Annotated in this window: 100 protein-coding genes and 3 tRNA genes (1 of these 103 only partly in view); 38 read left to right on the plus strand and 65 right to left on the minus strand. The window is 66.4% G+C overall.

The window, feature by feature from the left end; all coding sequences use genetic code 11:
• The 3 genes from ACO6D6_RS05565 to ACO6D6_RS05575 all read left to right on the plus strand — a co-directional run.
• The coding region (locus ACO6D6_RS05565) for a hypothetical protein (RefSeq protein WP_484783949.1) at positions 1-503 on the plus strand (503 nt) is incomplete at its 5' end.
• A 327-nt stretch (positions 504-830) separates the two neighbouring features.
• Positions 831-1,115, plus strand: a complete 285-nt coding sequence (locus ACO6D6_RS05570) for a metalloregulator ArsR/SmtB family transcription factor (protein ID WP_484783950.1) — start codon at positions 831-833, stop codon at positions 1,113-1,115.
• A gap of 18 nt (positions 1,116-1,133) precedes the next feature.
• Positions 1,134-1,829, plus strand: a complete 696-nt coding sequence (locus ACO6D6_RS05575) for a hypothetical protein (protein ID WP_484783952.1) — start codon at positions 1,134-1,136, stop codon at positions 1,827-1,829.
• 147 nt (positions 1,830-1,976) lie between these two features.
• Here the strand turns inward: ACO6D6_RS05575 and ACO6D6_RS05580 are convergent, their stop codons facing one another.
• From ACO6D6_RS05580 to ACO6D6_RS05615, 8 genes are all read right to left on the minus strand, one after another.
• The gene (locus tag ACO6D6_RS05580) at positions 1,977-2,315 is read right to left on the minus strand and encodes a hypothetical protein (RefSeq protein WP_484783953.1); all 339 of its coding nucleotides are present in this window, start codon (positions 2,313-2,315) and stop codon (positions 1,977-1,979) included.
• A gap of 4 nt (positions 2,316-2,319) precedes the next feature.
• A complete protein-coding gene (locus ACO6D6_RS05585; RefSeq protein ID WP_484783955.1) occupies positions 2,320-3,921 on the minus strand; it encodes an alcohol dehydrogenase catalytic domain-containing protein in 1,602 nt (533 codons plus the stop codon).
• A gap of 25 nt (positions 3,922-3,946) precedes the next feature.
• A complete protein-coding gene (locus tag ACO6D6_RS05590; protein ID WP_484783956.1) occupies positions 3,947-4,951 on the minus strand; it encodes an SDR family NAD(P)-dependent oxidoreductase in 1,005 nt (334 codons plus the stop codon).
• A 22-nt stretch (positions 4,952-4,973) separates the two neighbouring features.
• Positions 4,974-6,278, minus strand: coding sequence for a PHP domain-containing protein (locus tag ACO6D6_RS05595; protein WP_484783957.1), 1,305 nt, complete (start codon positions 6,276-6,278; stop codon positions 4,974-4,976).
• A gap of 301 nt (positions 6,279-6,579) precedes the next feature.
• Complete coding sequence (locus ACO6D6_RS05600) at positions 6,580-9,039, minus strand: alpha-ketoacid dehydrogenase subunit alpha/beta (protein WP_484783958.1); 2,460 nt, start codon at positions 9,037-9,039, stop codon at positions 6,580-6,582.
• Between the two features lie 26 nt (positions 9,040-9,065).
• Positions 9,066-10,433, minus strand: coding sequence for a dihydrolipoyl dehydrogenase (gene lpdA / locus ACO6D6_RS05605; protein WP_484783960.1), 1,368 nt, complete (start codon positions 10,431-10,433; stop codon positions 9,066-9,068).
• An 11-nt stretch (positions 10,434-10,444) separates the two neighbouring features.
• The gene (locus ACO6D6_RS05610; protein ID WP_484783961.1) at positions 10,445-11,800 is read right to left on the minus strand and encodes a dihydrolipoamide acetyltransferase family protein; all 1,356 of its coding nucleotides are present in this window, start codon (positions 11,798-11,800) and stop codon (positions 10,445-10,447) included.
• A 10-nt stretch (positions 11,801-11,810) separates the two neighbouring features.
• Complete coding sequence (locus ACO6D6_RS05615; RefSeq protein WP_484783963.1) at positions 11,811-12,563, minus strand: DeoR/GlpR family DNA-binding transcription regulator; 753 nt, start codon at positions 12,561-12,563, stop codon at positions 11,811-11,813.
• Between the two features lie 710 nt (positions 12,564-13,273).
• Between ACO6D6_RS05615 and ACO6D6_RS05620 the strand changes: the two genes are divergently transcribed.
• From ACO6D6_RS05620 to ACO6D6_RS05640, 5 genes are all read left to right on the plus strand, one after another.
• Positions 13,274-14,827: a glycosyltransferase family 2 protein gene (locus ACO6D6_RS05620; protein ID WP_484783965.1), complete on the plus strand. Its 1,554-nt coding sequence runs from the start codon at positions 13,274-13,276 to the stop codon at positions 14,825-14,827.
• A 3-nt stretch (positions 14,828-14,830) separates the two neighbouring features.
• Positions 14,831-15,574, plus strand: coding sequence for an HlyD family efflux transporter periplasmic adaptor subunit (locus ACO6D6_RS05625; RefSeq protein ID WP_412054412.1), 744 nt, complete (start codon positions 14,831-14,833; stop codon positions 15,572-15,574).
• Positions 15,571-17,541 carry a glycosyl hydrolase gene (locus tag ACO6D6_RS05630; protein ID WP_484783966.1) on the plus strand — a complete coding sequence of 657 codons (1,971 nt, stop codon included), beginning with the start codon at positions 15,571-15,573 and terminating at the stop codon, positions 17,539-17,541. Before ACO6D6_RS05625 ends, ACO6D6_RS05630 begins: the two co-directional genes overlap by 4 nt.
• A gap of 68 nt (positions 17,542-17,609) precedes the next feature.
• Positions 17,610-18,284: a fructose-6-phosphate aldolase gene (locus tag ACO6D6_RS05635; RefSeq protein WP_484783968.1), complete on the plus strand. Its 675-nt coding sequence runs from the start codon at positions 17,610-17,612 to the stop codon at positions 18,282-18,284.
• A 159-nt stretch (positions 18,285-18,443) separates the two neighbouring features.
• Positions 18,444-19,748, plus strand: a complete 1,305-nt coding sequence (locus ACO6D6_RS05640; protein WP_484783970.1) for an HAD family hydrolase — start codon at positions 18,444-18,446, stop codon at positions 19,746-19,748.
• A 10-nt stretch (positions 19,749-19,758) separates the two neighbouring features.
• On the opposite strand, the gene ACO6D6_RS05645 is transcribed toward ACO6D6_RS05640, so the two are convergent.
• Positions 19,759-20,580 carry a helix-turn-helix domain-containing protein gene (locus tag ACO6D6_RS05645; protein ID WP_484783971.1) on the minus strand — a complete coding sequence of 274 codons (822 nt, stop codon included), beginning with the start codon at positions 20,578-20,580 and terminating at the stop codon, positions 19,759-19,761.
• A gap of 35 nt (positions 20,581-20,615) precedes the next feature.
• Here ACO6D6_RS05645 and ACO6D6_RS05650 point away from each other — a divergent pair, with 35 nt between their 5' ends.
• Both ACO6D6_RS05650 and ACO6D6_RS05655 read left to right on the plus strand, forming a co-directional pair.
• Positions 20,616-21,158, plus strand: a complete 543-nt coding sequence (locus ACO6D6_RS05650; protein WP_484783973.1) for a TIGR03086 family metal-binding protein — start codon at positions 20,616-20,618, stop codon at positions 21,156-21,158.
• 920 nt (positions 21,159-22,078) lie between these two features.
• Entirely contained in the window at positions 22,079-23,008 is a 930-nt protein-coding gene (locus ACO6D6_RS05655; RefSeq protein WP_484783975.1) for a trypsin-like serine peptidase, read from the plus strand.
• Between the two features lie 16 nt (positions 23,009-23,024).
• On the opposite strand, the gene ACO6D6_RS05660 is transcribed toward ACO6D6_RS05655, so the two are convergent.
• A complete protein-coding gene (locus tag ACO6D6_RS05660; protein ID WP_484783977.1) occupies positions 23,025-25,817 on the minus strand; it encodes a cation-translocating P-type ATPase in 2,793 nt (930 codons plus the stop codon).
• A gap of 85 nt (positions 25,818-25,902) precedes the next feature.
• Between ACO6D6_RS05660 and ACO6D6_RS05665 the strand changes: the two genes are divergently transcribed.
• The 6 genes from ACO6D6_RS05665 (at position 25,903) to ACO6D6_RS05690 (ending at position 30,830) form a co-directional block, all read left to right on the plus strand.
• Positions 25,903-26,358, plus strand: coding sequence for a MarR family winged helix-turn-helix transcriptional regulator (locus tag ACO6D6_RS05665; RefSeq protein WP_484783979.1), 456 nt, complete (start codon positions 25,903-25,905; stop codon positions 26,356-26,358).
• 280 nt (positions 26,359-26,638) lie between these two features.
• Entirely contained in the window at positions 26,639-27,496 is an 858-nt protein-coding gene (locus ACO6D6_RS05670) for an ABC transporter substrate-binding protein (protein WP_484783980.1), read from the plus strand.
• 3 nt (positions 27,497-27,499) lie between these two features.
• Entirely contained in the window at positions 27,500-28,363 is an 864-nt protein-coding gene (locus ACO6D6_RS05675; protein ID WP_484783982.1) for an amino acid ABC transporter permease, read from the plus strand.
• The gene (locus ACO6D6_RS05680; protein WP_484783983.1) at positions 28,363-29,133 is read left to right on the plus strand and encodes an amino acid ABC transporter ATP-binding protein; all 771 of its coding nucleotides are present in this window, start codon (positions 28,363-28,365) and stop codon (positions 29,131-29,133) included. Before ACO6D6_RS05675 ends, ACO6D6_RS05680 begins: the two co-directional genes overlap by 1 nt.
• A gap of 156 nt (positions 29,134-29,289) precedes the next feature.
• Positions 29,290-29,916: a hypothetical protein gene (locus ACO6D6_RS05685; protein WP_484783985.1), complete on the plus strand. Its 627-nt coding sequence runs from the start codon at positions 29,290-29,292 to the stop codon at positions 29,914-29,916.
• Positions 29,917-30,284: 368 nt separating this feature from the next.
• A complete protein-coding gene (locus tag ACO6D6_RS05690) occupies positions 30,285-30,830 on the plus strand; it encodes a hypothetical protein (RefSeq protein WP_484783986.1) in 546 nt (181 codons plus the stop codon).
• Positions 30,831-30,894: 64 nt separating this feature from the next.
• Here ACO6D6_RS05690 and ACO6D6_RS05695 read toward each other — a convergent pair whose 3' ends face one another.
• From ACO6D6_RS05695 to ACO6D6_RS05710, 4 genes are all read right to left on the minus strand, one after another.
• Positions 30,895-31,764 (minus strand): sensor histidine kinase, encoded by an 870-nt coding sequence (locus tag ACO6D6_RS05695; RefSeq protein ID WP_484783988.1) that lies wholly within the window; start codon positions 31,762-31,764, stop codon positions 30,895-30,897.
• Positions 31,761-32,456, minus strand: coding sequence for a response regulator transcription factor (locus ACO6D6_RS05700; RefSeq protein WP_484783989.1), 696 nt, complete (start codon positions 32,454-32,456; stop codon positions 31,761-31,763). Before ACO6D6_RS05700 ends, ACO6D6_RS05695 begins: the two co-directional genes overlap by 4 nt.
• On the minus strand, positions 32,453-33,043 hold the full coding sequence (locus ACO6D6_RS05705) for a DUF3060 domain-containing protein (RefSeq protein WP_484783990.1): 591 nt from the start codon (positions 33,041-33,043) through the stop codon (positions 32,453-32,455). Before ACO6D6_RS05705 ends, ACO6D6_RS05700 begins: the two co-directional genes overlap by 4 nt.
• Before the next feature lie 128 nt (positions 33,044-33,171).
• Entirely contained in the window at positions 33,172-33,864 is a 693-nt protein-coding gene (locus tag ACO6D6_RS05710; RefSeq protein ID WP_484783992.1) for a hypothetical protein, read from the minus strand.
• Positions 33,865-34,024: 160 nt separating this feature from the next.
• Here ACO6D6_RS05710 and lplAB point away from each other — a divergent pair, with 160 nt between their 5' ends.
• The 3 genes from lplAB to ACO6D6_RS05725 all read left to right on the plus strand — a co-directional run bounded on the left by lplAB (position 34,025) and on the right by ACO6D6_RS05725 (position 37,984).
• Entirely contained in the window at positions 34,025-35,074 is a 1,050-nt protein-coding gene (gene lplAB, locus ACO6D6_RS05715) for a lipoate-protein ligase LplAB (RefSeq protein WP_484783994.1), read from the plus strand.
• Between the two features lie 109 nt (positions 35,075-35,183).
• Complete coding sequence (locus tag ACO6D6_RS05720; RefSeq protein WP_484783996.1) at positions 35,184-37,157, plus strand: hypothetical protein; 1,974 nt, start codon at positions 35,184-35,186, stop codon at positions 37,155-37,157.
• A gap of 89 nt (positions 37,158-37,246) precedes the next feature.
• The gene (locus ACO6D6_RS05725) at positions 37,247-37,984 is read left to right on the plus strand and encodes a GntR family transcriptional regulator (protein WP_484783998.1); all 738 of its coding nucleotides are present in this window, start codon (positions 37,247-37,249) and stop codon (positions 37,982-37,984) included.
• Between the two features lie 45 nt (positions 37,985-38,029).
• On the opposite strand, the gene ACO6D6_RS05730 is transcribed toward ACO6D6_RS05725, so the two are convergent.
• The 5 genes from ACO6D6_RS05730 to ACO6D6_RS05750 form a co-directional block, all read right to left on the minus strand.
• The gene (locus ACO6D6_RS05730) at positions 38,030-39,547 is read right to left on the minus strand and encodes a xylulokinase (RefSeq protein ID WP_484784000.1); all 1,518 of its coding nucleotides are present in this window, start codon (positions 39,545-39,547) and stop codon (positions 38,030-38,032) included.
• 11 nt (positions 39,548-39,558) lie between these two features.
• Entirely contained in the window at positions 39,559-40,251 is a 693-nt protein-coding gene (gene deoC, locus ACO6D6_RS05735; protein WP_484784002.1) for a deoxyribose-phosphate aldolase, read from the minus strand.
• A 119-nt stretch (positions 40,252-40,370) separates the two neighbouring features.
• Entirely contained in the window at positions 40,371-41,696 is a 1,326-nt protein-coding gene (locus tag ACO6D6_RS05740) for a transaldolase family protein (protein WP_484784004.1), read from the minus strand.
• Between the two features lie 134 nt (positions 41,697-41,830).
• Complete coding sequence (locus tag ACO6D6_RS05745; RefSeq protein ID WP_484784006.1) at positions 41,831-42,610, minus strand: HAD-IA family hydrolase; 780 nt, start codon at positions 42,608-42,610, stop codon at positions 41,831-41,833.
• A gap of 4 nt (positions 42,611-42,614) precedes the next feature.
• Positions 42,615-43,481, minus strand: coding sequence for a class II fructose-bisphosphate aldolase (locus ACO6D6_RS05750; protein WP_484784008.1), 867 nt, complete (start codon positions 43,479-43,481; stop codon positions 42,615-42,617).
• Positions 43,482-43,857: 376 nt separating this feature from the next.
• Here ACO6D6_RS05750 and ACO6D6_RS05755 point away from each other — a divergent pair, with 376 nt between their 5' ends.
• Positions 43,858-44,610 carry an FMN-binding negative transcriptional regulator gene (locus ACO6D6_RS05755; protein WP_484784009.1) on the plus strand — a complete coding sequence of 251 codons (753 nt, stop codon included), beginning with the start codon at positions 43,858-43,860 and terminating at the stop codon, positions 44,608-44,610.
• A 332-nt stretch (positions 44,611-44,942) separates the two neighbouring features.
• Here ACO6D6_RS05755 and ACO6D6_RS05760 read toward each other — a convergent pair whose 3' ends face one another.
• Together ACO6D6_RS05760 and purL are read right to left on the minus strand one after the other, a co-directional pair.
• Complete coding sequence (locus ACO6D6_RS05760) at positions 44,943-46,877, minus strand: DUF4132 domain-containing protein (RefSeq protein ID WP_484784010.1); 1,935 nt, start codon at positions 46,875-46,877, stop codon at positions 44,943-44,945.
• 301 nt (positions 46,878-47,178) lie between these two features.
• Positions 47,179-49,437: a phosphoribosylformylglycinamidine synthase subunit PurL gene (gene purL / locus ACO6D6_RS05765; RefSeq protein WP_484784012.1), complete on the minus strand. Its 2,259-nt coding sequence runs from the start codon at positions 49,435-49,437 to the stop codon at positions 47,179-47,181.
• A 166-nt stretch (positions 49,438-49,603) separates the two neighbouring features.
• Here purL and ACO6D6_RS05770 point away from each other — a divergent pair, with 166 nt between their 5' ends.
• Positions 49,604-50,740, plus strand: a complete 1,137-nt coding sequence (locus tag ACO6D6_RS05770; protein WP_484784013.1) for a carbohydrate kinase family protein — start codon at positions 49,604-49,606, stop codon at positions 50,738-50,740.
• Positions 50,741-50,749: 9 nt separating this feature from the next.
• Here ACO6D6_RS05770 and ACO6D6_RS05775 read toward each other — a convergent pair.
• From ACO6D6_RS05775 to mfd, 11 genes are all read right to left on the minus strand, one after another.
• Positions 50,750-50,826 (minus strand) — tRNA-Leu (locus ACO6D6_RS05775).
• A 4-nt stretch (positions 50,827-50,830) separates the two neighbouring features.
• Positions 50,831-51,697: a Ppx/GppA phosphatase family protein gene (locus ACO6D6_RS05780; protein ID WP_484784366.1), complete on the minus strand. Its 867-nt coding sequence runs from the start codon at positions 51,695-51,697 to the stop codon at positions 50,831-50,833.
• A gap of 38 nt (positions 51,698-51,735) precedes the next feature.
• Positions 51,736-52,266: a DUF501 domain-containing protein gene (locus ACO6D6_RS05785; protein WP_484784015.1), complete on the minus strand. Its 531-nt coding sequence runs from the start codon at positions 52,264-52,266 to the stop codon at positions 51,736-51,738.
• 6 nt (positions 52,267-52,272) lie between these two features.
• Positions 52,273-52,845: an FtsB family cell division protein gene (locus ACO6D6_RS05790; RefSeq protein ID WP_484784017.1), complete on the minus strand. Its 573-nt coding sequence runs from the start codon at positions 52,843-52,845 to the stop codon at positions 52,273-52,275.
• Between the two features lie 30 nt (positions 52,846-52,875).
• Complete coding sequence (gene eno, locus ACO6D6_RS05795) at positions 52,876-54,153, minus strand: phosphopyruvate hydratase (RefSeq protein ID WP_484784018.1); 1,278 nt, start codon at positions 54,151-54,153, stop codon at positions 52,876-52,878.
• A gap of 116 nt (positions 54,154-54,269) precedes the next feature.
• Positions 54,270-54,557: a hypothetical protein gene (locus ACO6D6_RS05800; RefSeq protein WP_484784019.1), complete on the minus strand. Its 288-nt coding sequence runs from the start codon at positions 54,555-54,557 to the stop codon at positions 54,270-54,272.
• Positions 54,547-56,118 (minus strand): TROVE domain-containing protein, encoded by a 1,572-nt coding sequence (locus tag ACO6D6_RS05805; RefSeq protein ID WP_484784021.1) that lies wholly within the window; start codon positions 56,116-56,118, stop codon positions 54,547-54,549. The genes ACO6D6_RS05800 and ACO6D6_RS05805 overlap by 11 nt, the downstream gene beginning before the upstream one ends.
• A gap of 740 nt (positions 56,119-56,858) precedes the next feature.
• Positions 56,859-57,509, minus strand: coding sequence for a nucleoside triphosphate pyrophosphohydrolase (locus ACO6D6_RS05810; protein WP_484784023.1), 651 nt, complete (start codon positions 57,507-57,509; stop codon positions 56,859-56,861).
• On the minus strand, positions 57,509-57,988 hold the full coding sequence (locus tag ACO6D6_RS05815) for a hypothetical protein (RefSeq protein WP_484784025.1): 480 nt from the start codon (positions 57,986-57,988) through the stop codon (positions 57,509-57,511). Before ACO6D6_RS05815 ends, ACO6D6_RS05810 begins: the two co-directional genes overlap by 1 nt.
• Positions 57,985-59,610 (minus strand): hypothetical protein, encoded by a 1,626-nt coding sequence (locus ACO6D6_RS05820; protein ID WP_484784027.1) that lies wholly within the window; start codon positions 59,608-59,610, stop codon positions 57,985-57,987. Before ACO6D6_RS05820 ends, ACO6D6_RS05815 begins: the two co-directional genes overlap by 4 nt.
• A gap of 127 nt (positions 59,611-59,737) precedes the next feature.
• Positions 59,738-63,217: a transcription-repair coupling factor gene (gene mfd / locus ACO6D6_RS05825; RefSeq protein ID WP_484784029.1), complete on the minus strand. Its 3,480-nt coding sequence runs from the start codon at positions 63,215-63,217 to the stop codon at positions 59,738-59,740.
• Between the two features lie 85 nt (positions 63,218-63,302).
• Here mfd and ACO6D6_RS05830 point away from each other — a divergent pair, with 85 nt between their 5' ends.
• Positions 63,303-63,536: a hypothetical protein gene (locus ACO6D6_RS05830; RefSeq protein WP_484784031.1), complete on the plus strand. Its 234-nt coding sequence runs from the start codon at positions 63,303-63,305 to the stop codon at positions 63,534-63,536.
• Entirely contained in the window at positions 63,533-63,961 is a 429-nt protein-coding gene (locus ACO6D6_RS05835; protein WP_484784033.1) for a TA system VapC family ribonuclease toxin, read from the plus strand. Before ACO6D6_RS05830 ends, ACO6D6_RS05835 begins: the two co-directional genes overlap by 4 nt.
• Positions 63,962-63,993: 32 nt before the next feature.
• On the opposite strand, the gene pth is transcribed toward ACO6D6_RS05835, so the two are convergent.
• Both pth and ACO6D6_RS05845 read right to left on the minus strand, forming a co-directional pair.
• Positions 63,994-64,572, minus strand: coding sequence for an aminoacyl-tRNA hydrolase (pth, locus tag ACO6D6_RS05840; protein WP_484784035.1), 579 nt, complete (start codon positions 64,570-64,572; stop codon positions 63,994-63,996).
• Positions 64,569-64,862: a hypothetical protein gene (locus ACO6D6_RS05845; RefSeq protein WP_484784036.1), complete on the minus strand. Its 294-nt coding sequence runs from the start codon at positions 64,860-64,862 to the stop codon at positions 64,569-64,571. Before ACO6D6_RS05845 ends, pth begins: the two co-directional genes overlap by 4 nt.
• A 691-nt stretch (positions 64,863-65,553) precedes the next feature.
• Here ACO6D6_RS05845 and ACO6D6_RS05850 point away from each other — a divergent pair.
• Positions 65,554-66,939, plus strand: coding sequence for a ferric reductase-like transmembrane domain-containing protein (locus ACO6D6_RS05850; RefSeq protein ID WP_484784038.1), 1,386 nt, complete (start codon positions 65,554-65,556; stop codon positions 66,937-66,939).
• A gap of 94 nt (positions 66,940-67,033) precedes the next feature.
• On the opposite strand, the gene ACO6D6_RS05855 is transcribed toward ACO6D6_RS05850, so the two are convergent.
• Positions 67,034-67,678 carry a histidine phosphatase family protein gene (locus ACO6D6_RS05855; RefSeq protein ID WP_484784040.1) on the minus strand — a complete coding sequence of 215 codons (645 nt, stop codon included), beginning with the start codon at positions 67,676-67,678 and terminating at the stop codon, positions 67,034-67,036.
• Between the two features lie 100 nt (positions 67,679-67,778).
• On the opposite strand from ACO6D6_RS05855, the gene ACO6D6_RS05860 reads away from it, so the two are divergent.
• Entirely contained in the window at positions 67,779-68,429 is a 651-nt protein-coding gene (locus ACO6D6_RS05860) for a DNA-3-methyladenine glycosylase (protein WP_484784041.1), read from the plus strand.
• Between the two features lie 2 nt (positions 68,430-68,431).
• Here the strand turns inward: ACO6D6_RS05860 and ACO6D6_RS05865 are convergent, their stop codons facing one another.
• The 6 genes from ACO6D6_RS05865 to ACO6D6_RS05890 form a co-directional block, all read right to left on the minus strand.
• On the minus strand, positions 68,432-69,067 hold the full coding sequence (locus ACO6D6_RS05865) for an ABC-2 transporter permease (RefSeq protein WP_484784043.1): 636 nt from the start codon (positions 69,065-69,067) through the stop codon (positions 68,432-68,434).
• A 64-nt stretch (positions 69,068-69,131) separates the two neighbouring features.
• On the minus strand, positions 69,132-69,797 hold the full coding sequence (locus tag ACO6D6_RS05870) for an ABC-2 transporter permease (protein WP_484784045.1): 666 nt from the start codon (positions 69,795-69,797) through the stop codon (positions 69,132-69,134).
• A complete protein-coding gene (locus ACO6D6_RS05875) occupies positions 69,790-70,626 on the minus strand; it encodes an ATP-binding cassette domain-containing protein (protein ID WP_484784047.1) in 837 nt (278 codons plus the stop codon). Before ACO6D6_RS05875 ends, ACO6D6_RS05870 begins: the two co-directional genes overlap by 8 nt.
• Positions 70,623-71,036, minus strand: a complete 414-nt coding sequence (locus ACO6D6_RS05880) for a GntR family transcriptional regulator (protein ID WP_484784049.1) — start codon at positions 71,034-71,036, stop codon at positions 70,623-70,625. Before ACO6D6_RS05880 ends, ACO6D6_RS05875 begins: the two co-directional genes overlap by 4 nt.
• Positions 71,037-71,380: 344 nt before the next feature.
• A complete protein-coding gene (locus tag ACO6D6_RS05885) occupies positions 71,381-73,804 on the minus strand; it encodes an ABC transporter permease (protein ID WP_484784051.1) in 2,424 nt (807 codons plus the stop codon).
• Positions 73,804-74,571: an ABC transporter ATP-binding protein gene (locus ACO6D6_RS05890; RefSeq protein WP_484784368.1), complete on the minus strand. Its 768-nt coding sequence runs from the start codon at positions 74,569-74,571 to the stop codon at positions 73,804-73,806. Before ACO6D6_RS05890 ends, ACO6D6_RS05885 begins: the two co-directional genes overlap by 1 nt.
• Before the next feature lie 310 nt (positions 74,572-74,881).
• On the opposite strand from ACO6D6_RS05890, the gene ACO6D6_RS05895 reads away from it, so the two are divergent.
• Positions 74,882-75,571: a Crp/Fnr family transcriptional regulator gene (locus tag ACO6D6_RS05895; RefSeq protein WP_484784053.1), complete on the plus strand. Its 690-nt coding sequence runs from the start codon at positions 74,882-74,884 to the stop codon at positions 75,569-75,571.
• A gap of 56 nt (positions 75,572-75,627) precedes the next feature.
• On the opposite strand, the gene ACO6D6_RS05900 is transcribed toward ACO6D6_RS05895, so the two are convergent.
• Genes ACO6D6_RS05900 through glmU form a run of 3 tightly spaced genes read right to left on the minus strand, consistent with a single transcriptional unit; the run spans position 75,628 to position 79,048 of the window.
• Complete coding sequence (locus ACO6D6_RS05900; protein WP_484784055.1) at positions 75,628-76,578, minus strand: L-lactate dehydrogenase; 951 nt, start codon at positions 76,576-76,578, stop codon at positions 75,628-75,630.
• Positions 76,575-77,555, minus strand: a complete 981-nt coding sequence (locus ACO6D6_RS05905; protein WP_484784369.1) for a ribose-phosphate diphosphokinase — start codon at positions 77,553-77,555, stop codon at positions 76,575-76,577. The genes ACO6D6_RS05900 and ACO6D6_RS05905 overlap by 4 nt, the downstream gene beginning before the upstream one ends.
• An 11-nt stretch (positions 77,556-77,566) precedes the next feature.
• Positions 77,567-79,048 (minus strand): bifunctional UDP-N-acetylglucosamine diphosphorylase/glucosamine-1-phosphate N-acetyltransferase GlmU, encoded by a 1,482-nt coding sequence (gene glmU / locus ACO6D6_RS05910; protein WP_484784056.1) that lies wholly within the window; start codon positions 79,046-79,048, stop codon positions 77,567-77,569.
• A 148-nt stretch (positions 79,049-79,196) separates the two neighbouring features.
• Between glmU and ACO6D6_RS05915 the strand changes: the two genes are divergently transcribed.
• Together ACO6D6_RS05915 and ACO6D6_RS05920 are read left to right on the plus strand one after the other, a co-directional pair.
• Complete coding sequence (locus ACO6D6_RS05915; RefSeq protein WP_484784058.1) at positions 79,197-80,270, plus strand: hypothetical protein; 1,074 nt, start codon at positions 79,197-79,199, stop codon at positions 80,268-80,270.
• A 67-nt stretch (positions 80,271-80,337) separates the two neighbouring features.
• Positions 80,338-81,399 (plus strand): hypothetical protein, encoded by a 1,062-nt coding sequence (locus tag ACO6D6_RS05920; protein WP_484784060.1) that lies wholly within the window; start codon positions 80,338-80,340, stop codon positions 81,397-81,399.
• Here ACO6D6_RS05920 and ACO6D6_RS05925 read toward each other — a convergent pair.
• A tRNA-Gln gene (locus ACO6D6_RS05925) sits at positions 81,388-81,466 on the minus strand. The two genes, ACO6D6_RS05920 and ACO6D6_RS05925, sit on opposite strands and share 12 nt — an antisense overlap.
• A gap of 148 nt (positions 81,467-81,614) precedes the next feature.
• On the opposite strand from ACO6D6_RS05925, the gene ACO6D6_RS05930 reads away from it, so the two are divergent.
• The 3 genes from ACO6D6_RS05930 (at position 81,615) to ACO6D6_RS05940 (ending at position 84,229) form a co-directional block, all read left to right on the plus strand.
• Entirely contained in the window at positions 81,615-82,184 is a 570-nt protein-coding gene (locus tag ACO6D6_RS05930; RefSeq protein WP_484784061.1) for a DNA-3-methyladenine glycosylase I, read from the plus strand.
• A gap of 105 nt (positions 82,185-82,289) precedes the next feature.
• Positions 82,290-82,931 carry a TetR/AcrR family transcriptional regulator gene (locus ACO6D6_RS05935; protein WP_484784371.1) on the plus strand — a complete coding sequence of 214 codons (642 nt, stop codon included), beginning with the start codon at positions 82,290-82,292 and terminating at the stop codon, positions 82,929-82,931.
• Between the two features lie 86 nt (positions 82,932-83,017).
• Positions 83,018-84,229, plus strand: coding sequence for a neutral zinc metallopeptidase (locus ACO6D6_RS05940; protein ID WP_484784063.1), 1,212 nt, complete (start codon positions 83,018-83,020; stop codon positions 84,227-84,229).
• Positions 84,230-84,263: 34 nt separating this feature from the next.
• Here ACO6D6_RS05940 and ACO6D6_RS05945 read toward each other — a convergent pair whose 3' ends face one another.
• The 7 genes from ACO6D6_RS05945 to rsmI form a co-directional block, all read right to left on the minus strand.
• A complete protein-coding gene (locus ACO6D6_RS05945; RefSeq protein WP_484784064.1) occupies positions 84,264-84,893 on the minus strand; it encodes an ATP-binding cassette domain-containing protein in 630 nt (209 codons plus the stop codon).
• A 2-nt stretch (positions 84,894-84,895) separates the two neighbouring features.
• Complete coding sequence (locus tag ACO6D6_RS05950; RefSeq protein ID WP_484784065.1) at positions 84,896-86,950, minus strand: hypothetical protein; 2,055 nt, start codon at positions 86,948-86,950, stop codon at positions 84,896-84,898.
• 211 nt (positions 86,951-87,161) lie between these two features.
• Positions 87,162-87,647, minus strand: a complete 486-nt coding sequence (locus tag ACO6D6_RS05955) for a MarR family winged helix-turn-helix transcriptional regulator (protein WP_484784067.1) — start codon at positions 87,645-87,647, stop codon at positions 87,162-87,164.
• A gap of 10 nt (positions 87,648-87,657) precedes the next feature.
• Positions 87,658-88,557: a 4-(cytidine 5'-diphospho)-2-C-methyl-D-erythritol kinase gene (locus ACO6D6_RS05960; RefSeq protein ID WP_484784068.1), complete on the minus strand. Its 900-nt coding sequence runs from the start codon at positions 88,555-88,557 to the stop codon at positions 87,658-87,660.
• 4 nt (positions 88,558-88,561) lie between these two features.
• Positions 88,562-89,419: a 16S rRNA (adenine(1518)-N(6)/adenine(1519)-N(6))-dimethyltransferase RsmA gene (gene rsmA, locus ACO6D6_RS05965; protein WP_484784070.1), complete on the minus strand. Its 858-nt coding sequence runs from the start codon at positions 89,417-89,419 to the stop codon at positions 88,562-88,564.
• Positions 89,412-90,275 carry a TatD family hydrolase gene (locus ACO6D6_RS05970; RefSeq protein ID WP_484784072.1) on the minus strand — a complete coding sequence of 288 codons (864 nt, stop codon included), beginning with the start codon at positions 90,273-90,275 and terminating at the stop codon, positions 89,412-89,414. The genes rsmA and ACO6D6_RS05970 overlap by 8 nt, the downstream gene beginning before the upstream one ends.
• On the minus strand, positions 90,272-91,120 hold the full coding sequence (gene rsmI / locus ACO6D6_RS05975; protein WP_484784073.1) for a 16S rRNA (cytidine(1402)-2'-O)-methyltransferase: 849 nt from the start codon (positions 91,118-91,120) through the stop codon (positions 90,272-90,274). The genes ACO6D6_RS05970 and rsmI overlap by 4 nt, the downstream gene beginning before the upstream one ends.
• Positions 91,121-91,213: 93 nt before the next feature.
• Between rsmI and ACO6D6_RS05980 the strand changes: the two genes are divergently transcribed.
• Positions 91,214-92,926 (plus strand): dolichyl-phosphate-mannose--protein mannosyltransferase, encoded by a 1,713-nt coding sequence (locus ACO6D6_RS05980; protein WP_484784075.1) that lies wholly within the window; start codon positions 91,214-91,216, stop codon positions 92,924-92,926.
• 32 nt (positions 92,927-92,958) lie between these two features.
• Here ACO6D6_RS05980 and ACO6D6_RS05985 read toward each other — a convergent pair whose 3' ends face one another.
• Together ACO6D6_RS05985 and ACO6D6_RS05990 are read right to left on the minus strand one after the other, a co-directional pair.
• Positions 92,959-94,374, minus strand: a complete 1,416-nt coding sequence (locus tag ACO6D6_RS05985; protein WP_484784077.1) for a DHA2 family efflux MFS transporter permease subunit — start codon at positions 94,372-94,374, stop codon at positions 92,959-92,961.
• 113 nt (positions 94,375-94,487) lie between these two features.
• Positions 94,488-95,591 (minus strand): NAD(P)/FAD-dependent oxidoreductase, encoded by a 1,104-nt coding sequence (locus tag ACO6D6_RS05990; RefSeq protein WP_484784079.1) that lies wholly within the window; start codon positions 95,589-95,591, stop codon positions 94,488-94,490.
• A 426-nt stretch (positions 95,592-96,017) separates the two neighbouring features.
• Between ACO6D6_RS05990 and ACO6D6_RS05995 the strand changes: the two genes are divergently transcribed.
• Together ACO6D6_RS05995 and trpB are read left to right on the plus strand one after the other, a co-directional pair.
• Positions 96,018-97,484 (plus strand): uracil-xanthine permease family protein, encoded by a 1,467-nt coding sequence (locus ACO6D6_RS05995; protein ID WP_484784081.1) that lies wholly within the window; start codon positions 96,018-96,020, stop codon positions 97,482-97,484.
• Between the two features lie 10 nt (positions 97,485-97,494).
• Positions 97,495-98,691 (plus strand): tryptophan synthase subunit beta, encoded by a 1,197-nt coding sequence (gene trpB, locus ACO6D6_RS06000; RefSeq protein WP_484784083.1) that lies wholly within the window; start codon positions 97,495-97,497, stop codon positions 98,689-98,691.
• On the opposite strand, the gene ACO6D6_RS06005 is transcribed toward trpB, so the two are convergent.
• Genes ACO6D6_RS06005 through ACO6D6_RS06020 form a run of 4 tightly spaced genes read right to left on the minus strand, consistent with a single transcriptional unit; the run spans position 98,664 to position 102,510 of the window.
• Complete coding sequence (locus tag ACO6D6_RS06005; RefSeq protein ID WP_484784085.1) at positions 98,664-99,704, minus strand: sensor histidine kinase; 1,041 nt, start codon at positions 99,702-99,704, stop codon at positions 98,664-98,666. The two genes, trpB and ACO6D6_RS06005, sit on opposite strands and share 28 nt — an antisense overlap.
• Complete coding sequence (locus ACO6D6_RS06010) at positions 99,701-100,372, minus strand: response regulator transcription factor (RefSeq protein ID WP_484784087.1); 672 nt, start codon at positions 100,370-100,372, stop codon at positions 99,701-99,703. Before ACO6D6_RS06010 ends, ACO6D6_RS06005 begins: the two co-directional genes overlap by 4 nt.
• A gap of 19 nt (positions 100,373-100,391) precedes the next feature.
• A complete protein-coding gene (locus ACO6D6_RS06015; protein WP_484784088.1) occupies positions 100,392-102,056 on the minus strand; it encodes a cytochrome c biogenesis protein DipZ in 1,665 nt (554 codons plus the stop codon).
• 4 nt (positions 102,057-102,060) lie between these two features.
• Positions 102,061-102,510 (minus strand): thioredoxin domain-containing protein, encoded by a 450-nt coding sequence (locus ACO6D6_RS06020; protein ID WP_484784089.1) that lies wholly within the window; start codon positions 102,508-102,510, stop codon positions 102,061-102,063.
• A 194-nt stretch (positions 102,511-102,704) separates the two neighbouring features.
• On the opposite strand from ACO6D6_RS06020, the gene ACO6D6_RS06025 reads away from it, so the two are divergent.
• Together ACO6D6_RS06025 and ACO6D6_RS06030 are read left to right on the plus strand one after the other, a co-directional pair.
• Positions 102,705-103,763, plus strand: a complete 1,059-nt coding sequence (locus ACO6D6_RS06025; protein ID WP_484784091.1) for an AAA family ATPase — start codon at positions 102,705-102,707, stop codon at positions 103,761-103,763.
• Positions 103,760-105,571 carry a vWA domain-containing protein gene (locus ACO6D6_RS06030; RefSeq protein WP_484784092.1) on the plus strand — a complete coding sequence of 604 codons (1,812 nt, stop codon included), beginning with the start codon at positions 103,760-103,762 and terminating at the stop codon, positions 105,569-105,571. The genes ACO6D6_RS06025 and ACO6D6_RS06030 overlap by 4 nt, the downstream gene beginning before the upstream one ends.
• Before the next feature lie 148 nt (positions 105,572-105,719).
• Here ACO6D6_RS06030 and ACO6D6_RS06035 read toward each other — a convergent pair whose 3' ends face one another.
• The 6 genes from ACO6D6_RS06035 to ACO6D6_RS06060 form a co-directional block, all read right to left on the minus strand.
• A complete protein-coding gene (locus tag ACO6D6_RS06035; RefSeq protein WP_484784094.1) occupies positions 105,720-106,013 on the minus strand; it encodes an antibiotic biosynthesis monooxygenase family protein in 294 nt (97 codons plus the stop codon).
• Positions 106,014-106,044: 31 nt separating this feature from the next.
• Entirely contained in the window at positions 106,045-108,747 is a 2,703-nt protein-coding gene (locus ACO6D6_RS06040) for a hypothetical protein (RefSeq protein WP_484784096.1), read from the minus strand.
• A 99-nt stretch (positions 108,748-108,846) separates the two neighbouring features.
• Positions 108,847-109,500, minus strand: coding sequence for a TetR/AcrR family transcriptional regulator (locus ACO6D6_RS06045; RefSeq protein ID WP_484784098.1), 654 nt, complete (start codon positions 109,498-109,500; stop codon positions 108,847-108,849).
• A 137-nt stretch (positions 109,501-109,637) separates the two neighbouring features.
• Entirely contained in the window at positions 109,638-111,104 is a 1,467-nt protein-coding gene (locus ACO6D6_RS06050; protein WP_484784100.1) for an aldehyde dehydrogenase, read from the minus strand.
• A gap of 1,036 nt (positions 111,105-112,140) precedes the next feature.
• The gene (locus ACO6D6_RS06055; protein ID WP_484784102.1) at positions 112,141-112,755 is read right to left on the minus strand and encodes a DUF1707 SHOCT-like domain-containing protein; all 615 of its coding nucleotides are present in this window, start codon (positions 112,753-112,755) and stop codon (positions 112,141-112,143) included.
• A 114-nt stretch (positions 112,756-112,869) separates the two neighbouring features.
• Positions 112,870-112,942: transfer RNA gene (locus ACO6D6_RS06060), tRNA-Thr, on the minus strand.
• A gap of 166 nt (positions 112,943-113,108) precedes the next feature.
• On the opposite strand from ACO6D6_RS06060, the gene ACO6D6_RS06065 reads away from it, so the two are divergent.
• Positions 113,109-113,909, plus strand: coding sequence for a hypothetical protein (locus tag ACO6D6_RS06065; RefSeq protein WP_484784104.1), 801 nt, complete (start codon positions 113,109-113,111; stop codon positions 113,907-113,909).
• Positions 113,906-114,337 (plus strand): DUF2089 family protein, encoded by a 432-nt coding sequence (locus tag ACO6D6_RS06070; RefSeq protein ID WP_484784106.1) that lies wholly within the window; start codon positions 113,906-113,908, stop codon positions 114,335-114,337. The genes ACO6D6_RS06065 and ACO6D6_RS06070 overlap by 4 nt, the downstream gene beginning before the upstream one ends.
• A 5-nt stretch (positions 114,338-114,342) precedes the next feature.
• On the opposite strand, the gene greA is transcribed toward ACO6D6_RS06070, so the two are convergent.
• A protein-coding gene (greA, locus tag ACO6D6_RS06075) for a transcription elongation factor GreA (protein ID WP_484784108.1) crosses the window boundary here: on the minus strand, positions 114,343-114,574 show its 3' portion. Its footprint extends 266 nt past the window's final position; the window shows 232 of its 498 coding nt (coding positions 267-498); the start codon falls outside the window, past its right edge; its stop codon occupies positions 114,343-114,345.

Genomic DNA, 114,574 nt, shown 5'->3' on the forward strand with positions numbered 1-114,574 from the left:
TGTTGAAACTGGACCCAACCGACACAGAACGAACACAAGCCCGCCACACCATCACCACAGCACTAGCACTCGAAACCACCCCGGAGGAGGTCAACGATCTAATCGACGCGCTGTTGAAACTGGACCCAACCGACACAGAACGAACACAAGCCCGCCACACCATCACTACAGCACTAGCACTCGAAACCACCCCGCGGGAGATCAACGATCTAATCGACGCGCTGTTGAAACTGGACCCAACCGACACGGAACGAACACAAGCCCGCCACACCATCACTACAGCACTAGCACTACCCAAAACCAACCCAAGGGAGGTCAAATATCTAATCAACGCACTGTTGAAACTGGACCCAACCGACACGGAACGAACACAAGCCCGCCACACCATCACCACAGCACTCAATAACGCCGATTCAAGCATACTTCACGAACTAGTGGGTCTTCTGCGTCGGCTCACCCCGGTCCACGACTGGCTTACGACGCTCGGCATTGAAAACGCGTGATCGCGGCGCACCCACGAGCGCCGGGTATCACTGATAGCGCCCGCCATTGATCGGGCGGACTGAATCTTCAAAACACATATCGTCCCTGTTCTCTTCGCGGCGCGGAGCCAGGACACGCGCGTGCCGCCCGTACAGGCCCTCAAATACGCGAAACGATTCCGGCGGGACTGCTCAGGCGGACCGCCGACGCTGCTCCCGAAGCGGGCGGGGCACCGGTAGTGCGTCGCTTCACGACTCCCTGCAGGCCCACGCACTCCAACTCGCCTGGATCAGCGTTCGCCTCGGTCTGGACTTGTCGCGGGCGCTTCCCGAGAGTACTATTTCGTTATGACCCGAAATACCGAAGGATGTTATGGGGAGGCCCATGCGGCGCTGGCGCACGTGACCCGTTCCGAGATCCTCAACTACCTCAAGGACAAGGACTACGTCCGCGCCGGCCAGATCGCCGAGGACCTGGGCATCGCCAACTCCACGCTCTCCGGTCATCTCAAGGTCATGAAGAGCGCGGGGCTGCTCGTCTCGCGCCAGCTGGGCACAGAGGTGCAGTACCGCGCCAACCTGTCCACCATCGAGGACCTCATCTTGTCCCTGAAGTCATTCCTCACGCGCTGACCCCGGAAGGAGAACCCCATGTCCACCACCTCGACCCCAACGACGTCCCGGACGCCCCGCACCGGGTTCATCGTCTGCCTCGTCATCGCCATCGCTCTGCTCGTCGTGAGCATCATCGCCTACCCGCACATGGCCCCGGAACTCGTCACCCGCCCCGCCGGTAACGGTCACGGCGAGAACAGTCCCAGCCGCGAGTTCACCGCCTTCGTTCCTCCTCTCATCCTGGTGGTGGTCGCGGGGCTCGTCGCTCTCGCACCACGCTTCAACCCGCGCTTCCTCGAACGCTTCCCCGCGGGCGCCGTCGCCAACACCGAGAACTCAACAAAGGTCCTCAACTGCGTCCTGGTGCTGGTCGGCGTCCTGATCGCCGCCCTGCACCTCGGGCTCATCGCCCTCTACGTGGGCTTCAACGCGCCCCTGGAAGCCATCATGACGACGGCCGCCGGCATCGTTGTCACCGGCCTGGGAGCCGTCCTACCCTGGACCCGCCCCGAGGGACGATTCAACAACCCCACCCTCGAGCACTACCGTGCCGGAAGCGCCCGCGCCTACCGCCCGGCCGGATACCTGCTCATGGCCGCCGGCGTACTCACGATCGTCCTGGCCTGGCTTTCCCCGACAGCCGCAATGATCGTCGGCATCGGCTCCCTCGTCGCGGCATTCAGTCTCATCGCGGTGCGTGGGATCCGTTCCGCGGCCTCTCCCCGGGATTAGACGGGCGAAGCCGAACCGGACTCAAAACGTAATAGACAGTCAGGGATCGGTTGACCAAGGCTTATTCACGACCACCCTAAAATGTGCTCTGACTAGGGCATTTGCTGGTCGACACGCCATCTGTGAATAAGCCTCACTGTATGACGGTCACTCGCCTTCATCTTCGAGAACCGCGTGAACATCATCGCTCGTCACAACCCTGCCGGGGCGACGCCCCAACTGGGCAAACTCGCTGACAACCGGTAGCCGCTCCTCAGCGTCGATACGCGCCCCTCGCAGCACGAGTCGCGACACGGCCTCCCCCAGGCTCAGGTGCTCCCGCCGAGCTAGCTCGCGGGCAGCAACGACAGCTTCCTCATCCAGCATCAGCGTGGTGCGCCCCATGCCATCACCTCCCGCATCACGACTCGATTGCGATGCTACCGCGGTGGAGACGAGGAACCGCTGGTCGTGGAAACCAACGATCCACGACCAGCGATCGTTCACGGGATCACTCCCCCGCCAGCAGAGCCTCCTCAGCCTCCTTCGTCCAGCGATCGTTCTTCAGTTTCGCCGCGACGTGCGGGAGTCTGGTCTCCAGCTCGGCCAGGCGGATCAGGCCGAGGTCGTGCAGCGACGGGAAGACCATGATCTTTCCTCCCGAGGTGCGGTTGATGACCGAACCGATGGCATCGGCGAAACCCGCCATGCCGGTGATGGCGTCGAGGGAGATGGTGGTGTCGATCACACCGTCCTCGATCTTCCGCAGCACCGTGCGCATGTCCGAGACATCCGAACCGGAGGTGCCCAGCATGAACACGCGGCGCTCAATGATGCCCTGGAGGTCGAAGTCACCGAAGGTGCCCGCGGGGATGCCCGCGAAGGCGTTGACGATTGCGCCCTCGCCGGCCAGGTCGACGGCCTGCGAGACCAGAGCCGGCACCGGCACCATGCAGGACAGGTGGGTGTAGCCGGGTTTCAGCGGGGCGACGCTGGTATTGACGATCTCCAGCGGCACCTCCCGGGCCTCGGCCACCGGCCCCACGACCCCGCGCAGGTGCTCCAGGCGTTCGTCGCTCACGTCGGTGCCCGTGACGGTGACGCCCGGCACCCCGGAGGTGACGGCCCGCATGGTGTGCATCTGCCCCATCGGGCCGGCGGCCCCGATGATCGCCACCTTGTCGCCGGTGCGCAGCTCACCCGTCGCGGGAATCCAGGCGTAGCCGTCGGCGGGATCATCGCCGGTGGTGCCACAGAACCGGATGAAGTCGTAGTGCACGCGACCGATGTCCAGACTCACCTTGCGGTCGATCCTCCCACCACCCAGCACAACACACAGCACACCGCGCGTGCCGAGCAGCTTCGCGCAGGCCTCGATCACCTCGGCGTCGGAGCAGAAACAAACGATGTCGTCGAAGCTCTCCCCGCCCAGCCCCGCGACCTCCTCCGGATCGGCCCGCACCGTCTCCGCGGGCCGGTGCTGCGACGTGAGGGAACCAAGCTCGCCGTCACCGACCACCAGCAGCCGGCCACCATCGGCGACGTGATCGCGTTCCGCCCACGCGTAGGAACCCTCCACGGTGGCCCACGGCTCGATCAACCCGACGGCGGCCGCCGACGGCCCGTCGGTGACGTGGATCAGGAACTCCTCACCCGACGGCGAGACCACGCAGCGTTCGTCGATGACGACGTACTCCTGCAGCGCACCCTCGAAGTTGTAGCCGAACGCACCATTCGATTTCGGTGTGCGCAGGTGCTTCCAGTCGGCCTGCACCAGCACCCGGTCCCCCACCTTGAAGTGCGTCACCTGTTCCCCGGCAGCGATGATGCGCCCCACCGGTTCATGACCGGGCACCGTCGCCTGCCCGCCCGGACGGTAGCCCGGGATCTCGGCGAGGGCCTCGGGCGCGATCCCCGAGATCACCTCCGCCTTGCGCGGGTGGGAATCGAAGGCGTGCAGCAGTTTGGTGTCGCTGAAGCAGATGCCGCAGGCCTCCACCTTGAGCAGCATCTGGTGGGGACCCACCTCGTCAACGGGTTTGGCGGGGTTGAGCACGAACTCGTCGACCCCGACGATCTGGATGGCGTGCTGGGTGGCGGGAATGTCACTCATGTTTTTTCCTTTGGTTTCTCGGGGTTCAGGCGTTGAGCATGACCTGGCCGCCCGTGACGGGCACGGCCTGGCCGGTTTCGTAGGCCTGTTCGACGATGTAGTAGATGGCGCGCAGCACGTCGATGCCGGTTGTGCCGCGGCGCATCGGCACCTTGGCCTCGTAGAACGCCCGCACTTCCTCGACAGTTTTCGCGCCGGGCACCTTCCCGGAATTGAGGTACTGCACGAACAGTCCCCGGTCGGGGTCGGACCACAGCGGGCCGTCGTAGAAGTTCCCGGGGCACACGGCGTTGACCTTGATGCCGTGTTCGACGAGTTCCAGCGCGAACGACTGCACCAGACCGATGCCGCCGAACTTGGAGCCGGCGTAGGCGGCGTTCTTGTTGGAGCCGACGAGCCCGGATTTCGAGTTGATCTGGATGATGTCGGTGAGCCACCCGGGAGCGGCCTCGTGCTGGCGTGCCAGGAGACCGCCCAGGTGTTTGGTGACGAGGAAGAACGCGACGTAGTTGATGTCGGTGGAGAGCTTGAACGCTGAGGCGTCCTGTTCCAGCACGGATCCGGCGCGCACGATCCCGGCGTTGGAGATCACCAGGTCGAGCCCACCCGCGACCCGCTCCACCTCGGCGGCCATCGCGGCGACGGATTCCTCGTCGGCGACGTTCACGGTGATGGGGTGGGTGAGATCCACGCCAAGTTCCGCGCACTTGGCGGCGGCCCCGTCGCCGTTGAGGTCGGCGATGAAGACGAAACAGCCCTGGTCGACAAGGCCCTTGGCGATCTCCGCGCCGAATCCCTGCGCACCGCCGGTGACCAGGGCGACGCGGCCGCTGATCTCGCGTTCACCGCGCGGGGTGGCGGTGACCTCGTAGGTCTCCTCCCCCAGCCGCACCACCACGGGCAGTGAGACATCGGCGGGGATGGTGGTCTCGTCGAGGACGATGGTGGCCTCGGCGTCGCTGGGGCGCACCAGGACGGGACGGTTCAGGGCGGTGAGGAACGCTCCCCTCACCTTAGGGGCATTGCTCATGGTGTTCTCCCGGTTTCAGGTTTCACAGTCTGGGGGCGGTGGCGGCGAGTTCGGTGGCGTCAGCGCCGTCGGCCAGGGCGCGGCCGAGGGGCGCGAACGCGGCGATGCGGGCGGCGAGCCGCTCGGGTCGTGGCCGGCCCTCGCCGAGGATGTGCAGCGACGGGTCGACGGAGGTCAGGGCCTCGTGGGCGACGAGTGCCCAGGTTGCCTCGTTGAGTGCCGCGAACCCGGGATCCCGCAACTCGGGGCAGGTGAACGACTGCCGGGGCTGGTTGATGTCCACCCCGGAGATCTCGTACATGCCGTGACGGGTGGCGAGGTCGTGGATGCGGCGCAGCTGCTGGGGGGTGTTGCGGGGTGGCATGTAGGTGACGGCCCGCAGTCCGCGTTCGGCCATGGCGTCGAACAGGTCGTCGAGGTAGTCGTCCTCGAACTTCTCGGCCTTCTTGTCGCCGGTCGGCGAGGCGGAGACATCACCGAGGTAGGCGTAGGTGGCGATCGCCCCGACGGAGTCGGCGAGGGCCACCACCTCCTCGGCGGTCGGGCATTCGTCGGCGGCGGGCTGGATGTAGATGCTGGCCAGGTATTCCGATTTCAGCACGCCCAACAGGTCGTAGGTCAGGTGCGGGTTGTCGGCATCGCCCAGGACGCCGGCGAGTTTCGCGGGGACGTCGATGCCCATGCCCTGTAGCCCCGCAACCAGGGCTTCACCGCGACCGAAACCGTCGATGAGGGCGTCGGCCATGGCCGCCAAGAGGTGGCGTTCGGTGATGCCTCCGCCGGTGGCGTACTGGGAACGGGACACCATGTCGGTCTGCGGGTCGAAGGGGGCCAGTCCGAGGCCGGTGAGGATGGAGTTCGCGGCTTCCGCCATCGCGAGGGTGCGCTCCAGCCGCGCTGCGCGCCGCGGGGCGAGCCACGCATCCACCTCCGCCCTGGCCGGGGCGGGGATTGCCTGCACGGTCATGTAGGCGATCCCCGCGGAGTCGGGGTTGTTGAGTTTCCTGGTGGCGAAGGGGCCGCCGGGGTCGAAGAAGGCGCGGCACTCGAACCCCGTCACGCTGCCCATTCCGAGGATGCGGGTGGCCTCGGTCATCTCGGCGGCGGCGGCAATGGAGTCGTGGTCGACGGAACCGACCACGCGCAACCCGGCACGCCTGGCGCCCAGGGCCGCACCGGAGGGGGTGTAGGGGCTGAAGGAATAGCAGGTGTGGATGTGGTTGTTGGATTCCACCACCCAGTCGGGGAAGGTCTCCTGGTCGGCGACGACCCGCAACGCCGCCAACCGTTCCTCGGGTGAGATCCCCGGGTCATTGATCTGGTTCATGTGTTTCCTGTTTCCTCTCTTCCCCATCGCTTCCCCAGAGCTGGTTGAGCCGGCTATGCCTTTCTCGAAGCCGGTTGAGCCGATCCGCGAGCGCCAGCGAGCAGATCGAGTCAAAACCAAGACGACCGCGCCCGAGAACCTGAACTCAGGTCTGCCTCCCGACCGCCGGATGGTTTCGACACGGGCCGCTCGTTCCTCACGACCCGGCTCAACCAGCTTCGGGAGGAGACGTCACAGTCCGGCTCAACCAGCTTCAGGAGGAGACATCGCAGTCCGGCTCAACCAACTTCGAGGGGTGGGTTCAGAGCCCTTCGCGGGTGCGGCGGGCCAGTTCGGCGGTGGTCTGGTTGCTGACGGTCACGTGACCCGGCAGCGGCAGGATCCGTTCGTGGACCGCGTCGACCAGCCACTCGGGCTGCGGGAAGAACTCCTTCTCCAGCTCCGCCGCCGGGGTGATGGCGTTGCGCGACCCCACCACCGTGACGGGCGCGTCAAGGTGATCGAACGCGATGCTCTGCACCTTGGACGCGACGTCATGCAGGAAGGAGCCGCGCTCCACCGCATCGGAGCTGAGCAGCAGCCGACCGGTTTTCTTCACCGACTCGACCACCGGGTCGAGGTTCAGCGGGGCGACGAACCGCAGATCGATGACCTCGACCGACAGCCCGTACTTCGACTGCAGGATGTCGGCGGCCTCGAGGGCGCGGTACAAGGTGGCGCCGAGGGTGGCGATGGTCAGGTCCGTGCCCTCGCGGCGAACCACCGGTTCCCCTTCCGGAACCTCGTAGTAGCCCTCCGGGACACCGCCGGGCTGGAACTCCTCGGCCTTGTCGTAGAGCAGCTGGGACTCGAAGAACACCACCGGGTCGGTGCCGCGCAACGCCAGGTTCATCATGCCCTTGGCGTCGTAGGGGGTGGCCGGGTAGTAGACCTTCAGACCGGGCATGTGTGCGCACAGCGCCGCCCAGTCCTGGGAGTGCTGGGCGCCGTACTTGTTTCCGACGCTGACACGGATCACCAGCGGCATCTCCAGCAGACCCGCGGACATCGCCTGCCACTTCGCGGCCTGGTTGAAGATCTCGTCGCCCGCGCGCCCCAGGAAGTCGCAGTACATCAGCTCCACCAGCGCGCGCCCCCCCGAGAGGGCGTAGCCGACACCGGCGCCGACGATCGCGGCCTCCGAGATGGGCGAGTTGAACAGGCGATGGTAGGGCAGCAGCTCCGTCAGGCCACGGTAGACGGCGAACGCGCCACCCCAGTCGCGGTTCTCCTCACCCCACGCGGCGAGCGTCGGGTCGGTGGCGAAGCGGTGCGCCACGGCCTCGAAGATCGCATCGCGGTAGGCGAAGGCCTTGTTCTTGGAGACCGGTTTGCCGTTCTCGTCGCGGGCGGTGCGGATCTTGTTCCTCAGCGCCTTGACGCGCGGATTCTCGGCCAGCGGGGTGAGCAGCTGCGGTTCCTCCTCCGACAGCTTCTCCTTGTTGCCGTTGCTGTACATCACCGTGTCGATGAAGTCCATGTGCACGCGCGGGCTGAGGTCCTCGTCGCGGGTCGCCAGGGCGATCACCTTGGTGAGACGCTCGTCGAACCTCTGCTGGATGGCGTCCACGTCGGCCTGGGTGAGCACCTTGTTCTTGATCAGGTAGGCGGCGTAGTTCTTGAGGCCGTCGTGGTTCTCCCACAGCTCCACCTCCTCGCGGGTGCGGTACGACGACGCGTCGGACGGGGAGTGCCCGGAGAAGCGGTAGGTGATGGTGTCGGTGAGCACCGGTCCGCGACCCGCATCGAGGAGTTCGCGTTTGCGGGCGACGGCGTCGGCGACGGCGAGCGGGTTGAGACCGTCGACGCGTTCGGCGTGCATGGCCTCCGGGTTCACGCCCATGCCGACGCGCGCCAGGATGTCGTAGCCCATGGTCTCGCCGGCGGTCTGGCCACCCATGCCGTAGAAGTTGTTGAAGAAGTTGAACCAGATCGGCGGGTTGCCCTCCACACCGTCCTTCCACAGGGTGCGGTACTGGTCCATGGCGGCCATCATCATGGATTCCCAGACGGGGCCGCAGCCCATGGATGCGTCACCGATGTTCGCGATCACGATGCCGGTCCGGCGGTTGATGCGTTTGAACAGCGCCGCTCCGGTGGCGATGTCCGCGGAGCCGCCGACGATGGCGTTGTTCGGCATGGAACCGAACGGGGTGAAGAAGGCGTGCATGGAACCGCCGAGGCCGCGGTTGAACCCGGCCTTGCGGGCGAAGGTTTCGGCGACGGCACCGTAGAGGATGAAGTTCTCGGCGACGTCGGCCAGGTCCTCCTTGGACACCTGCTCCGCGAAGGCGAGGGTTTCGCCGTCGAGGAAGGTCTTCATGATCTCTTCGAGGCGCTCCGGGTCAAGCTTGCGGGCGGCCGAGAAGCATTTGGCGAGGATCTCGCCGTGGCTGCGGTGGGAGCCGAAGACGAAGTCGTCGACCTCCAGCTGTGAGGCCTGCCCGACGACGGCGGACTCCTGGCCGATGCTCAGGTGCGCGGGGCCGCGGTGGTTGTATTCGACACCGTTCCAGGCGCCGGTGGTCTTGATGGAGTTGAGCATGGTCTCGAAAGACCTGACGGCGATCATGTCGTGCAGGATGTCGATGAGCCCCTGCTTGCCGTAGCGTTTCAGTTCCGCCTTGAAGTTGGGTTCGTAGGCGTTGACGGGGATCTCGGGCGCCGTGATGACGCCCTTGGCACGCACGTTCGTCGGATCGACGATGAGTGAGCGGGTCATGGTTTCGTTGTCTCTTTCCTTGTCGATCAGGCCTTGGCCGCCCAGGCGGCCTCGCGGATCAGTTCACTAACTGTGGGGTGGGGGAAGACGAGCTGGCGCAGGTCGGTGAGGTCCAGTTCGGTTTCCAGCACGGCGGAGGCGCCCCAGATCATCTCGGCGGCATAGCTGCCCAGCACATGGATGCCCAGCACCTGGTGGGTCTCGGCATCGAGGATGAGTTTGGCCAGTCCCGGGGCCTGGAGACCGTTCTCGGCCACGAACCGGCCGGACATGTAGCCGGGGACGCTCGCGGTGATGACGTCGCGGCCCGCCTTCCTGGCCGCGGCCTCGGTGAGTCCGATGCCGGCGCACTCGGGGGCGGTGTAGACGGCCCACGGGACGGTGTGCCAGCGCATCACCTCGCCGCGGCGGTGGGCCTCGGGGTCGAGGATGTTGGCGGCGGCCACCTCACCCATGCGGTAGGCGGCGTGGGCCAGCAGGCTGCGGCCGGTCACGTCCCCGATCGCCCACACGTTCGGCAGGTTGGTGCGCATCCGGTCGTCAACGACCACTCCACGGCCGGAGTACTCCAGGCCGGTGTTCTCCGCGCCCCAGCCGTCAACGGCGGGCCTGCGACCGACGGCCATCAACACGTAGTCGGCCTCGACGCTCTCCTCGGCGCCGTCGGCGGTGGTCCAGTTCACCTTTCCACCGTCGATGGAGGTGACCCGGCAGCCGAGCTTGAAGGTGACGTCCTTCAGGGCCTTGCGGAGCTGCGCGGCCACGTCGTCGTCGGCGAAGGGAACGATCTCGGGCAGCATCTCGATGACGGTGACCTGGGTGCCGAGCATGGAGTACAGCGAGGCGAACTCCACCCCGATGACGCCGCCGCCGATCACGGCCAGGCGTTCCGGGATCTCCGGCAGCGAGAGGGCGCCGGTGGAGTCGATGACCAACGGGTTGTCCTTGGCACCGGGGATGGGGGGCATCACGGGCACCGATCCGGTGGCGAGGATCACGTGGGTGGCGGTGTGGGTGGTGCCGTCGACGGTGACCCTTCCGGGGCCGTCGAAGGTGCCGTGGCCGTGCACGACGGTGACCCCGGCCTTCTTCTCGGTGGCGGCGACCCCGCCAACGAGGGTGGAGACCACCTTGTCCTTCCATTTCTGCAGGGCGGGCCAGTCGATATGGGCGCCGTCGATCTTCACCCCGAACTGGGCGCCGTGGCGGGCGTGGTCGTAGGTCTTGGCGGCCCCGAGGAGGGTTTTGGTGGGGATGCATCCCACGTTCAGGCAGGTACCACCCAGCGAGGCGGCCTCGACGAGGAGAACCTTCTTCCCCGCGTGGCCGAGCCGCTCGGCGGCGATGTAGCCGCCGGGTCCGCCGCCCAGCACGATGACGTCGTGGTCGGTCATTTTTCGTCCTCTCAGCTCAGGGCGGCCAGTTCGATGTTCTCGAGGAAGGCCACGAGGTCCTGCAGGAAACGGGCCGCGTCGGCGCCGTCGATGACCCGGTGGTCGGCGGTCAGCGACAACCCGATGCGCTGCTCGACGCGGACCTTGCCCTTCTCATCCGCGTAGGCACGGGGGAAGATGGCGTCGACACCGAGGATCGCGGTCTGGGGCACGTTCAGCAGCGGGGTGAAGTGTTCGATGCCGAAACCACCCAGGTTGGAGACGGTGAAGGTGGCCCCGCCCAGCAGGTCGGGGCTGATGCTGCCCTCGATGGCCTGCGCGGCGAGGTCCTTGCAGATCGCGGAGAACTTGCCGAGGCTGAGCTGCGAGGCGTTGCGCACCGTCGGGACGAGGAGGCCGCGGGGGGTGTCGCAGGCGAAACCGAGGTGGACCCGTTCGAAGGTGGTCAGCACGCCGTCCTCGAGGTGGGCGTTGTGGGCGGGGTGCTTGGCGGCGGTCCTGACGGCTGCGAAACCGACGAGGTCGCCGATGGTCACCTTGTTCAGGCCGAGCGCCGGGTCGGAGTTCTTCAGCTTCTTGCGCATGTCGAGGAGGCCCTGGGCCCGCGCGGTGGTGGTGTAGGTGAGCTGCGCGGAGCTGGCCAGGGAGTGCATCATCCGCTCGGAGATCACTTTGCGGATGCCCTTCAGCGGGGTGCTTGTGCTGGGTCCGGGGAAGTCCGGGTCGGCTCCCGCCACCGCCACGGGGGCCGGCGTGGAGGTTTCCTCCGCCGGTGCGGCGGGGGCGGCGAGGTCGGCCTGGCTGATGCGGCCACCGAGCCCGCTGCCCTGCCCCGCGACCGCTCCGGCCCGGGCCGCCGCCCTGGTGGTGGTCTCGGCGACAACGGCGACGTCGCGGGCGATCACGCGACCTCCGGGGCCGGTGCCCGCGGGAACAGCCGCGATGTCGATGCCCTCGGCGGCGGCCAGGTTGCGGGCGCGCGGACTGGAGCCGCGGTCGTCACCGGCCACGGATGCGCCGGTGACGACCGGCGCCGGGGGCTCGGCGGCCGCGACGGCGGTCTGTTCGGGGGTCTCTTCCTGCGCGGCACCGAAACCCACCTCCGCGAGCACGGGGGCGGGGTCCTCGCCGGGTTCCCCGACCACGAGGAGGGGCTGCATGACGGGGACGTCGTCGCCCTCGGCCCACAGCAGCTTCAGCACGGTCCCGGAGGCGGTGCTGGGCACCTCCATGGAGGCCTTGTCGGTCTCCACCTCGCAGAGGATGCCGTTCTCGGCGATGGTGTCGCCCTCCTTGACCAGCCAGGACACGATGAGACAGGACTCGACACTGTTCCCGAGGGCCGGCATGACTATGACGGTTGCCATTTGGTTTCTCCTAGACGATGCGAACGTGGGTGTGTTCCTTGAGGGCCTCCACGGCATCGTCGGGGAGACCGGAGTCGGTGATGATGCCGGTGATGGCATCCAGGGGCAGGAAGGAGACGAACCCCGCCTGCCCGAACTTGGAGGAATCGGCGACGAGCCAGGTCTCCTCAGCGCGTTCCCGCATGGTGGTGGCCACCTGCGCGCCTTCCACGAAACGCGTCGTCAGACCGCGTTCGGGAGAGAAACCGTCGGTGCCGAGGAAGGCGATGCGGGTGTTGAAATCGGCGATGGCGCGTTCCGCGAGGGGACCGACGAGGGATTCCGACTCGGGCCGGAACACCCCACCCGCCAGGATGATGTTCAGCGCTGGGTTGGCGCGGGCGTTGTTGAACACCAGCGTCGAGTTGGTGACGATCTGCACCCCTCGCCTGCCGGTCAGGTGCCGGGCGATCAGCGCCGCGGTGGTGCCGGCCTCGATCATGACGGTGTCGTCGTCGCCGATCAGTTCCGCGGCGGCCTGGGCGATCCTCTCCTTGGCCTCCAGGTTGACCTGCTGCCGCTGCAGGATTCCTTGGAGGGTGATGGGTCGCGCCCCACCCCGGGTGCGCACCAGCATGCCCTGCTGCTCAAGGGTGCGCAGGTGGCCGCGGATGGTCACCTCCGACACCCCGAAGTCGCTGGCCAGCCCGGAGACGCTCAGCCGTCCGTCGTCGGCAAGCTTCGCGAGGATCGCGCTCTCGCGTTCCGTGCGTTCCACCGCCATCGCTGGACCCTTCCGTTTGCTTACGAAACTCTTTCGAGATACCTACGATACCCCATCGTTTCTGGACGTCAAGAAACGGCAACGCAAGCTGGCCACGCCCCCCGTCGGGCCTCAGGGCAGCGCACCCGACGACCCTGGAGCTCGCCCCTCACCGCTGACTAGCACGAGCACGGCAGCTCCGACACCTGAGCCATGTCACAGCCATCCTTGTCAGTTTGTTTCGGTGCAGCCATCAGCCACAGAACGACAAGACGACAATTTCCCGTTCGTGAGCACCCGGCAGTTCTTTGCGCAACTCCCACGAACCCGTCGATGCACGAAACTCAGATTGGCCAAGGTATACTCTTGGCGGCGAAGGTTAACCTCATTCGATTTTCGCGTCCCCCAATCCCCTCAAGCAGCACTAGAAGACAACTTCAACAGGAGGCCCCGTGCCCTCGTCACGCCATTCCCGGCGCCGCCGCCCAAAAGTTGATTTATCAACCGTTAATGCCGACACCGAACTAGCGCTTGTCGACAACCTCGCCCCCGAGGAACGCCGGGCCTCGACCTCAGGTCGCTACTCCCCAACCCTGTTCTTGGTCGCCATTCTCTCGTCGATCGGCGTTCTTGCATACACGTGCTTCATCCTCAACCCCGCCTTCAGGGGTGACCTCATCCCTTGGCTCATCGTCATCTCGTGCGAGCTGATTCTCATTTTCCAGGCTGCCATGGCACTGTGGACAATGCTGTCCGGCTACGGCCGCCAGCCCAGCTACAGTTTCCAGGCCGCCCAGGCCAAGATGTTCGACCCGCAGCTCAACGCCCGCCTGAGAATCAGCAACGACCCCACGAAATGGCCCATGTACCTGAACGGCCGCCAGGCCAACGTGGACGTGCTGATCACGGTCTACGGCGAGTCACTGGACGTCATCAGGACCACGGTCAAGGCCGCCATGGCAATGCGCGGCCTCCACACCACCTGGATCCTGGACGACGGGGACTCGGATGAGGTTCGGGACCTGGCCAAGACCCTCGGCTGCCGCTACGTGCGCCGCCTCGGCAGCTCCGGGGCCAAGGCCGGCAACGTCAACAACGCCCTGTCGGTGGCCAAGGCCGAGTTCTTCGTCATCTTCGATGCAGACTTCGTGGCCAAACCCGACTTCCTCTACGAGACCCTTCCGTTCATGGAGGACCCGAACGTGGCCTTCGTGCAGACGCCTCAGGTTTACGGCAACCTCAACAACATCGTCTCCAGGGGCGCGGGGTTCATCCAGATGGTTTTCTACCGGTTCATCCAGCCGGGGCGCAACGAGTTCAACGCGGCGTTCTGCGTCGGCACCAACGTGCTGTTCCGCCGCGCGGCCGTGAAGGACATCGGCGGGATCTACACCCAGTCCAAGTCGGAGGACATCTGGACCTCGATCCTCCTGCACGAGCGAGGCTGGCGCTCGATCTTCCAGCCCAAGGAGCTCGCCATCGGCGAGACCCCCGACACCATCGAGTCCTACAGCAAGCAGCAGCTCCGCTGGGCCACCGGGGGGTTCGAGATCCTGTTGACGCACAACCCCCTCAGGCCACGTCGTCGCCTCCACATGGACCAACGGCTCATGTACTTCGCCACGTGCACGTTCTACTTCACGGGCATAGCACCGGGCCTTCTCATGCTGGTCCCTGTGCTGGAGGTGTTCTTCGACCTGCGACCCGTGACACTCGCCGTCAAATGGTACGAGTGGGCCTTGTTCTACCCCGGCTTCTACGCCATGCAGATTTTGCTGGCAGCCGTGATCGCGGGCACATTCCGCTGGGAGGTTCTCCTGCTCGCTGCCAATTCCTTCCCGATCTACATCAAGGCATTCTTCAATGCCCTGCTCAAGGTGGATACGAAATGGTCGGTCACGGGAGCCACCGGCGGTAAGGCCTCCGCGTTCAACTTCATAATGGTGCAGGTCTGGGCGTTCGTCCTCATGGTAGCTACCTCGATCGTCTCCATCTACCGAGACTACTCGATGGGACATCTCAACATCGCCACGTTCTGGTGCGTTTTGAACTCTTTCTTCCTCGGTGCGTTCGTCGTGACTGCATTCTTGGAGAACCGGCAGAAGAAACGGGAAAAGACACAGCCCCAGCGCGGTCTGGAGGCAGCTGAATCCCCCTACGCCGACAGGCAGCTGGTCTCGGTGGGCAGGCAGTCCGAGGCCTTGGACATCGAAGCCATCCTGGACGCCCAGGCAGCCAAGGGCGCCCTCGCAGAAAATCCCGAACTTCAAGACCGAAAGGGCTGATCCATGTCCTGGCTGAATCGTCTCAAGCTCCTCAGCGGCATCGTCGTCATCGTCCTCATCGTCGGCCTACTGACGCTGTTGTTCAACCAGCGGCAGAATCAGGTGGCAAGTATCGCGGCCCACGTCGATGCTCCCCGCACGGTCGTCGCCTCCCCGTACGGGGGCCTGGTCACGGATCAGAAACGCAATCCCGGTGATCACGTATCGGCCGGCGACCAGCTCTTCACGGTAATCAGCTCTAACTTGCGGGACATGGCGGCCCTCGGGATGAAACCAACCAGCACCGACGGCTACAAGGTGGACCTGGAGTTGGGCACCATCACCTTCTACGCCACCATCGATGGTTACCTGGAGAGTTTCACGGCCTTCGAGGGCAGTTACGTCAACGGCAGCGAGCGTTTGGCCGAGATCGTCTCCAACAAGAACAAGACCGTGGTGGCGACGTTCCAGCTCAATCCCTCCGACTACGGACGAATCGAGCAAGATGGCAAGGTCGCGATTCACCTGCCCGACGGCCAGCTCGTGGAAGGACGGGTCATGAGCGTCAACATCGGCACCGACGAGACCTCGAAGAAAACCGTCACTGAGGTGACGGTCGCCAGCGACGGTCTCCAGGCCGACGACCTCACGTTGCTCACCCGGCGAAACACGCCCGTCAATGCGGTCATGAGCCTGAGGGACGACGGTCCGCTGGCCGGACCCACCCAGACTCTTCGTGAATTCCTGGTGAAGATCGGCCTGCGTTGAAACGATTTCTCAAACCCTTCCTGACGTTCACCTGCTCGATCGCGATCGTGCTGCTGTCCAGCCAGTGTTCTCACGAACCCTCGCCCGAACCCCCGCCCTCGACGGGCGCGTCGACGAACGGGTTGTCCGGTGAGGCGGCCGCCCTTGATGCGGTGAACCACCGCCAGGGCAAGGATCTCAACCCCGCCCGACTCGCGAAGGGTCTCGTGCCACCCACCAACCGGTGGTTCTCGGGGTTGGTCTTCGGCCCCGAACCCCTACCGGTGTATCCCCTGCCGCTGAGCTTCCAGCTGAAGGCCACCGGGTTCGATTTCGGGCTGCCGGAGGTGAAATCCACCGAGAAGACCCTGTTCGGTGGTCACCGGCCCGAGGTCTCCATAACCCTGCCGGGTGTTGAGGGCTGGCAGGTGGTGGCCTACGACACAGTCACCGTCGTCGCGGAGGCGCGGGACGCATCCGGGCCCGTGGGCCGCGTCACACTGGCCCAGGGTTCCCCCCAGATCACCTTCACCGCGTCGAGGTCGGTGACCCTGGAAACCTCCCCGCTGCCTGAGCGCTTCGCCCTGACCCCCGACCCCGGTTCCGGGGCCTCCCAGCTGCAGCTGGCGGAGGGGCAGGCAGCGACATGGACCGCCGTTCCCGAGGGGATGTCGAAGGCGGACCTGCTGGACAAGATCCACCCCGTTGCCTCGTCCGGAGCATCGTGGCAGGTCGGCGACGATAAGGTCTCCACCACCATCGAGTGGCGAACCACAGACGGAGCACCCACCCTGGTGGCCACCATGCCCCACCAGGCGGACACCACCCAGGACTGCCAGCTGGGAACCTACGAGAGCGTCTACGGCAAACTCCAGCTGTGTTTGACGTCCTCGGTGACCTGGAACACCCCGAAACAGTCGGCGCCGGCGACCTACGACCTGAGCGGCCTGGACGAAACCGCCCGCACGAAAATCGCCACACACCTCGAGACGGACGTGCGAGGCCTTCCTGTCTACCCCGCCGACACCTACTTCGCCGGGAAGGCAATGGCCCGGGATGCCCAGCTCATGCACCTGGCGAAAACGCTGGGGCGCGATGACCTGGCGACAACGATCCGCAACCGGCTGGTGCCCGAACTGAAGACGTGGCTGAACCCGGCGGGATGCGCCAATTCGAAGGCCGACCGTTGTTTCTTCTACGACCAGACCAACCACGGCATGGTCGGTCTGGTGTCCACCTTCGGTAGCGACGAGTTCAACGACCACCACTTCCACTACGGCTATTTCCTGCACGCGGCGGCCCTCGCCGCCATGGACGACCCGAGCCTGCTCCCGGAACTGTCACCGATGGCGACCCTGCTGGCCTCCGACATCGCCCGCCCGACGGCCTCGGACAATTTCCCCGCCATGCGCGTCTATGACGTCTATGCCTCCCACTCGTGGGCCTCGGGCACCTCACCATTCGCGGATGCCAACAACCAGGAATCCACCAGCGAGGCCGTCGCGGCTTGGGTGGGACTGCGGCTCTGGGCGGAAACCAGCGGCGATCAGGCGTTGGCGGACCAGGCTGCCTGGATGCAGTCCAGCGAGGCCGACACCGCTTTGAAGTACTGGCTGAACTTCAACGTCGACGACCCGCTGTACGCACCCCTCGAGTACAGCTATCTGCCTCTGAACTTCGGCGGCAAACGGGACTTCGCCACCTGGTTCTCCCCCGACCCGGAAGCCGGCCTGGCCATCCAGGTTCTTCCCGTGACCCCCGCCTCCACCTACCTGGGGGTGGACCGGGCCCGGGTGGCAACCAATGTCGACGAGGCGTTGACGGCCGACACCTTCAACCGCACCTACGGGGACCTGCTGCTGGCCTACTGGGCCCTGTCCGGACCGGAGGCCCGGAAACAGGCGATTGAGCTGGCGGAGACGGTTCCCATCGATGACGGGTTCTCCCGTTCCCTCCTGCTGGCCTGGTTGTACGCGCTGAAGGAGTGATCGTCAAAAACTCCACCGAAGGGAGGTCGGGTGCGGCCGCGAAGGCCCTGCCATTAGGGTTGTGCGTCATGGACATCCTGTTCGACACGGCCAATCTCGATGACATCGAGCGGCTGACCCCGATCTATCCCGTCACCGGGGTGACGACCAATCCCACGATCCTCAAGGCCGAGGGCAGGGTCGATTTCTACGCCCACTTCCGCCGGATCCGCGAGATCATCGGCCCGGACCGTACCCTGCACGTGCAGGTCCTCGCGAAGGACACCCGGGGCATGATCGACGACGCCCACAAGCTGCTGGACAGGATCGACGACGGGGTCTACCCCAAGATCCCCACCACCGAGGCCGGTATCGCGGCCATGCGCCACCTGAAGGCCGAGGGGGTCAAGGTCACCGCGACCGCGATCTACTCCAAGACCCAGGGGTTCCTGGCGATCGCGACCGGCGTCGACTACCTGGCGCCGTATTACAACCGGATGCAGTCACTGGACATCGACACCCGCGGCACCCTGGAGGCCCTCGCCGGTTTCATCCGCCGGTTCAACGCCCCCAGCAAGATCATGGCGGCGAGTTTCAAGAACGTCTCCCAGGTCTCCCACGCCCTCGAAGCGGGCGCCGATGCCGTGACGCTGTCGCCGAAACTGCTGCGCGTCGCCTTGTCGGCGCCGGGCATCGAGGCCGCCGTCGACACCTTCATAAACGACTGGGAAAAGGTCTACGGCACCCGCTCGCTGCCCGACTGAGATCCATCACGACCACCTCGACGAGGACCCCCTGGTTTTTCCGTTTTCCCGGAAACACGGCCCTCGTGTTGGTAGCGTGTCCCAGGTCCGTCCTGAGTGGGGATGGTGAGGGACGCGCACCGGCTGGGTTTCGGTGCGCTTGGACGAAGGAAGCCTGAGATGAGCTCGAAGTTCTCGAGGTCGGTGCTGACGGCGCTTACCGTCTCGACGATGGTGTTGTCAGCTTGCGGAGAATCGGCGCAGAATGCAGCAACGCAATCAGCCAGCGCCCCGGATCAGTCGGTGAGCACCACCTGCGGGACCCTGACCGTGACCCAGGGATGGTATGGCGACAACCGTGAACGGCTGGATGCCATGATCAAGGAGACCGGGACGTGCACCGGGGATGGGGACGTGGCGAACGGGGCCCCGCTCGCACTGTTCGACTGGGACAACACCGTCGTCAGGAACGACATAGGTGACGCCACCACCTTCTGGTTGCTGGCCAACAGCAAGGTTCTGCAGCCTTCCGACTGGAAACAGGTCAGTTCTTTCCTGACACCGGCAGCGGTGGAGGACCTGACATCGTCCTGCGGTCCCCTTGCCGAACCCGGTCAACCCCTGCCCACCGGCTCCGAGGCGGGCACGGCCTGCGCGGACGCGATTCTCTCCGCCTATTCCGAGGGCACCACCACGCGCGGGGAGAAGGCCTTCGATGGCTTCAACGCCAGACGCATCGAACCCCAGTACGCCTTCGCCGCCCAGCTGCAGGCCGGATACACCGACGAGGAGGTCATCGGGTTCGCGTCCCAGGCCCGGGAACAGAACCTGGCTGCCGCGGAGGGAACCACCCAGAGGATCGGTTCCAAGGACGTGACGGGCTGGGTTCGGTACTACGACCAGATCACTGACCTGATCAGGACGCTGAAGGAGAACGGTTTCGACGTGAGGATCATCTCGGCTTCCGCCGAGCCCGTGGCCCAGGTGTGGGCCGAACCCCTGGGATTGACCGGCAACAAGGTGATGGGAGTGGTGATGGCCCACGACGGCGACCGGATCACCTCGTCCCTGATGCCCTGCGGCGGCGACGATGCGAGCATGCCCTACATCGAGGGGAAACGCTGCCGGGTGAACCAGGACGTCCTCGGCATCACCGGCCCCGATGCCTTCAAACCCGCCCCGGAGGCGCAGCGCCAGGCCTTCAGCGCCGGGGACTCCGACACCGACATCTCGTTTCTGATCGACGCCACCAAGTTGCGTCTGGTCATCAACCGGAACAAGACCGAGCTGATGTGCAACGCCTACGACAACGAGGACGGCAAGTGGCTGATCAACCCGATGTTCATCGAACCGAAGGGCCGGAAAACCGACCTCTACCCATGCTCCACCAACGGCGAGATCCTTCCCGACGGCGGGACCGGTCCGCTGAAGGACATCTCGGGCAACCTGATCGAGGACCAGCAGGACACGGTTTTCGGCGGCTGAGTCGTGGGGGTCACTCGGCTCCGCGTTGCCTGGCGTAGGTGGCCGGCGTGATGCCGGTTGCCGACTGGAAGTCGCGTTGGAAATGGGCCTGGTCGGAGTATCCGAGGGACGCTGCCAGTTCCGCCAGGGCGGCCTCCCCGGAAAGCTGCCAGGACGCCTCGTGAAGTCGTCTGCGGCGGATCAGCCATTTCGGTGTCAGCCCGATTCGTTTCGCCGCCAGGCGTTGCAACGTGCGTTCGTTCATGCCGAAGCGTTCGCAGATCTGGGAGACCCGTTGGATGGTGGGGTCGTTCTCGACGGTGCGGACGATGGTGTTCACCGCGAGCCCCTCGGGATCCACCGGGGTCAGCCTCCGCAGCGCGGTCTCCATCACCGCGATGGCGGATTCCCTGGCGGCCGGATCATCGGGGTGGGTCATGCTGGCCCGGATGTCGGCGACCAGCCGAGGAACCTCTACCAGGGTGGAGTCCTCGAGCGCGATCCGCCCGTCGACCAGGGTCGAGACGTCCGCCCCGATCAGCTGCCGCCCGGCGGCGGGTTGCAGCATCACGCCGACGGTCCAGCCACGGCCGGTGAGTCTCTTGGTGGCCAGTCCGCTGGTGGGACCGACCAGACTGGCGTGGTCGGCGTCAACCGTGATGAGACAGACCGGGTATTGCAGGACCCGCTGAATCGACTCCCGTCCGGGCGCGAGATCCCACACCGGCACCCAGAAACGCCGCACCACGTCCGCCAGGCCAGCCCGGGGGGCGAAGCGGTACACCGGTGGACTGAAGCCGCGGTCGTCGGCGAGATGGGCCCGTTCCCGGAAGGATGTGTCGTATTTGTTCAATACTTCCTCCCTCTCCGCCGAACACACTAGCGTCCATGGATACCCGAATCACGCAATTCCTCGGTCACGTCGACACCTTCACCCGGCGAATCGCGAACCTTGAGACCGGCCGTTGGGAGAACCCGAGTCCCTGCGAGGGGTGGAGCGCGAAGGATGTCCTCGACCACGTCATCGACACCCAGCGCGATGTCTTCAGCAAACGAGGTCTGGAGCTGGGGCCTCGTCCGGAGGGGGCACCGCATGAGGCCTGGGCCGCGCACGCGGCCGCCGTGAGGTCGGCGGTGACCGACGAGGAAACGCTCCTGGCCACCTACGACTCCTTCTTCGGACCGACCACCCTGGCCGACACACTGCTGAGCTTCTACCGCTTCGACCTGATCATCCACGCCTGGGACATCCAGCGGGCGGCCGGAAACAATCTGGAACTGAGCGATGCGGAGCTCACCTTCCTGGAAACCTGTATTCCCTCGTGGGGGGACGTCTTCCATCAGGACGGGATCTGCAAACAACCCGTTGAGGTTCCCGACGACGCGGACCGCCAGACCCGCGTACTGGCCCTGACGGGTCGCCGTTGCTGATACATGCCGCGGCTCTGGGGTACCGTTCGGCGCCCCAGAGCCGAACCCCACCAACCGGCGCCGGGCGAACCAACCAAGGGGACACGAAGCAGCAACGGGCTGCCACCACGTCCCAAGCAGGAATTTTCCTACGTTGGATGTAGGAATTTTCCTACATCCAACGTAGGAAAATTCCGTGTCCAGCAGTTTCTACTGCCCACCGGGACATCGCGTGCTGCTCACGGTCTTGGCCTCCGTGGGACGCGGGTGGCTGGAGGGATCCGACCCCCTGGTCGGCCGCGCGACAAGAATGCGGCTTCACCCTTTCAGCGCTCTCGAGGCCTCGCGCTCGGCGGAGACGGATGCGCTCTGTCTCATCGATCTTCTTTTCGACGCCCGCCTGGACTTGGGCACATCCGGATCCGTCTCAACACAAGAGCCCCTAGGCCTCTTGAGGGCAGGAGACACTCCCACCCAATTCCTGAACACGGCAAAGAGCTCAAGGAAATGTTCTCGGGACTCTCCCGGAGCATGAACAACATGGATTTCGGCGGCATGGATCAGCAGGTCCAGATGCTCAGTGCCATGTCCAGGACAATGCGTCCTGCCGCATCTGACCTGATCGGCTCTCCTTCGCGATTCATACACAGGAGAAGCGGGCGGATGTTGTTCCCGACCTGCGAAGACCCGTCAGCGATCGCCCCGAACCGCACCCCATCGAGGGGTTCGCCCACCGAGGCGCAGCAGCGGGCAGGCCATCGTGACAAGGGCTTTTCCACGCGGAAGGCACGTGCCGTTCTTCGCCGGCAGCCCGTTGGCCGCTCCCCGCAGTGGCAGGGCGTCGGGATGCCATCCGAAAGAACCTCTTGACTCCATCTGCGTTGGCGTTTAGCGTCAAAACGCGAAACCACTGGGCACATGCCAATGGAGGTTGAAGAAACGTGAAGAAAATCCGAAATTCAATCACTTCGGCGGCCGGGGCGGCACTATTGGCCGCGGCTCTGCTGGCCACGTCGTCCCCAGCCATTCAGGCGGTGGCGGATGACGGCCCGGCGCCGAAACCGGCAGAGGTCTCCCCGGTAGGAATCGATTCCTCCGGACAGCCCCTGACGTGGCAGCCGAACGACGCCCCGGCGAGTTCCGGGGATTCCATTTCCGGGCACAAACCGGATTCGATCGAATCGGCTCCCAGCAGCATCATCGGCGAGGACGAGCGGGTGCGGCTGACCGACACCACCACCTACCCGAACTCCGCCATCGTCTACATCAGCAAGGGCGGCAAACCCTACTGCACGGGCTGGATGATCTCGGCCGACACACTGGCCACCGCCGGACACTGCGTGTACAACTACGAGCGCCAGGAATGGATCTCAGGGCTGGAGTTCAGCCCGGGCGCGAACGGCCCCGAACGTCCGTTCGAGACCGCGGCGGCGACCCAGACGTGGACCGACACCGCCTGGATCAAGAACAACGACCCTCGGCTGGACTGGGGACTGGTCAAGCTCGACAAACCGCTCGGCGACCGGACCGGCTGGTTCGGCCTGACGTGGCGTTCCGGGGATTACCAGGACACCGGGGTCGAACTGCGCGGCTACCCCTATGACAAGGCCCCGGGAGAGCTCTGGGGCATGGGCGGAACGGTGGCGGAGAGCCGGGGAAACCAGCTCTGCTACTCGATGGACACCTACCCCGCCCAGAGCGGCTCCCCCCTGTACATGTCCGATGGCACCCTTGCGATCGGCATTCACGCCTACGGCACGGTGCGGGGGAAACCGCAACCCGAACGCGAATGCCCTCAGGAGTACAACGCCGGAACGAGGATCACCAAGGGCCTGTTCGAGCTGTTTGTCGACCTGAGCTCCCGTCGATAGGCCCCTCTCCCGCCAGTCAAGGTGCACTGAAGGTGCGTCGGAGCAGCTTCACGACCTCCTCGTAGAGCAGCACCGCCGCACCTGCACCGACGGCGACGGCCCAGTGGATCCAGTCCAGTGGTGCCGTGCCGAACGCGGACTGCAGGAACGGCACCTCGACCACCAGCACCTGGAGCACCGTGACCAGCGCGAACGACCCCCACAGCCAGGCGTTGCTGAACATGTGGGTGAAGGCGCTCGCGGTATCGGAGCGGGAGTTCAGCGCGTTGAAAAGCTGCATGAACACCAGGGCGGTGAACACGGTGGTGCGGGCGACCGCGAACTGCGAGCCGGGGGTGGCGAGAACTTCCAGGCCTCCGACGAGACCACCGGGCAGGGTGAGGTCGTAGATCAGCAGGGTCAGCAACCCCATCACCAGCCCGACCCCGATGATCCGCTGCCACATGTGGGCGTCGATGATCCGGTCGGTCAACTTGCGGGGGCCGTGACCCATGACGTCATCGGTCTCCGGGTCCACGCCCATCGCGAGCGCGGGTCCGGAGTCGGTGACGAGGTTGATCCACAGGATCTGCGTCGCCAGCAGCGGAACGACGGCGGCTGCCGGGTTGGCGGGGTCGGCCAGGCCGATGAGCCCGCCGAGCAGGACCGCCAGGAACACCGTCGCCACCTCACCCATGTTGGAGCTGAGCAGGTAGCGCATGAACTTCTTGATGTTGTCGAAGATTCCACGGCCCTGCCTGACTGCGGCGACGATGGTGGAGTAGTTGTCGTCGCCGAGGATCATCTCCCCGGCCTCCTTGGTGACCTCGGTGCCGGTGATGCCCATCGCGATCCCGATGTCCGCGGATTTCAGGGCGGGGGCGTCGTTGACGCCGTCGCCGGTCATGGAGACGACCTGCCCGCCCGCCTGCAGCGCGTCGACGATCCGTAGCTTGTGTTCCGGGGAGACACGGGCGTAGACGTCGATGTCCCGGACCGCCCGGCCCAGTTCCTCCTCGTCGATGGATTCGATCTCGCGACCGGTCAGCACCCGGGAGGCCCCTTTCGTGATGCCGAGGTCGGCGGCGATGCGCGCGGCCGTGACGGGGTGGTCGCCGGTGATCATGACGGTGCGGATACCCGCGCGGTGCGCCTCCGCGATGGCCTCGACGGCCTCCGGTCGTGGCGGGTCGATGATGGCGACGAGGCCGAGGTGGACCAGGTCGTGTTCGGCGTCCTCGGTGAAGGTCGCGGGGTCCTGTTCGAGGGCTCGGCGCCGGGCGACACCGAGCGTGCGGTATCCCTCGGCGCTCAGGCGTTCGATGTCCGCCTCGATCCGGCCGCGGCGTTCGTCGCTGAGCGGCACGACTTCGCCGCCGACCAGTTCGGCCGTGCAGCGTTCCAGCAGCACGTCGGGGGCGCCCTTGGCGAACAACCGCACGTGCTCGTCGGTGGTGCGGCGCCCGAGCACGGACATCATCTTGCGTTCGGAGGTGAACGGCACCTCGCCGATGCGTTCCCACGCCCCGATCCGCTCGGGCACGCCGTCGAGTTTGTGCTGGGCCACGAGGAACGCGGCCTCGGTGGGGTCGCCCTGGACCTCCCATGTGCCGTTGACCTGCGCGAGCTGCGCATTGTTGGCCATGGCTCCCGCCGCGAGGGTGCGTTCGGCCTCGGCCCGGGTTCTGGCCTCGTCACCGGTGATGACGGCCTCCCCGACGGGTTCGTATCCGGTGCCGGTCAGTTCGACCCGCCCGGAGGGGGTGACGATCTCGCGGATGGTCATCTCGTTCTTGGTGAGGGTGCCGGTCTTGTCGGAGGCGATCACGGAGACCGATCCGAGGGTTTCCACCGAGTGGAGGTCCTTCATGACCGCGTTGCGGCGCGCCATGGCCTGCACACCGATGGCGAGCACCAGCGACAGGATCGCGGGCAGGCCCTCCGGCACTGCCGCCACCGCCAGGGAGACCCCGAGCAGCAGGATGTCAACGGCCTCGTGGAAGGAGGAGACCCCGTTGACGGCGGCCACCACGATCATGACCACGATGGCGATGCCGATGACGAGGACACCCAGGGTCCTGGAGATCTGGGCGATCTCGCGTTGCAGCGGGGAGGGTTCGTCGGCGGTCTCGTCCAGCAGCGTCGCGATGCGCCCCATCTCGGTGTCCATGCCGGTTCCGGTGACGACGGCCCGCCCCACGCCCCGGGCGACGGCGGTGCCCTTGAACACCATGTTGTGCCGATCCCCCAGGGATCCGAGTTCCGCAAGTGGGGTGACGGTCTTGGTGACCGCCTCCGACTCGCCGGTGAGCGAGGCCTCCTGCACCTGCAGCGAGGAGGCGCTGATCAGGCGCGCGTCGGCAGCCACCGCGTCGCCCTCCCCCAGCGCCAGGACATCGCCGGGAACCAGGTCGGCGGCGGGTATCGTCACCAGTTTGCCGTCGCGCAGCACCGTGGCCCTGGCGGCCGTCATGTCCGCCAGGGCGGCGACGGCGTCGGCGGCCCTGTTCTCCTGCACGAAACCGATGGCGGCGTTGGCCAGCACTATCAGCAGGATGACGACCACGTCGATCGGCAGGCCGCTGGCCCCCTCGAGGGACCACGCCGCCAGCGAGATGGCCATGGCCCCGAACAGCAGGTAGACCAGCGGATCGGCGAACTGCTTCAGGAACCGCCGCCAGGCGGCCTCCCGCGGCCGGGAGCGCAGCTCGTTGGGGCCGTGGCTTGCCAGACGCGCAGCGGCCTCCGTCGAGGACAACCCGGTCCCGGGGTCGATCCCGGCGGCGCTCAGCACCTTGTCGGTGGTCTGGAGGGCGGGTGAGGTGGTCATGGTTCCTCGCTGGCTTCCTGAACGGATCGATGATTTACTTTGATGGTACCAACTATTTTTGCGAGGACAGCCCGGGAGACAGGCCATGAGCACCGACGCCGACGAGACCGTCGTGGATCTTCACCGGCTCTTCACCGGGCTCAGCAGGCTGGCCAGCCGGATGCGGCTGCGAAACGCCATGCACCCGGGCATCCGCAACCTGGCGCAAACCGACGCCTGGCTGTTGTCGCACCTGGCAGCGACAGGACCGGCGCGGATGTCCGCACTGGCCGAGTGGCAGGCCGTCGACCGCTCGACGATGACCGCGCAGGTCAAACGCCTCGAACGCGCCGGGCTGGCCCGCCGCCACACCGATCCCACCGATCGGCGGGCCAGCATCGTAACCCTGACCGAGGAGGGGGAAGCGGCGTGCGGCGAGATCCGCAGGGATGCCTCCGCCTTCTTCACCGGCATCCTGTCCGGCTGGACCCCGCAGCAACGTCGCGAACTGATCGAGTCGATGACCCGGCTGAGCACCGCCCTCGAGGAGCACCTGAACTGAGCCCCCTTCACCGGCGGCTTCCCTCACCCTGCACGGCACCGGGTCGCGTGTCGAAAGCGACCGGGCTGGGCTGGCCGACACATCGCAGCCCTGGTTGCAGGCTGCGTTGGAGCTGCACGACCTCCTCCGCCGCCCTTCCCCGGGACGACGGGGCAAAAAGGATGGCCGGCATCCGGCCTGATCTTCTTCCATTCCTGGAATAAGATCTGGACCTGTGGGGCTGTCACTTGTTGGATGGGATCAGTCCTGTTACCCGGACCTGACCCAAGGAGCATCAGCCATGGCCATCCCCCTCAGCCGCCGCGCCACGCTTGCCGCACTCGGCAGCACCGTCCTGCTCAGCGCCTGCACGATCGCCAGCGACGGGAAGAACGTCCCCGACAGCGCATCGGCCTCCGAGGGGTCGCTGAAAACCGTCACCCCGGGCAAGTTGACCATCGCCACCGGTGAGCCCGCCTACTCGCCGTGGGTGGAGGACAACGATCCCGCGTCCGGCAAGGGGTTCGAGGCCGCCGTCGCCTACGCCGTCGCAGGGAAACTCGGTTTCGCCAACGCGGACGTGGTGTGGGTGCGCAGCACCTTCGATGCCGCGATCGCTCCCGGCGCCAAGGACTGGGACTTCAACCTGCAGCAGTTCTCCATCACCGAGGAGCGCCGGAACGCCGTCGATTTCTCCTCCCCCTACTACACCACCGCGCAGGCCGTGGTGAGCCTGAAGGGTTCCCCGGTGGCCGGGGCCACCACCGTCGCCGAGCTCAAGGGCGCCCTGCTGGGAGCGCAGACCGGAACCACCAGTCACAGAATGCTCACCGAAACGGTGGCACCCACCACCGCCCCGTCGGTGTTCAACAACTCGCAGGACACGGTGCAGGCCCTCAAGGGCGGCCAGGTGGACGCCATCGTGGTCGACCTCCCGACGGCGCTGTACCTGGTGGCCGCCGAGCTGGATGGCGGTGTGGTGGTCGGCCAGTTCGCCGACACCTCGGGTGGCGACCAGTTCGGTCTGGTGCTGCCGAAGGGTTCCGCGCTCACCGCGGCTGTCACGGGCGCGGTCGACGCCCTCCGCGCGGACGGCACCCTCGACTCCTTGGCCAAAACCTGGCTGTCCGATTCCGTCAACGTCCCGGTCCTGAGCTGATCGATGAACGAGACGGTCGACGATTTCGGGGTCGTCAGCGACATCGAGCTCGGGCGACGCCGGTACCGTCGACGGCAGACGATCCGCTCGGTGCTGATCTCGGCGGTCTCCACCGTCGTGTTCGCGGTGGTGATCTGGCTGGTCCTGGAGAACTCGCCCGGCTGGCAGGTCACCCGGGAAACCTTCTTCTCGGCGCGCCACTTCGCTGCCGCACTTCCCGAGGTCGCCGTGGGTTTGTGGCTGAACGTCCAGATCCTGTTCTTCGCCGTCATCGGGGTCGCGGTCCTTGCGGTGATCCTGGCCGTGCTGAGGTCGCTGCGGGGTCCGGTGTTCTTCCCGCTGCGGTTCTTCGCCGCCGCCTACACGGACCTGTTCCGCGGCATGCCGTTCCTGATCGTGCTGTACCTGATCGGTTTCGGCATCCCGGCCCTGAACCCGACCACGCGCATCCCGGCGGCGCTGCTCGGCACGGTGGCGCTGATCCTGACCTACTCGTCCTATGTGGCGGAGGTGCTGCGCGCCGGGTTGGAGGCGGTTCACCCCTCGCAGCGGTTCGCGGCCCGGTCCCTGGGGCTGAGCCACGGCCAGACGCTGCGTTACGTCGTGATCCCGCAGGCGGTCCGGAAGGTGACACCGGCGCTGATGAACGACTTCATCTCCATGCAGAAGGACGTCGGCCTGATCTCCGTGCTGGGCGCCGTGGATGCCATCCGCGCCGCCCAGATCCAGCAGGCGACGACCTACAACTTCACCTCCTACGTGGTGGCGGGCCTGTTGTTCGTGGCCTTCAGCTGGCCGTTCATCCGGCTCTCGGACTGGTACACCGCCCGGCTGCGTGAACGCGAACAGACAGGAGGAACGGTCTGATGGCCGGGCTGAAACCGACCCGGGCCGGCGACCACACCGAACCGGTGCTGGAGATGCGAGGGGTGGTCAAACGGTTCGGCCGCAATGTGGTGCTGCGCGGCCTCGACCTGGGCGTCGGCAGCCACGAGGTGGTGGTGCTGCTGGGCGCGTCGGGGTCGGGCAAGTCGACGCTGCTGCGCACCGTGAACCTGCTGGAGCGGGTCGACGACGGCCAGATCTTCCTGGCCGGGACCGACATCACCGACCCGCGCATCGACATCGATTCGGTGCGCGCCCGGATCGGAGTGGTGTTCCAGCACTACAACCTGTTCCCCCACCTGAGCGTGTTGGACAACATCACCCTGGCGGCCCGGAAGGTGCACGGTGTCGAACGCGGCGTCGCCGAGACGCGGGGCAGGGAGCTGCTGGAACGGATCGGGTTGAGCGACAAGGCACGCGCCTTCCCCGACCGGCTCTCCGGCGGCCAGCAGCAGCGGGTCGCGATCGTGCGGGCGATCGCCACCAACCCGGAGTTGCTGCTGCTCGACGAGATCACCTCCGCCCTGGATCCGGTGCTGGTCGGGGAGGTCCTGGATCTGGTTCTGGACCTGAAACGAACCGGCTCCACGATCCTGATGGCCACCCACGAGATCGGGTTCGCCCGTTCCGCCGCCGACCGGGTGGTTTTCCTGGAACGTGGGCGAATCATCGAGCAGGGTCCCCCGGAGCAGGTGATAGAAGACCCGCGGGAGCCCGCCACCAAGGACTTCCTGGCCCGGGTGCTGCGCTGAGACCCCATCGACGACCCATCCGAGGTCAGCGGGATCCTTAACTTTTGGCCAGAGTCTCTTCGATGCCCCGCAGGGTCTGGGTGTTGGTTCTAGAGTCGTGTGATCCCGGGTTGGAGACACCTGCCGGGTTTGTGACACCAATGGGGGTGTTGAACAATGAAACATCGCATCAAAGGAACCACCACGACGGTCGCTGTGGCCGCGGTTTTGCTGCTGTCCTCGTGCAGCGGGCAGCAGCCCGGTCCGGGGAGCAGTGAATCGGATTCCTGGGGGACCGCCCCGCAGCGGCCTCCCCGAACCACCACGCCTCAACCGTCGGCCGCATCGTCGCTCTCAAAGCCGCAGCCGTCGGAGACCTTCACCCCGGAACAACTCGAAGCAGCCAATGTGCTGATCGAATACTATCGCATCCGGGATACAGTACTCAGTGATTTGAATGCCGATCCGCAGTCCTTGATGGATATCACCATTGGCCAGAGCCAGGAAATACAGGCGCATCGTCTTTCCGAGTTTCGCGGGAAAGGCCAGGTGCAGACCGGAGTCACGGTTGTTCACATCACGGGCGCTTCGGAGCCGGTCGAGGTTGATGGGGTGCGCTCCGTGGATGTCCAGATGTGCACGGACGCGGGGAAGGTCGATGTGATCGACTCGGCCACCGGCAAGAGCGTGGTGCCCATGGATCGTCCGCGGTATCTCCAGTGGAATGTGAATGTGGTCAAAACCGAGACCGGCTGGAAATTCGGCGATGCCACGAACGAAGACGCCCTGAGGTGCCCGGCATGAAACGCCTCATCACCGTCCTCCTTGCCACAGCTTGTCTCTTGGCCGTGGCCGGCGTGTCCCAGCAGTCGGCCCGCGCCGAAGGAGAGGTCCGCTGCGGACAAAAAGACAGCACTGCCGGAAGTTGTGAAATTGTAGTACGTGCTCCGGGCTCTGGCGGCCAACCGGGTAGGCCTGCGCAACCCCGCAACACTGGCGGCGGGGGTTCCGGTGGGGGTGGTTCCGAAGAGCCGAGCTGGCCCATAGAAGGCTGCATCCGATACGACTCGCGCTCGGGGTTGTGCGTGCGTTTTGCGCCTTCCGAATCACCCGGGACGGGTTCGGGGGGCACTCCTGAACCCGCCGCCCTCGCAAGGATCGCAGTCGAACGCATGGACCTCCACGCCCCCGAAATCGGCCTGTGGCCCCACCCCCTCGAGGAACTACCCGACGGATACAACTACGTCGGCTGGAACAACTGGATGTGGGTCAAAAACCCCACCCCCAACACCTGGGGACCCGTCACCAAAACCGTAACGCAGGCCGGGTACTCGATCACCGCCACCGCAGCGGTCACCCACCTCACCTGGGAGATGGGCAACGGTGACACCAAGGAATGCGACAAAGGCGTCGAACATCCCGAACACCAAACCCGCAACGAGAAATCCCCCAGCTGCGGCTACGTCTACCACCAAACCGGTGACTACACCATCACCGCGACCGCGCACTGGGTGATCGTATGGAGTGGTCTCGGACAACAAGGAACCATCGAGATGGACCTCACCGCCCAGGCCCACACCAAAGTGGTCGAGGTATCCGCGGTCAACATTCCCAACGACAGGCACCACCTCGCCACCCCGTCACCACCACCAAGTCAGACCGGCACCCCCACCAAAAACGCCCCCTGCCCCACCAACCACAACAAACACGGCTGCTGACAAAGCTTTGTCTCCCGCCGCCCGGGCCACGCAGCAGCTCCCACCGACCCGTCCGCCGCGCCCGTCAGAGCAGCGGCAGGCGCATCCTGACCGTGGTTCCCCGGCCTTGGATGGAGCTCAGTTCGCAGGAACCACCGAGCCTGCGCAGCACCGCCGCCACCATCGGCAACCCCAGACCGTTGCCGGGGATGTGCCGGACCTCCTTGGAGCGGGCCAGTTCACCCCAGACCTGGTCCACCTCGGAAGCCGGGATGCCACGCCCCGTGTCGGAGACCTCCACCACCACGTGCCCGCGTTCCTCCATGCCGCGCACCTCCAGCGTCGCCCCCGGCAAGGAGTACTTCACTGCATTGCCCACCACGTTGTAGATGGCCAGGAACACCAGGTCGCGGTCGCCGCGCACCGGGGGCAGGGGACGCGGGGCCCGCGGAAGGGCCACCACCACCTCACGGTCCCCGGGCACCACGGTCTCGATCACATCGGAGACCACCTCCGAAACGTCCACCGGTTCGTCGGCCACCGGGTAGGAGTCGATCTCGCTGATCTTGCGGAGTTCCGCCACCAGCGACGCCAACCGATCGACCTGCGCCCGCATCGACTCCGCGAGTACCGGATCCCGCACCTCACCGAGCCCCACGCGCAACGCCATCAGCGGGTTCTTCAGTTCGTGGTCGAGGCGCCCCACGAAGGTGCGGTGGGCCTCCCGCGCCTCCGCCTTGACGCCTTCCACTGCCTCCTCGACGGCTCGGGCGTTCCTGCCGCGACGCCATCCGGCGAGCATCGCTACCGCCGGCACGAGCAGCCCGGCCAGCAGGGGCAGCGCCCACAGCTCGACGCCCACCTTGAACATCTGGGTTTCCCCGGCGATCCGCATCCCGACGGCGGCGAGCACCCCGACCACGGCGACCGCCCAGACCCAAACCCGTTTTCTCACGCGGCACGTACCTCGGGATGGAAGCGGTACCCGACGCCCTGGACGGTGTCTATGACCTCGAGTCCCCGCGCCCCCAGCACCTTGCGGAGCTCGGCGACGCGATGATCGACGGCGCGGGTGGTGATCGCGAACTCCACCCCCCAGACCTGCTCCAAAAGGTGGTCGCGGCTGAAGGTTTCGCCGTGGTGGACCATGAGGTACTCCAGCAGGGCGAGGGCCTTCGGGGTCAGCTGCACCACCTGGCCCCGCGCGGTGACCGTCTTGGCCAGCCGATCGAGTTCCAGGCCGCCACCTTGGATGCGGGAGGCGTGGGTGAGGGTCCGACCCAGCTGACCCCGCCGCAGGACCGCCCGGATCCGGGCCACCAGCTCGGCAGGGTCGAAGGGCTTGTTGAGGTAGTCGTCGGCCCCCTTCTCAAGGGCGTCAGCGCGGGTGCCGGATTGCCCGACACCGGTCAGCAGGATCACCGGGGTCCAGTCCCCTCCCCTGCGCAGCTTGGCCAGCACCTCCCGCCCGTCGGCACGCGGCATCAACACGTCCAGGACGATCAGGTCGGGGTGCTGTTTCCCGACCACCTCGAGGGCCGCCACGCCATCGGCAGCGGTGAACGCGACGAATCCCGCCCGCTCCAGGGTGCGGGCGAGATGGTCGCGGATCATGGGGTCGTCATCGACGACCAGGACCGAGCTCACGAGAGGCTGTTGCCGCTGCCAGTGTCCTTCTTCCTCTCGATACCCTGGGAGGAGACGCTGTTGTCGCTGCCGCTGACCGTGACCTCGTCGAGGTCATCGGTGACGGTGACGGAGTTGCCGCTGGAGGTGATCTCCACGTCGTCGAGGTCCTGACCGGTGACGGAGTTGCTGCCACCGGAGATGATCACCTTGTCGGCGGACTCGAAGGTGACCTGGTTGCCGCTGCCGGTGATGTTGATGACTTCGCAGTGCCCGCTGAGAGTCACCACACCGTTGCTGGAGGAGACGTTCGGGTTCCCGACGCAGGGCTTGTCATCGCTGTCGCCCGTGCCATTGGAACCAGTCTTGCCATTGGAGCCGCTCTTGTTGCCGGAACCGTCGGAGCTCGCGGTGACGTTCGCGTCACCCCCGTTGCTGGCGGTGGCCACGTTCCCTGCGGACGGGGTGTTGGCGTTGGCGGCCTGGGTGGTCGAAACCGCCTGGGTGTTCCCGGCGGGTTTGTTCTCTGCCCCTGCGGAGCAGGCGCTAAGCCCCAGGACCGTGATGGCGGCCGTGGCGAGGGCGATACGGATCAGGTTGGTTTTCATGGTCTCTCCAAAGGGGGTTGGTCTGGTGGGCAAGCACATTGTGCCGGGTCGGGGATACTTCTGGAGCATCCCCCTCCCGAAGCCCCGGAATCGGTTCGGTCGGGGGAAGCTGTGACAATGCCGGCGGGTCAGGAACCAACGGCGTTGCCGATGCCGGTGTCGTTGACCTTCCCGACGGTTCCGGAAACCTTGACTGCATTGCCGGTACCGGAAATGATCACCTCGTCGACATCGCCGCTGGAGACGACACCCGCCCCGTCTCCGGTGATCTTGAGGGACCCGATGTCACCGCCCCTGACGGCGACACCTGTTCCCTCGATGACCAGCTTATCCACCCAGTCGTACTCGACGGCCGCTCCCGAACCCTTGATGACGATGGATTCGCAGTGCCCGGAGAAGCGGACCACGGCACCGGTCTCCTTCACCACCGGGTCCTCGTCACAATCGGCGGAGCGGAAGTTTCCGGCGCCGGAGGTGATCCCTCCGGCACTGGCGGTGACCCCGCCGGGGCCGACGCTGACACCGGGAGCGGAAATCCCACCGGGGCCAACCGTGACACCGGGAGCAGAAATCCCACCGGGGCCAACCGTGACACCGGGGGCCGTCACACCACTGGAACCGGTCTTGGTCGCCTCGGAGGATTTGCTCCCGCTCTCCGTCTGCTGGGGGGCCGGGGAGTTCGTCTGCGCGGGGACCTGCTGGGAGCCGGTGTTACCGGGGGCGTCCTGCGGTTTTGCCTCCACGCCCGCGGAGCAGGCGGCGAACCCGAGGCTGGCAACGGCCAGGGCGGCGATGGCGGTGCGGGTGAGGATGGTCTTCATGGCTGCTCCTTGGTGAGGGCTTGTCGTCCGTTCGATGTTCAAAGCTTGTCGGTTCCGGGAGCCATGTGGCGCGTTCGTCGCAGGATTGCGACAAACACCAACGGCCCCGTCCCGGCGAGACGACACCACACACCAATCGCTCTCCCGTAGGCTCCCCTACATGCATGGCGAATACAAGGTGCCGGACGGAAAACTGGTGGCGGTCGATCTCGATGTCTCCGACGGGAAGCTGTCCCGGGTGGTGGTCTCCGGAGATTTCTTCCTGGAACCCGACGAATCCCTCAACGACATCGTCCGAGCACTGACCGGCCTGCCCTGCACCTCCTCGGTCGCCGACCTGGCCGCTGCCATCAACTCCCACCTGCCGAAGGACGCACGGCTGCTCGGCTTCTCCCCGGAGGCCGTGGGCATCGCGGTGCGCCGCGCGCTGGGGCACGCCACGAACTGGGACGACCACACCTTCGACGTCATCGGTCCCGTCACCCTCGATCCGCGTCTGCACGTCGCCCTCGACGAGGTGTTGGCGGCACGTTTGGCCCGCGGCGAGATCGGGCCGTCGCTTCGGATCTGGGAATGGAACCAACCGTTGGTGGTCATCGGTTCCTTCCAGAGCTACCGCAACGAGATCGACGAGGAGGGTCGCGAACGCCACCGCATCAACGTGGTGCGGCGCATCACGGGTGGTGGAGCGATGTTCATGGAACCGGGGAACTGCATCACCTACTCGCTGCTGGTCCCGGGTTCCCTGGTGGAGGGTCTTAGTTTTGAGCGCAGCTACGAGTTCCTCGACCAGTGGGTGATGGGGGCCCTCGCAGAACTGGGTGTGAAGGCTCGCTATGTCCCTCTGAACGACATCGCCTCCGACAAGGGCAAAATCGCGGGCGCCGCGCAACGACGGCTCACCAGCGGCGTGGTGCTGCACCACGTCACGATGGCCTACGACATCGACGCCGACAAGATGCTCCAGGTGCTGCGGATCGGCCGGGAGAAGCTTTCGGACAAGGGAACCAAATCAGCCAACAAACGCGTCGACCCGCTGCGTTCACAGACCCGGCTACCCCGCGACGAGATCATCGCATCCTTCCTGAAGCACTTCGAGTCGCGCTACTCCACCCGCCGCCGCGACTACACCGACGGCGAGCTCGCGGCCGCCGCGGAGTTGGTGGAGAACAAGTTCGCAACCGAGAAGTGGACCCGCCGCATCCCCTGAACCGGGGTTGCCTCGACAAACCCGGGGGACACCCCGTCGCACTCCACGACACCCCTTGTTACCGGCGAGTCTGCTCTCAGCGCAACCAGAACGTAGAGTGTTGTGAACGATGTCCAATCGTGCCGTCAGTCAGGAGACCGGAACGGACATGGTCAAAACACGAAACGGGAAGACGAACAACCAGGAGTCGGCCTCGGCCCCTTTGACCAAATGGGAGACGCCCGGGGGCGCTGTGAATTCTGCCATCCCACGGGATGTGGCGCATGACAAGGACGCGTCACATCCCGCCCCGAGGGGAGGGGTGCCGTTCAAGAGCGCCTGGTCGGAGTCCAGGGAGAGCACCTTCCCACCCGTGCCGTCCCCCTTCGCCCCGCCGCCGACGCTGTGGGCAGAACCGGCGGAGAACGCGTCTCCGCAGAGGTCCCTCTCCACCATCCCGAAACGCCCCGACACCGGCACCGAGGATTCATCCCCCGAGGAAGCCGGTTCCCCCGACGGACCGATCACGACCGGGCACCGCGCGATCCTGTCCCCCACCTGCGAACCGGCCGCGACCCCGGCACACCACCCGGCCCACCGGGCCCCCGACGACAAGGACGAACCGCGACGTGGAACGCTGACGGACTCCACCCCGGCCCACGTCTCGGCATCCACGCCCCGCTCCCCCTCGCAGCCCCCCGGGAAGAACGGGGGAAGCGGGGGAACCGACCCGGGCGAGGCAGCCGGGCCGGCCGGGTCCCCGGATGCGGATGCCGGGGGAACGAAACCGGATCAGCCCCCATCACCGGGGGAGCCACCGGGAAGAACCGCCGAGGCGGCTGCGGACCCGGCCGCCTCGGGGGATTCACCGGAAACCACCGGGGACGACGACCGTGTGGTCAACACCACCACCTATTCGCAGATCCGCAGCATTTCACGGGGACATTGGGGAGTTGCCTTCCTGTCCAGCCTGGGGATTCTCCTGTCGGCCGGGGCGCTGACCGTCATCGCGTCCTCCATCCAGCAGTTCACCGATTTCGGTGGCCTGCCGAACTCCGCCGCCCTGCTGGGCCAGATCACCCGGACCTGGTCGCAGTTCGCGACCGACGGGTTCGCCCAGCTGCTCGCGATCATGCTCCCGGTACTCCTGGCGCTGCTGACCGCCCTGTACATCGCGTTCTCGGTCCAGGGCAACCACAGCCCGGACCGGGACGACCGCGTGACCAACGAGCAGGTTGCCCTCCAACAGACACGGGAGGGAATCATCCTGCTGCTCGCGGGCCTGACGGGGATAACGATCACCCTGACGATCCCCTGGCTCACGGAACGCGCACCTCTGTTGCTCCTCCTGCCCGCCGGCGGGGTGATCACCTGCGGTTTCCTCATCGCGATCCGCACTCGTTCGCTGGAGAACGAACGGATGCGCCTGGCGCGTTCCAAACAGCAGGAGGCGGTCCTTGCCAGAACGAACGCCAAGGCCACCGAGGCCCGGCTCAGGAAGCGGGGAAGGAATCGCGAACGCCAGGAGAGCAGCCGGGACCGGAAGGAGCGGAAACGCGACCGGAACCGGGCCTCCAGGCAGACCCTGCTCCGGCATAAACGAAAACAGCTGCTGACACGGCATTTCATGGTCGCGACCCTCCTTACCGCCCTGAGCCCGATCCCCCTGACCTGGCATCTCGCGCACAACGTGACCACGGTCTGGGAGGTTCTGCTGTTCCACCTCGCCACCGTCGTGTGGCTCAGGTTCTTCTGGGGCTACACCTTCACCCTGATGCGGAAGGACGTGCTGGCCGAGGCCATGAAACCCGGGAACAACCGTCTGGCCCGGCTCGGGGCGTGGCTGGTTCGCACGGCATTCGAGTTGCTGACCACAGTGATCGCCCTGGGGGTGATCGTCCTGATCCTCGCACGGTTCCCGGGACTGGACGAGCTGCCGCTCATCGTCGTGTGCACGATCTGCTGGCACTTGGTTCTCGTGGTGATCCGCTGGCTGTACCAGCAGTGCAGCAGGACGGGCCGCGGCATCCGGCAGCTGGATCGTCGCCTGAAGCTGGTGCGGCTGCGCAGGGAGGTCGCGGAGCTCCGTGCGGGAATCTCGTAGTATCCCGGCCGAAACGGGCTATGGTGATTCGGGGTTCGCGTCCCAGTCCTCCGCGGCCCGGCACCAGACCTGACAGGACGGAGTCATTCATGGACGCCAAGTCTTTGGACCGTAATTCCCCTGTCCCGCTCTACGTGCAGATAGAGGACTTCATCCGGCACGAGATCGCCATCGGGGCGTGGAAACCCGGGGAGCGGATCCCCTCGGAGGCCGCTCTCAACACCGCCCTCGGGGTTTCCCGGATGACCGTTCGGGGGGTGCTGAACGGGCTGGTTGATGACGGTCTCCTCCAGCGCGTCCCCGGGAAGGGCACCTTCGTCACCCACCAGAAGATCGCAACACTTCCCCCGGCCTACAAGGGTGTCCGTGAGCAGCTCGAGCAGATGGGTTTCGCCACCACCACGGAACTCGTCAGCATCCGTAAAACCATTCCGGGAAAGGCCATCCGCGACGGGTTGGGGATCGCCCCCTCCACCCCCGTCCACGAGGTCGTGCGCCGCCGTTCCGTCGACGCCCATCCGGTGAGCCTCCACCGCTCCTTCGTGCCCGTCCACCTCGCGCCGGAGCTGGAACACGATGACGTCCTCGGCGAACAGCTGTGCGTGCTGTTGGAGAACAAGTACGGGCTGCACTCGTCCCACACCGGGGAGCAGCTAGAGGCCGTGGCCGCCACGAAGGAGGAAGCAGATCTCTTGGGTCTGCGCCCGGGAGCTCCCCTGCTGCTCCTGCAGGACACGATCTCGGAGGCCTCCGGGAGGGTTTTCGAGTTTTCGAAGATCCTGTTCCGCGGCGACAGGATCAAACTCCACTTCGACTACAGGTCGTGACACACCGGGCCGGGGAGGCCCGGCCCGGTGTGTGTCCCCGAGGGCTCAGAAGACGCCCGTGTCCAGGCTCTCGTAGAGATCCACGAAACGTTTGAACGCCTGGTCGTAGGCGGCCCCGGCCGCCGGGTCGGGATCGAACCTGCCGACGACCGCGACGGCCCGCGCCGCCGCCTCCTCGCAGGACGAGTACAGCCCCGCCCCCACCCCGGCGTACATCGCGGCCCCGAGACAACCGGCCTCCGAGGTGCGCAGGATCTCGATCGGCCGTTGAAGGACGTCAGCGAGCATCTGGGACCACAGGGCAGACTTCGCCGCGCCACCCACGAGCCTGATCGTCCCGGCCTCGATCCCGGCGGCGGCCTGGGCGTCGAGGATGTCGCGCATCTCGAAGCAGATTCCCTCCAGGACGGCACGGGCAACGTCTCCCTTGGTGGTGGCGAGCGTCATGCCGTTGATGTTGGCCCGCGCCTGCGGGTTCTGACGCGCCCCGGAGGCACCCGCCAGGTACGGCAGGAACGTGACCCCGTTGGCCCCCACGGGCGATCTCCGGGCCTGGGACGTGATGATGTCGTAGGGATCGACCCCGGCCACCTCACCGGCCGCGCACTCCTCGTGGCAGAACGTGTCCCGGTACCAGCGCAAGGAGGACGCGGAGGTGTTCGAGAACGCCTCGATGGTCCAGTTCCCCATACCGTGGTTGGGTTTGACCACCAGTTTCCGCGCTGGGTCACGCAGCGGTTCGTCCATGACCACATAGCATGAACCGAAGGTCCCCATCACCATCACGCAGTCGCCTCCCCTGACGGCGCCTCCTCCGAAGGTGGAGCAGTTCTGGTCGTGGGCGCCCAGGCACAGTAGGGTGCCCTCCGCCAGGCCCGCGCGGCGCGCGATGTCCTTGCCGACCCTTCCCACGACTTTGCCCGGGGATGTGACGAGCCGGGCTCGTTTCTCGATGGGCACGCCTATCAGGTCGTGGATCTCCCGCGACCACTGCACCGAGTCGACATCGAGCATGCCCTCCCGCGACGCCGACGACAGGTCGGTCCAGTATTCCTCGGCACCCCACTCCTTCAGGAGGAACTCCTGCTCGGAGAGGAACCATTCGGTGCGTGCCCAGTTCTCGGGTTCGTTGTCGCGCAACCACGCCCATTTCGGGGCCGCGCTGTTCGTCCCGAGCGGGTCCCCGGTCTCGAGGTAGAAACGTTCGGCACCGTAGGCCTCCCGCAGCCTCGGAATGTATGGCGCACCCCGCAGGTCCTGCCAGGACAGGAAGTCGCGAATGAGGTTGCCCTCGGCGTCGACCAGCGCCAGCAGCGGCGCCTGCGACGAGAACGCGACCGCCCGGATCTCCTCCGGGGAGACACCGGACGCGGCGACGGCCTCCCGGCAGGAGTCCGTCAGCGGGGGAATGATGTCCTCGTATCGCTGTTCGACGAGCCCGGGCCCGGGGTAGATGCACGGATACTCCCGGTAGTCCTGGCCGAGCACATTGCCGTCGAGGTCGAAGACGATGGATTTGCAGCCCGTGGTGCCGGCATCGATACCGACGAGGAAGTCAGACATGATCCCACCCCTCAGTTGGTGCCCAAATGGGCGGCGTACTGCTGGACGAGGCTCGCGGCCGACCGGGTGCCGATCAGCGAGACACCGAGCTGCTCGATCATCCACAGGGTCGCGGGCATGGTGAAGGTCCTGGGAACCCCGGAGACCTTCAGTTTCGTGTTCTCGTTGGTGATGTTGTCACGCATCACCCGCACCTGGGCCTCCGTGGGGAATCCCTGTGATCCCGTCGCGGTCTTGACGTAGTCGACGCCCGCATCGCTGCAGATCCTGGTGAGCCTCGCGATCTCCTCATCGGTGAGGAAGCAGACCTCGAAGATGACCTTCGACAGGGCGGTTCCCCTCGTCCGTTCCACGAGCCCCTCCACCTCGCGTCGCGTGAACTCGTCGTCGCCCTCACGCAACCGCCCGATGTTGACCACCATGTCGACCGCCGTGGCCCCGAGACGGAGGCCCTCCTCGATCTCGGCGAACTTCATGTCGGTTGAGGTGCATCCGTAGGGGAAGGAGATCGCGGTGCCGACCCTGACATCCGATCCCCGGAGTTCCTCCGCCACCACGGGCGTCCAGAAGGAGTTCGTGTAGCAGGCGGCCACCCCGGCCGACCTGGCGGCCCGCGCATGGGACCGGATCTCCTCCTCCGTGGAGCTCTGCAGATGCAGCGCCATGTCAAAGTGTTTGGCGTACTCCGCCACTGTCAGATTCATGTTCATCTCCTGGCTTCCTTGCCGCTTTGTTGGATGTGGCCGCCACATCGCGGCCCTCTCGTTGGTTCCAGACGATTCATCGCCGGTTCTCGTGTGCCGGGTGTTCTGGGCAGCGCATCTCAGGACTGCCCCCTGGCCGCTTTCATGAAACGCCGCTGATAGCTGACCACCTGATTCGAGGACGTGAACCGGGCGAGGTAGCGCGGCTCGGCCGTTACGACGATCCGGCGGGTCATGTCGGCGAATTCCGGTTCCATCAGAAGCCGGTCGATGTCCGGATAGTTGAACGCCCCCTCCATGGAGCAGATGATCAGCCTCGTATCGTCGAGGTTGGCGTTGCGGAGGGCGCGCAGGGAATGCCGGACGGCATCAAGCCCGTCCCCGGCACCCGATGACACGTCAACTCCCCGGGCGTGCAGGACCTCCCGGGCGAGGGCCTCCACATCCTCGAGCCCCAGGTCCTTCTCCCCGGAGGACAGGTAATCCGAGGCGATCAGGTAGCTGCGCAGTTTCTCCAGCTGGTCCTGCTGCCGGGTGAGTTCGTGGGCCCGCAGGAACCCGCAGATCCGTTCCGTCTGCATCTTCCGGTGCCGGATGAACGCATTGATGAAATACGGCCTGGCCTGCAGGGCGAGCTGGGTCTGGTAGGGCTCGAACATGAGGGTGAAGTTGACCCGATATCCCTCCTCCGCCAAGCGGAGGGCCAGGTTGTGACCGCGGAGGCAGTCCTTCGTGGCGCCTCGGGAGAAGCGCACGTCGAGACCACCGTCGCCCTGCAGGAGCTGCCCGACATTGCCGGGATTCACCGGCCCGGTGTGCGGAACCTTGATCACCACCCGCCACGGGGAGAGGATCTCCCGGAACCGGGCCGCCTCCTCCAAGATCTTGGAGAAGTCCTCCTCGAAGGGATTGTTCAGTTCCACCGAGATGTCGCACCCGGGGCCGAGGATCCTTCCCAGCTCCGTCATGACCTCGTCGCGGTCGCGGAAACGCCCGCCAATGTTCGCCTCCGGATTGTTCAGGAACAAGTCGTAGATGATGCCCGGATTGCACGTGAGGTTCGAGATGAACGGCGCCAGCGGCTCCACCTCGTAGGGGTTGGCGGAATCTGCTGAGTAGAGGACGTTGGTCGGCCGCTGCCTGCCGTTCTCCCCGCACCCGATGTCGCGCACGAGGTCAACCACCACCGCCCCCTCACGCAGGCCGAGTTCCCTGCGGAAACCGGCCGGCGTCCCACCGGGAGGGGTCCGGAAGTGGGTCACAACCCCCTCCAGCCCGGCCCCCACGTCGATCCCGCGGGCGCGTTCCGAGAGGAACTCAAAGGTTTTCCTCCCAACGGGGGTGTCGAGAACGCGGGCCACCAGCTCCTCCCTGCCCGGGGGAGCGGGAAGGTGTAGATCACGCAGCGTCAACTGGATCCGTGCACGCCTGTGGGTCGTGGTCATTTGAAGCATCAGCAACCTCCAGCCGGCTCCGCCTCTTCGCGGAACCGTTGTCACTGTACTGCGCTAGTCCGGTATAGACAACAAAGAGTCACTGCGAATGCAACAACGGGATCCCACGGCCCCGCCGGCCGGGTTCAGCCCCGGCGGCGCGACATCACATCTTCAAGGACCGTCACGTCGACAACGGGGCGGCCGACCATCAGGCCACAAGGGTCGGCCAGCACGACGGCGGGGGCATCGGGCTCCCCGAGGTCGGACAGGACCAGGCTCGCCCCGGTGAAATCCTCACCGTGGGTGTAGGCGGACTCGGTCACCACCACGGGAAGGGAGGCACCTCTGGCCGCGGCCAGACCCTGGGATGAGTCCTCCACCACCACGCAGTCCCCGGGATTCGCCCCCAGCTGCTGGACCGCGTGCCTGTAGATGGCCGGGTCGGGTTTCTTCCGCGCCACCACATCGCCCGCGAACACCTCGATCCCGGAGGCGAGCCCGGCGCCGAGAACTGTTTCCATGACCGCCCTGACCGATTCGGGTGCCGACGTCGAGGCGACCGCAACCGTCCACCCAGAGGCCATCGCCTCGATGACGAGCCGGCGGATTCCCGGGCGGGCCGGTACCAGGCCGTCGGCCACGATCCCGCGGAACAGCTTGGTCTTGAGCGCGTGGACCTCGGCCACCAGTTTTGCGCGCTCCCCCGGAGTGTCGGCCACTCCGCGGGCGGCCATCACGTCGGGGGACAGCACCGAGGAGAGGCGTTCCTTGCCGCCCCCGATGCCGAGCAGCCTCGCGTAGGTGGGGTCGTCCCACTCCAGGGGCAGGCCCATCTCCCGGAAGGCCCGGTTGAACGCCACTCTGTGTCCGTCACGCTCGGTGTCGGCGAGAACGCCGTCGCAGTCGAGAAGCAGGAAGGGCATGATCTCACCGCTCCCCGCCGGCCCGCCCGGCGCTGCCGAACAGCTCCAGGAAGGAGGCCACCGTGTCCGTGACCCGCCGTTCGACCTCCCCCAGGATCGGCAGGGGTTCTCGTCTCCCCGCCTCGCGTGCCGACCCGAGCGATTCCTCCATCGCGTCGAGGTAGGCGTGCTTCACAGCGGTGGAGACGTTGATCTTCGACACGCCCGCCGAGATGAAGGAACGGAATTCCTCGGGTTTCAGCCCGGTGCCACCATGGAGGACGATCGGCAGGTCGGTCAGCCTCCGTAGGTGGCTCACGCGTTGCGGCAACAGCACCGGGGGCAGCTTGTACTGGCCGTGAGCGGTTCCCAGGTGCGGCGCCAGCAGATCGACCCCGGTTTCCCGGGCAACCCGGACGAGTTCCTCGTCCGAGTAGGAATGGGCCAGTACGTCGGAGCCCACCCCGTCCTCGACACCGACGATGTTCTCGATTTCCGATTCGACGTCGACCCCGTTCGGATGCGCCCACGAGACGACGCGGGCGGTCTGTTCGGTGGCCTCGGCCAGCTCCAGGTGGGAGGCATCGAACAGGACCGAGGACCAGCCCGCATCGATGACGGACCGGGTTAGGTCCAGGTCGGGGCAGTGATCCAGGTGCAGGGACAGCGGGGCGTCCGAACCTGCGGCCAGTTCCTCGAACATCCGGGCCAGGAAACGCGGGCCGAGCGCCTTGGCGGTGCGCGCGGAGACCTGCACGATGGCGGGCGAGCGTTTCTCCTCGGCCGCGCGGACGACCGCTCGCAGCGTCAGCCCGTCGAATATGTTGAACGCCCCGACGGCGTATCCTCCGTCCTGCGCCGCGCGGACAATGCTTTTCGTCGAAGCCCTCATGACGACCTTCCGTGGTGTGAGTTTTCTACCGAGATGAGGCAACTGTACCCGTCTAGACCGGAAGGTTGCGGGTCATCGGGAAATCCGTGACCGGATGTCCTGCCAAGACCGGTTGAACCGCCCCGCCTACCGGACCTGGCGGGGCGGAACTGCTGCGCCACAGCGCCACCCGCTGAGCCTGTCCCGTTGACGCGGCCTCCAGGCCCTGTTACGAACAGTGCCGTTCGAGCGAGGACCCATCGGGCCGGTCGATGACGGTGGCCCGCCATCGTGCTCCCGTATCGGGTGTGCCGGCAACGATGGCTGGACGCCGGATCACCCGATCCGGTGCGCTGCCGCCGAGCATGGCTTCCGCAACAGGCCCTAAGCTCGGTGTGTGTACGTGGCGAAGCATTTCGAGATCCCCAACGACCACCTGACCGAGCTGCTCAGCCGGGTACGGGCCGGCAACCTCGTGACGGTCCACGAATCAGGACCGCAGGCGTCCTTCGTCCCGTTCCACCTGGAGACACGTGAGACCGGCCAGGTGCTCGTGACGCATCTGATGCGCATCAACCCGCAGACCGTCGAGCCCGTCACGGGTCCGGCGCTGGTGATCATCGACATCGACGACGCCTATGTATCCCCGGCCTGGTACGCCACCAACAAGGACCTCCCCAACGTTCCGACCTGGGACTACATCACCATCCACGTCACCGGGGAGGTTCGTTTCACCGCAGACCCCGGGGCCGCCCTCGAAGCGGCCCGTGAACTCACCGCCCGGATGGAGCCCCCCGAGGTTCTGGAGGCCGTCGGCGAGGAGAAACTGCGCAAAATGGCGCGGGCAATCGTCAGGGCGGAGGTGTCGGTGGAGAAGATCCAGGGCAAGGCGAAAGCCAGCCAGAACCGTCACCCCGACGACATCAGAAGCCTGCTCACCCACTTGGAAAGCGAGGGCGAGACGGAGCTCGTGAAGTATCTGAGAGAGGTCGCGCTCCCCCACGCCACCAAACGTTTCGGCATGATCCACGACCTGCGGACAGGCCGGCGCCTGCCCACCAACGCTACCGGGCGGAAAGCGCCACGAGCGGACGAAACCCTCTCCCCCGACATTGGCGGACCCACCCAAGAACCCTCGACCAGCAGCTGATCAAGCCAACCCACGAGCGCCTCACTTCCTGCAGGTGGTTGAGCCAGCACGTGAGCGCAGCGAACGGCTGAGTCGAAACCACTCGGCAGCAGAAAAGCCGACTTGACCACAAGCCCCCGAAAACACGCCTTGGTTTTCGCCTCGAACTGCTCCAGTTGTCGCGCCTTGACTCACTTTGTTTCGGAAACTCCACGGGGTCGAGGTGTTGCTTGGATCCCGCTTCGTTGGGTCCGGGCGAAACGCCGGGGCGGCACGCAGTACCGCATGATCCGTTGCTTCCCAGGCATCCCGGAGACAGCGATGTGCCTTCTTCGGTCTCCCCGGGACGGGGTTTATCTCGTGGAACACCAAGGAAGCCTGACCAGGTCCCGGATGGCTTCGCTGAGTTCGACCGGATCCATCTTGGAACGTTCACCGAAGATCTCGACCTTCAGCAGACGTACCGGATCGGCGGGTGGGCTGCCCCCAGGGGACCAGAAGGCAGTGCTGATCCGTAGATCCAGGCAGCCTCCCTTCAGGCCCCGACGGAGCCCATCCACACTTGCCCTGTCGTCGCTGTGGAGTTTCCAGCCGCGTGCCCCGAGCCCGAGCAGGGCCTCGCTCCGGACCTGGTTGCCGGGAAACTCCGGAACCTCCGCGTAACTGCTCCGGCCAACCTGCTCCACCAGCGGCGTCATGTGGTAATCGATGAAATGAGAAGTCCACTCGTTCGACATCTCCAAGGGATGCGCCAGCCCGATGACGGCCCCCACCGGTAGGGCAGCCGGTTCCTCATGGACGTCGAGCAGACCCAGATCATCGCCGACACGGAACAACACCGTTCGTTCGCCGGCATCGTGGGCGGCCCAGATCAGGTTCTGCGCCGCCAGCCGCATCACGGGGTGCTCCAAGAAGACGGTACGGAACTCGTCCTGGGTCCAACGCCGACAGGTGCTCATAGCGATTCCCAATCTGTCCGTCTGGGAGCGGATCAGAGCGGCGAGTTGTTTCTTGAACTCCCGGAATTCCGCAACGGCCTTCCCGGCCGCCACGGGGTCGTCCTTCCTACCCGGTCTGGGCAGGGTCCTCAAGGTTTTCCCGTCTGCCGTCGACACCAGTGGCGTCAGTTCGAGGTTCAGCCTCACCTCGAACTGACGCGGACCGAAGTCGAGCCTCAAACGACCGCTTTCGTCGAGGCCCAAGTCCGGTATGGCCTGTTCGGACAGCTGCTCCATGCTGATTCCCCGCTCCTCGGCCAGCCGCTCCAGAACGATCCGTGCCTGCTCTCCAAGCTCACGGTTCCGGGGATGCCCGGCGATTTCCATCAGCTCCAGGAGCGCAACCTTGCTGCGTATCCTGGCCAAGACCTCCATTCCCGCGAGTACACGATCCCAACGGGAACGTTGCCAGAATTTCTTGATCAGGACGGCCACCAAGCGGGCGTTAACCTCTCCGCCCATGCCTTGCCGGGCCAGGACCCACTCGCATCCCTTGACCTCGCAGGACCGCCACTGCTGCAGCAGATCCGCCAGAAAAGCGGCGAGACTGGCCCGGGTGAAACACCTGGCCGTGTTCTCGTGCTCGTCAACCATCAGGTTTCTCACCACGTCCCCGACCTGGTGAACGGGGACGACCCGTCCGGTGCCTGCCAGCACCAGGCGTGGCGCCCGGATCGGGTTGAACCACTTCGGAACGTCCGGCAGATCGCCATACGCACGGAAGGGCAGTTCGGTTCCGACCTCGTCAACGCCCGGTTCCGGGGCCAGTAGCCAATCGATGAGGCGGGAGTCGGCGCCGGCGGCGCGGAGCGCCTCCACCCAGTCAGGATGGCGCCAGGCGAGGGTCTGGAACAGGTCCGCGGCGCGCTGCCCACGTCTGGGGTTCAACCTCAGGAGGGATTCGAGGGAGTCCAAAGGCCAGCGCGAAGCGCTGGTGAGGAACATCATGTACGCCTGAGGGTTGTCGAGATGCCTCAACAGTGCGTCCCGGGATGCTCGGCTGCCGAGGCTCGTGATCAGCCGGGCAGCCGCCGACGACCTCGCTCGATGGGTGAACTCCGATTCGAGCTGGGGCAGCGCTCCATCGCCGTGCCAAGCCACGAGACACGCCAAGGCGGCGCCACGGCTCGGAGCCGCTTCCAGCAGCGACTGGCCGAGTTCTCGGGGTGCATTGGCGGGGCGAAACGAGGCCCCGAGCCGTTTTTCCACCTTCGGAACCCCGGAGAGCATCCGGGTCACCCCGGGCACGGGGATCGGGGTGCCGTCGGGTCGGGTATCGAGTCTGGCCATGTCAGGAAGAGTAGGCGTGCCCACCGACAGAACCGGTTCGAGAGATTTCCGACGCCTTCACCGCGATCCTGCTCAACCAGTCTCGAAAGACACCCGTCCACGAGTTCACGAGCTCGAAACGACCAGCCCATTGCCCGGATCCGCACCTTTCAGACCCAAGAACCGGTTTGTCCGCAATGCCCGGAGACAGGATGGCTGACGCACCAGGGAACGGGCAGAAACGGCGCTGAATGCTGGGTGGCCCATCGCCTCCTGGACATCCTGGAGACACCAATGGGCCATCAGCGGTCGCGAGACGGTTTCAGCTCCGCATGGCCTCCGGTATGGGACGCGACCAGACGCCGTGGAACTCCGCCAGCGGCACGTTCAGCAGACCGACGACGTTGGCGTCCAGCTGCTCGATGACCTCGCCGAGCCGGGTCAGCGGCACGAGGTTCTCACGGCACAGCGATTTCACCCGCTCCACCGACGACTCCGGCATGGTCACCAGGGCCCGCGCCGCCGACTCGCTGAACAGCTGAACCGTCGGATCCTCGCCCGGCAGTGTGACGGTGAACCCGAAACCACCCTGCAAAGCGGACTCCACCAGGCTCACCGCGAGGCCACCCTCGCTGATGTCGTGGGCGGAACGCATCAGACGTTCCACGGCCGCGTCGCGGATCACCCTGGCCAGCCCGGCCTCCGCACGCAGGTCCACGCGCGGCGGCACGCCACCCAGGTGCCCGTTGTGGACGGCGTCCGCCCAGATTGACCCCGACAGCTCCTCCCGGGCCGAACCCAGCAGCCAGATCCCGTCACCGGCCTTCGCGAAACCCGAACGCAACCGCTTCTTGACATCGTCGATCACTCCCAACACACCAACGGTCGGGGTGGGCAGGATCGGGGTTCCGCCGGTCTGGTTGTACAGGGAGACGTTGCCGCCCGTGACCGGGATGCCCAGTTCCTTGCAGGCGTCCACCAGACCGAGAATGGCCTCGACGAAGCTCCACATCACCTCCGGGTCCTCGGGGGAACCGAAGTTCAGGCAGTCGGTGACCGCCACCGGTTCCGCCCCCGTCACCGCGACATTCCGGTATGCCTCGGCCAGCGACTGCTGTGCCCCGATGTACGGGTTGAGGTAGGTGAACCGCGAATTCGCGTCGAGCGCGAGCGCGATACCCAGCCCCGTTTCCTCATCGATCCGCAGCATCCCGGCATCCTCGGGCTGCGCCAGGACAGAGTTCCCGCGCACGTAGCGGTCGTACTGGTTGGTGATCCACGACTTGTCGGCGATGTTGCCGTGCGCCATCACCTTCAACCACGCGGCGCGCACCCCTTCGGGGGAGTTGTCGCGCGGCAGGTTCTCCGCGACATCGGCGTTGACCTGGTCCAGCCATTCCGGACGGCGGTAGGAACGATGGTAGGTGGGCCCCTCGTGAGCGACGGTGCTGGGATCCACATCGACGATGCAGTGGCCGTGCCAGTGGATGATGAGCCGTTCGCCGTCAGTGACCTCACCGATGACGGTGGCAGCCACATCCCATTTGCGGCAGATCTCCATGAAACGTTCCACGTTCCTGGGTTCCACCACCGCCATCATGCGTTCCTGCGACTCGCTCATCAGGATTTCCTCGGGAGCGAGGTTCGGGTCACGCAGCGGCACGAGGTCGAGGTTGATGGACATGCCGCTGTTGCCAGCGGAGGCCAGCTCCGAGGTGGCGCAGGAGATTCCCGCCGCCCCGAAGTCCTGGATGCCGACGATGACGCCGGCCTTGAACAGTTCGAGGGTGCACTCGATGAGCAGCTTCTCCATGAACGGGTCGCCGACCTGCACGCTGGGGCGTTTCGCGGGTCCGGTCTCGTCGAAGGTCTCGGAGGCCAGGATGGACGCCCCGCCGATACCGTCCCCGCCTGTGGCGGCGCCGAAGAGAATCACCTTGTTGCCCGCTCCGGAGGCGTGGGCGCGGTGCAGGTCCTCGTGCCGCAGCACCCCCACACACAGCGCGTTGACGAGGGGATTGCCGAGGTAGGTCCTGTGGAACTGCACCTCGCCGCCGATGTTCGGCAGCCCCAGGCAGTTGCCGTAGCCACCGACACCTGCGACGACACCGGGCAGGACACGGCGGGTGTCGGCCTCGTCGAGCGGCCCGAAACGCAGCGAATCCATCACACCGATGGGCCGGGCCCCCATCGCGAGGATGTCGCGGACAATGCCACCGACACCGGTGGCCGCCCCTTGGTAGGGCTCCACGAAACTCGGGTGGTTGTGGGACTCGGCCTTGAACGTCACTGCGTAACCCTGGCCGATGTCGACGACACCGGCGTTCTCGCCGATGCCCGCCAGGAGCGGGCCGCGCGGGGTGTCCTGGCTGAGTTCACCGAATTTCTTCAGGTGCACCTTCGAGGATTTGTAGGAGCAGTGCTCCGACCACATCACCGAATACATGGCCAGTTCCGCGCCGGTGGGGCGGCGGCCGAGGATCTCCCGGATGCGCAGGTACTCGTCGTCCTTCAGGCCGAGCGCCGCATACGGCTGCTCCAGGTCGGGGGTTTCCAATGCATGAGCCACGGTGTCTGCCACGGGAGCAAATCTATCGCCTGAAACCTCGATTTCGTGGAGACCCAAGCCGCGGCCGCCAAGATGGTCGATCGGCATTCACCCGGGGCTCGACTGCTCCGGTCCGCTGCCCTATGGTTGTGCCGGGTGCCGCCTCGAAGCCGAGCCGCCGGAAGGAGCCGTCCAGGAAATGACCCAGCCAACCCATTCCGAGGAGTTCTGCGAACGCTGCTGGAGTTTCGACCCGCTGGCCGCCATCCGCTGCGACGACGATCCGCCGCTCGACGTCATCACCTCGGGGACCATCTTCTTCGACATCATCTTCGCCGGGCTGCCACGCATCCCCGAACCGGGCGAGGAGCTGTGGAGCACGGGGCTCGGTTCCTGCCCGGGGGGTATCGCGAACCTGGCGACTGCCCTGGCCCGGCTGGGATTGCGCACGGGCCTGGTCGCGGGTTTCGGGGACGACGCCTACGCGGACTGGATCTGGGAAACCCTCCTGGAGCAGGAACACATCAACCTGACCACCTCACCCCGCTACAACGACTTCCACACCTCCTTGACGGTGGCCGTCACCGTGGAGGGGGATCGCGCGATGGTCACCCACGGCCACGACCTGCCGGAGTCGCTGTCCTCCCACATCCTGGCCGCACCGGCGTCACGCACCGCGGTGGTCGATCTCGGCGGCGAGACCGACTGGTGGGACGAGTTGAGGTCCCGCGGCACCGTCCTGTTCGCCGACATCGGTTTCGACACCTCCGGTCGCTGGGATCCCGCGGATCTGCGGCCGCTGCGGTACTGCCGGGCCTTCACCCCCAACGCGGTGGAGGCCATGGCCTACACCCGGACGGACTCCCCCAACCTGGCGGTGCGCAAACTCGCCGAACGCGTCCCTCTCGCCGTGGTGACCGACGGGGTGGGCGGGGCCTACGCCATCGACCAGGACACGGGCGAGGAGGAGTGGTGTCCCGCGGTGACTGCGCAGGTCACCGACGCGACGGGCGCCGGGGATGTGTTCGCCTCCGGTCTGGTGCTGGGTTGCCTGGCGGGCTGGCCACTGGAGCAGCGCCTGAAGTTCGCCTCGTTGACGGCCTCCCTGGCGGTGCAGCAGTTCGGTGGTTCCCTGGCCGCCCCCGGCTGGGGTGACATCGCGGACTGGTGGCGCTGTCTGCGCCGCAGGGCCACCGGCGGGGACCTGAAGGCCGCTCACATCAGCCGCGACTACGGCTTCCTCGAGGACCTCATCCCCCGCCACCAGGTGCACAGCGTCCGGCGCGCGGAGGCGACCTTCGCCAGCCACTCGGACCTGCCGGACAAGCAGCAGTGACGCGGTCGCTGGTGCCCCCGGCGGGACTCGAACCCGCACTGGGGCGGGTTTAAGCCGCCTGCCTCTGCCAGTTGGGCTACGGGGGCTGGATCAGACCAACAACTCCAAGGCTATTGCGTCAAGGATGTCCGTTTCGCTGATACGGATTTTTTCCTGTGGGATCCGGGAAATCGTCTCGTCGAGGATCAACGCCCCGGCCCCGATCACCCCGGCGCGGAGCGGCTGCATGCAGGGTTCCTGCTCTATGAGACCCACCGGGGTGGTCAGCCAGTGCTCCGTCACCGCATCGACATCGCCGCGCCCCAGCACCAGGCCGTGCACCGCCTCGCGGGAGTAGCTCTCCAATCCGAGCACCCGGGCGCCGATGCTGGTTATGGTGCCCGCCACCCCGACCGCGTCCGCGACTGCCGCGAAGTCGATCCCGGAACCGTCCAGCAGGTCGCCGACAAACACCCTGGCCTCTTCCTGCTCCCCGGGGGTCGGCGGGTCGGTGTGCAGGAAACGTTCCCGGAGCCGCACCGCACCGACGTTCAGGGAAACCGATTGGAGGATCGTCCCGGCTCCGTCCACGAGCACCAGCTCGGTGGATCCGCCGCCGATGTCGACGACCAGGGTCGGTGAGGCCACGTCCAGCGCGCAGAGCGCACCCAGGCTGGACAGCCGCGCCTCCTCCTGCCCCGGGATCACGTCCACCCCCACCCCCAATCGTTCGCGCACCCCGTCGACCAGCAGCCGCCGGTTGGAGACGTCGCGGGCCGCGGAGGTCGCCACGAAACGAACCTTCTCCGCCCCGTGGCCACGGATGATCCGGGCGAACTCAACACAAACCTCGAAGGTCCGCGCCAGCGCGTCGGGATGGAACTCGCCGGTGGCGTCAACCCCCTGCCCGAGCCGCGCCAGCCGCACCTCACGCGCCAGCTCCACGGGGGCGCTGCGGCTGCCCGACAGCACGAGCATCCGGATGGAGTTGGTTCCACAGTCAATGGCGGCCACCCTCACGCCGGCTCCTCGCAGCAGTCATCGCCGACCCGTTCCCGGACCAGCGCCAAGGCCTCGTCGCCGAGGGGATTCACCCCGGGTCCCGCGGCCAGCGCGTGCCCCACGAGCACGTGGAGGCATTTCACCCTGGTCGGCATCCCACCCGCCGAGATGCCCTCGATCTCCGGTACGACTCCAAGGGCGGCGCGGTCGGCGAGGTAGGCCTCGTGCGCAGCCCGGTACCGCTCCGCGAGGTCCTCGTCCTCACCGAGCCGCCGCGTCATCTCCGCCATCAGCCCGGAGGCCTCCAGCGATGAACAGGCAGCGACGTAGCGCGGGTTGGTCAGGTAGTAGACGGTCGGGAACGGGGTGCCGTTGTCGAGTCTGGGAAGGGTTTTGATGACCCCGGGCCGCCCGCAGGGGCAGCGCCACGCCACCGCGACCACCCCCCGTGGGCAACGTCCCAACTGCTCCTCTATCACCTCGAGATCAGCGGCGGTCGGGGCATCCCCCGCCGGCCTCGGGACACATCCGGTGTCGGTGTTCAAGAACTCTCATTTCTCCTCTGCGGGTGCGTCGGCCACTCCCACCGATCCCCACATCTGCTGCCACCACATGCCGGTGCTGGGTTTGCTCGGGGACAGGACCGTGGAGTCACCGCCGATGGGTTTCCCGTCGGCCCCGATCACCCGGTACCCGGTCTCCCCCGGCACCACCCAGCCGAGCCTGGTCCTGGCCTCCGCCTTCACGAAGGCAGGGTCCTTCCAGCGGGCCAGCTGGTCGTCGAGGGTGGCGATCTCCTGCCTGGACTGGGCGATCTGCTGCTGCAGCAGCGCCATCTCCTTCGCCTGGGCGAAGTAGACGCGCAGGCTCTGGGCGAGGGTGACGGCCAGGGCGGCCATCACCACACCCAGGATCAGCAGCCGCCACGTCATCCCGAGCGCACGTTCGGAGGAGGAGACGCGCGGCCGCTCCTCGGCGGCCCGGGCCACGGCCTCCGCGTCGAGAGGACGGGTGCGGGAACGTCCGCTGGAAACTCTCTCTCCCGGACGTGCAGCGGTCCGGGACCGTGGCGAACCACGTCCCGGACCGCTGCCCGCGGGCTTGTTCCTGGGATTACTGGGCATACGACCAGTCTGACCGATTCGTGGCGCGCATCAGCCCTTGAAACGCGGGAACGCGGAACGACCGGCGTAGACGGCGGCGTCGTCCAGGTTCTGCTCGATGCGCATCAGCTGGTTGTACTTCGCGACGCGGTCGGTGCGGGCCGGGGCGCCGGACTTGATCTGCCCGCAGCCGAGGGCGACCGCGAGATCGGCGATGGTGACGTCCTCGGTTTCACCGGAGCGGTGCGACATCATGGTGCGGTACCCGGCGCGGTGGGCCAGTTCGACGGCGTCGATGGTCTCCGACAGCGAGCCGATCTGGTTGACCTTGACCAGCAGCGCGTTGGCGACCCCGGAGTCGATGCCGCGGCCGAGCCGTTCGACGTTGGTGACGAACAGGTCGTCGCCGACCAGCTGCACCTTGTCGCCGAGGCGTTCGGTCATGGCCTTCCAGCCGTCCCAGTCCTCCTCGTTCAGCGGATCCTCGATGGAGACCAGCGGGTAGGCATCCACCAGTTCGGCGTAGTAGTCGATCATCTCCTCGGCGGTCTTTTTCGCGCCCTCGAACTTGTAGGTCCCGTTCTCGTAGAACTCGGAGGCGGCGACATCGAGGGCCAGGGCGACCTGCTTGCCGGGTTCGTAGCCGGCCTTCTTGATGGACTCGACGATCAGGTCGAGGGCCTCACGGTTGGAGTCGAGGTTCGGGGCGAAACCGCCCTCGTCACCCAGACCGGTGGACAGGCCACGGTCCTTCAGCACCTTCTTGAGGGCGTGGTAGACACCGGCACCCATCTCGACGGCCTCGGTGAACGACTCGGCACCGATGGGGGCGATCATGAACTCCTGGATGTCGACGTTGGAGTCGGCGTGCGAACCGCCGTTCAGGATGTTCATCATGGGGACGGGCAGGATGTGGGCGTTGGGGCCGCCGACGTACTGGTACAGCGGCAGTTCCGCCGCCTCCGCGGCGGCATGGGCGACGGCCAGGGAGACGCCGAGGATGGCGTTGGCACCGAGCTTGGCCTTGTTCGGGGTTCCGTCGAGCTCGTTCATGGCGAGGTCGATGGCGCGCTGCTCGTTGGCCTCGAAGCCGAGGACTTCCTCGCTGATGACGTCGAGCACGTTCTTGACGGCGGTCAGGACGCCCTTGCCGCCGTAGCGTTCGCCGCCGTCACGCAGCTCGACGGCCTCGAAGGCACCCGTTGAGGCGCCGGAGGGGACGATGGCGCGACCTGCCGCTCCGGTGTCGAGGATCACCTCGACCTCGACGGTGGGGTTGCCGCGGGAGTCGAGGACCTCGCGGGCGTCAATGAACTCAATGATTGCCATGGGGCTTGCCCTTCCTTGAAATGAAGACCATAGGGTGTCCTTCCCCGTCCAGCCTATCCAACGCCCGCACAGGGGTCACCCCCCAAATCGCCATTCACGGGCGTTGAAAAACCCGGTCACCGGCGTTTGGACACCTGGGCCACGAGTTCACGACTACACCCGATCGCCTTCGCCAGGGCGCCATAGGACCAGCGTTCGGAATCCTCGTCACGCAGCTGCCGGATCAGCCGGTCCCGTTCGGCCCTCAACCGGGCGGCGTGACGTTCCGCCTCAGCCGCCTGCTCGTGGAGTTCCCGGGCGCGAGCCGCCGTGAGGTCGGACACCCCCCGCGAACGCCGCGTGGCGCCGGCCCGGGCACTGGTTGGTGCCGGGACGACGCCACTGAGGGGATCATCAGAGCCCACGCGAGAACTCCGAGATCAGGTTCGGGACGCTCAGGTCGAAACCTGCGACATCCAGCATGCCGGGGTCATCCGGGTCGGCGATGCTGAACTCGTTCACGGCCATGCCCACCACGATGAGCTTCGCATCGATACCCGTCCTGTCCCGGTAGCGGGCCAGGGCCTGGTGCGGGTGGATCTTCCCGTGCCAGGTCTCGTTGTCGGTGTAGATGATGAAGGTGTCCACCTCCAGCTTCCGCTTGAGCGCGTGGAGCATCGGCTGCGCACAGTCCGTGGCCCCGAAGGGCAGGCCGTCGATGCGCCGCAGCACGTCGTCGAGACGCTGCCTGGGCGAAATGTCCAGCGGCACGAAACGGTCCTGGAAGGCCATCACCGTGGTCTGCGGTTCGGTGGCCAGCTGCACGAGGCAGAGCGCCGCCGAGGCCTCCCGCGGGGTGAGCGGGGTGCCCGCGAGACCTCCCCAGGCCATCGACCCGGAGACGTCGAGCCCCACGAGGGTCCGCTTCCCGGCCGGCGCGACCGCCCCGAAGGCTGCCTGGAAGGCCGCATCGAGGGCGTCGGTCACCTTGCTGGTGGGCTCCCACCTCGAGCCTCCCCGGAAGGAACGACCAGCCGCGTAGGTGCGGGCCGCCGCCAGCACGGCGACGGGGTGCACCCGTGCCCGACGAAGCCGCTCCGGGTCGGTGAGCTGCGCGCACACCTCGTCGGTGCGACCCCCGAGCCCCGGCAGCAGGCCGAGGCGGGTGAGCCGCGGAAGCTGCCTCAGCAACGCGGTCTGCGGGATACCGACGTCCAGGAGCGCCTCCCAGACCTCGGCCTTGGTCACGGCCTCGTCGGGGAGCATCTCCCAGGTGAGGCGGTGCTGACGGATCAGCTCCACCCACCTCGCGACGTCACGGGTCGCCTGGGCGGCCGTGAAACCGTGGATGAGCTGCGGGGTGTGCTCGTCGACGCTGGAGCGCACGATCCACTCGAAGGTGGAACGCAGCTCCGGCACCACCGTGGCGGGGTGGGACAGCCGCAGCAGGTCGCGGTGGCTCCAGCCCTCGCGTTGACGGTACTTGACCGCCTGGTGGGCCAGGGCGTCGGCATCCCTGTCGAGGTACCAGGACCCGACGGCGCGTCGGAGCCCGCGACCCCAGCCACGGAACTGCCCGACGTACCTCGCGAAGGTGAACAGGTGCGTTCCCGTGCGGGCGACGCGCGGCAGGGCCGCCAGGGCCAGGGGCGCCGACTCCGCCACGGAGGCCGCGTAGGCCAGGGCGAACAGGGCCGGTCCCTGCTTGGGCGCGATACCTCCCTCGGAGACCTCGACGATGGTCCCGACGAGGCCCGCCGGGTCGCTGGAGGCCATCCGGGTGAGGATCTTCGCGTTGTCGAGCGCGAGCTCACGCGGAGCTGCGTAGTAGGTGCCACCGTCGACCCCCAGGGTCAGGAAGCGACGCAGGCGCGCCCGATCGTCGAGCTGGAAGGTGTGCCCGCCCGCTGAATTGGGGACCTGACGTGCGTCGGCCGGTTCACTCTGCGGGGTGACTCGGGTGCTGATGGTGCGAAGGGGGTCCATGACCTCGCCTCCTTTCTGGTTGTCGTGGTGACCATGGATTCCTGGGACCGGGCGGGCGTGGGGTGACCACCGGCTGGGCTTGCGCCCGGCGCTCTGGGCCGCTGAGCTACCCCCGAAGGGGGCGGGATTCGAACCCGCGACTCCTCATCAATAGTGATAACCGATGCTCTTCGGCCCGCCCGGGCCGAGTTCAAGGGCTGCCCGGGCGTGGGGTGGTATCCGGGTTTCAGAGCGCCCTGAGGACGCCCTGTCAGATCACCTGGCGGCGATCTGTTGGGGATTTGAACCCCATCTCCAGAGGATTTACCGATAACCGAACACCTTCGGCCCGGGCAGCGTGCCTTTGAGAAGCCGGGTGGGCGTGGCGATGGGAACCGGAGCAGGGTGCTCGACCAGTTGAGCTACGCCATGGGCGGCGGGAGTCGAACCCGCATCCTCCCTGTCCCTGAGATAACCGATCCTCCTCGGCCCACCCAGCGGAATGAAGTTGTGAGGGCCGAGCGGACTTGGGGTGAGGACCGGCTGGCTTTCGCCGACTGCTCTACCACCTGAGCTACCCCCGAAGGGGGGCGGGACTCGAACCCGCGACCTGTCCATTAACAGTGGTAACCGATCTTCTTCGGCCCGCTCGGGCCGTTGCTGTGTAGAACAGTACACACCTGTCAGAGGCATGTCAACTACACCCTTGGGTGAGGAACCGACTCCGATATGAGGGACGCTCGAGGTCGGTGAACCGTCGCTCAGCGACCTTCCTGACCACCGCGTCGGGGTCCGGCCTGTTCGGCGCGGGTGATGTGCGACTCCAGGGTGCGCAGGGCGGCGCGAACCGCCGCGTCGGCGTCGACACCACTGGCCTGGGCGCGAGCGACCAGGGCCTGGATCCGGCTGCCGACCTCCTCGGCCGTGATCGGCTCGTCGGCGAGGTCCACCGCGACGGCGTGGGCCCGGGCCCGGGAGATCACCTTCTGGGTACGGGCCAGCGCGCTGAGCGACTGGGCGATGCCCTCCAGCGACGACGTGCGTCCCTTCTCCTGGCGTTTGCGGCGCTCCCAGACCCCGCGCAGATCCTCGGGCACCTCACCATCACCGAAGACGTGGGGGTGGCGGCGGATCAGTTTGTCCGCGATACCCCGGGCGACGTCGTCGATGGTGAACCGCCCCTCGTCCTGGGCGATCCTGGCGTGGAAGTACACCTGGAGCAGCAGGTCACCGAGTTCCTCACGCAGGTCGTCGTCGGTGCCGCCCTCCACCGCGTCGACCACCTCGCAGGTCTCCTCGACGAGGTGGGTCAGCAGCGAGGAGTGCGTCTGTTCCCTGTCCCAAGGGCATTCGACGCGCAGCCGCGCCATCACCTCGTTCAGGCGGATCAGCTGCTCACCGACCTCCGGCATCAGCTCTTCGCCTCTACCGAGATCGAACCCCCCCTGAGGTTGATGCCATGCTCCGGATCCCATGACCCGTAGCGGGGGTTGAGCTCCACGGACGGGAGGGCTGCCTTCACGCTGTCCAGGTCCAGGGTCTTTTGGCCGAGCTCCACCCTGAAACTGTTCTTGAAGGCCTTCTCGCACGGGGTTCCCACCAGCGGGGCGAGCTGAGGGTCAGCCTTCATCGCTTGGAGCGCAGCATCGTCGAAGGATTTTCCGAGACGCTGAGCGGCACCTTCGAAGATCTCCCCGAAGACCATGAGGAAAACGACCCTCGACCGATTGGGTTTGAGTCCTGCCGCTTTGCAGGAATCCACGATCTCGGTGAGCTCCGCATCCGAGATGACCCTGTCCCCCACGATCGCTGCTGTCGACGGGCTGTGCGCGCAACCGGTGAGGGCGGCGACCGCAACGAGCGGAACGGCGATGCGAGCGGCGAGTTTCATGGAAGATCCTCCTGAAGACGGCTTTGTCCCGAAGCATACCCACGACCGGCGGGCCGGACCCGGAGCGCCGCCGACACGGAACCGCCCCGACGGATGTACCCGTCGGGGCGGTCGGGGTCTCGGGAGAACTTGACGTCGACCGTTTCAGCCTCGGGCGCAGTTGCTTCCTTGGTGACGTGCGGAAACGAACCCTTACCCGCGGTGTACACATGATCTATGATCAGCTTCGGTTGGAAGCTGACGTGGAAGTCCTTGGCCTCTTGGGGAACCTTGAATACCGCACGATTTCTGTAGCCAGTGTCCACGATCTCGACCGCCGAGTCCCCGCTCGTCACCTTCCACGTCGCAGCCCAGTCAACCTTGGTGTTGCTGAAGAGCCCTTGCGTCTCGAATTTGATGTTCTCCAGGCTCAACACCAGCCACGCCTGACCACTGGGAGCCCACCCGAGCGTGGATTCGAAAGGAGTCAAGTAAGCGGCGGTTACCCGCCCGTCGTAGCTGCTTTTCACCGAGGCGTTCTTGTCGTACGCATCCGGCATTTCCTCCGGGGTGATTGACACGAATTCCTTGGCGCCCCACGTGGTGGACACATCCGCCTTCGTCTTGCCGCCCTGGTACAGCATCAAAGAGTGATCGGCCTGGGTCGCCCCGCCCACCAGTGGGGCTTTCTCCGCCTGGCCATCAGTGGTGGCCACCAGCTGCGCCCCGTCGAGGGATGCCGTTGAAACCACCAGCAGGTACTGACCAGTCTTCACCTCACCGCACTTGACGTGCGCGCACCTGAAGGAGGCCCCTCCCTTGCCATCGCTGAACTTCTTGCTGCCGTCCTTCAGGGTGAGTTGGGTCTGTCCGGCCTCCACCGTCAGGGCCGCCGTGGCGTCCCGGGGCCGCGAGACGTCGGGACTCAAATCCGCGGACTGGAACTCCGGTGCGATGTCCTCAGCCCCTGAGACCTCCACCTTCCAGATCCCCAGGCTCTGCCCCTCGGCAGGGCGGTAATTTGTGTCTGAAGTTGATCCGAGAGCTGCCATCGCCGCACTCGGAATGACCTGGGCATCGGCTTTCGCGGTGACGGTGAGGGTGCCGGCCGGTTCCTTCAGCACCGCCGGGGTTTCGAGGTCCGCAAACGTCATCGCGGATACGGAATCCGCCGGGATCAGGACCGCGAACTCCTTCTGATCGGTCATGGGGCCAAGAGGCGCCTCCAGCTTCCCCGGGTCCCCCGGCGAGGCGTTGTCGGGGCGGAACAACTTGCCGCTCGGGTCTCCCTGACCGGACATGTACGGATCCCGCAGCTGCGTCCCGTTTGCCGCCGTGGTCGTGCCGAACCCCATCCGGAACCACGACCCCGAACCACCGAAGCTCTTCGCCGGCCCACAGTAAAGGTTGTCGCCTATCTCGCCGTTGCCCGTGTCCTCGAAGAAACACTTGCCGTCCTCCGCGACGGCGAGGGTGTCTGCCTCAGCGCCCCTCGCCGCTTCCTTGAACTTCGCATCCGCTTTCTCCAGGAACTCCTTGGCATTGGGTATGTCCGCTCCCTCGAGCCTGGGTGTCGTCCCGCAGCCCGCCAGGCCGAGCAGCAACGCGACAGCGACCACACCGAACTTCTTCGTCCGTTTCATTTCTCCTCCGTCCACCGGCTGCCACCATGGCGGCCAGGACATCGATCTCGTTTCCAGCACCCTAACGGCTCCTGGAGGCACGCGGCAGGGTTTTCGGAAAAACGGGGTAGCGACGGACGCGGGGGCCTCAGCCGATCACCCTGTCCAGCAGCGACATCGCCCAGGCGACCGCGTCGCCGTCGGGTTTGGGTACCAGCAGCTGAGAGGTCGCATGCTTGTACACCGACCCCGGGTAGAGGCGTTGCAGCCGCACCTTGCGCGACTCGGGGAGGTTCACCGGTTCGATCCGGACGTTTTTCCCCTGCGCGACGATGTCGACCACACCCAGTTCCCGGGCGCGATTGCGCAGCACCGCGACCGCGAGGAGCTGTTCGACGGGCAGCGGCGGTTCGCCGTAGCGGTCGGTCAGTTCGGAACGCACCGCCTCGACGTCACCGGCCGACCGGATCTCCGCGATCTGCTTGTACATCTCCAGCCTCAGTCGTTCGGAGGGTACGTACTCATCGGGCAGGTGGGCGTCGACGGGCAGTTCGATGCGCAGCGCCGGTTCCGGGGTGGTGTCCTCGCCGCGGTACTGGGCCACGGCCTCCCCCACCAGCCGCAGGTACATGTCGAAACCGACATCGGCGATGTGCCCGGACTGTTCCCCACCGAGGAGGTTTCCGGCGCCGCGCAGCTCCAGGTCGCGCATGGCGATGGACATGCCCGCACCCAGGTCGGTGTGGGAGGCCATCGTCGTGAGGCGTTCGTGGGCGGTCTGGGTGAGGGTTTTGTCCGCCGGGTACAGGAAGTAGGCGTAGCCGCGTTCCGAGGAACGCCCCACCCGGCCCCTGAGCTGGTGCAGCTGCGAGAGCCCGAGCACGTCGGCGCGGTCGATGATGAGGGTGTTGGCGGTCTGGATGTTGAGGCCCGCCTCGACGATGGTGGTGCACACCAGCACGTCGGCGCGGCGCTCCCAGAAATCGAGCATCACCTGTTCCAGTTTCGATTCCCCCATCTGGCCGTGAGCGGTGGCCACGCGGGCCTCCGGCACCAGGTCGCGCAGTTCAGCGGCCACCTTGTCGATGCTCTCGACGCGGTTGTGGACGAAGAACACCTGCCCTTCCCGGGCCAGTTCGCGCCGGATGGCGGCCCGAACCTGCCCCTTGTCGTAGGGGCCGACGAGGGTCAGCACGGGGTGGCGTTCCTCGGGTGGGGTGGCGATCACGCTCATCTCCCGGATGCCGGTGATCGCGATCTCCAGGGTGCGCGGGATGGGGGTGGCCGACATCGACAGCACGTCGACGTTGACCCGCAGCTCCTTGAGGCGTTCCTTGTGTTCGACGCCGAAACGCTGCTCCTCGTCGATGATCACCAGACCGAGGTCCTTGAACGCGACCTCCTTGGCCAGCAGCCGGTGGGTGCCGATCACGAGGTCGACGCGGCCGCTGGCGAGACCCTCGAGGACCTTCCTCGATTCGGCGTCGGTCTGGAACCGGCTCAGCTGCGCCATGTGGACGGGGAAACCCGCGAACCGGGAGGCGAAGGTCTGGTGGTGCTGGCTGACGAGCAGCGTGGTGGGCACCAGCACCGCCACCTGTTTTCCGTCCTGGATGGCCTTGAAGGCGGCCCTGACCGCGATCTCGGTCTTGCCGAACCCGACGTCACCGCAGATCAGGCGGTCCATGGGGACCACCTTCTCCATGTCTGCCTTGACCTCCTGGATCGCCGCGAGCTGGTCGGGGGTCTCGACGAAACTGAAGGCGTCCTCCAGTTCCCGCTGCCAGGACGTGTCGGGCCCGAAGGCGTGGCCCTTGGTGGCCTGTCTGGCGGCGTAGAGCTTGATGAGCTCGGAGGAGATCTCCTTGACGGCCTTGCGTGCCCTGGATTTGCGTTTCGCCCAGTCGGCGCCGCCCATCTTGTCCAAGGCGGGGGTCTCCGAGCCGACGTAGCGGGTCAGCTGGTCGAGCTGGTCCATCGGCACGAACAGCCGGTCACCGGGCTGGCCGCGTTTGCTGGCGGCGTACTCGATTACGAGGTAGTCGCGCACCGCCCCCTGGACGGTGCGCTGCACCAGTTCCACGAACCGCCCGACCCCGTGCACCTCGTGGACGATCGGGTCGCCGGCCTTGAGTTCGAGGGGCTGGATGGTGTTGCGACGGCGACTCGGCAGCTTCCGCGCCCCCCGCTCGGTGCTCTGCTGACCCGAAAGTTCGGCGGCGGTCAGCAGTTCGAGTTTCGCGGTTCCCGCTCGCCAGCCGCGCCTGAAGGGTCCGACGATCACGTGCACGGTCCCGGCCGCGGGTTCGGTGTCGAGTTCGGAGACCCGCGCGGTGATGTCGTGTTCTGCCAGCAGTTCGGTCATGCGGTTGGCCAGGCCCCTGCCCTCGACGCCGATCAGGAGCCGCCAGCCGTCGCGGAGCCGGGCCTGGACGTGGGCGACGGCGGCGTCCACATCGCCGCGGAAATCATCGGTGGGGGTGATCCCGAGTCGCCGGGAGTGCACGGAACCGGCGTCGAGATTGGTATCAGGCGCCTCCTCCGCGGTGAACGGGCTGAGGCTCCACCACTTGTGTCCCAGCGCCATGGTGTGTTCCCGGACCTCGCCGAGGGCCCGGTAGGAGGATGCCCCCAGGTCGATGGGTGAGGTGCCGCCGCTGGCCGCGGCCGCCCAGCTGGCGTTCAGGAACTCCTCGCTGGTGGCGACCAGTTCGACGGCCCGGGCGCGCACCAGCTCGGGGGCGGCCACCAGCACCAGGGAACGCGGCGGCAGCACGTCGGTCAGCAGCTCCAGGCCGTCCACCAGGACGGGAATGAGGGCTTCCATGCCCTCGACGGCGTGCCCCTCGGCCAGGCGGGAGAGCATGTCGGACAGCTGCGGGTGATCGCGCTGGAGGGCCGCGGCGCGCCGCCTGACGGCGTCGGTGAGCAGCAACTCCCGGCAGGGTTCGGCCGTGACCCGCTGCAGCTGCTCGCCGGTGGAGCGCTGGTCGGCCACCGAGAAGGGCCGGATCTCGGTCACCTCGTCGCCGAAGAAGTCGATGCGCACGGGCTGTTCGGCGGTGGGCGGGAAGACGTCGACGATGCCGCCGCGCACCGCGAACTCGCCGCGCCGCTCCACCAGGTCGACGCGGTTGTAGGCAGCATCCACCAGCGATTTCAGCAGGTCGGTGAGGTCGCACTCCCGGCCGGCCTCGACGGTGACGGGCCGCATCGAGGCCAGGTCCTTGACCTGCGGTTGGAGCAGGGCCCGCACAGGAGCCACCACCACTCGCGGTGGCGCATCGGATACGAGCCGCCGCAGCACCGCCAGGCGCCTGCCGACGGTGTCGGCTCGGGGCGAGAGGCGTTCGTGGGGCAGGGTTTCCCAGGCCGGGTAGTAGGCGACGGCCTCCTCCCCCAGCAGCCCGGAGATCTCGGCCGCGATGGCCTCGGCCTCCCGGAAGGTGGAGGTGACCAGCAGCATCGTGCGCCCGGACTCGGAGGCGAGCATCGCCGTCGCGGTGGCGAAGAAGGATGTGGCGCAGGTGACATCGCGCGCCTCGGCGCCCGCAACCTGGGAGTCGCGCAGGGTGGCCCGGACGGCCGGGTCTGCCTCGAGGGCGGGAAGAAGTCCGGGAAATCTCACCGGGTCATCTTGTCACGAATGCCCCCGAAATCCCGGTCTCCCATTGACGCGATGCGCCACCGCATCATGATGCTACTCTCGATGCATGAGGACGACCGTTACCATTGCCGATGACGTCCGTGCCGAGATCGAGAGGATGCGCGCCGAGCAGGGCATCGGTCCGAGCGAGGCACTGAACACCTTGGCCCGCAGGGGCATGATGCGCTCTTCCGCGTCTCCCATCACCCTCCCAGCCCCGGTCGCAATGGGGGCCCGCTTCGACCTCACCAACATCGGCGAGGTTCTGGAGATTCTCGATTCGCAGGAGCCCGGGTCGTGATCGTCGATGCCAATGTGCTGCTCTACGCCACCAATGAGGAAGCGCCCCATCATCCGACAGCACGCCGCTGGTTGACGGAGGCACTCTCAGGGGAGCAGAGGATCGGTATCCCGTGGCAGAGCGTCGGCGCGTTCGCCAGAATTTCGACACACCCGAGAGTGTTTCAGCGTCCGTTGAGTCCCACGGAGGTCGAGGAGAACATCGACGCGTGGTTCGCGAGCGATGTTGCTTGGATTCCTCCCACAACCGTGCACTCGGTCCGGATCTACAACCGACTTGCAGAGCGCCACCACGTCACAGGAAATCTGGTCCCCGACGCGCAGCTAGCAGCGCTGGCGATCGAACACGGAGTTGCGGTTGTCTCTTTTGACAGCGACTTCGCCCGGTTTCCTGAGGTGACGTGGGTGAATCCTCTCAGAACATGATGGTGCCCGGAGGTTCCGCGTCCTCTGCGTCTTCAGTTGTTGAAGCGGTTCTGTGCCGCCACGAGACCCTCCGTCACCAGGGTCTCGACCGCGTCGGCCGCTACCGCGGCGTCGAGCCGCATGGCATCCAGGTCCGCGAGGCGCATCCGGGATAGCACGTAGTCGGAGGCGGGTTGGCGTCCCGGGGGGCGGCCGATGCCCACCCGCACGCGGTGGAAGTCGCCGGTGCCGAGGTGGGCGCGGATGGATTTGAGTCCGTTGTGGCCGTTGTCACCGCCGCCGAGTTTGAGGCGCAGGCGGGTCGGTTCCAGGTCGAGTTCGTCGTGGATGACGATCACGTTGGCGGGGGGGATCTTGTGGAACTTGGCGACGGCGGCGACCGCGATCCCCGAGTCGTTCATGTAGGTGGTGGGTTTCACCAGCACCAGCCGGTGTTCGCCGGGGAGCTGTCCCGTGGCGACCTCGGCCCGTTGCCCGCGGGCGATGCTGAACCGCGCCCCGAGGCGGGAGGCCAGGTCGTCGACCACCCAGAACCCGACGTTGTGCCGGGTCGGGGCGTAGGCCGGGCCCGGGTTCCCGAGCCCGGCCACGAGATGAAGCGAGGGGCTCACTCGCCCTTGACCGGCATCAGGTCGACGTGTTCCAGGAAGCCGGTGATCGGGTCGCGCTGCACCTGCTTCGGGGCGACCACCACGGCATCGGCACCGTCGATGCTGATCTCGAAGGTGACCCCGGGTTCGCGGAGCAGCAGGAAGGTTTCCTGGCCGGGCAGGGAGATGTGGACGGGCTCGATGCCGGGCCCGTAGATGACGGCGGGGACGCGTTCGGCGCGACGCAGTTTGCGGGCCGCGCCCTTGCCGAACTCGGTGCGGGCGGTGGCTTCCAGCTTGTGGGGGGCCATTTCTACCTCCTGAGGTGTGGATGGGATGCACGCCTGCAGGGGTTGCTAGTCGATAACGGACGTCGGGTCCCTCGCCAGGCAGCTCGCACAGCCTACCTCAGGTTCAGCAGCACCCCAGAACACGAACCCCGGACCGGACAACCGGAACCCAACCCCAACACCCCGAACAAAGTCACCAAAGTTTCGACACGACTAGCTCGCAGAGCGAGCAGGCCGGCTCAACCAACTGCCCCTCCCCAAGCTGGTTGAGCCGGGACGCGAGGAACGAGCGGCCCGAGTCGAAACCACCCCTTTGAAGCTGGTTGAGCCAGCACGTGAGCGCCAGCGAACGGCTGAGTCGAAACCACTACTCACACCCGGCGGGTAGAACCCATCTCCAACACCCCGGACAAGGTCACCAAGGTTTCGACACGACCAGCTCGCAGAGCGAGCAGGCCGGCTCAACCAACTGCCCCTCCCCAAGCTGGTTGAGCCGGGACGCGAGGAACGAGCGGCCCGAGTCGAAACCACCCCTTCGAAGCCGGTTGAGCCAGCTTCAAGGTGATGGGCCTTGTGCCGGTCATCCGCCGGGACAGGGCGATCCGCACGCGTTTGGTTCACGACGCGGAAAAGTTACACTTTCAACGACCCCTCAGGTTTTCACGGGTCCTTCAACAGCTTCCCCACAGATTCGTCGCAAGGATATACCGGTATGACCTCATCCCGACCACTGTCGCGCGCCGCGCAGCGGGCCCCCGCCCAGCCGCGCGGGCAGCGCCTGCGTCTTTGGCGCGCCCTGCTGGCCGGGTCGGCCTGGGTGGGCACGGCCTTCTCGGTCATCCCCCACCTGATCGATGGCGCCGGGCAGCGGTTCACCGGCCTCTCCGATGTGCTGGGTGGGCTCGGGGTCGTGGCCGGCCTGGTCGCGATGAACTCGATGCTGTTCATGCTGCTGCTGGCCGCCCGGGTTCCCGTGATCGACCGGGTGCTCGGGCAGGTCAGGGCAGTCCGGTGGTACCGGCTGCTGGGGCGGGTCACCGTGCTCGGGGTGCTGACCCACGTCGCCCTGATCATCACCGGAACCGGATGGACCAATCGCGACGACCTCGCCGGTGCCGTCGGCTCGCTGTGGTCGGGGAACCTGCCGCTGGCCTTCGCCTCCGCCGCCCTGCTGTTGTTGACGACGATCGCATCGGTGTTGGCGGTGTGCCGAGGGCTGCGCCGCGAGGTGCGACACCTTCTCAACATCCTCTCCTACGCCGCGGTGCTCCTGGCGATCCCCCACATGCTCCGCCTCGACCCGGTTTTCCTGCCCGGCAGGGCGCAGCGCATCTACTGGGGCGTCCTGCTGGTCCTCGTCGGCGCCTGCCTGCTCTGGTACCGGCTCCTGACTCCACTCCTCCGTTCCTGGCGGCATCGGTTGAAACTGGCAAACACCGTGCACCTGACCCCCGACCTCCTCCACCTGGAGTTCACCGGAAGGCACCTGGACAGGTTGATGGCCCGGGCTGGCCAGTGCTTCGCCTGGCGCCTGCTGACCCCTCAGCTGTGGACCCGGACCCACCGGTTCTTCCTGTCCGCGGCGCCGACGAGGGATCGGTTGCGCATCACCGTCCGGATCACCGATGAGCACACTGCTGAGCTGGCGGCGGCCAGGCCCGGCACGAGGGTCATCTTCGCCGGCCCCTATGGTGCCTTCACCGACGCATCCCGGACCCGGGACGGTCTGGTGCTGATCGGCGCCGGAACCGATCTCGCACCGATCCGGTCGCTGCTGGAGGCCACCACCGCGCACCCGGCGGACACCGTCGTGATCCTCCGCGCATCCGCCCCCGAGGAGCTGTTCCTCCTCGACGAGTTCCAGCAGCTGTGCGACGATCGCGGCATCGTCCTGCACCTGATGACCGGCCCGCGCCACGAGGGCCGCTGGGTGAGCATCGGATACGCCGGCCACGACCTGTCCACGCTGGCACCGGACCTGGAGAACTCCGACGTGTTCGTTTGTGGCCCGGGCGGGTTCGTCGATTCCGTCCTGGCCGAGGCCCGCGACCTGGGGGTCGCCCCCGAGCAGTGCCACGAGGAGAGACTCGTCCCGTGAGGTCCCGGCTCCACCGTGGCGACGGCATCCGCTTCCCGGGGGCCTGGGACCGGAGGCCCTGAAGATCCGTCCGCCGGGGATCGTTGCTGTTGATTCAGATGCTCTCCGGCGGGGTCACCCGCGCCCCGAGGTCATTGATGAACTCCACCTGCGGGCCCTGCTCCGTGACCATGAAGGAGGTCATGGACGCCGGCGCGAGGTTGAGGCGCCGCGCGGGGAGCAGGTCGATCCCGAGCACCAGCGAGATGCAGCTCATGATCGGCCCCCAGTGGGTGACCACCACCGTGGTGCCGCTGAACCCCATGAGTTTCTCGAATGCGGGACGCACCCTGGTGTGCAGGTCGATGTGGGATTCACCGCCGGGCACCCGGAAGGTCTCGTCACCCCAGAACCGGAGGAGTTCGTCGGGTTTCTCGCCGCGCAGTTCGTCACCGGTGAGGCCATCCCACTCCCCGAAGGCGAGTTCGTCCCAGACCCGTCTGGGGGTGACCCCGGTCCCGAACAGCTCGGCCACGGGAGCGGCGGTTTCCTTGGCGCGCCGCAGGGACGAAGACACCACGCGCACCTCCGGCGCGTCCCCGATGAAGGCCCCGATGCGGGCTGCGAGGTCACGGGCCTGGGCGCGTCCCTCGGCGTTGAGCGCCGGGTCGGCTCCTCCGCGCCCGTCCCACCGACCAGAAGCGGTGAAATCGGTGACACCATGCCTGCAGAGAACAACGCGACTTCCAGTCAGCAGCATGAACAGAAGGCTAGTGGCAGCGGGGCTCTGCTGCCAGCGGCCGCTCCGCCAGATGGGTTCACGGGACCGTTCCGGGGCCCGGTCGCGGCACAATGCCCCCATGGATCTGCCCGGTTTCACACGCGCCTCCCGCGCCTGGTTCCGTCGCCCCGTTCTCGAACTCGCGCCGCTGCTGCTCGGCTGCGCACTGGCCCGGAGCACCGGCGAGGGCACCGTCGCGGTCCGCATCACGGAGGTGGAGGCCTACGCCGGGCCCGCCGATCCCGGGTCGCACGCTTTCCGGGGCCGCACCGCCCGCAACGCCACCATGTTCGGGGAGCCCGGGCACCTGTACTGCTATTTCAGCTATGGGATGCACCACAACCTCAACGTGGTGTGCGACGAGGCGGGTGTCCCGACGGGTTGCCTGCTGCGGGCCGGCGAGGTCATCGAGGGAGCGGACCTGGCGCGCACCCGGCGGGCGGCGAGGCCCCGTTCGACTCCCCTGCCGGAGCATCACCTGGCCCGCGGCCCCGGAAACCTGGGGCAGGCGCTCGGGTCGTCGCGCGAAACCGACGGCGCCGACCTGCTGGGCGAGGAGTGGTCGTGGTGGCTGCCCGATGTTCCGCCCGGTGAGTGGTCGACGGGTCCCCGGGTGGGGGTTTCGGGCCCGGGCGGTGACGCCGAACGCCATCCGTGGCGTTTCTGGCTGCCCGGCGAACCCAGCGTCTCCGCCTACCGTCCGGGGACATCCGGACGTCGTTCCGGCTGAGGTCAGTGGTCCTGCCGCTGGTAGAAACGGATGGTCACCAGCAGCGACAGCGCCCAGGCCACCAAACCGGCGATCAGCAGCAGCCACGGCCACCCCGCCAGGACCCAACCGGGTAGTGGGGACATCAGCTGTGCCAGCAGGTAGCCTCCCACGCCCGCGACCACCGCGACAACGACCAACACGGCCACCGCTCTGGCATCCGTGAAGCGAACCAGAACAGGAACCATGACCGCGAAAATGACGAGCACGATTCCCACCGCCGCCGACGCCGCTGCCCACCAGTCACCGCCGGCCCTCAGCCCCAGGAATTCCCCGAGGAGCAGCGCCAGAACCGCCACGATCTCGGCAGCCACCAGGTAGGCCAGCGACACCAGGTAGTGCGAGATCATCACCGTCCTGCGCCGCAGGGGCAGGGTGTCGTACAGCAGATCGGCATCCTCCGTTCCGTCGAGGCCGAATTTTCCGTAGAAAACGGACACCGTCGTCATGAACGCAATGAAGACGATGGCCAACGCCCAGTCCATCAAGTTTTTGAAAATACCGAGGAAAACCCAGACCAGGACCCCTATCACCATAAGAAACAGAGAGTCCGACATGCGCTTCACATCCAGCCTGATGGCGTTTTTGAGTTCACGCATTTTTCCCTCCTTTCGCGCGGGCAGACGGCGGCACTGCAATGAATCTCCCGCAGGACCCCATCGGTCAGTGATCCTGTCGCTCGTAGATGCGGATGGACACCGGAAGCGACACGGCATACGCCACCAGACCCGCCAGCAGCAGCACCCACAGCCCTTCAAGAGGCAGCCATCCGGTCAGCAGCGGGGGTGACGCACCCGGGGAAGCCGTTTGCACCATCGCATGGACCCCGAGCGCGGTGACCGCCAGAATGGAGAAGATGACGATTCCCCCGTTCCTGCCCCCGAATCTGACGACGAGAGGAGCCGCGATCGCGAAACCGAAAAGAGCCGTGACCAGCGACGCCAGCACCGCGACCGGCCAGTCGGCTCCGACGTTCACCCCGGCCATCGGCATGGCCAGCATCATCGCCGCCACTGCGATCTCGAAAAGGAAGGACAGGACCAGCAGGACCAGGTAGCCCGAGATGATCACCGTTCGGCGCCGCAGCGGCAGGATGTCGTAGAGGATATCCACCCCGTCCACTCTCCCGACCTGAAACAGCACGAGCATCAGCACGACCAGGAAAAGGGAAAGAAGAGGGACAGAGATCGAGAAGGACGGTTTCCCCTCGTCCAGTATCCCGTGCAGAAGCCCGGGAATGACCCAGAAGAATGCCATGAGTCCCCCGAAGAGGAAAACCCCGCGCAGACGATGTAGATCGATCCTCAGCGCGGATCCGAGTTCACGCATCTTTCCGCTCCCTCGCGAGGTGCACCAGCAGGTCCTCGACGGACGGAGTATCCGCCACGACACCGGGGCCGCACAACCCCAGGTCGGCTGCCGCGAGCAGCCCTTCCCAGCCGACGGAGTGCTGTCTGAGACCGCGGATCCGGGTGCGCAACTCGCCGGTGAGATCGGCGGCACCACCGCGAATCATCACCCACGCCTCAAGCAGGTCGTCGCGGGGACCGGAAACGGCCACCTCACCGGCGTCGAGAACCGTGACGAGATCAGCGATACGGTCCAGGTCGGTGGTGATGTGGGTGGAGAACAAAACCGAGTGCCGTTCGTCGGTCATGAACTCGGACAGCTTGTCCAACAGTTCGCTGCGGGCCAGGGGATCGAGACCACTGGTCGGTTCGTCGAGCACCAGCAGTTCGGCCCCGTGCGCCAGCGCGACCGCCATCTGCATCTTCATACCCATGCCCCGGGAGAATTCCCTCACCTTCAGCCGCTGCGAGACCCCCGCCCACTCGGCCAGTTCATTGAAGACTTTCTGGTCCCAGTCCGGGTAGAACGGGCCGAGCAGCCGGGAAAGGTCTCGGACCTGCCAGCCAGAGTGCCAGCACGGTTGGTCGAGGACCACACCGACGCGAGTCTTGTCGATAAGGCGTACCACACCCTCCAGTGGACGCACCGCACCCAGAGCAATCTTGATGGCGGTGGTCTTGCCCGCCCCGTTGGCCCCGACCAGACCCATCACGTAGCCACGAGGAACGTCCAGGTCGATGGGACCGAGGCGGAACTCCTTGTACTGCTTGGTGATTCCCGTAAGCGTGAGGAGACTGTCGCTGGTCATGCGTCCTCCCTTTGGGTGAGAGCGAGTTCGAGGATGGAGCGGATCTCGTCGTCGTCGACATCGGCCAGCCGGGCCACGGACACGCCGTTCGCGAAGTGGGTCTCCACCTCGCGGAGCACCTGCTCGCGAACGAGTTCGGCATCGCGCGGCAGGACGAAGTACCCCTTTCCGGGCACGTTGGCGACGAGCCCGTCGGCCACCAGTTCCGCGTAGGCCCGGGTGGTGGTGATGACGGAGACCCTGAGGTCGCGGGCGAGGGCCCGGATGGATGGCAGCGCATCCCCCTCGGAGACCTCGCCCCGCAGGATTGCCGCCTTGATCTGGTCCTCAATCTGGACATAGATCGGGATCCCCGCGGTGTTCGACAACACGACGTCCACCACACCCTCCCTTCTGTATATATGCAGCATATACAGTAAGTACGGCGGGTGCAAGCGCGGAACGAAGCCAGCAACCGTTTCAGCGAACAAGGGCTACCGACGGAACAGGATCCGATTCGGGCAGCCCACACACGCTGACGTAAGCCGGGGTCGATCCACCCGCTTCCGCACCGGCTGTCGTCGGAACGGCCTGCCCGTCGGCGGCCTTGGCAGACGCTGAAGCGCCTCCTGAAAGCACAGGACCGGACAGGAAGGCCCGTGGTGGGTTTCGCGATCTTCACAATCCCCTCCCGCCGTTCCCGTAACGGCCGAGTGGCTGATGCCGATCCCGCGGGATTCGGCATCAGCCACTCGGTCTTCCCAGCCAGCGGACGCTACTCGGCCGCGAGGGCCTCCGTCGGGGTGGCGTTCGCCGCGCGCCTGCCGGGCAGCACCGACGCGAGGGCCGCCGCGACCACACAGACCAGGATCAGACCACCCGTGTAGAGCAGGTCGACGGAGAACACCGCCTCGGGCCGGGAGGTTTCGTCCATCATCCCGAGCGATGTGACCACACCCAGCCAACCGAAGAACGAACCCGCCGCGACACCCATCACGATGCCCACCACGGCCAGCAGCATCGCCTCGGCCAGCAGCATCAGCCGGAGCGACCTGCGCTGCATGCCAAGGGCCCGCAGCAGCGCCGATTCACGTTGCCGCTCGATCACCGACAGGCCCAGGGTGTTGCCGACACCGACCAGGGCGATCACCACGGCGACACCGAGCAACGCGGTCAACACCGTGAGGAGAACGTTCACGATCTGCTCCAGTATCCCCGCCATGGTGGCGCCACCGCCGATCTCGACATCAGAGGACAGGGGAGAAATCACCTTCATCACCTGGTTCAGGGCGGTGCTGGAGGTCCGATCCGTCAACTTGATCCAGGCCTCCCGGATCTCGCTCTGCCCGGACAGTTTCTCGAAGGTTGCCTCGGAGACCACTGCCGCGTTGTAGGGAACCGACTTCGAGGAGCGCACCTCCAACTGCCCCGCGCCCGGCAGATCCACCCGACTGGGCAGGTCGGCCGCGATTTCCGCACTGACCAGGAACACCCCGTCCGGGGCATTCATCCGGTCCGGGAGACCGAGCTCAGCGCGGGCGACGTTCACGTTGCGGACGGAAAACTCCATACGGCCCAGGTCGACCTGTTTGCTGGGGATCTCCACCACCTTCGCGACCCCCTCGTTCCTGCGGAGCTCCTCCACCACACCGGATTTGAGGGGACCGTCGAAGTCCCGCACGCTGACATCCACCGGGTAGCGCTGGTTGATGTCGGAAAGAGCCGAGGTGCGCATGGTGGAAACGGCCACCTGGAGCGTGACCACGAGTCCCACCGCGAGCATCAGGGCCACCGCCGTGGCCGAGGCGCGACGGGGATTCCTGACGGAGTTGCTGGTTGCCAGCTTGACCGTGGAACCCATGAACCCCAGGAGCCACCCGAACAGGCGCAACAGCACCGGCACGTAGAACGGTGCCGCCAGCAGGATCGCCAAGGAGAGGAACCCGCCGCCGCCGATGGCCCAGAGCAATCCTCTGGCCGGATCGGCGAAGGCCTGGAAAACCAGGCTGCCCCCCAGGAGCAGGAACAGGCAACAGAACACCCCACGGGTGATGCTCAACCGTTTGACGCGGGCAGCGCTGGGCACCACCTGCAGGGCCTCGAGGGGGCTGACCCGGGTGGCCGCCAGCGAGGGGCCGATCATCGAGAGCACGGTTATCAGCACACCGGCGAGGACGGCGATCCCCAGCTCACCGAGCGGGAACACCAGACCCCAGTAGATGGCACCCGTCCAGAGACCCGCCACCGCTGCGACACCGGCCCCGATGCCCACGCCGATCAGCGAACCGACGAGCCCCAGCAGAACGGCCTCCGCGAAGAGTCTTCCCGCGACCTGCCCCGTCGACGCGCCGACGGCCCGCAGCAGACCGATCTGGCGTCGGCGTTGGGTGACCAGGATCGTGAAGGTGTTGGCGATGATGATCATGCCGACGACCGCGGAGATCGCGGCGAATACCAGCAGAAGGTTGCGGAAGACGTCGAACCCACCCGTGAGCTGCTTCATCTGATCGTTACGGTAGTCGTCCGTGGTACTGACCTTGAAGTTGCCCGATCCGAACGGTTCGAGAGCCCGCTGGATGGATGCGACGGCCGCCGCCGGGGCCTGAGCCTTGACAACCCACATGGACGCCTGCCGCTCCGGCCCGAAACCGGCGATGTAGGAGGTCGTCGTGTAGAGCGAGGGCGCGTCGTTGGTGATGCCAACGACCCGGTAACTGTTGCTCTGCTCATCCCTCGAGAAGCCCATGGCGACCTTGTCCCCGACCTTCACGTGGAGTTTCTCCGCCCCCGCCCTGGACAGGGTGATCTCTTCCTCCCCGGAAGGCCAGGAACCCTCGGCGAGGGAGGCCCAGCGGAACTCGGCCGAGGGAAGCACGACTGCATTGGTGTAAACCGAGAAATTCTCGTGGGTCAGCGGAAAGAGCGCCACCACGGAGGCCTCCGCCTGTGTCACCCCGGAGGCCCCCTGAATGGCCTTGAGCACCTCATCCGGTTTGCTCTGATCATTCGCACCGACCTGCTCGACCACCACGTCGGACTTCGAGGTCGCGATCACCCCGGACCGCGTCATCGAGTTCTCCTCGGTGCGCACCCCGATCATGATCGCCGAGATGAATCCGACGCTGATCGCAATGGCCAGCAGCGTCGCGACGAACCGGCCCGGGTGCAGCCGGATCTCGTTGATTGCGTCTCGTAGCATCACGCCCCCAGACGCCCGAGGCTGGCGAGCATGATCTCGGCGGAGGGCCGGGCCACGTCGTCGACGATGCTCCCGTCGGAGAGCACCAGGGCCCGGTCCGCGTATCCCGCGGCCTTCGGGTCGTGGGTGACCATGATGATGGTCTGTCCCTGTTCGCGGGAGCATCGCTGCAGGTATTGCAGGAGGGCGGTGCCGGTGCGGGAGTCGAGGGCGCCCGTCGGTTCGTCGGCGAATATCACCTGCGGGCTGGTGACCAGCGCCCGCGCGATCGCGACCCGCTGCTGCTGCCCCCCGGAGAGCTGGCTCGGGCGGTGGGTGAGGCGATCGGTGAGCCCCAGGGAGTCGACGATCCCCCTGAACACCTCACGGTCCGGTTTGCGACCCGCCAATTCAAGCGGCAGCAGGATGTTCTGCTCCGCGGTGAGCGTGGGAAGCAGGTTGAAGGACTGGAACACGAACCCGATCTTGTCCCGCCGGATCCTGGTGACCTGCCGTTCGGGCAGGCGGGACAGGTCCTGATCGCCCACCCAGGCCGATCCGCTGGTGGCACGATCCAGCCCGGCCATGCAGTGCATCAGAGTCGATTTTCCGGAGCCGGACGGCCCCATGATGGCCGTGAACGATCCGGCCTCGATGGCGAGGGTCACGTCGTTGACGGCGACTACGGGCCGGGACCCACCCTCCCCGAACACCTTCGTCAGATTCTGGGCGCCACAGGCGGGGACCACTGCGGGTGGAGCGATGCTCACGTCGATACCTTCCTCGATTCTTGAACTGACGAATCCAAACTATCCTTCCCCCACCAGCAGAACATCGTCCCGGGGAATGCGGTTCGCAGGCCTCCCCCAGACCACGGTGCCACGGTTCCCCGGAGGCCAACTAGGGGTACCACCCTGACCCCGGCGACGAGACCAGCGACGCTCGCCGGCAAAGCCTCCGGTGTGGACAAAACATCAATCACATGTCACCCGGACAGGGGCGTATAATCACCTTTGACCTGCCGCGATTTTGCAGTTTGGCCCCGGATGCAGTTAACTATCGGAAAAATCACTAGTTAACCGGGGTTAAGATCTGATCATGACCAGTGCCACCCACCTCGTAGGCACCCGCTGGGAGCACATCGCGCGGCGATCCATGGAGAATATCGTCGGCTGCCCCTTGCCGGGTTGGAACCTCTGCGCAGCCTCCTCCATCGTGATGGAGATCGATTCCGGGCAACCATTGCCCAGCGGGAACCAGCCCATGATGTGGTTGGTGCTGAACGGGGCCATCGCATCCATGGTCACCTTCAAGGGCAAATCCCACATCGCCAGTTACATGCAGCAGGGGGATGTCTTCCTCAACGCAAACCCCCGCGAGTTCAGCGAGTTGCTGGGTCTTCCCACGAACTACCAATTCATGGATTCCCCGCTGGCCCTCTCACGCAAGCGCGCATTGGCGAAAGAGAATTCAAACATCGTCGGCACCCCGATCCGGCTTCTCTCCGCCCTGGCGAAGCGCCATCCCGAGTGGTACCGCTTCTCCACCGTCGTCCTGCTACGTCTGGTGGCCTATCACACGCATCGCGAGTACCAGTTCCTGACCATGAACACCGAGGAACGCTACCTCGCCTTCCTACAGGAATATCCCCGCTTGGCGGCGCGGATGTCGCAGCGCGAGGTGGCCCAGTACCTCGGTCTGACCCCCGTGGGCCTGAACCGCGTGGTATCCCGGTTGCGCCAGCGCGGGGCCATTCCCCGGCCTGCATCACGGAAACACACGGCCTGATCACACCGCCCGTCCCGGCCGGTGCCTGACCGGCCGGGACGGGCGGATTCAGGACATCAGAACCCCAGCGAGTTCAGCGTGTGGCGGATGGCGTCGGCGGATTCGTGCATGCAGCCGAGCTCACCGTCGGTCAGGGGTTGCCTCAGGGCATGACCGGCACCGTGGCGGTCGACGATGGTGGGAACGGAGAGACAGACATCCTTGATGCCGTACCAGTCCTCCACGAGACTCGAGATCGGCAGCACCCGGTGTTCGTCACGCAGCACCGATTCGATGATCCGGGTGGCGGCCAGCCCGATGGCGTAGTTGGTGGCACCCTTTCCCGCGATCACCTCGTAGGCGGCGTTCACCACCTGATCCGCGATCGCGTCGCGGGTGGATTCGTCCAGCTTCCCGGTCTGGCGTTCCCAGTCCAGCAGCGGGACACCACCGATGGTGGCGGCGCTCCACAGCGGGATCTCGGAGTCACCGTGCTCACCAGCGATGTACGCGTGCACGTTCACCACCGCGACCTCGCAGGCCTCCGCGACGAGGTACCGCAACCGGGAGGAGTCCAGCACGGTGCCCGACCCGAACAGCTGGTTGCGGGGCAGGCCACTGATCTTCAGCGCCGCATAGGTTGTGACATCCACCGGGTTGGTCACCATGAGGAAGATCGCATCGGGGGAGCGTTCCACCAGCGGGGGAATCACCTTTTTCATCAGGTTCACGGTGGAGGCCGCGAGATCCATCCGGGTTTCCCCCGGTTTCTGTTTCGCCCCCGCAGTGATCACAACCACATCGGAACCCCGGGTGATTTCGGGATCATCCGATCCCTCTATCCTCGCCTGCGGCATGAACTGGCTGCCGTGGGCCAGGTCGAGGGCCTCGGCACGGACCTTCGCCGCGTTGATGTCGTACAACACGACGTGCCGGGCAACTCCCCGGATCAGGCTGGCGTAGGCCAGCGAGGAACCCACCGCCCCGGCGCCGATGATTGACAGCTTGTTGACCCCACGAACACTCATTTGTACACCTGTCCTTCAAACAGAGAAGTCACCGATCCGTCACGGAAAACGGCGTTGATGGCCCTCGCGATCAGCGGGGCGATCGACAGCACCGTCAGATTGTTGACCGGCTCGGCGGTCCGGATCGGCAGCGTGTTCGTCACGATTATCTCCGCCAGACCCGACTTGTTCAGCCGCTCCACCGCAGGCCCCGAGAAAACGGCATGGGTGGCGGCGCAGATGACCTTGCTGGCCCCCCGTTCCTGCAACGCGAGCGCCGCCTGGGTGATGGTTCCAGCAGTGTCGATCATGTCGTCGACGAGAATGCAGGTCTTGCCCCGCACATCACCGACCACTTCATGCACGGCGACCGTGTTGGCCTTCTCGTGGTCGCGGCGCTTGTGGATGATTGCGAGCGGGCAGCCGAGCTCGTCGGTCCACATGTCGGCCAGCCGGACCCGTCCCGCGTCGGGCGAGACGACGCACATCTCGGAGGTGTCGTAGTGCGCCCGGACGTAGTCGCTCAGCACCGGAAGTCCCCAGAGGTGATCCACCGGGCCGTCAAAAAACCCCTGGATCTGCGAGGCGTGGAGATCCACCGACATGATCCGGTCGGCCCCCGCGGCCTTGTAGAGATCGGCCACCAGCCGGGCCGAGATGGGTTCCCGGCCGAGGTGTTTCTTGTCCTGACGCGCATACGGGTAGAAGGGCGCAACCACGGTGATGCGTTTCGCGGAGGCCCGTTTCAGGGCGTCCACCATGATCAGCTGCTCCATGATCCACTCATTGACGGGCGCGGTGTGCGACTGGATCACGAAGGCGTCGCAGCCACGCACCGACTCCTCGAAACGCACATAGATCTCGGAGTTGGCGTAGGCGAGGGCGCGGGTGGGAACCAGGTTCGTCTCAAGCGTGGCCGCGATCTCCTCCGCCAGTTCCGGGAATGCCCTGCCCGAGAAGAGCATCAGGTGTTTGTTGTTCGCGGTCTCGTTCCTCATGCGGAGTCGTTTCATTCCTTCTTCTTGGCTCTCGACTCGGTGACGGCTGGGTGTACTTTGCCGTCGCTCTCGGCGGCGGCCCGCGCGGCCTTCGATCCCGGGCGGCGCTTGGCCTGCCAGTCGTTGACGTTGCGTTGCCGCCCCCTGGCCACGGCGAGCCCCCCCGCGGGGACGTCGTCGGTGACCGTCGACCCGGCGGCCACGAATGCCCCGTCGGAGATGTCGACGGGCGCCACCAGCACGGAGTTCGATCCGATGAATGCCGCGTTTCCGACGTGGATGGTGGATTTGTTGACGCCGTCGTAGTTGGCGAAGATCGTGCCCGCCCCGATATTGGCCCCGTCGCCGATGATCGCATCGCCGACATAGCTGAGGTGCGGAACCTTCGACCCTTCCCCGATGACCGCGTTCTTGGTCTCGACGAAGGCGCCGATCTTCCCGCCGGGACCGAGCTGGGTTCCGGGACGCAGGTAGGAGAACGGGCCCACGTTGGCCCCGTCGCCGATTATCGCGAAGGACCCGTGGGAACGGACCACGGTGGCGTTCTCCCCCACCTCGACGTCCTGGAGGGTGGTGTCCGGGCCGATCACGGCACCGGATGCGATGGTGGTGGCGCCCTGGAGGATCACTCCGGGCATCAAGGTGACGTCCCGGCTGAGGTCGACGTCGACATCGACCCACGTGTTGCGCGGGTCGATGACGGTCACGCCTTCCCGCATCCAGCGTTCCAGGATGCGGCGGTTCAGTTCCTGGCCCATCCGGGCCAGCTGGACGCGGTCGTTGACACCCTCGGTCTGCCACACGTCGTCTATGATCAGCGCGCCGACGGGACGGTCGAGGTCGTGGGCGTAGCGGAGGACATCGGTGAGGTACTGCTCGCCCTGCGCATTGTCGGTACCCAGCTGGGCCAGGCCGTTGCGCAGGACGGCGGCGTCGAAGACGTAGATGCCGGAGTTGATCTCGCGGATCAGGAGCTGCTCGTCGGATGCGTCCCGGTGCTCGACGATTCCGGTGACCTTTCCGCCGGTGCGCACGATCCGCCCGTAGCCCGCCGGGTCCTCCACCTCCGCGGTCAGCACCGTGACGGCATTGCTCTCGGCGCGGTGGATGGAGACGAGTTTGCGGAGGGTCTTGCCGGTGAGCAGTGGCACGTCACCGTAGGTGACGACCACCTCCCCCTCGATGTCCGGCAGCTGCCCCAGCCCGCAGTCGACCGCATGGCCGGTTCCCAGCTGCTGTTCCTGAACCGCCGTGGTCACGTTCTGGCTGAGCGACTCGAGGTGTTCCAGGACCTCGACGCGCTGGTGCCCCACCACGACCACGAGGTGATGCGGGTTGAGTGCCGCTGCCGCTGAGACGGCGTAGCTGAGCATCGACTTGCCGCACAGCTCGTGGAGCAGTTTGGAACGACGTGACTTCATTCGTGTTCCGCCGCCTGCGGCCAGCACGATGACCGCTGCGACGGGAGCCAGATCGCTGTCAGGGATGGTCAAGGTGGTTTCCTTCCCTTGGTTCACCGGGGCCTCCCCGGACTCACGGTATGAAACTACCAGCCATGGGCCCTGCTGGCCCACCGCTGTACAAACCGATCCGCCGAAACGGTCAGGTCCGCTGACCTGCTGCGTCGATATCTTGAGGTTCATGGTGAGATTCGACACGGAACCCTTGGTATCGCCGCTCACCCCTCAGGAAACCAACGCCCTGAAGCTGCGCCGCAGACGCGGCGATTTCGGTTCCCCGGCATCTCCCTGGGTCAAGGTGATGGGGGTCATCGTGTTCGTGCTCATGTTCGCGGCCACGGCCCCAGAGCTCTGGGAGGCCCTGGTGAACAGGGATCCGCACGGAAACCTGATGTGGTTCCTGTTGCTGTTGCCCATCCTGATCATCCTTGCCGTTCTCCTCCTGGGGATCAGGAAATACCTGCGGCAGCGGCGATCCTGGTTGTTGCTCGCCCGTTTCGCCGACGCCAACGGGCTGCAGTTCGGGATCCGCTCTGCCAAACCCAACTACCCGGGGCTGCTTTTCCACGAAGGGCATTCCCGGGCCTCGACCCTTCATCTGTTCTCCTCGGCCGGGGTGCTGGCCGATGTCGGCGGCTACGAGTACGTCACCGGCAACGGCAAGGAAAGGTCCATCCACCGCTGGCGTTTCGCCGCGTTCCGGCTGCCGCATCCCGTCCCGCACCTGCTGCTCGACGCCAAGGCGAACAACAAGTGGAAGCTGACAAACCTCCCCAAGGCCTTCGCGTCCTCGCAGCGAATCAGCCTGGGGGAACCCTTCGACAGCCACTATCAGCTCTACGCCCCCGAAAGCTACGGCCGCGACGCCTTCCAGCTGCTGCCACCCAACGTCATGGAAGCACTGCTGAACGCGCCCGTCGTATACGACATAGAAATGGTCGACGACTGGCTGTTCTGCTACACCCAATCCCAGCAGGACCTGACACACCCGGACACCTGGCGCCTGCTGGAGACCATCGCGAACGGCGTGCTGGGTTCGCTCACCCCGGTCGTGAACCGCTACAGCGATCCACGTGCACTGGCCGGGGCTGCCGGAAACACCAGCTACGGGCCGGGAACCCCGGCGCCGGTGGCGCCGCTGGGCAGGCGTCTCCGGAGCATGACGAACCCGGTGTTGATCCTCCTGCTCATCGGGTTCGTCGGGCTCATCGGGTTCTTCCTGTTCTACCAGATGGTCTACGTGTTCACCAGGTAACGGCGGAGCCGATTCGGGCCGGGGCCGGCCTCACCACTTGAGCCTTCGTCTGGTTAGTCTGAGGGCCATGGTGAGATTCAACACGGACCCCTTGGTGATGCCCCTCACCCCGCAGGAGCTACAGGTCCTGAAACAGCGCCGCAAAAACGGCGAGTTCGGACCCCGCGGGGCACCCGGGTGGCTTGCCTTGCTCATCTTCGTGGCCGCCTTCGCCTTGGTCACCTTCCACTTCTTCAACGTCTTGCGAATCTCCGGATTCTCGAATCAGTTCCTGCTCTTCGCGTTCTTTTTCTGTGCCGTCTTCGTCACGGTTGTCGTCTTTTCCGTCAAGAGACTTTTGAAGTCTCACCGGCGCCGGATGGACTGGGCCCTGCTGGCGCGTTTCGCCGACGCCAACGGGATGCAGTTCAGAATCCGCTCGGCCAACCCCAACTACCCGGGGCTGCTTTTCAACAAGGGAAATTCCCGGGCCTCCACCTTCCATCTGTTCTCCCTGACCGGGTTACTGGCCGACGCCGGCCGCTACCAATACACCACGGGCTCAGGCAAGGACAGCACCACCTACTACTGGCGCTTCGCCGCGTTCCGGCTGCCGCATCCCGTCCCGCACCTGCTGCTTGATGCCAAGGCGAACAACGGCAGGTGGGGAACGAATCTGCCGGAGACCTTCGCATCCTCGCAGCGCATCAGTCTGGGGGAACCCTTCGACAGCCACTATCAGCTCTACGCCCCCGAAAGCTACGGCCGCGACGCCTTCCAGCTGCTGCCACCCAACGTCATGGAAGCACTGCTGAACGCGCCCGTCGTATACGACATAGAAATGGTCGACGACTGGCTGTTCTGCTACACCCAATCCCAGCAGGACCTGACACACCCGGACACCTGGCGCCTGCTGGAGACCATCGCGAACGGCGTGCTGGGTTCGCTCACCCCGGTCGTGAACCGCTACAGCGATCCACGTGCACTGGCCGGGGCTGCCGGGAACACCAGCTACGGGCCGGGAACCCCCGTTCAGGTCGCGCCGCAGGGCAAACGGCTGCAGCGCGAGGTGAGAATCTCGGACTTCATCTGGCTCGCCATCATCGTGGCCTGCATGATCCTGTTCAGGCATTTCGTGCTCCCCGGGTAGGAGTCGAACCTACTTCGCTAATCCTGATTCAAAGTCAGGCGGGCCCTGCCGGAAGACCAACCGGGGAACGACCCGGAACCCGGGCCGGTTCGCAAGTCTAACGGAAAGAACCGGTCCTTGGGTTTTCCACAGTCCCGGGGCGGCGTCGCGTTTCCGGAGGATCCGGCACCGGTGTGTCCATGATTGCTGGTGAAGGACTGATCCGAGGAGGAAGCATGGAGCGTTGTTTCGGGGCGGGGAATCCGCTGTACGAGCAGTACCACGACACCGAGTGGGGACGCCCCCTCCCCGATGACCCGGAGGAGTCGCTGCTGCTCGAGCGACTGGTGCTGGAGGGTTTCCAATCGGGGTTGAACTGGATCATGATCCTGCGCAAACGCGAAGCGTTCCGGGCGGCCTTCGCGGGTTTCGACCCGGAAACGGTGGCGGGTTTCGGCGAGGAGGACGTCGCCCGCCTGATGGCGGACCCCGGGATCATCCGCAACGAGATGAAGATCCGGGCGGCCATCGCGAACGCCAGGGCGCTGGTCGCCCTGCATGTCGCGGGCGGGCGGTTGGCGGACATCTTCGCCGAACACGTCCCCCCTCCCGCGCTGGTCCCACCCGAGAACCGCGACGAGATACCGGCCCGGACCCCGGAAAGCGAGGCCCTCAGCCACCGGTTGAAGAACCTGGGGTTCCGTTTCGTCGGCCCGGTGACGCTGTACTCCACCATGCAGGCCATCGGGCTGGTCAACGACCACCTTGCATCGTGCTGGGTACGTGGAACCGGGACGGAGGCATGAAAACCGGTTGTCCCGGACCCTTGTTTGGGTATCGTCCCACGGATGCGGGAAACTGGAACCATGCCAACGCCCGCCAGTACCCGCGCCCGTCGTTCGCGGGTGCGCCTGAGTTCGGCGGAGCGGCGCGAGCAGCTGCTCACCATCTCCCGGGAGGTGTTCGCGGAGCGGGGGTTCGAGGGCACGTCCGTGGAGGAGATCGCCGCCCGGGCCGGGGTGTCAAAACCCGTGGTCTACGAGCACTTCGGGGGCAAGGACGGCGCCTATCAGGCGGTGGTGGAACGCGAGACCACCACGCTGCACGCGGAGATCCGGGCCGCCCTGAACAAACCCGGTGCGGGACCCCGGGAAACCCTCGAGCGCGGTGCCCTGGCTCTCCTCGATTACATCAACCGCTGCCCGGACGGTTTCCGCATCCTCTCACGTGACTCGTCGCTGGCGAACCCCACCGGTTCCTTCGCCTCCATCCTCAGCGAGATCGCCATCCAGGTGGAGGAGATCCTGGGAGCCGAGTTCGCCCGTCTGGGGCGCGACCCGGGGTACGCGCACCTGTACGCCCAGGCCCTGGTGGGTTTGGTGGCCATGACGGGCCAGCAGTGGCTGAACGACCGCAAACCGGAGCGGCTGGTGGTGGCCCGGCACCTGATCAATCTGGCCTGGAACGGAATGGCCAACCTGAAGGCCGACCCCAGGCTCCTCGTCGAACTCAAGGACGAGCGGCGGCGAGCCCATCTCCCACCCTCCGGATGAACACCTGCGGACGCGCATGAGCTGGGCGGGTGCGAAACTTCTCGCGTCAGCACAGTCATGAGCAGACGGAGCGAAGAGGAAAAAGAATGAGTGTTCCGGGTCCGGGTGGGCAGTGGCAGCCGAATCAGCAGCCGATCTGGGGACAGCAGCCGACGCCCCGGCAGGGCTGGGCGCCGGTGTCCACAAATCCCTACTGGAACACTCCGGGGCAGCAGGGTTTCGGTTTCCAGTACAGCCCCCAACCGCCGAAACGGCAGGGCGGGGCAGGGGTTCCGGTGGCGTTCGGCATCGTGATCGGGTTGGTCGTGCTGGTTCCCCTGCTGGCGGTACTTGCGGGTTCCTTCGGTTCCAAGAATCAGACCACATCCGAACCCGCCGCGACGACGTCGCACAGGACTTCTTCCCAGCCGAGGGAATCAACTTCGAAACCGACACCCGCCGAGGAGACCACGACCTCCTCCCCCAGCCCGACGACCCGGCGCAGCAGCGTCCCGCCCAAGCAGACCCCATCGCCCGAACCGACAACACCCTCCCCCGAACCGACGCCCACTTCCGCCCCTCGCAGGCCGGGACAGAACGGCTGGAAGGTGCCCGATGGAAACCTGGATTCCCTCCCCAGCCCCGATTCCAACGACCCGGCGTGGAAGACGGTTCAGCGGGCACCCATCTACAATCTTGCCTGGCCCGACGTGACCGGATGCCCCGAACCAAGCCACGCAAGCTCCATGGCCGAGATGAAACAGCAGATCGAAGCCGCGGTGGAGTGCACACACAGGGCGTGGATTCCCGTTTTCAAACAGCTCGGCTACCCCACCCATTCCCTTCCCATCAACTACTACGAGGGGGGCACGGCGACCACTCCTTGCGGCACCCTGCAGGCGCCCGCCGTGTACTGCAGCGCGAACGGGGGAAGCCTGTACTTCGGCGGCAGGCTGCTGCGTGAAAACTCCACTAGCGTCATCTGGATCAAGCTCATGGTCTTCCACGAGTACGGGCACCACATCCAGGCCCAGAGCAAACTGTTCAACGCCAAGGCCAAACTTCCCAGCGGGAACGAGACGGAACGCCGGATGGAGATCCAGGCCGAGTGCTACGCCACCGGAATGATCCGCAGCGACGATTCCTTCGCGCTCACCGAGAAGAACTACCAGGTCCTCCGCAAGGCGCTGCAGAGCTTCATCGACGACGGCATCCACGGCAGCCCGGAGTCGCTGCTGTACTGGGGCATGCGGGGTTTCCACTCCGAGTCCATCGGCGGGTGCAACACCTGGGTGGTGGGTTCGGAGAAGGTCAGGTGAAACAACCCGGGAGAACCTCGAAGCCGCGAACTCCTCACGCGCCCTCGTCAAGGTTGAGGAGCTGATCGCAGCCGTCCATTACGAAGGGATCGTGGGTCGCGATCACGACGCAGGCCCCTTGGTCGGCGATGGCGCGGATGTGCCCCATTACGATTCCGGCGTTGGTGGGGTCGAGTGCGCCGGTGGGTTCGTCGGCGAGGATCAGTTTGGCGGCCTTCACCATGATGCGGGCCAGGGCAACGCGTTGTTGTTCACCGCCGGAGAGCGTGGCGACCCTCGTGTTCAACCGGTCGGCAAGCCCGACGGATTCCAGGGCCTCCCGCATGCGGCCGGTGTCCTTCCTGCCCCGCATCGCAACCGCGAGGTTCTCCTTGACCGTCGCGTCCTCCATCAGGGCGTAGTTCTGGAACAGATAGCCCAGTGTGTCCCGCCGGAAGAGCCGGCGCCTGGTGGATCCCATGTCGAGGAGTTCGACGCCTTCGAAGGAGATCCTTCCGCCGTCGGGGGCCGTCAACAACCCGATGCAGTTCAGCAGGGTTGACTTGCCGGATCCGCTGGCGCCGATCAGGCCGGTCAGGGTGCCCCGCTCCGCCCTGAGATCGATGTTCTCCCACAGCACCCGGGGCCCGAAGGACTTCTTCAAGGAGGAAACGACCAACACCATGCTCAGGCCTCACTGATTCCATTTCTGACGATGTTCCGGTGCGCGATCAGGAGCGTGAGAGCGAACCCGCCCGTGGCGACCAGCGACACCAGCAGGGCCGGGAGCATGTCGAGGACCTGGAGGGCCGGGGCCTGCAGGGTGGGGTCACCCGCAAAAAGCACCTCGAATTCCGCTCGTCTCCGCATCACCTCATAGGGAGCCCAGGCCAGGACCGCCAACAGGATGATCCCCTCCAGCGCGATCAGAACCCGGTAGTTCGACCACATGCTCCAGCCGTGCAGATGCCGGACAAGGATGCGGGAGGCGTGCAATCTGGTGTAGGCCCCGGCCACCGCCACTCCGGCCAGAACCGCCACCACCCCCGCCGTCGCGGCACCGAAGGCCGCGATCCTCAACTCGTTTCTCTTGTCCGCCATGATGGTCCCGGCCCGTTCCACGACGGGGGTGACGCTCAACACGAAACGGCCGAGCTCGGGATTGTTCATGACATCGGCACGGATCCCATCCGTTCCGAAAACCAACAGCTGCCCATCTCCCGCCGTGCCGGCATAGGGCCCGAAAACCCCGGGAGGAACAACTACCACGACCGGATCGCTCAGCAGCGAGGAACTCGTCGTCGTCAACGACTCCCCCGCCACCTCCGGTGGCATGGAGAAGGTGTTCAGCACCTGGCCCGCCCCGACGGGAACGACCTTCACCGGAAGATCGCCTGCGTCCTGCCGGATCATTCCCTCGAACAGGGCCTCCACTTGTTTCTCGACCCGGTCACGCAGATCCCACAACCCGGGGCCGATCAGGATCGTGATCCCGTCACCGAGGCTGCCCGCCGTGGCCCTGGTTCCATCGGCCAGCATCACCCGTTGTTCCTCGAGATAGCGGTGATTGACCCAGAGCGATTCAACGGACATTCCGTCATCGGGGATCTCCGCCAGCGCCTGGCGTTTCGCCAGCAGCAGGTCCCCTGCCCTGTCCTTGGAAGCCAGCCAGGACCTGATGACCTCCACCAGCCGGTTCTCGTCCTCGTGGTTGTAGACGTTGCCGGAAACCACCACGGATGCATCACCCAGTTCCAGCAGGGGACGTGTCGCCTCCTCACGGCTCCTCGCGTCCGCCGAGAGAGCCACGACACCGGCCACCAGGCCGAGCGCCAGGGCGACGGAGACGCATCGCAGGAAATACGCCACCGCCAACACGGGCCGCCCGGGAATCTCCCCCTTGATGGCTCCGAGAATGTCGGTGCCGTGCGTGATCCACAGGAAGAACAACAACGAAACCAGCGCCCCGGAGAACAGGAGGGCGGCCATCAGGGCGGTCTGCGCCGCCAGCTCACCGGCCCCCACTCCCCCAAACGAGATGGCGGCCCAGCCAACCCCCACCGCCATCGTCACCGCCCCACCCAGGAGCCACCCCAGGAACAGGGGCCCGATCTCGCTCAACCAGCTGGCCCACACCTCCCCGCCGTGTAGGCGTCTGATGGCGTACCGCCGCGTCCGTGACACGACGGAGGCGGCCGTCGCGCCTGCCAGGAGCAGCGCGGTCACCCAGATGACCTCACTGGACCCGGAAGCCAGTTTCCTGATGTCGGGATATCCCGCGGGCTCGAGTTGGTGGGCCTCGGCGCCGTGCTCACGCAGGACATCGGCCACAGCACCGCCACCGGCCTCTCCCAGCACGATCCACCACCCGACCGGGCCGCGCATCCCGATTTCCGGCATCGGCTTGAGTTCGGTGCGCATGGCGTACCCGAAATCCATGACCGGATCCGAGGCCACGAACTCATCAGCGCCGGCTCCGGTCAGATAGATGGTCCTGCCCGTGCGATTGTGCTCCAGGGAAGGCACCACCTGTCCGATCAGGATTCCCTTCTCACGGGCCAGTTCCCCGAGGTCGCGCCGCAGCTCATCCACCGAGGCATCCCCCGCCCATCGTGTCACCTGGATGTGGGCACGAGCGGCCAAGGGGGACACCGCGCTACCGGCCTCAACCGACTGGTAGGCCAGCAGGAAGGCGATGATCCACGACGCGACCAACAGGAGCCGCAGCAGCTTCCGCAGCACTTCTCACACCCCGGGCCCGGATCCCACCGGACCGGCGACCCCGGCCATCCCACCCGAAACCGCGACCTCGGTCCTCGTCGTCCTCATCATTTACCCCTTTCAACAGGGCGGCCGTTCCGGGGCCGATGGTGGAAGCCCCGATACTCTCTTCATTGAACGGACATCTGTAATTGTGACAGGCGATCCGGGACGGGCGGTGGCGGGAGCCGCTTCAATCCTGCGCGGCCGCGAGGAGTCGCCGCAGCATCCCGGCCAGGGCTCGGCGTTCCGTCTCCGGCCACCCGGCCAGCAGCGACTCCTCCAGTTCGACCAGCGCCCCGAGGGCCTCGTCGACGGCCCGGCGGCCTGCGGCGGTGAGCTCGACGAGGGCGGCGCGGCCGTCGCTCGGGTCGGAGTGGCGGGTGACCAGGCCCCGGGCACGGAGCCGGTCGACCCGGTTGGTCATGGTCCCGGATGTGACGTGGGTCTGCTGCAGCAACTGGCCCGGGGAGAGCCGGTAGGGCCGTCCGGCGCGCCGCAGGGCCGCCAGGACGTCGAACTCCCAGACCTCCAGTCCGTGTTCGGCGAAACAGCGTTTGCGTTCCCCGTTCAGGAGGGCCGCCAACCGGTGGATCCGCGACCACACCCCCATGGGGGAGGTGGCGAGATCGGGGCGTTCCCGGTGCCACGCGGCCATCACCTCGTCGACCTCGTCCATCCCAGCTCCCTCAGTTCACGATCCGCGCGCCCGGCACCGGCCCGTGGGCGCGGCGCACGGCACGGACCCGGGAGGACAACGCCAGCCGACCGGAGATCGCATCGGCCGCGGCCGGGGTGTCGGTCAGGAAGGCGATGGTGGGGCCGGAACCGCTCACCAAGGCGCCGGCCGCGCCCGCCTCGCGTCCCATCGCCAGGACATCGGCCAGCTCGGGGTGGAGGTTTACGGCCGCCCGCTGCAGGTCGTTTCCAAGCAGCGAACCCACCCGGTGAACATCACCAGCGGCCAGGGCGGCCAGCAGACCGGGGTCGATTTCGGTGGGCCGGGGCGGGCTGATGCGGTCGAACTCCCGGAACACCGCCGGGGTGGACAGGCCGTGGTGGCTCAGCGCCAGCACCCATTGGAGGCTGCCGCGCACCGGCACGGGCTTCAGTTTCTCCCCCCGCCCGGTGCCGACAGCGGTGCCGCCGTGCAGCAGGAAGGGCACATCGGCGCCGAGCCGGGCCGCGAGAGCGTGGAGCTGCCCCGTATCCAGGCCCGTCCCCCACAACCGGTTGCAGGCGACCAGGGTGGCGGCGGCGTCGGCCGATCCCCCGGCCATGCCTCCCGCGACGGGGATGCGTTTGTGGACCCGGATCTCCGCCCCGAGGTTTCCCGTCCCGCAGGTCTCGGCCAGCAGCCGGGCCGCGCGAACCACGAGGTTGGTGTCGTCGGCGGGCAGACCGGAGGCGCCCTCGCCCCGGAAACCCACCCGGAACACCCCGGCCTCGGCGGGTCGCGCCACCAGGTTGTCGAACAGCGACACCGCCTGGAACAGGGTTCCGAGGGCGTGATAGCCCTCGTCGTCGGTGGCTCCGACGTTCAGCACCAGGTTCACCTTGGCCGGCACCCGCACCCGCACTTCCTTCACGGGCTCAACCTACCTGCTGCCTGCTCGCGATGGCGGCGAATTCCGTGATGCCCAGGGCCTCGCCCCGGGCCTGTGGATCGATGCCCGCCGATTCAATGGCCTCGGAGGCCGCAGCCGAGGAACCGAACATCCCTGACAGCGCCGCCCGCAGCATTTTGCGGCGCGACGCGAAGGCCGCGTCGATCACGGCGAAGGTCCGTTCCCGGGTGGCGGTGGTCGCGGGTGGGTCGCGGCGTTCCAGCCGCACCAGCCCCGAGTCGACGTTCGGCACGGGCCAGAACACCTTCGGGGGCACGGTGCCGACCCGCTTCGCCGAGGCCCACCACGCCAGTTTCGCGCTGGGGGCCCCGTAGACCTTCGAACCGGGTTGCGCCGCGAGCCGGTCGGCAACCTCCAGCTGCACCATCACCAAACCCCGCTGCCACGACGGGAAACTCTCCAGGAGATGCATCAGCACCGGCACCGACACGTTGTACGGCAGGTTCGCGACCACCGCGGTCGGCGGCCGGCCCGGCAGTTCCGTGACGGTCATGGCGTCGGCGGCCACCACGTTCAGGCGCGCCGCCACGTCCCGGCCCAGCCGTTGCGCGACGGTGGTCCCCAGCCTTCCTGCGAGGCGTTCATCGATCTCGATGGCGCTCACCTCGCTCGCCACCTCCAGCAGACCGAGGGTCAGCGACCCCAGCCCGGGCCCGATCTCCAACACCACGTCGTCGGGTCCGATCCCGGACAGCGAGACGATGCGCCGCACCGTGTTGGCGTCGATGACGAAGTTCTGGCCGCGCTGTTTGGTGGGGCGGAGCTCCAGTTCGGCGGCGATGCGCCGCACCGATGCGGGATCCAGCAGACCGGTATCAGTCATCGCCACCCCAGCGGGTCGCGTAGGCGGCCTCGGTGTTGGCCGTCACCCGGCGGCAGAAATCTGCCAGGCCGATGCCGAGCAGGCCGGCCAGGAAGACGACGGTGTGGGGCAGCAGGTAGGGGGCGTTGGGTTTGCCGCGCTGCGGTTTCGGCGTGAGGTAGGGGGCGTCGGTCTCGACGAGGATGCGTTCCAGGGGCGTCACCTTCACCGCCTCCCGCAGCGCCCCGGCCGACCCGAAGGTCACCACCCCCGGGTAGGACAACCAGAAACCACGATCCGCGCATTCGCGGGCGAAGTCCGCGTCCCCGGAGAAGCAGTGCATCACGACCCGCTCGGGAAGTTCCACGGAATCGAGGACCTTCAGAATGTCCGCATGGGCGTCGCGGTCGTGGATGACGAGGGTGAGGTTCCTCTCCCGGGCCAGTGCGATGTGGAACCGGAAACTGTGGGCCTGCACCTGTTGGGCCTCCGCATCACGGGTGCGGTAATAGTCCAGACCGGTTTCACCGACCGCCACCACCCCGGGCAGCGCGGCCAGGGCGGGCAGCTCCGCGAGCTCGGCGTCGAGGGCCGCCAGACCGTCGCGCTGGAAGAGCCGGGCGGCGTCGTTGGGGTGGATGGCGACGGCGGCCCGGACCCTGGGGTCGGTTGCCGCCAGCTGCGCCGCGGCGCGCGAGGACGGCACGTCGCAGCCGACGTCCACCACCCCGGTCACCCCGACCAGGCCCGCGGCATCGAGTGAATCCGAGACACCGAGACCGGAGTACTCGGTGGTGGATCCCAGATGGGTGTGATTGTCGATGACATGCGCGGGAAGCATGTCAGGCGCAGCCGGCAGATGTTCTGGAAGGGTCATTGTTCCTTCTTCCTGGCCGCCAGCGCGGCCTCGTAGAGTTCCTTGCGTGGGACCCCGAGCAGGTCGGCGACGACACGCACGGCCCGGGACAGTTTCTCACCATCCGCGATCCGGGAGGCCACCAGCTCCAGGGCCTCGCCCGTCCCGACCCGGACCGGTTCCGCCCCGGCGACGACGACGGTGACCTCGCCGCGCACCCCGCCGGCGGCCCACCCGGCCAGCCCGGCCAGGTCGTCCCGGACGATTTCCTCGTGGGGTTTCGTCAATTCCCGGCAGATCACGGCCCGCCGATCCGCGCCGAGCACATCGACGGCGTCGAGCAGCCATTCGTGGAGCCGGTGCGGGGCCTCGAAGAAGATCATGGTGCGTTCCTCGGCCGCCAGTCCCGCCAGCCGGGCGCGCCTCTCCCCCGTCTTCCGGGGCAGGAAACCCTCGAAACAGAACCGGTCGCTGGGCAGACCGGAGACCGCCAGTGCCGTCAGCACCGCCGATGGCCCGGGAACCGCGGTGACCGGCAGGTCGCGTTCAACACAGGCCACCACGAGGCGGTACCCGGGGTCGCTGACCGACGGCATGCCAGCGTCGGTGACCAGCACCACGTCCTGCCCGTCGGCCACCGCCTCGACCAGTTCGGCGGTGCGGGAGGTCTCGTTGCCCTCGAAACAGGACAACACCCTGGCGGTGGTGGTCACATCGATGCGGCGCAGCAGCGTGGCCAGGCGGCGGGTGTCCTCGGCGGCGATCACATCGGCGCTCGCCAGGGCCTCCCGCAGCGCCGGGCTGGCGTGGGTGTGCGAACCGATGGGGGTGGCCGCCAGCACCAGCCGGCCTCGCGTGGGTTCCATGCCGGCCAGCCTAGGCCCTGTTGCGGAAGTCACGCCCGGTTGCGGCGATGCCGGCCGGCGGTTCGCTGCACCCCCCTCCCCTAGACTGTCCGCGTGGTGAGGACTATCGAGGCGCTTGAGGACGGTCGGCTCCAGGACCGGCTGGCCGGTTGGTTGGTAGCCGTGGGTCTCGCGGTCTTCGCTTTCCTGATCCGCGTGCGGAACCTCGAGTTCCCGGGGAAGATCGTCTTCGACGAGACCTACTACGCGAAGGACGCCTGGGGGCTGCTGCACTCCGGATACGAAAGGCAGTGGCTGGACAACAAGCAGTTCAACACGGACTCCAGGATCGCGGACGGTGACCTGAGTGGTTTCACCGACAACCCGGCCTACGTGGTGCATCCGCCGCTGGGCAAGTGGCTGATCGCTGTCGGCGAACACTTCTTCGGGATGACCCCCTTCGGGTGGCGGATCTCGGCCTGCGTCTTCGGGGCGCTGCTGGTGTTGCTGACGGTGCGGCTGGCGCGCCGCCTGTCGCGTTCCACGCTGGTCGGAGGCATCGCCGGGTTGCTGATCACCTTCGACGGTCTGGCCTTCACCATGAGCCGGATCGCGCTGCTGGACATCTTCCAGGCCGTCTTCGTGCTGGCCGCCGTTGCCGCGCTGGTCGCGGATCGCGACTGGTTCCGGCTGCGGCTGGCCGGTCACCTGCGCAGAAACAACCTGGACTCCCTGGACGGCGACTACGGGCCGCTGGTCCTGTTCAGGCCCTGGCGGCTCGTCGCCGGGGTGATGTTCGGCGCGGCCTGCGCGGTGAAGTGGAATTCCGTCTACGCGGTGGCGGTGTTCGGGATCCTGACCGTGGCCTGGGACATCGGGGCCCGCAGGCTTGCCGGTGCGGGCCGGCGACTCGAGGTCACCTGGCTCACCTGGAGCGTGGCGGCGGTTTTCATGCTCTGCGCCACGGTCATCGTCGGTTCCCGTGCCGGTTACGTGCAGGGCGCCCTGCTGGTCGGTGCCGTCGGAGGCCTGATCCTCTACGCCCACGTCCTGGGCCTGTGGAGGTCGCTGTTCGGGGACGCCCCCATGGCCTTCCTGTCGACGGTGGTGCTGGCGGTTCCCGTCTACATCGCCTCGTGGACGGGCTGGTTGACCACCTCGGGTGGTTACCTGCGTGACTGGGGGACCAAGAACCCGGACAATCCCGTCGTGAAACTGCTCGGAGCCGACCTCGGGGCGTTGTGGAACTACCACGTCTCCGCTTTCTCGTTCCACACGGGCAACACCATGATGGTCGATGCGGAACACCCCTACGAGGCCCATCCGCTGGGTTGGTTGGTGATGGTGCGGCCGATCGGTATCGACGCCCAGAACGACATCCAGCCGGGTGATCAGGGTTGCGAGGCCGTCGGCACCACCTGCCTGCGGGTGATCTCCGGTATTGGCACCCCGGTGCTGTGGTGGATGGCCTGCGCCGCGCTGGTCGCGGGCATCTGGTGGTGGCTGGGTCGCCGTGACTGGCGGTTCGCCGTTCCCGTCCTGGGTGTGCTGGCGGTGTGGCTGCCTTGGTTCCAGTTCGCGGCCCGCCCGTTGTTCTTCTTCTACGCCATCGTGCTGCTGCCCTTCTACGTGACGGGGCTGGCGATGGCGCTGGGCAAGATCCTGGGCCCCGCGAAACACCCGAAACGCCGGGCACGGGCCTTGGTGGTGGGTTCAGCGGTCGGCCTGGTGGTCCTGCACTTCATGTTCATCTACCCGATCCTCACCGACGGCCTGCTGACCCGCCCCGAGTGGCTGATGCGCATGTGGTTCGGCACCTGGATCTGACACGCCGGTCGTCGGGGCGAGCGGCTTCGGGGTCAGTTCTTCCGCTGGTGCTTCGGGCGTTCGAGGAAACAGGCGATGACGGCCACCGTGAAAATCGAGGCCACGGGCAGCAGCAGAGTCCCCGACATGGCTGCAGCGACGCCGTCGGGGGTTTGCGGCGAAGTGGCCAGCAGGGTGCTCATCACGGTTGCGACGACGGCACTGCCAAGCACCGAGCCCATCTGCCGGGTGGCGTTGTAGACCCCAGACCCGGCACCGGCATGGGTCGCGGGCAGGTTCGCCGTCGCGGCGGTGGACAGCGGCCCGAACACCATGCTGCTGGCCACGCCGGTGAAGGTCAGCAGGACGATCGGCACCCACACCGGTGTCGTGGTGTCGAGGAAACGCCCGGCCGCCAGCAACGAGGAGGCCCACACCAGTCCCCCGGTGACGGTCAGGTAGCGGGGATGCACCCGGTTGACCAGTTGCCCGCTCCATTTCGCCACGATCAGAGTGACCACCGCGGCGGGTGCGTTCACCAGGGCAGCGAGCAGCGGGCTCATCCCGCGGGCCTGCTGGGCCCAGATCATCAGCGGGTAAGGGGTGGCGACACCGGTCATCCCGACCAGGGCGATGGCCAGGTTCGCGACGGAGAAGTTCCGGTCCCTGAACAGTTTCAAGGGCATCAGTGGCTCGTTCGGGTTGAGCCACTGCCACACCACGAAGGCAACGAGGAAACAGACCCCGACCACCAGCAGCGACCAGACGGAGACGGGACCCGCGATCACCCCCCAGTCGTGGGTGCTGGCTTCCTGCAGACCGAAGACGATGCAGAACAACCCGATGCCGGAGAGCACCACCCCTGCCCAGTCGAAACGGTGCGCGTGCTGTTCCAGGTTCGGGACGAGACGCTGCGCCGCGACGTAGCCTGCCACCCCGATGGGGATGTTGATGAAGAAGATCCACTCCCAGCCGAGCAACCCGATCAGCAAACCACCCAGCATCGGGCCGATGAGCATCGCCAGCCCGGCCGTCGCACCCCAAACGGCCATCGCCATCCCACGCTGGTGTGGCGGGAAGACGCGGGTGATGATGGTCATGGTCTGCGGGGTCATCAACGCGGCGCCCAGCCCCTGCACCACCCGGGCGGCGATGAGCAGCTCGACGGTGGTGGTGAGGCCACATCCCAGGGATGCGAGGGTGAAGACCACCAACCCGATCAGGTAGACCCGTTTCGGCCCGAACCGGTCGCCGAGGCGTCCGGTGATCAGCAGCGGCACCGCGTAGGCCAGCAGGTAGGCGCTCGTCACCCACACCACAGAGGTGACGTTCGCGTTCAGTTCGCGCATGATCGTCGGGGCGGCGACGGTGACGATGGTGCTGTCGACGAGGATCATGAAGAACCCCACCACCATTGCCCACAGCGACCGCCAGGCCATGGGTTGCTCGTCGGGTACGGGTTGGCTCATGGGGCTCCTAGGGTCGCTTCGATTCCGCTGAGGACAGTATCGGGGGCGACTGAAATCCCCCGGCGGCCAGCCACATACCGGTCAAGGTGTCGCGGCGAGACGATCCGGTGTTCTCAACGACGCCGCAGCAGCCGGCCCACACCGGCCCGCACCTTCGAGCCCCACGGCAGCGACACGCTGCGGGCCGCGTCGACCCCGAGCAGCAGGGCCGCCAGGTAGCAGCCCGAAGCGGTGCCGTTCATCAGCTCACCCCGGCCGTTGCCGCGGGTGTAGAAACCGCCCGGTATCGCGGAGGCCCCGACGACCGGGCGGCCGTGGTCGCTGGGGTCGATGATGAGCTGGCCCGGGGTCACGTCGCGGGCCCCGAACTCGGTTGCGGCCCAGTTCTTGAGCGCCGCCGCGGCCTCGGTCACCTGGACGCGGGCGCATTTCGGGCCGAGCAGCAGCACCTCGTCACCGATGGGACGGATCAGCCAGGTGGGCGGGCCGGCCAACAACGTCACCTTCCCGGGCACGTCGACGCCCCGCAACCGCAGGGTCGGCACGTACTGCGGCCGTCCCACACCCGCCACCGACCCCCACGGGCTCACCGCGAGGGTGTCGACGACGGCGTGCGCGGTGAGGACCTCCAGGTCCCGTGACCACGCCAGGTTCCGCCGGAAAGCCACCTGGGTTGCCCCGTCGAGGCGTTTGATCCGGGTGACGGTGACGTCGTGAAGGATCCTGGCACCGGCGGATTCGGCCTGCTCCTCCAAAATGGCGGCGTAGTCGGCCGGGTCGACCAGCAGCGCTGGGGAACGCAGCCCCGCCGCCGCCCGGCTGCTCGCTTCGGCGGGCAGCAGCGAGACCTCCGCCCCGCCGCCACCGATCAGCTCCAGCACCCGGTTCAGTTCCCGGTCCAGGGCGACACCCAGGGAGTGGTCGTGAAGTTCCACCTCGGTCAGTTCCAGCGCGCCGGCGGCCGCGACCCCCCGGATCTCCTCCAGCCCCGCCAGGTTGCGTCTCACGTGTTCCCGCGCCGCCTCGTCGCCATAGGCACCGGCCATGTTCGCCACGGTGCTGGCATGTGCGCAGGCCGCTACCCCGTGACCGATGGCCGCGGTCACGTGTGCCTGGTTCGGGTCGAGAACCGCCACGGAAAAACCCTCCGCGGCCAGGCGTCGGGCCGCGGTCAACCCCGCGACACTGGCCCCGATCACAACCACATCCAGCACCATGACCCAACCCTAGCCGGGTCCCGAAGCCCTTCCCCGGATCCCCGCCCACGATCACCACGGTTTTCGACACGACCCACTCGCTGACGCTCGCAGGCCGGCTCAACCAACTTCCACCCCCGACGCTGGTTGAGCCGGGGAGCGAGGAACGAGCGACCCGAGTCGAAACCACCCGGCACCCGAACAACAAACCCAACCCCGACACCCCCGACACCCTCACCCTGGTTTCGACACGCCCCACTCGCTGACGCTCGCAGGTCGGCTCAACCAGCTTGACTCAGAATGGCCCGACACGACCCACTCGCTGACGCTCGCAGGCCGGCTCAACCAGCTTCGGGGAAAACCCTCCGAATTGTTCATGAATGGTGGCGCCACTTGTTTTCCACCCCGGCAAGGGCAGTAACATGCCCGCGACGAAAGGACTGGGCAATGTTCGGCTGGAAGCTGCACAACAACGGAATCCTCATTCCCGGGGCGGTGGTTGCCCCGACCGAACGGCTCGGTTGGGGACGCACGATCGGGCTCGGAGCCCAGCACGTCGTGGCGATGTTCGGCGCCACTTTCGTGTTCCCGCTTCTGATGGGACTCAACCCGCAGCTCGCGGTGATGATGAGCGGTATCGCGACGTTGATCTTCCTGCTCGTCGTGAAACACCGCGTGCCGAGCTATCTCGGGTCGTCGGCCTCCTTCGTGGGTGTCGCGACTGCGATCTACTCGGCGGGCGGCAACCCGGCCACCCTTTCGGGTGCGCTCTTCGTGGTCGGGTTGGCCCTGTTCATGGTGGGTCTGATCATCCACTTCGCGGGTTCCCGGGTGATCCACAAGACCCTGCCACCCGTGGTGACCGGTGCGGTCGTGATGCTGATCGGCTTCAACCTGGCCCCGGTGGTCGCGAACGTTTACTGGCCGCAGGATCCGTGGCTGGCGTTCATCGTCATGCTCATCGTGATCGCGCTCAGCGTGGGGTTGCGCGGTTTCCTCGGGCGCATCGCCATCTTCCTGTCGCTGGTGGCCGGCTACCTCCTGAGCTGGGTTTTCGACCTGGCTTTCGGGCCGATGCGCAGCGCCGCCGCCGACGGCACCGTCACCGAGAAAATGCGCGTCGACTGGTCTGCCGTCGAGGCCGCCAACTGGTTCGGCCTGCCGCCCGTCACCGACCTGACCACCTGGCGTTTCGGCGGCGCGGGCAACGTCGTCGGTTTCCACCTTCCGCAGTTCTCGCTGGGGGCCATCATCATCGCCCTGCCGGTGGTGATCGCGCTGATCGCCGAGAACGCCGGTCACGTCAAGGCCGTGGCGGAGATGACGGGCGAGAACCTGGACCCGATGATGGGACGCGCGATCGCCGCCGACGGTGGCGGTTCGATGCTCGCGACCCTCGTGGGTGCCGGGCCGACCACCACCTATGCGGAGAACATCGGGGTGATGGCCGCCACCCGCGTCTACTCGACGGCCGCCTACGTGGTTGCCTCCCTGGTCGCGATCTGTTTCGGCCTGTCACCGAAGTTCGGGGCGGTGATCTCCGCCACCCCCGGTGCTGTGCTGGGCGGGATCTGCGTGGTGCTGTACGGGATGATCGGCCTGCTGGGCGCGAAGATCTGGAAGGAGAACCACGTCGACTTCGGCAATCCCATCAACCTGATCCCGGCTGCCGCGGGCATCATCATCGGCATCGGCGACGTGAAACTCCCGATCACCGAGGGGTTCACCCTGGGTGGTATCGCGCTCGGCACCATCGTGACCGTGGCCGTCTACCACATCGCCCACGCCATCGCCCCGCACGAACTCCGGAAGGCCGCCGACGGGGCATCGCTGATCTACGACGCGCCCGGGATCTACTCCGAGGATGCACCCGAGGTTGCAACCGCGGACGACCATCCCGCCGACCAGCGATAACATTCGCGACATGACTTCGCTGATCCACGCTGACGAGGCCGGGTTCTTCGGGAACCACGGCGGTCGTTTCCTGCCCCCGCAGCTCGAAGCTCCCATCGCCGAGGTGGCAGCTGCCTACGCGGAGGCCCGCCAGGACCCCGGTTTCCAGGCCGACTACGAGGCCCTGCTGGCCGATTACGTCGGTCGCCCGTCGCCGCTGTTCCTGGCGGCCGGGCTGACCAGGCACCTCGGCGGAGCGAAGATCTACCTCAAACGTGAGGACCTCAACCACACCGGAGCCCACAAGATCAACCACTGCCTGGGCGAGGGGCTGCTGGCCAAGCGGATGGGCAAGAAGAAGCTGATCGCGGAAACCGGCGCGGGGCAGCACGGCGTGGCGCTGGCGACGGCGGCGGCCCTGCTGGGCCTGGAGTGCGAGATCCACATGGGCGCCGTCGACGTGGCCAAGCAGCATCCCAACGTGGTGCGGATGGAGATGCTGGGCGCGAAGGTGGTGTCGGTCACCTCGGGTGGGCAGACCCTCAAGGAGGCCGTCGACTCGGCCTTCTCGGTTTTCGCCACCGACTACGCCGATACCTTCTTCGCCATCGGCTCTGCTGTCGGCCCGGACCCGTACCCGTCGATGGTGCGGGACTTCCAGTCGATCGTCGGCCGCGAGGCCCGCCGTCAGGTGCTGGAGAAGGAGGGGCGCCTGCCGGATGCGCTGGTGGCCGCCGTCGGCGGTGGCTCGAACGCCCTGGGATTGTTCACCGCCTTCCTGGAGGACGAGCCGGTGAAGATGTTCGGCGTCGAACCCGCGGGCCGCAACCTCGACGTACCCGGCCAGCACGCCGCGACGATCACCCTCGGTACCCCGGGGATGCTGCACGGCATGCGCACGCTGCTGCTGCAGGACGAGGACGGCAACCCCTCGGAGGTGCACTCCATCGCTTCCGGGCTGGACTACCCGGGGGTCGGTCCGCAGCACGCCTTCCTGCGGGAGATGGGTCGCGTCGAGTACGTCACCGCCTCCGACGACGAGACCATCGCCGCCTTCAAGCTGCTGTGCCGCACCGAGGGCATCATCCCCGCCCTGGAGTCGTCTCACGCCCTGGCGCACGCCATCCGGCTGGCGCCGACGATGAGCCCCGATGAGGTGCTGATCGTGAACCTGTCGGGCCGCGGGGACAAGGACGTCGACTACGTCGCCGAGTACCTGGCCGGGTGAGGGGCCTCAACCCCTCCGGTTGCTCTCGGCAGTTCGATCGTGACCTCACAGCCCGGCGGCCGGTTCCGCAGGTAAACGGTGCCCCAATGGGCCGCGACTATGGTGCGGACGATCGGCAGGCCGAGACCGTTTCCCGATCCCACGCCGGGGGTGCGGGCCCGGTCGCCGCGCCAACCGGCGGTGAAGGACTTCTCCAGGGCCTCCGGGCTCAACCCGCCGCAGCCGTCGCGGACCTGCACCCGCACGGTGTCGTCGCCGCCGCTGACGACCACGGTCACCTCGGTTCCGGGACGGGTGTAGGCGATGGCGTTTCCGATGATGTTCTGCAGCGCCCTTGACAGCAGTCCCGCGTCTCCCGTGACGTCGCTGGAGTCCCCCTCGACGGAACCCGTGAGGCGCACGTCGCGGCGCAGGGCGAGCGGGGTGAGGTTGCCGACGAGGTCGGAGACCAGGTCGCTGACGGTCACCGTCTCGGAGTTCAGCTCCAGGGTGCCGGACTGCAGCCCGGCCAGCGCCAGGACGTCGTCGACCATGGCGGCGGTGCGTTCGGCCTCCGCGACGATGGCGCGGTGGTAGCTGGCGGGGTCCGGGGCGATGCCGTCCTCCAGCGCCTCGCCCATCGCCCTGATACCGGCGAGCGGGGTGCGCAGGTCGTGGGACAGCCACGCGATGAGTTCCCGCCTGCCCTGCTCCACCTCGCGCCGGCGGCGTTCCTGTTCCAGCGCCGCCGCGGCCTCCGCGATCACCCGCTGGCTGCGCAACGCCACCAGCACGCCCGCCAGCAGGGCCGCGGGAACGGTGGCGGCCAGCAGCAGCAGCGGCACCCCCACCGATTCAATGAGCATCAGCCGCACCCCGACCAGCATCCCGACCCCAACGGTCACGACGACGGTGATTGGGCTCAGCAGGGCGGCCCAGCGAACGGAACGCCTCGCCACGCTCAGGGTCATGGCGGTGCAGCCCAGACCCACCAGCAGGGTGACGGCGGCGACGATCAGCAGCTGCCCGGTCACGAGGCCTCCCACCGGTATCCGCGACCCCACACCGTCACCAGCCGGGTGGGGTGCTGCGGGTCGGTCTCCACCTTCCCACGCAGCCGCCGCACGTGCACCGTCACCGTGGATGCGTCGCCGACGTCCCAGCCCCACACCACGCGCATCAGTTCCTCACGGGAGAAGACCTTCTCGGGATGGGTTACCAGGTGGGCGAGCAGGTCGAACTCGCGGAGCGTGAGCGTCAACGTCTCGCCCGCGAGGGTGGCTTTCCGGGCGGTGAGGTCGAGGGTGAGGTCGCCGTCGGTGATGATCTCCCGTTCGGGCCGGGGTTGCTGTCGTCGCAGCACCGCGTTGACCCTCAACACGAGTTCGCGGGGGCTGAACGGTTTGGCCAGGTAGTCGTCGGCGCCGAGTTCTAGGCCCAGCACCCGGTCGGCCTCCGAGCCCTTGGCGGTGAGCATGATCACCGGTGCGACCACCCCGCGGGAGCGGATCCGCCGGAACACCTCGAGGCCGTCGATACCGGGCAGCATGAGGTCCAGGATCACCAGGTCGCAGCCGTCGGCGAGTTCCAGGGCGCTGATCCCGTCGGATACCTCGGTGATGCTGTGCCCGGCCGCACGCAGGTAGTCGGAGACCACACCGCGCACGGTCGGATCGTCGTCGACGAGCAGGATGTTTCCCATGGGCTCAGGGTAGGGCTGCTCATCCGAATGTGAATGCATTGGCGCTCACGCCTTTGTCGAAGGTCAGGGTGACGGTGGTTCCCCGGGTGGCCTCGGGCAGCCGCACCAGCCGGTACAGGCGGGCACCGGAGATCGTCACCTCCTCGCCCTGCACGTCGGCCCCACCGGGTGGACCGCCGCCCTCGACCTGGACGCGCACCTTCGCCCCTGCGGGACCGTCCATCACCAGGAACATCTCACGCCCGGCGAAGCGATAGTTCAGTTGCGCCCCGTCCCGGGCGGCGGTGATCGATTCGTCGCCGGCCGTCCAGCTCCCGGACAGGCTCCACCGATTGGTGGCACCGGGTGCGGGGTTCTGGCCGTAGTCGCGTTCCCCGGTCTCCAACCGGGTTTCGTTACCGGAGGCGCGCCGGGTACCGAGGTAGGTTTCCGGTGACTGTCCCCGCGTGGGCTGCGTGGTTTCCCCGGTGACCCCGGCCTTGTCCCCGGTTTCGCCGAGCAGGTCGCGGATCTGTTTCTCCGCCTCGTCATAGTTGCCCTCGCCGAAGTGCGTCCAGCGAATGTCGCCGTCCTTGTCGATCAGGTATTTCGCGGGCCAGTACCGGTTGTGGTAGGCACGCCAGGTGGCGAAGTCGTTGTCCAGGGCCACTGGGTACTTGATGCCCGCGTCACGCACCGCCTTCTCGACGTTCTCCGGCACTTTTTCGAAGGTGAACTCGGGCGCGTGCACGCCGATGATCTCCAGTCCGGCGGCACGGTAGCGGTCGTACCAGGCATTCAGGTAGGGCTGGGTGCGCATGCAGTTGATGCAGCTGTAGGTCCAGAAGTCAACCAGCACGACCTTGCCCCTGAGGTCGGCCAGGGTGGTGGGGTTGCTGTTGACCCAGTGGGAGATACCGGCCAGTTCCGGGGCCGGGCCGAGCTGCCGTTGTTCGGCATTGCCCGCCACCCCGGGGGCCGCGTTGCTCTGGGGGATGAGTCCCTGTTCGAAGGCCGTGAGCGCGGGAAACTTGTCGACGGCCCAGGTCTGGAGTGCCTTGTCCAGGCCCGTGGAAACGAACAGACCCACGACGATGAACAGTGCCGCGATGGCACGCTGGAACCAGCCGCGCGGGTTCGAGGCCCAGCCGAGCCGATCGACGAGCCTGCGGCCCGCCAGGGAGATACCCAGCAGCGCCCCCGCCATGCCCGCACAGTAAATACCCAGGTAGATCATGCCTGCGACGGGACTGGCGGGCAGTACCGTCGCGATGACCCACGCGTAGGTTGGCGAGCAGCTGCTGAACACCGGCCCGAGTGCGGCGCCGGTCAGGAGTGCCCCCGCGGTTTCGCCACGCTGGTTGCGGGCCTTCCCGAGGAGGCCGTGGGCAGCCTCCAGCTTGGTCCACCGGGCTACCCGGGCCCACAAACCGGGGAAGAGCATCGCGACCCCCAGCAGGATCACCAGCACGCCCGACCCGATGGCCCAGACGCGCGGATCGATGCTGAGGAAGGCGGTGCTGGCTTTCAGCAGCAGCGTGAAAACCAGCAGCGACACGACGAGCGAGGCCGCGATCAGGTAGGGGCGGCGCCTGGAACCGTGTCCCAGGCTTCCGCCGACGATGACCGGCAGGAACGGCAACACGCACGGCGCCAGCACCGTCAGGACACCTGCGACCAGGGAGAGCAGAGCGGTGACGATCATGAACTCAGCCCTGGAGTTCCTTGAGCAGGGCATCCACCGAAGTGCTGACCCATTGGCGTGTCTTCTCGCCGTTGGTGTCTATCTGCACGAAGGTGTGTTGCGTCGTCACCCCGTAGCGTTGCCGCAGATCGGTGTGCTGGTCGTAGTCGACGCTCACCACGGTGGTCTTCGCGGGGATCTTCCCGGGATCGGAGGTCAGCGCCTCGTTGATGGCCCGGCAGTCGGGGCACCACTTGGCGTTGAAGAACAGCACTACTTTCGAGTCGGCGTACTTGTCCTTGGAGGCCTGGTACTGGTCGTAGGTGATGTAGGACTGGGACGCCGCATCACCGTGCGACATGGCCGAGGAGGGAGACTTCGCGGAAGACATGGCATCGGGGGACGAGTTCGCTTGGGAGCAGCCGCCGAGCACGATGACGGCTGACAGGGCCAGGGGCAGGAGGTATTTCTTCATACCGGGGAGTCTTCCGCCGTCGGGATGACGGGGAACAGGAAGAAATCCTTACGGAAATGTGACGTTCCGCGGATTCACAGCAATCGGTGACAGTCCTGAAGTGGACACCGGAGCGCGGCCCATGGGAACATACCGGCCCCATCGCAAGTCCGGTGCATCAGCAGCATCGGGCGTCAAAGTCCCAGAAAGCCCGCATGCAGACCGCAACCTCCCTCACTCCCGAGGAACTGAGTGATTTCCTCCTAAACGTGGCGACCGTGCGCCCCGTGTTCATCTGGGGTCCGCCGGGTATCGGCAAATCCGCCCTGGTCGAGAAGTTCGCGGCGAGCGTCGGCCTGGAATGTGTGTCGCTGCTGGGCAGTCAACTGGCCCCTGAGGATCTCATCGGTGTGCCGCAGATCACCGACGGCATCACCCGGTTCCGCCCACCCGCCATGATCGCCCGCGAAGAACCGTACTGCCTGTTCCTGGATGAACTCAACGCCTGTTCACAGGACGTCCAGAAGGCTTTCTACAGTCTCATTCACGACCGTCGTGTCGGCGAGTACGAGCTACCCGAGGGATCCATCGTCATCGGGGCCGGTAACCGGGCGCAGGACTCGGCCATCGTCAAACCCATGTCGTCGGCGCTTCTGAACCGCATGATCCACGTCCACATGCGGGTCTCTGCCAGTCAATGGCTGGCGTGGGCCACGGAAGCCGGGCTGCATCCGCTGGTGATCGACTACCTGACGCAACGCCCTGACCATCTGTGGAGCCAACCGCCGCGCCACGAAGAACCGTTCTCCACCCCTCGGTCGTGGCACATGCTCAGCGACGCGTTGCACAATTTCCCCGGTGATGTCCCGGCGCACATGGTGGAGGTCATCGCCAGTGGTTGCCTGACCCCGAGGCACGCCGCACAGTTCAAGGCGTTCGGGAAACTGGCCGCCGACCGGCACCGCCTCGACGCCATCCTCAAGGGCGACGCCCGCTGGCCCGCCGACCCCGCGGACCGCGACCTGCTGTACTTCCTGGCGCAGGCCTTCCGGGCGCGACTGCTGAAGCAGCTGCCTCCGGAGAAGAACCGCAGCACCGGTGATACCCAACACCTGGTGCACACCTCCAAGGCGATGCTCAAGAACCTGGCGCAGATCAGCCTGGAAATGGCGCAGGTCGTCGTCGCGGAGGAGAACGGAGAGACCCTGCCCGCCTGGTACATGGTGGAGGTGGTCCGTGACCTGCCCCGACTCGTGGAACGCCGCACACCGTGAGCCGTGCGAGGTCGAGGCCGAATCCGGCCGCCGAAGCCCACTGGGAGGGTGGCGAGCTGCTGCGACAGCATCCCGTGTTCAGTCGGCTCTCAGGACATGTGGCCTGGGTGTACGACGACCGTTCCGCCTGTCCCGGTGACGGCTGGTCGGTGGTGTTTCGTGACGACCTGGTCCACCTCCACCCGAAGCGGCTCGCCCTGCCCGAGGAATGGGTGTACGTGAGGGCCCGCGCCCTGCTGCTGTACGCCATGGAGCTGTGGAAACGCGACCACGGCGACTGGGATGCGTGGAGCGCGGCCTGTGACGTGGTCACCGCTCGTTTCGTGCAGAGTCTCGCGTTGGGTCGCCCTCCGGTGGAGATGACACTTCCGGGCGGGTTGCCGCAGTGGAACGAGGAACGCTGGTACCGCCAGTTCTGCGAGGAGGGAATTCCCTCGTGGGCGATGGCCCTACGACTGCCGGGACCATGTCGCCCGACGATGGAAAACCCCGGCAAGTGGGGTCCGGAGCCCCACTACCAGAACTGGTCCTGGCCAGAACAGTTCGCGATCGGGATCGCCGAATCCGTCACACAGTCCATGGAGATGGCCGCCGGGCTGCGCGACGAATTCGACGCGAAACCGGTTGATCACCCGGACTCGCTGAGCGCCACGACCCGCCGCGCACGCGACTGGTTCATCAGCAGTTTTCCCCTTCTCGGCAGCATGGTGGCGACGTTCGAGATCGTGGAGAAGGCGGAGGTCTGCCATCGCGAGAAAATCTCCGTCGCCGCCGTCGATGAAGACCTGCGCACCATCTACCTGAATCCCGCCGCCGGGCTGAACGAGCAGGAGAAGCGTTTCGTTCTCGCCCACGAGGTTTTGCACGTCGCCCTGCGGCACAGATCACGTTCCCGGGGACGCGACCACGGCCTGTGGAACGCCGCCTGCGATTTCGTCATCAACGATTGGCTGATCCAGATGCAGGTCGGCACGGCCCCGGCCATTGGTCTGCTGTACGACCCGGCGCTGCGGGGCATGTCGGCGGAGGAGGTCTACGATCGCATCGCCAACGACATCCGGAGGCTGCGGAAACTCTGTTCCTTCGCGGGTGGGCAGGGCGACATGCTGACCCGCCGGCTGAATCCGAACGGGATTTCCTGCACCGACCTGGACGATTTCTGCCGGGAGCAGCTCGGCAAGGGTCTGTTGCTGCACCAGCAGCAACACAGAGGCCTGATACCCGCGGGCCTGTTGGAGGAGATCAATGCGGTCCTGCAACCGCCCATCCCGTGGGAGGTGAAACTGGCCCGTTGGTTCGACAACCACTTCCCGCCGGTCGAGACCCATCGGGTTTGGACGCGGCTGAGCCGCCGCCAGGCCAGCACCCCCGACATTCCCCGCCCGCACATCGCCCCCGACCCGCGGCAGCGCGACGGCCGCACCTTCGGGGTCGTCCTCGACACGTCGGGGTCCATGGATCGTCACACCCTCGCCAAGGCGCTCGGGGCCATCGCCAGCTATGCCGAGGCCAAGGAGGTCCCGGCCGTGCGGGTGGTGTGCTGTGACGCCGCCCCCTACGACCTGGGATACATGCCGCCCGGGGACATCGCGGGTCGTGTGCAGGTCAGGGGGCGCGGCGGGACGGTGCTGCAGCCGGGCGTTCACCTGCTGGAGAGTGCCCCGGACTTCCCGAAGGACGGCCCGCTGCTTGTCATCACCGACGGCTACTGCGACCCGTTGTCCATCACCCGCGAGCACGCCTTCCTGCTGCCCAAAGGGCACCGCCTGCCCTTCCCCCACCGGGGCGAGACCTTCGAGATGGACTGAGGGTTTCGCTCTTCCCCGGACCCGGTCACGCCCCGGGAACAACGACCATGCCGGTCAGGAACTGCGCGCCCGACGGCACCGGGTGCACCGGTGGCACGCGCACCTGCACCATCACCGACACCTGAGCGGCCGTCGCGATCCGCTCGTTCTACTCGTCGTGCTGGACGACCTCGAATCCCAACAGCTCGATGGACATTCCGCGGCGTTCGTCATCGGCGTGGGCGCTCGTGTCACGGCCGGCCACCCAGGCGTCGTAGTGTTCGCGGGTGTCCCAGCGGGTGACGACGAAGTAACGGTCCTCACCGAACCGGGGGCGCAACAACTCGAAACCCTCGAACCCCTCGGCCGCATCCACCGAGCGCCTGCGGGCGGCGAATCGTTTCTCAACCTCCGGTCCCGCCCCCTCGGGAATCTTCAGGGCGGTGATGTTCACAAACGTCATGGCATCCTCCTGGACTATCGGTTAGGTAATCCTAATTCGCTGTCCCGTCATTCCGGGTCCCGGCAGGAAGGTGGGCGAGCGGAACGCTCACCCACCTCTTTTCCTCCTCACCCTCGCCCCGGCTCTGAAGGGTGCCGAACCTGGCGACCCGGTCCGGCAGGGTCTGGGCCGAGGCCCGGGGCGGCACCCAGGTGGCCGAAATCCCGCAGGCGTCGGCCATCTTGGCCAACACCCTGCCCGGGAGCGTGACCGTCCGGGACCTGGCCGATTCCCCGATGGTGATCGCCCGTCGGGCGGCCCGGAGGGCTTTCAGCACACGTTGCGGGGCGACCCGGTCGGCCCGCTCGACGATCACCCACCCGAGACCTTCCGGACCGAACTCGCCGAACATCTCCGCGAACGCCTCACGGGTGGTGGCGACCACCGGGACCGCCAGGAAGAAGAGCTGCCAGGCGGCCCGTATCTTCTCGGGTTCCAGGTTCTCCGGGACCCTCCCGGCGACGACATCGACGGCGGTCCCCAACGCACCCACCATGCGAACGGCGGTCCCGGACAAGAAGTCCTCGTGGAGCCGCATCGCGGCCAGGAAGAGTTCGGAGCGGGCGGTTTCCAGTTCGGCCTCCAGCCACGGGGCGTTGAGTTCGCGCCTCTGGCCCACCCATTCTTCGTCGGGGTAGTTCTCGCCGAGTCGTCTCCGGTTCTTCTTGATCTCGCGGCGCAGCTGATCCAGTTCGGCCCCGATGCCCTCCAGCTCCGGCCCCATCTCGACCTGCTCCATCCGCAGTTTCTCGAAACGGGCCCGGATTTCCTCGCCGCGTTCGAGTCTGCGCTGGTACTCCTGCTCCGCCTCCTGAAGTTCGACTGCCGCCACGTCACGCTGCTTCCGCCACTCCCGGGCGGAGCTGCCGAGGGTGAGCACGAACTCGGTCGCCCCGGGTTTGAAGGCGAGCGTCCTGTAGTGCTCGGTGGTGGTTTCCGAGACCCTTCGTTCGGCCTGTTCCTTCGCCTCGGCGTTGGCCGTCAGCTCGGATTCGACTGCGGCGAGTTCCTTCGCCACCTCCGGGATGCGTTTCCGCAGAAGGTGTTCGCGTTCCACGAGTTCTTGGTGGTTCAGCATCGCGTCGCGGGCATCGGCCATCGCACGGGTCAGGCGTTTCACCTTCTTCTCGGCCTGGTGGAAGTTGTGCTTGGCCAGCCACCAGCTCTGGTGGGAGGCCTTGCCGTCGCGCCAGTCCCGTAATCTGCCGAGCATCCTGACGCAACCGGCCTCCCCGTCGCCGGGGCCCGGTTTGTCGAACCAGTACTCGGATCTGAACGCCTCCCGGGTTTTCCTGTTCCCCAGCCAGGCCGCGACCATTCCCCAGGCTCCCCCGGGCCCTTGGACCTCACAGGGTTTTTCCCCGCCACGGATCGCGGTCGCTATGTCGGCGAAATAATTCGCCGATTCCCGCCACGGCCGCCCCAAGGCCTCCCGGCCCGTGAGTTCCGCGGCGAATCCCGCGGCGGTCTTGTCGTTTTCGGAGATCACCACCGTCTCGAATCCGCAGAACTCCTCACGCAGCTGCAGGACCACGCGTTGGAATCCCTTGGCGTCCTTCCAGCTGTGTTCCTCAGCGGTGAACGCCTCCATCGGGTGCGACAGCGACGCCAGGCGCCGGGCGCGTTCGACGATGTTGCCGGCCAGGATGTCGCGCAGCACGACGGTTCCGCCCTCACCGGGTGCCGCATTGATGCCCATGAGTCCCTGTCCGGGCGCCAGGTCGTCCAGGGCGCGGTTCGTCACGAACTGCTGCCTCAGGGTCGGCGACTGCTCCGGGTCGCGGGGCCAGCGTCCGGCGGGAAGCCGTTCCGGAAGGGTCAGGGCATCCAGCGCATCGGGATGATCGGCGATGTCCACCCGCCCGGTCTCGTCGAGTTCGTCGTCACGGGTCAGGTAGGCGCTCAGCGCGGCTCCCAGCCGCTCGTCGGCCTCCAGTTCCGCGATCACGGCGTCCAGTTCCGTGCGGAAACAGCTGTTCAGGAAGTCGGGGTCCGGGTTTTCCTCGCTGCGCCGGTCGTCCACCCACTGGCTTCTCACGATGATCCGGTCCATGGACAGATCGCGGACGCCCTCAATACCCCAGGTTTTCTGGACGATGCGCAGCAGTTCCCGCAGGGAGTCGGCGTCCTGGGGCGGCGGCAGTTCCCCCTCGATACTCGCCCGCCTGGCCCGTTCAAAGGAGCTTATGCTCTCCCCCAGCCGGGCCTGCGCGGCACCGAACTCGTCGACCCATTCGGCCCCTGGGAGCTGCCCGTGGGCGATTCTCCCGACGGCCCAGAGCGATGACGACAGCACCGCGGAGTCCGGGATGATCCGCCCGTCCTCGTCCAGCACAAGACCGACGCAGGCGCCCCTGCCCGCGGGCCGCTCGGCGCGGCCGGAGCCGTCCCCCGAGATCTTGCGGAGCCAGTCGTAGGTGTCCTTGAACCGGTACACGCCCAGGAAGACGAGATGTCGCCAGGCCCCGGGGCCCCTACCCCTTGAGGAGGAGAGGGTTTCCCACGGCAGCGGACTGGATGGTTTCCAATCGATCACCTGTTCGTTCCCGGACCCATCGGCCAGGGATGTCGGCCTGGGCATCGACTGCGGGCTGAAAAACTCCAGCAGCCGCCAGAACGCGAGGATCCGGCGGCGCTCGTCATCAAGAAGGCCCGGCATGCCCACCATCTTGCCGTCCCGTTTAGTCAAACGCACTCGGCTTTCTGCCCGACGGCATACGGGATCAATCCGGCCGGGCGATCCGGCGGGCGTGGGACACACCTTCGTGAAGGCGCTGATGGCCGACATACGGGATCAATCCGGCCGGGCGATCCGGCGGGCCGCCCGCACCACCGATTCCCTACGTCTGGCACGCTCCGCCTCGGTGTCGGGGCCGGTCAGCATGCGGGCCACCTGCGGCACGGAGGGCCACCACCCAGCGAGCGACAGAATCAGGAAGATCATGTGATCCGCATCGATCTCCTCGGTGACGCCGCCTGCCCGCTGCCCTGCCTCGACGGCGGCCGTCTTGTCCCTGTACAGCCCCAGTCGCCGCTCGTCGTCGGGGTTCCCCGCGTCGAAGGCGAGCCCTTCCCAGCGCAGCAGACGTTCAAGCTCCGGATGTTCCAGGTGATAGTCGTAGACCCGGCCCGCGTACTCCCCGACATCCTCGGCGGCGAAGGACTCCACCGGCACCACATCCTCTAGGACGCGGCACAGGAACTCGACCCCAAACCACTCTCGATGTTCGTCGAGGAAACGGATCATCTCGGTCGGGACGCCGGGACGTTGCCCGGTATCGACCTCGCGGCGGCGATGCCACACGCGCAGCGTCTCCGGACTCACACCAAGCAGGCCCGCGACGCGTCGGACCGCGGTCATCAGGTTCGGATGCTCACCAGAGGCTCGGACCTGGTCAAGCATCCACAGCACACGCTCACGCATCTCGGGAGAGCACTTCTGGTTCATCGTGGACCGTCCTTACTTCAAGAACAGAACGAAACCCAGGCCGATTCAATATTCGGTGGCGGCTTACCTTGGCCATCACCAAAATGCAGGTCGACCCCGCGTGGAGTGCTGCCCACCACGGCTCGGCCACCAAGAGATCATCTCAGCAGCCGCTTGACGATGCGTGTCTTATAGCCATCGCCTTGGGGCGGGTAGACCAGCGGCATTTCCTGTCTGGGCAGGTGAGACAACACTGACTTCGCATGCGTGAACGTGTCGAAGCTGTGGCGCCCATGGTACGCCCCCATACCGGAGTTCCCCACGCCACCGAACGGTAGGCCGGGGTGCGAGAACTGCATGATGGTGTCGTTGACGCATCCTCCGCCGAAAGAAATCCGGCGAAGAATCTGACGAATCAACGAACGATCGGAGGCGAAGATGTACAGCGCCAACGGTTTCTCGCCCCTATTGACAGCATCGATCACATCATGCTGGAATTCGGAGCGCTGGTAGCTGAGGACTGGCAGAATCGGACCAAAGATCTCGCCTTCCATCACCTGATCCCCCCAGTCCACGTGGTCAAGGATGGTCGGAGCGATATACAGCTCATCCCTGTTGGACACACCCCCGTGCACTATCTTGCTCCTCACGGACATCAGTAGGCTATCAAGCCGATCCCAGTGAACCGAGGTCGCGATGCGGCCATAATCGGGACAAGTCGAGGGATCGTTGCCATAGAACTGTGCTATCGCTCGACGCAGTTGCTCAACAAGCTCGTCATGAACCGCGTCCTCGACCAAGACGTAGTCCGGTGCTCCGCAGTTCTGGCCGGCGTTCAGGAACTTCCCCCAGACGATCTTGCGAGCAGCGGCTGGCAGATTCGCGGTGTGATCCACGATGGCTGGAGCCTTGCCGCCGAGTTCGAGCGTCACTGGAGTCAGGTTGCGCCCTGCGGCCTCGGCGATCACCTTCCCGACCTGGGCACTACCGGTGAAGAAGATGTAGTCAAACTGGTTCTCCAGCAGGTCGGCTATCACTTCCTTACCGCCCTCCACCGCAACGACATATTCCGGGGGAAAGGTCTCAGCCAGCAGCTGGGAAAGGACAGATGCGGTGTACGGGGCCTGTTCGGAGGGCTTGACTATGCACGTATTCCCTCCCGCGATCGCCCCGATGAGCGGCTCAATGACCAGCTGGAAGGGATAATTGAACGGGCCGATCACCAAGGTGACACCGTATGGTTCCCGATAGATTCTGTTCACGGAAGGGAAAACGAACAGCGACTGCCCAGCACGCCTAGGCCTGCTCCATCGAGCAACGCTACGAGCAGCTTTGCGAATACTGCGCAAGGAGAAACCGATCTCCGTCGAGTACGCCTCGAAGGCCCCTTTCCCAAGGTCCTTCCTGAGAGCAGCAGCAATGTCATCGGAGCGTCTGTCAACGGCGGAGTAAAGTTGTTCCAGCTGCTGCCTTCGGAAGCTAATATCCAAGGTGTCTCCGCGAGCAAAGTAGGATCTCTGCTCCGCGACAAGATGCGACGCGTTCATTATGACTCCAATCACATGACCTGACTCAGTACTCAAAAAAATATTGATCGAGACGGATTTTACTCTTTTCCGGCACATTCCGGGACCACGTCAGCCACGCTCATGCCGGAACTTCCGGTGCATCATCACGACCGATAACGACCGAGACGCTCTGGCCGCCGAAGGCATTCGAATTGATCATCGCGGTGCGCACATCACATTGCCGAGGCGCCCCAGCGACAACATTCAGACCGAGCGAAGGGTCCGGAACGCAGAATTATACTCCACATGTTCAATTAAACCTGTTTTTCATCGCTGCCCACGAAATATGCGGCACTCCACAAACACCCGGGGAGCACCAGAGCTTCCGGGCTGTCACAACCTTGCCCCGGCCAGCGCCACAAGGCGGATCCGCTCAGATCCACCTGCCAAACCGATAATTGCGATGTGAAATACCGCACGACAGGCCTCGGTGAACTTTTGCTCTCGTCACATTACCCCACCGACGCCATCCGCCAGTAGTACATATCAGCCAACGATCATCCCACAAAGAGTTCCGCGGGTGGTTGCCTCGTCGCAGCCCTGCCCACTTCCGCCTCCATCGCGCCAGAGGGGCTGTTGGACGGATGCAATGCGTCTCAGACCAGTGCCCTCAACCGGGCGAGGCGCTCTCGGGAGACCGCCCCCGGGGCCGCGGTCCAGGCGATGATCTGCACATCCGGGTCGGCGTTCCAGGTCAGCGCGGATCATGCGAGCTCGAGCTTCCCCGCCAGCGGGGCCACATCAGGAGGCAGGTCACCGAACCGGAATGACGCACAATTCCCCCCGAGTTGGGGCTCGACGGCCTGGCGTCTGACACCCGCACCCTGGCGGTGGCGTTTCAGGACCTGACCCATCCACTGTTCGGTTCCATGGCCCACGGAGTGACGTGGAACATCCCTCCCGAACCCGCCTGGCGGGTTTCAAACAAGCGATCGAGGGGCACGTCCTGCAACAAGCCACGCTCGATGGAACCTACGAGTAAACAAACCCATCCCCCACCGCTCGGTTGGATACCTTATGTTCCGCGGGAATGACGAGACCCCGGCTCACCCGGACCCGCATGAGGGCCGGCTGCGGAGGCCGGGGCGGCCCGTTATTTCTCGGGGTTTCTCAGCATCACGGAGGTGCCGCCCCAGAAGTTGAAGCCCTTGACGACGAGGGTGCCGTTCGAACCGTCGCCGTCGGCCTCCTCGGTAATGCTGACCCCGGCCATGATGTTGACGCTCTGGTCGATGACCCGCACCCCGGGTGGCACGTAGACGGTGTGGCCGCCCATGATCGAGCTGAGTGTCAGTTCTATCTCCGCCCCCGGACCCATGACCGCATCAGTGCAGATCTCGTTGCCGCCCCACATGGCGAAGCTGTTCACCGACGGCGTGCTGGGATCCAGCCGGATCATCTTGCCACTCATGAAGGCGAGCGCGTTCACGACTCTGGCGTCCCGGGCCACGACGGGGGCCGCGGAAACGCGCGCGGGGCCCGGAGCGGACTGGTGCCACCCGGCTCCCCCGGGCAGATCCGCGACGAGAACGGACAGGTCGTCGACGTACCGGGCCTCGAGACAGCTCTGCTGCCTCTCATCGAACTCCTCGATGCTGAGCTGGCCCGCCTCGTAGGCGTTCTGGAGCACGGAGAGCACCGCGTCACGTTCGGCGTCACCCACACGCATCTGCACCCGTGGCGATTGTTGAGGCAGGTTGTCAGACATGTGGCAAAGTCTACGGCCCGCCGCGGCACCCGCACGCGGCTTGACCCGGAGGAGGCGAAGAAAAACAGCCCCCGACCCGGCGTCACGCCTTGTCAGGGGCAGTTTCCAACCTTGAGCCGCCCACGGGAATCGAACCCGTGACCTACGCTTTACGAGAGCGTCGCTCTGCCTACTGAGCTAGGGCGGCAGCGCGAACAAACTATAGCCGCCGCAGCCGACGGCGGCGAAATCCGCCACACGTGGCACCCGCGGGACGGCCACGTCGTCCCACGCGACCCACGGCAACCCGCTCTCTATTTCAAAGAATCCAAAGTTCTCTTTCGAAAGTGTGAGGGTTAAGTTACCATTACTGCATGACCAATCCCGATCTGAGTTCCATCCTGGACGATCTGGCAGCGGGTCGCATCGACACCGCCGAGGCGAACCGGCGAATATCCGCCCTCAAGAACAAGACCGGTGACGCGTCCCGGTCCACCCAGTCCGACCCGAAACAGGAGGAGGCCCCGAAGGGCAAACCGGGTGGACTGACCCGGGTATCGATCACCGCCGTCGGGCGGCGCGTGCGAATCGAGGGGGATTCGTCGATCGCCACCCTGTCGGTGGAAGGCCCACACGTGCTACGCCGCAACGGCGAGGTGATGGAGGTCAGCTCCACCGGAGAATTCGGCCCCAACCTGACCGGGTTCTCACTGATCCGCCCGCCCCGCAGCCTCGACGACCTCCGCGACATCGGCCTCGGTAAGGAGCTGCTCGTCAAGGTCAACCCGAAACTGATCATCGACGTCGAGGCCACCACGGGTGGCGTGCGCAGCACCGGGGTGCCCCGGTTCGGGCGTGTCCGGGTGACCGCCGGGGGCTGCCACCTGAGCGACGTCGTCGAGGTCTCCGACCTGCTCAGCCAGGCCGGGGGAGTCACCGTCGAGGGACCGATCAGCCTGGGGCGTTCCAGGTTGAAGGTGGAGTCCGGGTCGCTGACCCTGATCCTCAAACCCGGTTCCAGCGTCACGGTGCACGCCGACGCGAAGTTCGGCCACATCCGCTGGCCCGAGGACAACGGCGGAGCCGACGAGGTGGTCTTCGGCAACGGTTCGGCCCGATGCGACCTGACCGTCACGATGGGCCTGGCCACCGTCAAGAACGAGGTGCCCGCATGACCTCCGAGCTGTACCGCGCCCCCGCCGACTGTCCTGTCTGCGGCGAGGACCTGATCATCATCCGGAAGGGCTGCACGCACTGCGGCTCCGAGCTGGCCGGCGAGTTCGCGTCCTCCCCCTACGACCGTCTCGACGCCGCCGAACACGAACTGCTGCGCGTCTTCCTGACCTCCCGCGGGAACCTGCGCGAGGTGGAGAAACACCTCCAGGTCTCCTACCCGACGGCACGCGCCCGGTTCGACGCGTTGCTGGTGAAACTGGGCATGAATCCCGACGCCCAGCCCACTCCCCCACAATCCGGCGAGCCCGGCCCCGCCGAGCAGGGGGAAACGAAAGCCGCCACCCCGCAGGAACAGATCCTGGCACGGGTGGCGACCGGTGAGATCAGCGCCGAGGTGGCGGCCCAGCTGATCGCGGGACTGGAGTAGTTACGTCAGGATGTGACCTTCCTGATGGTCACCGAGATGGTGCGCCCGCTCGGTGCTGTGTAGCTGACCTCGTCGCCCACGCGATGGCCAAGCACCGCGGCACCGAGCGGCGACTGCGGGGAGACGGCCTGATCCACGGAGGAATCGGTGCCGAGGATCTCCCGCGACCCGAGCAGGAAGGTCTCCGTGTCGGAATCGTCGCCGAAGAACGCGACGGTGACGATGCGGCCGGGGCTG

The organism is Arachnia sp., from assembly GCF_057238465.1.

Coding starts and splice junctions, on each gene's coding strand:
- ACO6D6_RS05570 (WP_484783950.1), top strand. CDS start 831: ATGACCCGAAATACCGAAGGATGTTATGGGGAGGCCCATGCGGCGCTG.
- ACO6D6_RS05575 (WP_484783952.1), top strand. CDS start 1,134: ATGTCCACCACCTCGACCCCAACGACGTCCCGGACGCCCCGCACCGGG.
- ACO6D6_RS05585 (WP_484783955.1), bottom strand. CDS start 3,921: ATGAGTGACATTCCCGCCACCCAGCACGCCATCCAGATCGTCGGGGTC.
- ACO6D6_RS05590 (WP_484783956.1), bottom strand. CDS start 4,951: ATGAGCAATGCCCCTAAGGTGAGGGGAGCGTTCCTCACCGCCCTGAAC.
- ACO6D6_RS05595 (WP_484783957.1), bottom strand. CDS start 6,278: ATGAACCAGATCAATGACCCGGGGATCTCACCCGAGGAACGGTTGGCG.
- ACO6D6_RS05600 (WP_484783958.1), bottom strand. CDS start 9,039: ATGACCCGCTCACTCATCGTCGATCCGACGAACGTGCGTGCCAAGGGC.
- lpdA (WP_484783960.1), bottom strand. CDS start 10,433: ATGACCGACCACGACGTCATCGTGCTGGGCGGCGGACCCGGCGGCTAC.
- ACO6D6_RS05610 (WP_484783961.1), bottom strand. CDS start 11,800: ATGGCAACCGTCATAGTCATGCCGGCCCTCGGGAACAGTGTCGAGTCC.
- ACO6D6_RS05615 (WP_484783963.1), bottom strand. CDS start 12,563: ATGGCGGTGGAACGCACGGAACGCGAGAGCGCGATCCTCGCGAAGCTT.
- ACO6D6_RS05620 (WP_484783965.1), top strand. CDS start 13,274: ATGGCACTGTGGACAATGCTGTCCGGCTACGGCCGCCAGCCCAGCTAC.
- ACO6D6_RS05625 (WP_412054412.1), top strand. CDS start 14,831: ATGTCCTGGCTGAATCGTCTCAAGCTCCTCAGCGGCATCGTCGTCATC.
- ACO6D6_RS05635 (WP_484783968.1), top strand. CDS start 17,610: ATGGACATCCTGTTCGACACGGCCAATCTCGATGACATCGAGCGGCTG.
- ACO6D6_RS05640 (WP_484783970.1), top strand. CDS start 18,444: ATGAGCTCGAAGTTCTCGAGGTCGGTGCTGACGGCGCTTACCGTCTCG.
- ACO6D6_RS05650 (WP_484783973.1), top strand. CDS start 20,616: ATGGATACCCGAATCACGCAATTCCTCGGTCACGTCGACACCTTCACC.
- ACO6D6_RS05660 (WP_484783977.1), bottom strand. CDS start 25,817: ATGACCACCTCACCCGCCCTCCAGACCACCGACAAGGTGCTGAGCGCC.
- ACO6D6_RS05665 (WP_484783979.1), top strand. CDS start 25,903: ATGAGCACCGACGCCGACGAGACCGTCGTGGATCTTCACCGGCTCTTC.
- ACO6D6_RS05670 (WP_484783980.1), top strand. CDS start 26,639: ATGGCCATCCCCCTCAGCCGCCGCGCCACGCTTGCCGCACTCGGCAGC.
- ACO6D6_RS05675 (WP_484783982.1), top strand. CDS start 27,500: ATGAACGAGACGGTCGACGATTTCGGGGTCGTCAGCGACATCGAGCTC.
- ACO6D6_RS05680 (WP_484783983.1), top strand. CDS start 28,363: ATGGCCGGGCTGAAACCGACCCGGGCCGGCGACCACACCGAACCGGTG.
- ACO6D6_RS05685 (WP_484783985.1), top strand. CDS start 29,290: ATGAAACATCGCATCAAAGGAACCACCACGACGGTCGCTGTGGCCGCG.
- ACO6D6_RS05690 (WP_484783986.1), top strand. CDS start 30,285: ATGGACCTCCACGCCCCCGAAATCGGCCTGTGGCCCCACCCCCTCGAG.
- ACO6D6_RS05705 (WP_484783990.1), bottom strand. CDS start 33,043: ATGAAAACCAACCTGATCCGTATCGCCCTCGCCACGGCCGCCATCACG.
- ACO6D6_RS05710 (WP_484783992.1), bottom strand. CDS start 33,864: ATGAAGACCATCCTCACCCGCACCGCCATCGCCGCCCTGGCCGTTGCC.
- lplAB (WP_484783994.1), top strand. CDS start 34,025: ATGCATGGCGAATACAAGGTGCCGGACGGAAAACTGGTGGCGGTCGAT.
- ACO6D6_RS05720 (WP_484783996.1), top strand. CDS start 35,184: ATGTCCAATCGTGCCGTCAGTCAGGAGACCGGAACGGACATGGTCAAA.
- ACO6D6_RS05725 (WP_484783998.1), top strand. CDS start 37,247: ATGGACGCCAAGTCTTTGGACCGTAATTCCCCTGTCCCGCTCTACGTG.
- ACO6D6_RS05730 (WP_484784000.1), bottom strand. CDS start 39,547: ATGTCTGACTTCCTCGTCGGTATCGATGCCGGCACCACGGGCTGCAAA.
- deoC (WP_484784002.1), bottom strand. CDS start 40,251: ATGAATCTGACAGTGGCGGAGTACGCCAAACACTTTGACATGGCGCTG.
- ACO6D6_RS05740 (WP_484784004.1), bottom strand. CDS start 41,696: ATGACCACGACCCACAGGCGTGCACGGATCCAGTTGACGCTGCGTGAT.
- ACO6D6_RS05745 (WP_484784006.1), bottom strand. CDS start 42,610: ATGCCCTTCCTGCTTCTCGACTGCGACGGCGTTCTCGCCGACACCGAG.
- ACO6D6_RS05750 (WP_484784008.1), bottom strand. CDS start 43,481: ATGAGGGCTTCGACGAAAAGCATTGTCCGCGCGGCGCAGGACGGAGGA.
- ACO6D6_RS05760 (WP_484784010.1), bottom strand. CDS start 46,877: ATGGCCAGACTCGATACCCGACCCGACGGCACCCCGATCCCCGTGCCC.
- ACO6D6_RS05770 (WP_484784013.1), top strand. CDS start 49,604: ATGACCCAGCCAACCCATTCCGAGGAGTTCTGCGAACGCTGCTGGAGT.
- ACO6D6_RS05780 (WP_484784366.1), bottom strand. CDS start 51,697: ATGCTCGTGCTGTCGGGCAGCCGCAGCGCCCCCGTGGAGCTGGCGCGT.
- ACO6D6_RS05790 (WP_484784017.1), bottom strand. CDS start 52,845: ATGCCCAGTAATCCCAGGAACAAGCCCGCGGGCAGCGGTCCGGGACGT.
- eno (WP_484784018.1), bottom strand. CDS start 54,153: ATGGCAATCATTGAGTTCATTGACGCCCGCGAGGTCCTCGACTCCCGC.
- ACO6D6_RS05805 (WP_484784021.1), bottom strand. CDS start 56,118: ATGGACCCCCTTCGCACCATCAGCACCCGAGTCACCCCGCAGAGTGAA.
- ACO6D6_RS05810 (WP_484784023.1), bottom strand. CDS start 57,509: ATGCCGGAGGTCGGTGAGCAGCTGATCCGCCTGAACGAGGTGATGGCG.
- ACO6D6_RS05815 (WP_484784025.1), bottom strand. CDS start 57,988: ATGAAACTCGCCGCTCGCATCGCCGTTCCGCTCGTTGCGGTCGCCGCC.
- ACO6D6_RS05820 (WP_484784027.1), bottom strand. CDS start 59,610: ATGAAACGGACGAAGAAGTTCGGTGTGGTCGCTGTCGCGTTGCTGCTC.
- ACO6D6_RS05830 (WP_484784031.1), top strand. CDS start 63,303: ATGAGGACGACCGTTACCATTGCCGATGACGTCCGTGCCGAGATCGAG.
- ACO6D6_RS05845 (WP_484784036.1), bottom strand. CDS start 64,862: ATGGCCCCCCACAAGCTGGAAGCCACCGCCCGCACCGAGTTCGGCAAG.
- ACO6D6_RS05850 (WP_484784038.1), top strand. CDS start 65,554: ATGACCTCATCCCGACCACTGTCGCGCGCCGCGCAGCGGGCCCCCGCC.
- ACO6D6_RS05855 (WP_484784040.1), bottom strand. CDS start 67,678: ATGCTGCTGACTGGAAGTCGCGTTGTTCTCTGCAGGCATGGTGTCACC.
- ACO6D6_RS05860 (WP_484784041.1), top strand. CDS start 67,779: ATGGATCTGCCCGGTTTCACACGCGCCTCCCGCGCCTGGTTCCGTCGC.
- ACO6D6_RS05865 (WP_484784043.1), bottom strand. CDS start 69,067: ATGCGTGAACTCAAAAACGCCATCAGGCTGGATGTGAAGCGCATGTCG.
- ACO6D6_RS05870 (WP_484784045.1), bottom strand. CDS start 69,797: ATGCGTGAACTCGGATCCGCGCTGAGGATCGATCTACATCGTCTGCGC.
- ACO6D6_RS05875 (WP_484784047.1), bottom strand. CDS start 70,626: ATGACCAGCGACAGTCTCCTCACGCTTACGGGAATCACCAAGCAGTAC.
- ACO6D6_RS05880 (WP_484784049.1), bottom strand. CDS start 71,036: ATGCTGCATATATACAGAAGGGAGGGTGTGGTGGACGTCGTGTTGTCG.
- ACO6D6_RS05885 (WP_484784051.1), bottom strand. CDS start 73,804: ATGCTACGAGACGCAATCAACGAGATCCGGCTGCACCCGGGCCGGTTC.
- ACO6D6_RS05895 (WP_484784053.1), top strand. CDS start 74,882: ATGACCAGTGCCACCCACCTCGTAGGCACCCGCTGGGAGCACATCGCG.
- ACO6D6_RS05900 (WP_484784055.1), bottom strand. CDS start 76,578: ATGAGTGTTCGTGGGGTCAACAAGCTGTCAATCATCGGCGCCGGGGCG.
- ACO6D6_RS05905 (WP_484784369.1), bottom strand. CDS start 77,555: ATGAGGAACGAGACCGCGAACAACAAACACCTGATGCTCTTCTCGGGC.
- ACO6D6_RS05915 (WP_484784058.1), top strand. CDS start 79,197: ATGGTGAGATTCGACACGGAACCCTTGGTATCGCCGCTCACCCCTCAG.
- ACO6D6_RS05920 (WP_484784060.1), top strand. CDS start 80,338: ATGGTGAGATTCAACACGGACCCCTTGGTGATGCCCCTCACCCCGCAG.
- ACO6D6_RS05930 (WP_484784061.1), top strand. CDS start 81,615: ATGGAGCGTTGTTTCGGGGCGGGGAATCCGCTGTACGAGCAGTACCAC.
- ACO6D6_RS05940 (WP_484784063.1), top strand. CDS start 83,018: ATGAGTGTTCCGGGTCCGGGTGGGCAGTGGCAGCCGAATCAGCAGCCG.
- ACO6D6_RS05945 (WP_484784064.1), bottom strand. CDS start 84,893: ATGGTGTTGGTCGTTTCCTCCTTGAAGAAGTCCTTCGGGCCCCGGGTG.
- ACO6D6_RS05955 (WP_484784067.1), bottom strand. CDS start 87,647: ATGGACGAGGTCGACGAGGTGATGGCCGCGTGGCACCGGGAACGCCCC.
- rsmA (WP_484784070.1), bottom strand. CDS start 89,419: ATGACTGATACCGGTCTGCTGGATCCCGCATCGGTGCGGCGCATCGCC.
- ACO6D6_RS05970 (WP_484784072.1), bottom strand. CDS start 90,275: ATGACCCTTCCAGAACATCTGCCGGCTGCGCCTGACATGCTTCCCGCG.
- rsmI (WP_484784073.1), bottom strand. CDS start 91,120: ATGGAACCCACGCGAGGCCGGCTGGTGCTGGCGGCCACCCCCATCGGT.
- ACO6D6_RS05985 (WP_484784077.1), bottom strand. CDS start 94,374: ATGAGCCAACCCGTACCCGACGAGCAACCCATGGCCTGGCGGTCGCTG.
- ACO6D6_RS05990 (WP_484784079.1), bottom strand. CDS start 95,591: ATGGTGCTGGATGTGGTTGTGATCGGGGCCAGTGTCGCGGGGTTGACC.
- ACO6D6_RS05995 (WP_484784081.1), top strand. CDS start 96,018: ATGTTCGGCTGGAAGCTGCACAACAACGGAATCCTCATTCCCGGGGCG.
- trpB (WP_484784083.1), top strand. CDS start 97,495: ATGACTTCGCTGATCCACGCTGACGAGGCCGGGTTCTTCGGGAACCAC.
- ACO6D6_RS06010 (WP_484784087.1), bottom strand. CDS start 100,372: ATGGGAAACATCCTGCTCGTCGACGACGATCCGACCGTGCGCGGTGTG.
- ACO6D6_RS06015 (WP_484784088.1), bottom strand. CDS start 102,056: ATGATCGTCACCGCTCTGCTCTCCCTGGTCGCAGGTGTCCTGACGGTG.
- ACO6D6_RS06020 (WP_484784089.1), bottom strand. CDS start 102,510: ATGAAGAAATACCTCCTGCCCCTGGCCCTGTCAGCCGTCATCGTGCTC.
- ACO6D6_RS06025 (WP_484784091.1), top strand. CDS start 102,705: ATGCAGACCGCAACCTCCCTCACTCCCGAGGAACTGAGTGATTTCCTC.
- ACO6D6_RS06035 (WP_484784094.1), bottom strand. CDS start 106,013: ATGACGTTTGTGAACATCACCGCCCTGAAGATTCCCGAGGGGGCGGGA.
- ACO6D6_RS06045 (WP_484784098.1), bottom strand. CDS start 109,500: ATGAACCAGAAGTGCTCTCCCGAGATGCGTGAGCGTGTGCTGTGGATG.
- ACO6D6_RS06050 (WP_484784100.1), bottom strand. CDS start 111,104: ATGTGCCGGAAAAGAGTAAAATCCGTCTCGATCAATATTTTTTTGAGT.
- ACO6D6_RS06055 (WP_484784102.1), bottom strand. CDS start 112,755: ATGTCTGACAACCTGCCTCAACAATCGCCACGGGTGCAGATGCGTGTG.
- ACO6D6_RS06065 (WP_484784104.1), top strand. CDS start 113,109: ATGACCAATCCCGATCTGAGTTCCATCCTGGACGATCTGGCAGCGGGT.
- ACO6D6_RS06070 (WP_484784106.1), top strand. CDS start 113,906: ATGACCTCCGAGCTGTACCGCGCCCCCGCCGACTGTCCTGTCTGCGGC.